Origin of the sequence: Streptomyces sp. SCUT-3 (genome assembly GCF_014083985.1) — a bacterium.
Classification (GTDB): domain Bacteria; phylum Actinomycetota; class Actinomycetes; order Streptomycetales; family Streptomycetaceae; genus Streptomyces_H; species Streptomyces_H thermolineatus.
Window position 1 is genome coordinate 2,383,927 of the sequence record NZ_CP046907.1, and the last position, 113,884, is coordinate 2,497,810.

Here is a 113,884-nt window from a genome sequence, read left to right on the forward strand (position 1 = left end):
GCTTGAGGCCGACCTCCTCGGAGATCACGGTGCCACCGGTGAGGATGGCGATGTCGCCGAGCATGGCCTTGCGGCGGTCGCCGAAGCCCGGGGCCTTGACGGCGACGGACTTGAAGGTGCCGCGGATCTTGTTGACCACCAGGGTGGACAGGGCCTCGCCCTCGACGTCCTCGGCGATGATCAGCAGCGGCTTGCCCGACTGCATGACCTTCTCCAGCAGCGGGAGCAGGTCCTTGACCGAGCTGACCTTCGAGTTGACGATCAGGATGTACGGGTCGTCGAGCGACGCCTCCATACGCTCCATGTCGGTGGCGAAGTAGGCGGAGATGTAGCCCTTGTCGAAGCGCATGCCCTCGGTGAGCTCGAGCTCGAGCCCGAAGGTCTGCGACTCCTCGACGGTGATGACGCCTTCCTTGCCGACCTTGTCCATCGCCTCGGCGATGAGCTCGCCGATCTGGGTGTCGGCGGCGGAGATGGAGGCGGTGGAGGCGATCTGCTCCTTCGTCTCCACGTCCTTGGCCTGCTCGAGCAGCTGGGCGGAGACGGCCTCGACGGCCTTCTCGATGCCGCGCTTGAGGGCCATCGGGTTGGCGCCCGCGGCGACGTTGCGAAGACCCTCGCGGACCAGCGCCTGGGCCAGGACGGTCGCGGTCGTCGTGCCGTCACCGGCGACGTCGTCCGTCTTCTTCGCGACCTCCTTGACCAGCTCGGCGCCGATCTTCTCGTAGGGGTCCTCGAGCTCGATCTCCTTGGCGATGGAGACACCGTCGTTGGTGATCGTGGGGGCGCCCCACTTCTTCTCCAGCACGACGTTGCGGCCCTTGGGGCCGAGCGTGACCTTGACGGCGTCGGCGAGCTGGTTCATGCCGCGCTCGAGGCCGCGCCGCGCCTCCTCGTCGAACGCGATGGTCTTGGCCATGTGAAGTGGTCCTCCCAGGACTGGGGGTCCCCCCGGACGAAGCCTGGGGGAGGTGGATTGCTCCGGACCGCGCTGGCGCCCGCGACGGACGGCCCTTGCCCGCGACGGTCCCTTTCCCGCCACGGTCGGGGCCTCACCGACCCGGTCCTCGTTGTCACTCTCAACCGCAGAGTGCTAACCAATGATTAGCACTCGGCCCCTGCGAGTGCAAGCAGGAAGGTACTTCCCGGCCCCGTTCCCCGGCCTGTTGGCGGAGCGCCGCCGACCCGGCCGCCGGCCCGGCCGCGGTCCGCGCACACGTCGGCGGGCCCGCGCCCCGTGGAGGGGGTGCGGGCCCGCCGGTGAAGACCGTTGTGCCGCGGAAGGCTCAGCCGGCCACGCGGACCATGTCCGCCTGAGGTCCCTTCTGGCCCTGCGAGATCTCGAACTCGACCCGCTGGCCTTCTTCCAGGGTGCGGTAGCCGTCCATCTGGATCGCGCTGTAGTGGACGAACACGTCCGCACCACCGTCGACCGCGATGAAGCCGTACCCCTTCTCCGCGTTGAACCACTTGACGGTGCCCTGAGCCATTCCTAACTCCCCTATTGCCGGCCCTTTCACGGATCCGCACTGCACGGACCCTGGTCACAACAGCGCCGGAACGCGTCGACCGCCGCTGAATGTATCTGCCCGGATGCCCAGAGCAACAGGTCACTCGGACGAGAATTCGAGGCGGGGAGAATCCGGAATATCCGCAGAAAAGGCGTGATCGCAGGGCATTGCGGACCGGATAAATGCGGCAATCCACACAAAAGGCGCGGCATTTTGGCGATAAATCGCCGTGCGGGGCCGTGCGCCATCTCGGGCCAGAGCATGACCGGGCGCAGTGGTTTGTGCGGGGAACGGTGAAACTCTACCGCGCTTCGACCCCTCCCCCGCACGCGGGCGCCCCGCCCACCGCGCAGGTGGACGGGGCGCGGGCGGACGGGGCGCGGAACGCGCGGGGCGCTCGGCTGCGCCGGGGTCAGCAGCCGCCGGCCACCGCCGGGATGATGGAGACGCCGACGCCGTCCGGGGTCGGCGTCTGCAGGCCCTCCACGAAGCGCACGTCGTCGTCGTTGACGTACACGTTCACGAACCGGCGCAGCTTGCCGGTGTCGTCGAGCACGCGGGCGGCGATGCCGGTGTGGTTCTTCTCCAGCGACTCGATGACCTCGGCCAGGGTCGCGCCCTCGGCGGTCACCTCGGCCCTGCCGCCGGTGTAGGTGCGCAGGATGGTCGGGATGCGGACGTTGACGCTCATGCGAGGCCTGCCTCTCGGCTGTTCCGGTCGTCGGTGGTGTGCTTGCGGAAGAAGTCCGCGTCGCGGAGGGAGTCCAGGTCCGGGCGGACGACCGCGGAGGGCCCGGTGGTGGGGGCGACCGCGTCCAGGGTCTTGAGCCCGTCGCCGGTGTTGAGGACGACGGTCTCGGCCGCCGGGTCCAGCTGCCCGGACTCGATCAGCTTGCGCAGCACGCCGACGGTCACGCCGCCCGCGGTCTCCGCGAAGATGCCCTCGGTGCGGGCCAGCAGCTTGATGGCGTCGACGACCTCTTCGTCGGTGACGTCCTCGACGGCGCCGCCGGTGCGGCGGGCGATGTCGAGCACGTACGGGCCGTCCGCCGGGTTGCCGATGGCGAGGGATTTGGCGATGGTGTCCGGCTTGACCGGGCGGACCACGTCGTGGCCGTTCTTGAAGGCGGTGGAGACCGGGGAGCAGCCGGCCGCCTGGGCGCCGAAGATCCGGTAGGGCTTCTCCTCGACCAGGCCCAGCCCGATCAGTTCCTGCAGGCCCTTGTCGATCTTGGTGAGCTGGGATCCGGAGGCGATGGGGACGACGATGTTGTCCGGCAGCCGCCAGCCGAGCTGCTCGCAGATCTCGTACGCCAGCGTCTTGGAGCCCTCGCCGTAGTAGGGGCGCAGGTTGACGTTGACGAAGCCCCAGCCCTCGCCCAGCGGATCGCCGATGAGCTCGGAGCAGAAGCGGTTGACGTCGTCGTAGTTGCCCTCGATGCCGACCAGGTCGCCGCCGTAGACGGCGGCCATGACGACCTTGCCCGCCTCCAGGTCGTGCGGGATGAACACGCAGGACTTGAAGCCCGCCCGGGCCGCGGCGGCGCCGACCGCGCCGGCCAGGTTGCCGGTGGAGGAGCAGGACAGGGTGGTGAAGCCGAAGGCGCGGGCCGCCTCGACGGCGATGGCCACCACCCGGTCCTTGAAGGAGTGGGTGGGGTTGCCCGAGTCGTCCTTGACGTGCAGGCCGCCGGTCACGCCCAGCTCGCGGGCCAGGTTGTCGGCCCTGACCAGCTTGGTGAAGCCGGGGTTCATGGTGGGGCGGGAGGCCACGTCCGCCGGGACCGGCAGGAGCGGGGCGTAGCGCCAGATGTTGTCAGGGCCCGCCTCGATCGCCGCGCGCAGGGCCTCGGGGTCGCCGCTCGGGAACTCGTAGGCCACTTCGAGCGGCCCGAAACACTCCTGACAGGCGAAGACCGGGCCGAGCGGGAACCGCTCCCCGCACTCGCGGCACGACAGCGCCACGGCGGGGCCGAAGGCGGTGTCCCGGTCGGTTTCGGGGGCGCCGGTGGTGCCGGGAGCGCTGGTGGTGGCAATCGTCTGCACAGCCATATGGCGAGGCCTCTCTCCTCATCTTCCCCGGACGTATTTCGCCACAGGACGGACTTGGCACCTTCCCCGCCGGGGCCTCGCGTCGCTGCGAGTGCCGGCTGGAGGGTTGCCGGGGCTTCAACGGGCCGTTCCCTCTGCCCCTCTGGATGAGCGGTATGGCACCTGGCGCGGAAAAGCGCGCACAGGGCGTTTGTCGAGGCCGGACAACGCCGAGATGCGAAGGTCGTGCCTCGTGTCCAAGACTGTAACCGACGGCCCGCAGGCGGGTCCGTGACGTCCGTTTGTCGAGACGGACGTCACGCGTCCGGTGCGGAGCCCGGCCCCGAGGAACGGAGCGATTCCATGATTGACGAAGTGGAGCGCTGGCTCGGTCGGCGTTCGTGGAACGTGTCCGACCGGTCGAAGGACGAGCTGCTCGCCGCCAAGAGGGCCGCGGGCCCGCGCGGGACGGTCAGTGTGGTCCTGCCCGCACTCAACGAGGAGGAGACGGTCGGCGCGATCGTCACCGCGATCCGCGAGGAGCTGGTGGAGGGCCTGCCGCTCGTCGACGAGCTGGTGGTGGTCGACTCCGCCTCCACCGACCGCACGTCCGAGGTGGCCGCCGCCGCGGGCGCCGTCGTCCACCACCGCGACTCGATCCTGCCGCACATACCCGCGGTGCCGGGCAAGGGCGAGGTGCTGTGGCGCTCGCTGCACGTCACCGGCGGGCAGATCGTCTGCTTCGTCGACGCGGACCTGCGCGACTTCGACCCGGCGTTCGTGCTCGGCATCGTCGGCCCCCTCCTGACCGAGCCGGACGTGGACCTCGTCAAGGCGATGTACGACCGGCCGCTGGAGACCGGCGCCTCGACCGTCCCGGCGGGCGGCGGGCGGGTCACCGAGCTGGTCGCCCGGCCCCTGCTGAACATGCACTGGCCGCAGCTGGCCGGTTTCGTCCAGCCGCTCGGCGGCGAGTACGCGGCCCGGCGCTCGCTGCTGGAGCGGCTGCCGTTCCCGGTCGGCTACGGCGTGGAGCTGGGGATGCTGGTGGACGCCCTGGAGCTGGTCGGCCTGGACGCGCTCGCCCAGGTGGACGTCGGGGTGCGCCACCACCGGCACCAGGACGGCCAGGCCCTGGGCCGGATGGCCGCGACGATCTACCACACCGCGATGTCCCGGCTGGCCCGCACCCACCTGGTGCGGCCGGTGCTGACCCAGTTCGAGCGGGCGGCGGACGGCGGCTTCGAACCGCAGGTCCACCCGGTCGTCTCCCAGGAGCGCCCGCCGATGCTCCGCATCCCCGAGTACCGCGCCGCACGGGCCGCCTGAGCCGGACCGGTGCCCCGCCCCGCCCGGCCCGGGCGGCCGGGCGGGCGTGGAGGGTGCGCCCCGCCGCGCCCTCCCACACGCCCCTCGCACCACTCCCGTCACGCGCTCGCACGTTTGAGCGCCCTGCCGTGCGGCAAGGCTGGCGGCATGGTCTCTCATCGGGCTGCCCGGATCCTGGTCGCCTCCAACCGAGGTCCCGTCTCGTTCACGGTCCGCGACGACGGCGGGCTCTCCGTCAGGCGCGGCGGCGGCGGACTGGTGTCGGGGCTGAGCGCGATCGGCCCCGACGCGGACGCCCTGTGGGTGTGCGCGGCACTGTCCGACGGCGACCGGGAGGCCGCCCGCCGCGCCGACCACGGCCGGCTGGACCCCACCGAGACCGGCGGCCGGCGGGTCCGCATGCTCGACATCGACGCCGCGACCTTCGCCGACGCCTACAACGGCATCGCCAACTCGGTCCTGTGGTTCGTCCACCACATGCTCTACCAGACCCCGCTGGAACCGGTCTTCGACTCGGATTTCGAACGCCAGTGGGCCTCCTACGAGGCGTACAACGCGGCGTTCGCCGACGCACTGGCCGAGGAGGCCGCGGAGGGCTCCGAGGTCCTCGTGCAGGACTACCACCTCACCCTCGTCCCCGGAATGCTCCGGGAACGCCGGCCCGACCTGCGGATCGGCCACTTCTCCCACACCCCGTGGGCCCCGGCCGACTACTACCGGCTGCTGCCGGACGACGTGGCCGCCGAGGTGCTGGGCGGCATCCTCGGCGCCGACCGCGCCGCCTTCCTGACCCGCCGGTGGGCCGAGGCGTTCGCCGGGTGCTGCACGGAGGTCCTGGGCGCGCGGGTCGAGCGCGACGGGCACGAACTGCGGGTGGTCCACGACGGCCGCACCACGCGGATCGGCGTGCACGGCCTGGGCGCCGACGCCGACTTCCTGCGCGAGCGCGCGCGCCGCGACGACGTGGAGGAGCGGCTCGCCGCCCTGCGCGAGGAGGTCGGCCCGGACCGCAAGGTGATCGTGCGCGTGGACCGCACCGAACTGTCCAAGAACATCGTGCGCGGCCTGCTCGCCTACCGGCGGCTGCTCACCGACCACCCCGAGTGGCGCGGCCGGGTCGTGCACCTCGCCTTCGCCTACCCATCGCGCCACGACCTCGCCGTCTACCGCGAGTACACCGACCGCGTGCGCCGGCTGGCCGAGGAGATCGACGCCGAGTTCTCCACGCCGGACTGGAAACCGCTGGTCCTGCACGTCAGGGACGACTTCGCCCGCTCCCTGGCGGCCTACCGGATGGCCGACGTGGCCCTGGTCAACCCGATCCGGGACGGCATGAACCTGGTCGCCAAGGAAGTGCCGGTGATCTCCGAGTCCGGCTGCGCCCTCGTGCTCTCCCGCGAGGCCGGAGCGGCCGCGGAGCTGGCCGAGGACGCCCTGATGGTCAACCCGTACGACATCGGGGCGACCGCGCGCGCCCTGCACGAGGCCCTGTCGATGCCGGACGCCGAACGCGCCGAGCGCGCCAAGCGGCTGGCCGCCGCCTCCACCGCCCTCCCCCCGCAGGCCTGGTTCCTCGACCAGCTCGAGGCCCTGCGCGCCTGAGGGCGCCCGACCCCGCGCGGCCGCGTCCGGCTGTGCGGGGCCGTACGGGGCCGTGCGCGGCCGGGCCCGTCAGGCGCCGAGGGCCGTGGCCAGGGAGCCCAGCAGGCCGACGACGCCCCCGGGGCCGTCGACGACGAGGTCGGCGCGGGCGGCCAGCTCGGCCACCTCCTCGCTGCCGCTGCACACCAGCAGGCCGGCGATCCCCTCGCCGCGCAGTTCCTCCACGGCGCCGAAGGCGGCGAGGTCGCCCAGGTCGTCGCCCGCGTAGAGGACGGACCCGGCCCCGGACTCCCGGAGGTAGCCGGCGAGCGCGATGCCCTTGTCCATGCCCGGCGGTCGCAGCTCCAGCACCATGCGGCCCGGTTCGAGGTGGAGGCCGTGCCGGTCGGCCAGCTCGCGCAGCGGGGCGTGCAGCAGGTCGAACGCGGCCTGCGGGCGGGCGGCGCGGCGGGTGTGCACCGCGACGGCCCGGCCGCCCTTGTCCTCGACGTGCACGCCCGCCAGGTCCGCCGCGGCCGGGCCGGAACCGGCGCCCTCCAGGAGGGCGGGCAGTTCGTCGCGCGCGGCCCGCACCCCGGGGTGCGGCGGCGGCGCGCTGACCGTCCCGGTGGAGGCCTCCCAGCGCTCGGCGCCGTAGTGGCCCAGGACGGTCATGCGGTCCAGGCCGGGGACGCCGGCGAAACCCCCGTACCGCACGGCGACCTCCGCCGGGCGGCCGGTGATCACCACGACCGACCCGATCCGGGGGGCGAGGCGGGCGAGGGCGGCCACCGCGCCGGGGTGCGCCCGGGCGTCCTCGGGCCTGGCGACGATCGGCGCCAGCGTCCCGTCGAAGTCGAGGGCGACCACGGCCCGCTCCGGGGCGGCCAGCAGCGCTTCGAGCCCCGCGCGGCCCTGGGGGGTTCTGGGTTCTGGGGTTGCGGCCATGGGCGGACACTACCCACACACGCCCCGGCCGTACCTGCGGGTCAGCGCCGGCCGCGGCGCGCCTCGCGCATCCGCCGCAGCCGGTTGACCGTCACGGGGTCGTGGGCGAGCGCCTCCGGCACGTCCAGCAGGGCGTTGAGCAGCTGGTAGTAGCGGGTGGGCGGGATCCCCAGGCGCTCCCGCACCGCCCGCTCCCGCTGCGCCGGCGTGCGCCACTGGCGCCGGGCGATGTCCAGCACCGCGAGGTCGAGCTCGGAGAGTCCGCCCGGGCGCCCCCGCGGCTCCTCCCCTGGGCGGGATCCGGCACCGGGATCGCGTCCGGGACCGGGTTCGGGGCCGGCCTCGGGGCTGTTTTCGGGACCGGGTTCGGGGCCGGGCCCGCGTCCGGCTCCGGGTTCTGCCTCGGTGTCGGGTCCGGGGCCTGCGACGGGCTCCGGCCCGGCCTGCTCCGCGGGCAGCGCGGGGCCGCCGCCCGCCTCTTCCGGCAGTGGCTGTTCTCCGCGCCGCGCGTCCTCGCCCATCTCTCACCCACTACCCGGCAGAACGGTGATTCCGCCTGATCAGACCTCCAATCTAGCCCGGGAGACGGACAGTCTCCGGTCGACGGGGCGGACCTCCGCGGACAGTGGACTAGACCTGTTGACCGCACATCGGCAACACTGTTGCGCGTGAGACACGTCATCGCCCTGGATGTGGGCGGCACCGGGATGAAGGCGGCCCTGGTGGGGCCGGACGGCGCCCTGCTGCACCGCGCGCTGCGGCCGACCGGCCGGGAGCACGGGCCCGAGGCCGTGACCGAGGCGGTCCTGCGGTTCGCCGAGGACCTGCGGGCGCACGGTGAGCGCGAGTTCGGCGAGCCGGCGGCCGCGGCCGGGGTCGGCGTACCCGGTGTGGTGGACGCCGGGACCGGGTCCGTCGCCTACTCGGCCAACCTCGGCTGGCGCGACGTCCCCCTGCGCTCCCTGCTCTCCGAGCGGCTCGGGGGCGTGCCCGTGGCCCTCGGCCACGACATGCGCGCCGGAGGACTGGCCGAGGGCCGCCTGGGCGCCGGCCGCGGGGTGGACCGGTTCCTCTACCTCGCCCTGGGCACCGGCATCTCCGCCGCGATCTGCATCGACGGCCGGATCGAGGCCGGGGCCCACGGCAGCGCCGGGGAGATCGGCCACGTGGTCGTCCGCCCCGGCGGGCCGGCCTGCGGGTGCGGCGGGCGCGGCTGTCTGGAGAGCCTGGCCTCCGCCTCCGCCGTGGCCCGCGAGTGGGCCGCGGCCTGCGGCGACCCGGGGGCCACCGCCGAGGACGCGGCGCGCGCCGTCGAGGCGGGAGACCCCCGCGCCCGGCGGGTGTGGGACGGGGCGGTCTCCGCCCTGGCCGACGGCCTCCTCGTCTGCATCACCCTTCTGGACCCCCGGGCCCTGATCGTCGGCGGCGGGCTGGCCGGGGCCGGGGAGACGCTGTTCGCGCCCCTGCGCGCCGCGCTCGCCGAGCGCGTCGTCTTCCAGACCCTCCCCACGGTCCTCCCCGCGGCCCTGGGCGACAACGCGGGCTCCCTGGGGGCGGGGCTGCTCGCCTGGGACCTGCTCCCGGACGGCGCCGAGCCCGCCGACGCCGCGTCCGCCGCGGGTCCGGCCGTCTCCGTCGAGGCGGCCGCCCGATGACGGGGCCGACCGTGCTGACGGGCGCCCGTGCCGTGCTGCCCGGCGGGGTCGCCGAGGGCGCCGTCCTGGCCGTCGAGGGCGGCCGGTTCACCGAGCCGCCTCCCGGTCCGGTGCCGCCGCAGTCGGTCGTCGACCTGTCCGGGTACTGGGTCGTCCCCGGCTTCGTGGACCTGCACGTCCACGGCGGCGGCGGGGCCTCGTACTCCGCCGGGACGGCCGAGGAGGCGCTGGCCGTCGCCGCGCTGCACCGCCGCCACGGCACCACGACCACCGTGGCGTCCACCGTCACCGGCGGCCTGGACGACCTGGCGCGCCAGGCGGCCGTCCTGTCCGAGCTGGTGGAGCAGGGGGACCTGGCCGGCATCCACTTCGAGGGGCCGTTCATCAGCCCCGGCCGCTGCGGCGCCCACGACCCGGCGCTGCTGCGCAACCCCGACCCGGCGGACGTGCGCCGGCTGGTGGAGGCCGCACGCGGCGCGGCGCGGATGGTGACCCTCGCACCCGAGCTGCCCGGCGGCCGGGAGTCCGTGCGGCTGCTCGCCGACCTGGGCGTGATCGCCGCCGTCGGGCACACCGACGCCGACTACGAGACCGTGCTGAAGGCGGTGGACGCCGGGGCGAGCGTCGCCACGCACCTTTTCAACGCCATGCCCGCCGTCGGCCACCGCGCGCCGGGGCCGGTCCCCGCGCTGCTGGAGGACGAGCGGGTGACCGTCGAGCTGATCAACGACGGCGTGCACCTGCACCCCTCGGTGCTGGGGCTGGCGTTCCGGGCGGCCGGCGACCGGCGGGTGGCGTTCGTCACCGACGCCATGGGGGCCGCCGGCGCGGGGGACGGCCGGTACCGGCTGGGCCCGCTGCGGGTCCGGGTGGAAGGCGGTGTGGCGCGGCTGGACGAGGGCGGCGCCATCGCGGGCAGCACCCTGACCATGGACCGGGCGTTCAAACGGGCCGTCACGGTGGACGGCCTGACGGTGGAGCAGGCCGTGCGGGCGGTGTCGGCGACCCCGGCGCGGCTGCTCGGGCTGTCCGACCGGATCGGTTCGCTGGAGCCCGGCAAGGACGCCGACCTGGTGGTCCTGGACTCCGGCTTCGACCTGGCCGGGGTCATGCGGCGCGGCGAGTGGGTGGTGCGCCCCGGGGAGCGGTGAGCGCGCCGCCGTCGGGCGGGCCGGTCCGGAGTCCCGTGGGGCCGTGTTCCGGCAGGTCCGGGCTCTGGGCCGATCATCGCTTCTTTGGCATGATCACTCGCGCACAGCCAAGCGCGCCACCCAGGGAGGGGTGTTCCGGGTGATCCTGACGGTCACGCTCGACACCGTCCTCGACGTCACCCACCGTCTGGGCGGGCCGCTCGTCCCGGGCGCCGTCCACCGGGTGCCGGAGGTCGTCGAACGGCCCTGGGGCGGGGGGCTGGGGGCCGCCCGGGTGCTCGCCGCGCTCGGCCGGCCGGTCACCGCGCTCGGCTTCGCGGGCGGGACCACCGGAGAGCTGCTGCGCCGTCACCTCGCGGGGGCGGAAGGGCCGTTGACGGACGCCCTGCTGCCGGTTGGCGGCGCCACCCGGCGGACCGTGACCGTGGTGGAGCCGGACGGCGGGGCGACCGTGCTCGACGGGCCGGGGCCGACCGTCACCCCCGCCGAGTGGGCCGCCCTCCTGGACGCCTACCGGGACCTGCTGGAGGAGGCGGAGGCCGTGGCGCTGTGCGGCGGCCTGCCGCGCGGCCTGCCGGTCGGCTCGTACGCGGACCTGGTGCGCGAGGCGCGCGGCCGCGGCGTCCCGGTGCTGCTGGGGTCCGGCGGAGAGGCGCTGCGCCGCGGGGTGGCCGCGCGGCCGGACGTGCTCGCGCCGGGCCGCGGGGAGCTGGCCCGCCTCACCGGGAGCACCGAGCCCGAACCGGCCGCCCAGGACGCACGGCGCCGCGGGGCCCGGGCCGTGGTCGTCCCGGCCGGGGCGGGGAGGATGCTCGCGGTGACGGCGGAGGGCTCCTGGTGCGCCTCGGTCACCGGCCGCCCGGCGGCCGGGGCGGTGCCGCCGGCCGACGGCCCCGCCGGCGCCGGCGACGGCGTGGTGGCGGGCCTGCTGGCCGGGCTGGCCGACGGCCTGGACTGGCCCGGGCGGCTGGCCGGGGCGCTCGCCCTGTCCGCGGCGTCGGCTGCCGACGGGACCGACCGCGGGGCCCGCGCCCGTGCCCTGTTGGAGGTGGACGTGCGGCCCTGCCCGCACTGACCGACCGCCCCGGCCCCCGCATCGGGGGCCGGGGCGGTCGCGGCGGTCGCGGGGAGGCGGCGCTACTTCTCGATGTGCCCCTGTTTCAACCACACCTTGTCGAGGTTGAAGCCGCACTTGTCGCCGTCTTCGCAGGAGATCTTGAGGGTGTTGGTGCCCTTGTTGAGGTTCACCCAGGAGTAGGTCTCGGTCCACGCCTTGGACCATTCCTTCTGCCCGGTGAAGTTCCCCATGTTTATCTTCCGGTCCTGCGCGGTGCCGTTGACCGTCAGGGTCGGGGTGGCGGTCTCGCCGGCGTTGCCGTAGCCGATGTAGAAGGTGTACGGGCCCGCCTCGGGGACGTCGAAGGTCCAGGTCGCCGAGGCGCCGACGACGTTCATGTGGTCGACGTAGGCGCCGTTGGGGCCGCTGGCCCCGGCGTGCTCGGTGCTGGCGGTGGCCCCGCCGTCGAGCCGCAGGCTGTTGGCGAACGCGGTGAGGGTCTTGAACTTCTTGGCGTCCTTCTTGTCCTTGCCCTTGTCGTCCCCGTCGGCGGCCTTGTTGTCGGGGTCCTCGCCGCCGGGATCGGCCGGGGCGGTGGCGGCGGGGTCGTCGGCCTGCTTCTCGTCGTCGTCACCGCTGCTGAGCGCGGCGACGGAGATGCCGACGACGACGGCCGCGACGACCGCGATCGCTCCGATCAGCAGCCCCTTGCGGTTGGGCCCGCCGCCCTGGGCCGCCCCGGCCGCCTGGCGGCTCGCCGCCCGCCCGCCGGGGGCGGCCGGCCCCTGGCCCCCGGGCTGGGGCTGGGGCTGGGGCGCCTGCGGGGGGTAGCCGTAGCCGCCGGGGACGGACGGCCTGCGCTCGCCCACCCGGGAGACCTGGTTGTAGGAGGTGCGGGGCACGCCGGGCTGCCCCGCCGTGCCCTGCCCGGCGCCCTGCTCACCCTCGCCGCGGTACAGGTAGGCGAACGGGTCGTCGTTCTCGGGCGTGCCGTTGGGACCGGCCGTCATCCGCTAGCTCACTCCTCAGTGCATCTGATCATGGCGCACACACGCTCGACGATCCATACCAGGGCCGGCACCGGCCCGACAGGAACCGTCTGTGCGGATGATCAAAGTTCATGATCGTTCAACCGCCGACACACTGCGTGTTCACTGTGTGTACCACGGTGCGGTGCGGACATAGCTGACCCGTCGCAGCCTACCTGCCCCGGGCCCCGCGCCTCTTCCGGTGTGACGGAACCGGAGGCTCCGCGGTTCCGCGGAACGCGGCTCGGAGGCGGTCCGGGAGGGCCCTCAGCCCACCCGGCGGTGGGACCGGGAACGGGACCGCTTCTCGACGTACATCCGCTGGTCGGCCGACTGCAGCACCTCGTCGGCGGTCATCCCGCACCCCGCCCAGCTGACGCCGAAACTGGCCCCGACCCGCACCGTCCTGCCCTCGACGCGGATCGGCGGGGCGATCGCGCTGCGCAGCCGCACCCCCAGGTCCTCGGCGTCCTCCCGGCCCAGCCCGTCCGCCAGGACGACGAACTCGTCGCCGCCGAGCCGGGCGACCGTGTCGCCGTCGCGCACCGCGGCGGCCAGCCTGCGGGCCACCTCGACCAGCACGGCGTCGCCGACGTGGTGGCCGTAGCGGTCGTTGATCGCCTTGAAACCGTCGAGGTCGCAGAAGAGCACGGCGACCCCTTTCTCGCCCTGCGTCCCTCCGCCGGGGAGGGTGTCGGGGGAGACGACGTGCACGTGGTGCTCGATGAGGGAGGGGAAGCAGTCGGGTGCGTAGCTGTAGGGGTGCTCGTAGCCGTTGTGCGTGTCCGGGCCCGGTGGTCCGCCGGGGCCGGCGACGGCGGTCTGCGGCCGGTCGCACAGCCGGCCGGCCAGCCTGGAGCGCAGCTCGGCGGCGTTGGGCAGTCCGGTCAGGCTGTCGTGGCTGGCGCGGTGCGCCAGTTGCAGTTCGCGCCGCTTGCGCTCCTCGATGTCCTCCACGTGGGTGAGCAGGGCGCGCGGGCCGTCGGTGGCGTCCGCGACCACCGAGTTGCGCAGCGAGACCCACACGTAGGAGCCGTCGCGGCGGGCCAGGCGCAGTTCCGCCCGGCCGCCCTCGGCGGAGGTGCGCAGCAGGACGCCCAGGTCGTCGGGGTGGACGAGGTCGGCAAAGGCGTAGCGGCGCAGGGAGGCCGCGGAGCGGTCGAGGAGCCGGCACAGGGCGTCGTTGGCCTTGAGGAGCTTGCCGTTCTGGTCCCCGCCGAGCTCGGTGATGGCCATGCCACTGGGGGCGAATTCGAACGCCTGGCGGAAGCTCTCCTCGCTGGCGCGCAGCGCCTGCTGCTCGCGCTCCAGCCGGACCAGCGCGCGCTGCATGTTGGCGCGCAGCCGGGCGTTGGTGATGGCGATGGACGCCTGGAAGGCGTACATCTGCAGGGCCTCGCGGCTCCAGGGCCCGGGGCGTCTGCCGCCCCGGGGGCGGTCGACGGAGATGACGCCCAGGAGTTCGCCGTTGGAGCTGTACATGGGGGCGAAGAGGCAGTCGTGGGGGTGCCAGGCGTCGGGGTCGGCGGAGGGTGCGCCGGTCCTGGACCACAGGGGGACGTCGCCGGAGGCCCAGCCGTGGTCGTGCGGCACGAAGCGCAGCTCGCCCCACTGCTCGCCGACCGCGAGGAGCCGTTCCCACGACTCGCGGGAGCCCACGGCGCCGGTGAGCACCGAGGTGGCGTCCGGGTCGCCGGAGACGGCGGCGACCACGAGGTCCCCGTCGTTGTGGACGAGGTTCACCGCGGCCATCTCGAATCCCAGGCCGTTGACGACCCCGTCGACGACGACCTGCAGCGTCTCTGCCAGGCTGCGGGCGGTGTTGAGGTCCGCCACCATCTGGTGCAGTTGGCGCAGGGTCGCCAACCGGACGTACGGCTCCGACTCGGTTTCCATCGCTCTCCCCGAGCCCTCGACAACAACTCCTGATTTCTTATCGTCCGATTGCCACGGCCACTGAATCACAGCGAGCAGTTCGCCCGGTACACAGGGTCAACAATTAAGACCCCATGTGACCCAAGTCACAGCTGTATGTGAAAGATTGATTACAGAACGTTCGATTCCGCCTTCACGTCCTCAACACGCTCGGTCCGCGGTCCTGGTCCCCGGACCGGTCCCGGGGCCGGTCCGGGGACCGATGCCCGGACACCCCCGACCGGGCTAACGTTCGAGATGTGTTGCCATCACATACAGGCCGGATCCCGTCGTCCCCGCCCGTCCGACATGCTGGAGGAATGCCCTCTCCGCACGAGCCCCCCGCACCGGTCCCGGCCGCAGAGCACCGGGTGAGCCCCGACGAGTTCCGCGCCGCCCTGTCCAGGCTGGCCGGCGGAGTCGTCCTCCTCACCGCCCACGACGAGGACGAGGGCCCGCACGGCGAGGACGTCGGCATGACCGCCACCGGGTTCATGTCCGTCTCGCTCGAGCCGCCCCTGGTCCTGGTCAGCGTGCGCGAGGGGTCCCGCATGGACGACCTGCTCTCCCGGCAGCCCCTGTGGGCGGTCTCGGTCCTCTCGGAGAGCCAGCGGCACATCGCCGGGCGCTTCGCCATGCGCGGCCGGCTCAGCGACCGGCTGCTGTTCGAGGACGTCCCCTACTACCGCGGCGCCTTCTCGGGCTCTCCCGTCCTGGGCGGGGCGCTCGCCGTAGTGGAGTGCCGGACCGAACAGCGCGTGCCCGCCGGTGACCACACGCTGGTCGTCGGACGGGTGCTCGACGCGTCGACCCCCAGCGCGGGCGGCAACCCGCTGACGTACTTCCGCGGCCGCTACCGCTACCTGCGCTGACGGTCCGACCCCCGGCCCCGGAGCCCCCGGCCCCCGGAGCCCCCGGCCCCCGGAGCCTCCGGGCCCCGGCCGGTCACGTCCAGTCGCGGCCCGAGCGCCCGCCCTTGATGTCGCCGCGGCGGCGCTTCTCCCGCAGCCTGCGCTCGTTGATGCCGCGCGGGACCTTCGTCGGACGCCGGGGCCGGGGCGGCGGCGCCGTCGCCTCGGCCAGCAGCGAGGCCATCCGGGCGGCGGCGGTCTCGCGGTTGCGCCACTGCGAGCGGTGCTCGGAGGCCCGTACGACCAGCACTCCCCCCACCAGGCGCCCGGCGAGCCGCTCCAGGGCCCGCTCCTTCCACACCGGGGGGAGGGCGTTCGAGGCTGCCAGGTCGTAGCGCAGCTCCACCTGGGTGTCCGAGGTGTTCACGTGCTGGCCGCCGGGCCCGGAGGAACGGGAGAAGCGCCACACCAGCTCGGCCTCCGGAACCGAGACCGGGCCGCGGACGCGTATGTCGGCAGGCATGACGCCATGATCCCCCGGTCCGGGGCCCGCCGTCACCCGATTTGCCCTGCAAGGAACCGGCGGACGGTGCCGTCACGTTGGAGGGGGTAACGGTAGCGTCGTCGGCGGGGACGAAACCCCCGCACCCTCGACGCAGGATCCAGGAAAGGGACATCCATGGCTGTAAGCCTGTCCAAGGGCGGCAACGTCTCCCTCACCAAGGAGGCCCCGGGCCTGACCGCCGTCACGGTCGGCCTCGGCTGGGACGTCCGGACCACCACGGGCACGGACTTCGACCTCGACGCCAGTGCCATCGCCGCGAACTCCGCCGGCAGGGTCGTCTCGGACCAGCACTTCGTCTTCTTCAACAACAAGCAGACCCCGGACGGCACCATCGTCCACACCGGTGACAACCTCACCGGCCAGGGCGAGGGCGACGACGAGCAGATCAACGTCAACCTGCAGGGCCTGCCGGCCGACGTCGAGAAGATCGTCTTCCCGGTCTCGATCTACGACGCCGAGACCCGCAGCCAGAACTTCGGCCAGGTCCGCAACGCCTTCATCCGCGTCGTCAACCAGGCCAACGGCACCGAGATCGCCCGCTACGACCTCACCGAGGACGCCGCCACCGAGACCGCCATGGTCTTCGGCGAGCTCTACCGCCACGGCGCCGAGTGGAAGTTCCGCGCCGTCGGCCAGGGCTACGCCTCCGGCCTGGCCGGCATCGCCTCCGACTTCGGCGTCAACGTCTGACGCACCGCGACCGTCCCCCCTCCGGCACCGGAACCCCGCGCGGGTTCCGGTGCCGGAGCGTTTCGGGGCCGGGTCGTTTCGGGGCCGGGGCGATTCGGGGCCCGCGGCACGGCGGCTCCGCGATTCCCCCGCCAAAAGCCCCCCCGTTTCACCGCTCCCTCACATTCCCCCTCCCCCGCCTATTCGGCTCGGGTCGCCGGGAAAAAATCCCGCCTTTGAGGGCTTTCCCCTGGTGTACGATTCCCAGGGATTCGGTAATCCGCCGGGAGGCACAGTGGAAAGGGAGCCGTCCCACGGTTCGGCTGCACGGAACGGCCCGGAACTGCTGGAGGAAATGGAACTCCGATTCGCGGACTGGTTACGGCGGGACGGCGCGACCGCGGTCCTGGAGGAGCCCCGGCTCCCCCTCGACCCGGAGACCCTGGGAGAAATTCTGCGGAGCCTGGGCGCCGGGGACGGGAAAATTCCCGGGCGCATCGCCCCGGAACTCCCTCCCGGATTTCGCCCGTCGCGTTTCCGGAGGACTCCTGAAGCGATTCACCGGCCGCCCCCGCCGAATCGCTGAGAACCGGCCGCCCCTGAAATGCGGCAGGGGGGCCGCCGGTGCTGCGGCCCGGGGCGCCGCCGGAAGGCGCGCGCCGGGCGGCCGTCACCGTACGGCCGCCGCCGGGCGGTTCCCGCCGGGAGCCGCCCACGAGCGGGGCGCGCAGTGGCTCCGCAGGGCCCGGACGGTGCCGGACTCGCGCCGCTCCGGCGGGCGGGCCTCCTCGCCCCCGGCCCCCGCGAGCGTCGCCAGGGCCACCGTGAGTGCCGCCAGTTCCGCTGGGGTCGGACTGCCCCTGAGGACCCGCGCGAGGACCGGCCCGGCCGGCCCCCCTCCGGAGCCGGTCCCCCCGGAACCGGTCTCCCCGGAGCCGGTCCCCCCGGTGTGCGCCTCCCCGGGGCGCGCCCTTCCGGCCGTCATGCCGGGGGGTTTCCGTGCTTGCGGGCGGGCAGTTGCGCGTGCTTCTCCCGCAGGACGTCCAGCGAGCGGATCAGGACCCGGCGGGTGTCGGCCGGGTCGATGACGTCGTCGACGAGGCCCCGCTCGGCCGCGTAGTAGGGGTGCATCAGCTCGGCCCGGTACTCCTTGACCAGGCGTTCGCGGGTCGCCCCGGGGTCGTCGGAGGCGGCGATCTGCCGGCGGAAGACGACGTTGGCCGCCCCCTCGGCGCCCATCACCGCGATCTCGTTGGCCGGCCAGGCGTAGGCCAGGTCGGCGCCGATGGAGCGGGAGTCCATGACGATGTACGCGCCGCCGTAGGCCTTGCGCAGCACCACCGAGATCCGCGGCACGGTCGCGTTGCAGTACGCGTACAGCAGTTTGGCGCCGTGCCGGATGATGCCGCCGTGCTCCTGGTCGACCCCGGGGAGGAAGCCGGGCACGTCGACCAGGGTGACCAGCGGGATGTCGAACGAGTCGCACATCTGGACGAACCGTGCGGCCTTCTCCGAGGAGTGGATGTCCAGCACCCCGGCCAGGGACTGCGGCTGGTTGGCGACGATGCCCACCACCTGCCCGCCCAGGCGGGCGAGGGTGCAGATGATGCTGGTGGCCCACCGCTCGTGGACCTCCATGTGCTCGCCGTCGTCGACGATCTCCTCGATCACCGCGCGCATGTCGTAGGGGCGGCTCCCCTCCAGGGGGACCAGGTCCGCCAGCTCCTCGCAGCGCCGGTCCGCGGGGTCCGTGGGGACGACCGCGGGCGGCGCCTGGCGGTTGTTGGACGGCAGCAGCGACAGCAGGTAGCGGACCTCCTCCAGGCAGGAGGCCTCGTCGTCGTGGGCGAAGTGGCACACCCCGGAGGTCTCGGCGTGGACGTCCGCGCCGCCGAGCCCGTTGTGGGTGACCTTCTCGCCGGTCACCGCCTCCACCACCTCCGGGCCGGTGATGAACATCTGCGAGGTCTCCCGGACCATGAACACGAAGTCCGTCAGGGCCGGCGAGTAGGCCGCGCCTCCCGCGCAGGGACCGAGCATCACCGAGATCTGCGGGATCACCCCGGACGCCCTGGTGTTCCGCTCGAAGATCCCGCCGTACCCGGCGAGCGCCGAGACGCCCTCCTGGATGCGGGCCCCGGCGCCGTCGTTGAGCGAGACCAGCGGCGCGCCGGCCGCCAGCGCCAGGTCCATGATCTTGTGGATCTTCTGCGCGTGCGCCTCGCCCAGGGCTCCGCCGAAGATGCGGAAGTCGTGGGCGTAGACGAAGACCTTGCGGCCGTGGACCGTGCCCCACCCGGTGACCACCCCGTCGGTGTGGGGCCGCTTCGCCTCGAGCCCGAAGCCGGTCGCCCGGTGCCGCCGCAGCGGCTCCACCTCGTGGAAGGAGCCCTCGTCCAGCAGCAGGTCGAGCCGTTCGCGCACCGTCAGCCTGCCCCGGGCGTGCTGCGCCTCGGTCGCCCCCGGGGCGCCCAGGCGCACCTCCTCCCGCAGGGCCTCGAGTTCGGCCGTCCGGTCGCGCATCGTGGCACCGCTCCGCAGCATGATTCGGCCTCCCAGCCCTGGTCAGCATTCCGTTCGGTCGGCCGTGGGGCCGCGGACGGCGTCGGACGCGCGCCGCGGCGTCGGCTCCGGCAGCGGCCGCTTCGGTGACGGCGGTCCCGGCGGCCGCGCCGGACGGGGCGGCCGCACCTCCCCGGTCCTTCTCCGGCGGGGAGCCGCGCTGCCGATGCTAGGGAGGGGCGGGCCGCCTTCCCAGCGATCGGCCGGCGGTTGACCGCAAGATGACAGGGGCCCGACCGGTGCGCGGCCGGGGCGCCCGCCCTCCCGGGGCGCCGCCGGTGCCGCCCGTCCGGGGGTCCGGGCGGTGCTCCCGGCGGCGTCCGGCCGGCGGGCGCGGCCGGGCCCGCCCCGGCCGGCGCCCCGGACGCCCCCTGGCAGGTTGGTGCCAGGGGGGACCGGGCCGGCCGTCACCGTCCGGGCTCCCCGGCGCGCCTCGCCCTGCGGTCGACCGCCTGCAGGATGTCGCGCCGCATCAGGCCGCTGCCCGCGCGCACGACGAGCCAGTAGCGGGCGAAGGCCCGTCGGGTCGCCCCGTCGGTGCTCCGCACCCGGGTCTCGGTGGTCACCCGCGTCCCGTCGCCCTCGGGGACGAGCCGGAAGTTCATCACGACCTTGGACCACCCCGGCGCGTCGAAGGCCGCGAACGCCTCCGGGTCGCCGCGCACGACGTCCGGGCGGGAGGGGCGCACAGCGGTGTAGCGGGCGATGTCGCCGAGCACCACCTCGCGGGGCGGGTCGGTGGCCAGTTCGCGCGGCGCCATCGAGTCCAGGACCCGTACGTCCAGCGGGCCCGCGCCGTCCCGGCCCCACGCCGCGGGGCCTCCGCGCAGCCGGGTGAGGGCGACGGTCAGCCCGAGGTCGTGCGCCCTCAGGTCGGTCAGCGCCTCCCACACCGCCCCGGGCGGCGCCGCGATCCACCGGTCGTGCTGCTCGCGTTTGTCGTACTGCGGCAGCAGGCGGTCCATCGTCCAGTCCATGGCTCTCCCTCACAACGGTGGCGGCGCGGCGGCTCGTGGTGCCCGGGCCGGCCGGGGCGGCGGGGCCTCACCCGACGGCGGGGCGGTCCGGCCCGGTGCCCGCCGGCAGGCGGTCGTAGGCGCGCTCGACGTGGGAGAGGGCGTCCAGCAGCTCGGAACTGGTCACGTCCCGGCGGGTCCCGCCCCCGGCCACCGCGCCGATCGGCATGGACCCGGTGGACGCCCACCGCAGCCTGCCCCCCGAGTCGATGTAGCTGCGGGCCCGCCCCCGGTTGTCGGCGTGCAGGCAGTACGGGACGTCGAGGTAGCCCCGGGCGAACGCGCGCACCATCGCCCGGCCCACGTCGGGGTGGAGGTCGAGGACCGCCTCGACCAGCAGGCGGGCCTCGGCCGCGATGCCGGTGTCGGGCACCGGCGGGTGCTCCCGGCCGGCCGCGTCCTCGGCGGCGGCGGCCGCGAACTCCAGGGCCTCCACGTTCTCCTCGACCGTGGGGATGCGCCACGCCTCGGCCGCCGTCTTGACGATCAGCCGCTCCGCGCCGGTGCGCACGGCCAGCTCCGCCGCGTCGCGCAGCAGCGCCAGGGCGCCGTGGCGGGTGCGCGGGAACTTGCCCATGTAGGTGTAGAGCACCACGTGCCAGTCCACGTCCGGCAGGAACTCTCCGGCCAGGGCGCGCAGGGCGGCCAGGCCCTCCGCGTCCTGCTCCGGGTCGGTCTGCTGGGAGAAGCTGAGCGAGATGCTGCGCAGGCCGTGGCTGCGGAAGAACATCCCTTCGAGGAGGGTGAGGGCGACCAGCAGGCCGGGCGGGCACATCTGGCCCATCATGCAGCCGCCGAAGCTCTCCAGGTGCGGTTCGAACCCGTGCTCCCGCAGTTCGGCGAACCGCTCGCAGGACCGCGCCCAGCTCTCCGTCGCCACGGCCAGGGGGACCCGGCTGTAGGGCAGGCAGTACGAGACCGGGCCGCCCTCGGTGGCGTCCAGCCCGGCCGCGGCCATCGCGGCGAAGATGTCGTCGGGCAGCGGCGAGCCGTGGCGGACCTGCACCGGGAAGCGGGGGCCGCGGATGCCGTCCGTCACCGCCCGCGTGACGTCCGGGCCGTGGGTGACCAGCGGGTAGCCGTTGAGCGGGGTGCCCGCGGCGGCGGCCCGCGCGACCGAGGCGTAGTCCTTCACCCGCGTGTAGCTGTCCAGGGTGACGGTGCCGACCGCGGCCGCCCGGGCCCGCCGCACGGCGGCCAGCCCCCGTCGCATCTCCCGGGGGTCGTCGAACCCCATCCGGGGCTGCACCACCAGCGGCGCGGACCGGAGCAGGTTCCCGACGGCCGCGGCGAACGCCCCGTCCGCCGGGCGCCCGGGCCGGGTGTCCCGGGCGGGCGGCCCGGACGGGCCCGGGACGGGGACGGGGACCGGGCCGGTTCCGGTGCCGGTTCCGGTGCCGGTTCCGGTGCCGGTTCCGGTGCCGGCGGTCACTGCGTGCCCACCCGTCCGGCCGGGGCGGGTTCCAGGGCGCGCACGAACTCGACGAACAGCTCCGGGGCCGCGTCGTCCTGGAAGACGGCGTCGAACCCGGCGGCCACCAGCGCGCGGCCCGCCTCCTCGTCCCCGCCGCGCACGCCGAGCTTGCCCCCGATGACCGCGGGGACTCCGCGCAGTTCCGGCCGCGCCCGCAGCCTGCCGATCAGCCTCTCGCCGTCCGCGCGGCCGTGGCCGTTGACGGTGCTGATCACCAGCAGGTCGGGGCGGAGCGCGGCGCACTCGCCGATCAGCAGCTCGTCCGGGACGCACGCGCCGAGGTTGACGACCTCGCACCCGGCCTCCTCCAGCAGCAGCTGGAGGAAGACGAGGTTCCAGGTGTGCGCGTCGGAGGAGACGCTGCTCAGGAGCACCCTGCGGGCTCGGCCGGGCGCCGGGTCCGCGGGGCCGGTCCTCGCCGCCGCGGATCCGGCGTCCGGCACGAGGGGGCCGGCGTCCGGCACGACGGGGCCCGCCTCCGGGAGGAGGGGGCCGGCGTCCGGCACGACGGGGTCGGTCTTCATGGGCACCACGCCTTCAGCGGGACGGTCAGCCGCAGCCGCCCGCGGTGTCGTGGTCGTAGGCACCGACCAGATCGATCACCGCGGCGGGCACGCCGGCGAGGGGGTCGGGGAACCAGTCGTCGTCGACCTCGATGCGGCCGGGCGGGAGGGAGTCGGGGAGGACCGGCCCCGGTGCGGCGGCGTCCTGCTGTGCGTTCGTCATGCCTTCTCCCGCCCCTCCTGCGCGGCGGCTCTGGCCGCGGCCTTCTCCAGGGCCGTCGCCAGGGCGTCGAGGAACGCGTCCAGGCGGTCGACGCCCCAGAAGCGGTGCGGGCCGACCTTGAAGTAGGGGATGCCGAAGACGTCGTCGTCGTAGGCGGCGGCGAGCGCGTCGGCGCCCTCGGCCCGGATCTCCGGGTCGTCGACGGCGGAGACCATGGCGTCTCCGTCGAAACCGGCCGCCTCGGCGATCCGGTGCAGGACCTCCGGCTCGCAGACGTTCTCGCCCCGCTCCCAGCGGGCCTCGGTCACCGCCCGGTAGAAGTCCTGCGCGCGGCCGAGCCGGCGGGCCCGCAGCCAGGCCAGGTGCGGCAGCTCCCACCAGGGGTCGATGTCGACCGGCCAGGTCATCCGGTAGCCGAACTGCTGGGAGAGGCGCTTGGTGTCCTGGAGGATGTACAGGTGCTTGGCCTTGGACATCTGGACGTAGTGCATGCCGGAGCCGCGTTCCTCCAGGGCGGCCTCGGTGACCTTGTCCGGTCCCCAGAACGGGTAGTAGTCGATGACCTCGGGGGCCTGCGGGAACCGCTCCTCGAGCCGGCGCAGCGCCATCCAGCTGAAGGGGCTGCGGAAGGAGAAGTAGAGCCTCGGCGGACGCCTCATGCCCGGCCTCCCAGGAGGGCGGCGCGGGTGGTGTCGTCGAACTCGGCCAGGGAGCCGGCCTTCTCCCCGCGGCTGACCGCGTAGCCGTGCATGATGCTGCCGGTGGCCGTACGGACCAGCTTCCCGTCGCGGTGCACGTAGCAGTCGAAGGACGCGGTGTACATGACGTCCTTGATGATCTCCTGCACGTTCAGGACGGTGTGCAGGGTCTCCTCCATGAGCGCGTCGGCGAGCAGGTGCACCCGGGCCCGCGACACCACGGGGATCCAGCCGCGCTCGACGAGCATGGTGCGCACGGAGATGCCGCGGGCGTCGAGGAAGCGGTCGACGACCTCCTCCATCGCCCGGACGTAGCCCGAGTGCTGCATGCGGTCGGAGAAGCGGCAGTAGAAGTAGGGGATCCGCCAGGACCACAGGAAGGCGTTGGAGTCGGCGGGGGCCAGGACGCCGGCCACGTCGGCGGCGTCGGCCTCCTTCGCCTGCTCGCCCGCGACGTCCGCCAGGGCCGCCGCCTCGGGGACCGTGTACGGCTCCAGGAACGCCGGGACGGGCTCCGCCGCCGGGACGTCCTTGAGGGTCACCAGGGCGACGCGCACCTTGCCGCTGCACACCGTGACCGTCTCGCCGTCGCGCTCGACGGTCAGCTTCACCTTGAACGGCACGCCGTGGCCCGGCTTGGGCCGGCCGGGCTCGACGACTGCGGTCACCGCGTCGTCGATGCCGAGGGTGGCCGGCAGGCTCACCGAGTGGTCGACGAACTCCAGGCCGAGGCCGTAGGCGTGGTAGAGCTTCTCCGGCCCCACGCCCTTGCTGCGGAAGTACTCGAGCACCCCTTCCTCGCTGAGGTACATGAAGTGCTTGAAGCCGATCCAGGTGCGGATGTTGGCGCCCTCGTAGCGGGGCTTGCCCACGGGTACGGCGAGGGTGCCGTCGAGCAGGTCTGTCATGAGCCTGTCCTTCACGTGCGTGTCGTACCGGCACCGGACGGTGACGGCGTGGGTGTGGGGTCCGGGAGGACGGACCGCAGGAATCCGGCGATCCCGGCCGCCACGTCGGCCGGCCTCTCGACGTGGCAGCAGTGGCGGTAGTGCGGGTACTGGCGCACCGTCGCCGCGGGCATCGCCGCGGCGAGGGCGGACGCGCGCTCCCCGGCGAGGGCCTCGTCGTGCTCGCCGGCGAGGACCAGGGTCGGCACGGGCGTGCGCGTCAGGTCGAGTTCGGTGGTGCCGACGAACTGCAGGAACAGGCTGAGGAAGCCGACGGGGCCGATCCTGTCGACGACCGCGTCCACCATCGCGGAGAAGACGTCGTCCTCCATGCGCGCGGCGCGCGGGCCCAGCCGCACTCGCGTCCCCTCCGCCATGGTGCGGCGGAAGCCGGCCAGCGCGGCGTCGTGCAGGGCCCAGTCCACCGCCAGGCTCTCCGGGCGGTAGAACGGGGCGACCAGGACGGCCGCGCGGACGCCCTCGGGGCCCCGGGGCCCGCAGTCGGCCAGGTGCTGGAGGACCGCGTTGGAGCCGAAGGAGTGACCGACCAGCACGTCGGCCGGCTCGGGGAGCCCGGCGAGCGCCTCGCGCAGCCAGTGCGCGGGGGTCCCGCGGTGCGGCCACCGGTAGGGGTTGCCCGCCCGCCACGGCATGTCGAGCGCGTAGGTCCGGCAGCCGCCCGGGAGCGTCGCGGCGAGCTGCTCCGCGAGCGGCGTCCAGCTCTCCCCGGTGTCCTCCATGCCGTGGACCATGGCCACCACCGGGCCGGCGTCGCCCGGTCCGCGCCGGGCCGGCCGCACCTCCCTCGGCTCCTCCATCTCTAGGCCCTCCCGGCCGGGACGGGCACGCGGACCCGCCCCAGGCGCACCGAGGCGTAGCCGTCCTCGGCGTCGCCGCAGGTGACCAGGGCGCTGCGGCGCTCCCCGTCCGGGTGGTCCCCGACGGTGAGCCAGGACGCGGCGAGGGCGAGCTGGAGCACCCCGAGGGCGCCGTAGGTGTCCCCCAGGTGCGCGGAGACGTCGACGGCCGACGGGCCGCCGGCGCCGGGCGGCACCAGCCGCAGCGCGCCGGCCGCGGGCTGCGGGTGGTCGTCCGGGCGGGCGTGGTGGCGCACCGGGCCGAGCAGCAGGTCCGTGCCGGGGCCGCGGGGTTCGAGGACCAGGCAGGCGGCGGCCGCGCGCAGTCCGCCGGCGGGCGCCGGGTCCTCCCGCAGGCCGGCCAGGGCCGCGGCGACCTCGTCGTCGGGCTCCACGCCCACCACGACGACCCGCCGGGCGCGTCCGCCGTGCAGCAGCAGGGAGCCGAGCCTGACCGCGTCGAGACCGGAGGTGGCGCCGCTGCACACCATCAGGTTGGGGCCGGTGAAGCCGTAGCGGATGGCGATGACGCTGGCGATGACGTTGCTGGACGCGTTGGGCCCGTTGAGGGGGCTCACGTCGTGCGCGGAGCCCGCCCGCATCGTGGCGGCGACGTCGCGGACGGTCTGCACGTTGCCCAGATTGGAGCTGACCACCACGGCGGTGCTCCCCGCCCCGGGGAGGGGTTCGGCGAGCCGGCCCGGGGGCAGTCCGAGAGCCCGGTGGACGGCGCACAGGGCCAGCCGGGTGGCGGGCTCCTTGAACAGCAGGCCCTTGCGGCCCAGCACGGTGTGCGCCTGGTCGGGCCCGCAGGCGGGTTCCGCGGCGGCCAGGACGGCCCGTGCCGCGGCGTCCCCGGCGGGCGCGGCGGCCTCCGGCCCGTCGCCGGCGCCCGGCACGTGGACGCAGTGCGCGGTGACCGCGACACCTCCGGCCGGGGGCGTGCTCGTTTCCGTGCTCCTGGTACTCATCCGTCCACCCTGATGACGCTCACCGCGTTGACACCGCCGAAGCCGAACGCGTTCACCTGGGCCACCCGCGCGTCGCAGGCGGCCGGTTCCCCGGTGACCAGCCGCAGGCCGGCGGCCTCGGCGATCGGGGTCCGCAGCCCGGCGGTCGCCGGCACCGAGCCGGTGCGCAGCGCCTCGGCCGCGACCAGCAGGCTCATCAGCGCGGCGCTGCCGGAGGTGTGGCCGACGGACCCCTTGATCCCGGTCACCAGCGGGCCCGTGCCCGCCCCGGCGAAGACCTCGCCGAGGGCGGCGGCCTCCGTCGGGTCGTTGAGCGCGGTGCCGGTCCCGTGCGCCAGCACCAGGCCGACGTCCTGCGGCCGCACCCCGGCCCGCTCGTGGGCGTCGCGCATCGCGGCGACGATGCCCGCCACGTCCGGTGCGGTCTCGTGGTGGGCGTCGCAGGACAGCCCCGTGCCCAGCAGTTCGGCCAGCCAGGTGCCGTGCGCGTCCTCGGCCCGCTGGAGGACGACGGCGGCCGCGCCCTCGCCGAGGAGCACGCCGGCCCGCCCCTCCTGGAAGGGCTGCAGGGCCGGGGTGGGGGCGTCGACCACCCGGCCCATCATGGTGAGCATGCTCTCGCTCATCGCGTCGCAGCCCGCCGCCACCACCGCGTCGGCCTCGCCCGCGGCGAGCAGGTCCTGGGCCAGCGCCAGGGCGTGCCCGGCGGCCGAGCAGGCGTTGGACACCGTGAGGACCTCGACGGCCTCCGGCAGGACCTCGCGCACGGCCGCGTCGAAGTGCAGGTCGCGCCTGCGCACCGGGACGCCGTCCAGGGCCCAGCGCTCCACCGCCCGCAGCTCGCGCAGGCCGGTGCCGACGACGACGGACACCCGCTGCACGGACGGGTCGATCCCGGCCTGCCGGACCGCGCCGCGCACGCACGCGGCGAGCCAGCGGCCGGTCCGCAGCAGTGGCTCGTCCCCGCCGCCGTCCCCGTCCTCGATGTGGTAGCCGCGGGTGACGTTGATCCGGTCGGTGTCGTAGAACCGCAGCGGACCGCTGCCGTCGGCACCCTTCGCCAGGGCGGTGAGGGTGGCCGCGGTGTCGCCCAGGCAGGTGAGCATCTCACCCCCGGTGATCGCGACGCGCACGGTGCCACCCCCTCAGCACGGCGGCGCCGACGGCGCCGTCGGGGGAGCAGGAGGTCACCACGGACAGGCGGCCGTCCAGCGCGGGGTCGATCCGGTGCCGGCCGAGGAGGGCGGCGATCTGCAGCGAGCCGGACGCGCTGTGGCACTCGCCGGTGGACCGCTTGACGCGCAGCCGCTCGGCCGCCGTGCCCAGGGCCGCCTCGATGCCGCGGCGCTCCACCGCGTCCCGGTGCTCCACCCCGCTCTCGCCGGAGGCCACCGCCCACACCTCGGACGGTGCGGCGCCGGCCCGCTCCAGGGCCCGGGCGATGCAGGTCGCGAGGCCCTCGGCGGCGCCGGGCCGTCCCCGGTCGCCGGCCTCGGGACGGCCGTCGGCGGGGGCGTAGGTGCCGACCTCGACGGCGAGCACCTCGGCGTCCGGGAGGCGCCCGGCGCGGTGCACCGCGGCGGCGTCCTCGACGACGAACACCGCCGACCCCTCGCCCACCGGTGCGCGGCCGTCGTCGGCGGCGTACAGGTGGTGGGTGCCCCAGGCCGTGTGCGGGCTGAACTCCTCGACGGAGCCGACGAGGAGGGCGTCGGCGTAGTCGCGGCGGATCAGGTTGCGGGCGTAGCGCAGCGCGCTCAGCCCGGCGAGCTGCCCGCCGGCGACGGTGGCGTTGACGCCCTTGAGGCGGTGCCGGATAGCCGCCTGGCCGGCCGCGCAGTTCATCACCGTGTTGGGGAAGAGCATGGGGTTGACCAGGTAGGGGCGGTCCTGGACGAGGGTCTCGCGGCTGTACTCGCCGGTGGCCCTGATGCTGCCGGCGGTGGTGCCCAGGACGATGCCGACCCGCTCGCGGTTGTCGTCGCCGACGGCGAGGTCGGTGTCGTCCAGGGCCAGCGAGCAGCCGACGAGGGCCAGCGAGGTGCTGCGGTCGAAGAAGCTGGTGCCCTTGCGGCCGAGGTGGTCGCGGACCCGGAAGTCGGGCATGGCGCAGGCCTCGGCCGCGGGCAGGTCCTCGTCCTCGAACATCCCGGTGACGTCGCGCAGGCCGCTGCGGCCCTCGGTGACGGCGGCTGAGAACTCCTCGGCGCCGATCGCGAGGGAGCAGACGGTGCCCCATCCGGTGATGGCGAGCGCCCCGTCGCGGGGCAGGTGCCCGGCCGCCGCCTCCGGGCGCGCGTCCGGCAGTGCTGTGGCGTTCATGCGACCCGTCCGAGGATGGTGATGGCGTTGTTGCCGCCGAAGGCGAACCCGTGGTTCTGCACGACCCGCGGCCGGGCCGGCCGGCTCTCGTTGGGCACGGGGTCGATGAGGGCGAGCTCCGGGTCCTGGGTGCGGTGGTTGACGGTGGGCGGGAGCCAGCCCTGGTCGATGGCGAGCGCGGAGGCGATGGCCCCGAAGCCGCTGGCCGCGCCCATGGTGTGGCCGAGCATGGACTTGATGGAGCTCATCGGCGGCGGCTCCTCCCCGAATACCTCGATCACCGCCCGGGACTCCATGGCGTCGTTGGCCGGGGTGCCGGTGCCGTGGGCGCAGATGTAGTCCACGTCCGAGGGCTCGATGCCGGCGTTGTGGTGCGCCCGGCGCATGCACTCGGCGATGCTCACCGGGTCGGGGGCGACCATGTGGTTGGCGTCGCAGTTGAGCCCGTAGCCGAGGACCTCGGCGTAGATGTGGGCCCCGCGGGCGGTGGCCGACTCCAGGGTCTCCAGGAACAGGGCGGCGCCGCCCTCCCCGGTCAGGATGCCGGAGCGGTCCTTGTCGAAGGGGGAGCACGCCTCCTTGGTGAGGGCGCCGAGCCGGTAGAAGCCGGCGTGGGCCCAGCGGCAGACCGAGTCCGCGCCGCCGGCGATCATGTAGTCGGCGTCGCCGGTGTGGATCTGGTCGTAGGCGTAGCCGAGGGCGTAGTTGCTGGCCGAGCAGGCCGTGGACAGCGTCACGGCCTCGCCGGTCAGGCCCAGCTCCTGGTTGACGGCGTTGGCCAGCCGGGAGGCCGGGACCTGGCGGACGAGCTCGGGGGTGAGCCCGGTCAGCCCCCGGTCGACCCATTCGGCGGTGAGGCGTTCGACGACCTGCGACTCGCCGCTGGTGGTCCCGATGCTGGAGCCCGCCCGGGACCGGGAGAGCTCCTCGGGGTCCATGCCGGAGTCCTCGACGGCGAGCCGGGCGGCGGCCGCGGCGAACAGGCTCGTGCGGCCCCAGTCGGCCGGCGAGACGGTCCGCAGGAGGGCCTTGGGGTCGAAGTCCGCGACCTCGCCGGCCATGAAGTGGGGGAACCCGGAGGCGTCGAAGCTGGAGATCGGGGAGATCCCGCTGCGGCCGGCGCGCAGTGCCGGGCCGAACGCCCCCACTCCGGTCCCTATGCTCGATATGGGGCCGAGCCCCGTGATGACGACGCGGCGTCCCATGTCATGCCTGCCAGCCGGCGTGCTGGGCCACCACGTCGTGGACGGCCCGCAGGTTGCCCATGTTGGGCAGCTCCGACTGCGGGATGTCGATCCCGTACTTCTTCTCGATCCGGGCCAGGATCTCGATCGCCCGCAGCGAGTCCGCCTCGTGCTCCTCCACGAACGAACTGGTCTCGGTGATCTCCTCCGGCTCGACCTCCAGCACCTCGGCGACGATCTCGCGCAGCTCGTCGAGGTGGTCGGCGTTCACGGCCTGGGACATGTACGGCTCCTTGGGTTGTGGTGCGGACGGACGGGTGCGGGCCGGCCCGACGGGGGCCCGGACCGGCCCGCGGTTCAGGGGGCGGCGGCCGAGAGCCCGCCGCGCACGGCGGCGAGTACCGAGCCCACCGTGGCGATGCGCTCGCCGCCCGCCCAGATCTCGCCCTCCATGAGGACGTTGTCGCCGATCGTCCGGTCGATGCGGACGACGTGGCGGAGCACCTGGCCGGGCCGGGCGCTGCCGGTGATCGAGACGTCGCGGGCGGAGCCGAAGACGAGGGTGCCCCGCACGGGCGTGCCCGCCGCCTCCGCCGTGCGCAGCCACAGCACCGCGCCGCTCTGCCCGAACGACTCGACGAGCAGGGAGGCGGGGTAGGCGTAGGCGCTGCCCGGGAGGTCCTCGGCGAGGTCCGCGTAGCAGGGCTCGCTGCCGGCGACGGCCTTGGTGGCGACGACGTGCTCCCCCGGCACGAGTTCTGCCACCTCGTCGACCAGCAGCACCGGGTGGCGGTGCGGGAGGACGCGGCGCACGGCCGCGTGGTCGAGCACGGGCGCGTGGTCGAGCACGGGCGCGGCGCCGGGGGCGCGTGTCCCGCCGGGAGCGGGAGCGGGGGCGGTGCCGGAAGCGGGGACGGCGCCGGGCGCGGGGGCGGAGTCGCCCTCCTCGCGGATGCGCAGCCCGAGGGTCGCCCGGGCGGCGAGGGTGCCGTCCCCGCGGGTGCACCGCGCCCTGACGCGCACCAGGTGCGGGTCGTCGGCGTCCCCCGCCACGTCGCAGCCGATGTGCAGCGTGTCGCCGGGCAGCAGGGGCGCGGCGAAGGAGAGGGAGTCGATGCGGACCAGGTCCGCCGTCGCACCTCCGCCGCGGTGCTCCCGGGCCCACAGGCGCACGGCCTGGTGGACGGACTCGAGGGTGAAGACGCCCGGGTAGATGGTGAAGTCCGGGTAGTGGCCGGCCAGGTAGGGATCGTCGGCCACGATCTCCTTGACCGCCTCGACCCGGGTGGCGGTGCACGTGCCGACGCGGTCGACGGCGGTGAGCGGTGCGGCGAACCGGCGGCTCATGGCGGTGGTCCTCCTCGGGGCGGTCCGGTGGCGGGGCGGGGCTGCGGCAGCGGGCTGCGGCGGCGGTGCCGCGGCGACGGGCCGCGGCGGGCGGATCGGTGTCAGAGCACGATTCCGCCGTCGACCTGCATCACCTGGCCGGTGATGTAGCCGGCCCGGTCCGAGACCAGGAAGGACACCAGTTCGGCGACGTCCTCGGAGGTTCCGAAGCGCTTCATCGGGACCATCCCCAGGGCCTGCTCGCGCAGCTTGTCCGGCAGGCGCTCGGTCATGTCCGTCTCGATGAAGCCCGGGGCGACGACGTTCACCCGCACCCCGTAGGCGGCCAGTTCCTTGGCGAGCGCCCGGCTCATGCCGTTCAGGCCGGCCTTGGCCGCGGAGTAGTTGGTCTGCGTGGGGTTGCCGTACACGCCGGCGACCGAGGAGACGTTGACGACGGTGCCGCGGCGGCGCTTCATGAAGCCGAAGACCATCGGCCGGCAGAAGTTGAAGGCGCCGGTCAGGTTGGTGTCGAGGACGGCCTTCCAGTCCTCGTGCGGCATGAGGACCATCGGGTTGTCGCGCACGATCCCGGCCGAGTTGACCAGGGTGTCGACGGGGCCCAGCTCCGCCTCGGCCTCCTTGACGAAGGCCTCGGCGGCCTCGGCGTCGGCCACGTCGCACGGGGCGTGGAAGCAGCTCACCCCCTGCTCGCGGATCAGCTCCGCGGTCTCCTCCGCCCGCTCCTTCTCGCTGCGGTAGCAGAACGCGACGTCCATGCCGTCCTGGGCCAGGCGCAGGGCGACGGCCCTGCCGATTCCGCGGGAAGCCCCGGTGACGAGGGCACGGCGTTTCGTGGACAAGGGAATCTCCTCGCGCTTTTCGCGGGCCGGGGCGAACGGTTCGCGGTTCGAACGGTTCGTGCTTCGAAACGGCCCCGGGACCCGTGGGCCCGATCGGGCCGAATGGTCCGGCGGAGGAACGGGAAGGTTCCCGCCATTCCCGTCCCCCAGCCGGCGACTGGACACTAAAGCATTTTCCGGGACCGGGTCAACACCGCTTCCCGTGAATTGGGAGAGGCGTTTTCCGGGCACGGCTGATAAACCGCCGGACACGCGGCCGAAGAATTTCGGAAATCGCTCCGGAATTCTTTCGCGCCGTTCCGCGGTGCGCGGTGCGTGGTGCGGTGATACGCGGTGCGTGATACGCGGTGCGTGGTGCGGTGATACGTGGTGCGTGGTGCGGTGGTGCCGGGTCGTGCGGTGCCGGCGCGGGACGGGCGGTCCGGCGCCGGACGGGGTCACCAGCGCCTGGTCTCCCCGAAGAACCCGTCGACGGACACGGCCTCGCCGGCCTCCAGGGCGGCGCGGTGGACGTGCATGCCGACCGCCAGGTCCAGCACGCCGAGCCCGAAGGGGGAGAAGATCACCGGCCGCCCGGCGTCCACCTCCACCTGCCCGTCCATCACCTGGGCCAGGGTCCCGGTGACGAAGTCGCGGTTGCCGCACTGCTGCTCGGCCAGGTGCGGGGAGGTGGAGGCGGTCAGGCAGTGGTCGACGTCGTCGACGACGTTGCAGGACTCCAGGACGATGTCGGGGCCGACGTCCCGCAGCGAGACGTTGAGGACGACCTGGCCGGGGGCGAAGGTGCCGGGGCGGGTGATGTACGGCGCGGCGGCGGTCGTCGCCAGGACCACCACGTCGGCGTCCGCGACGGCGGCGTCCAGGTCGTCCGCGGTCTCCGTCCGGAGGCCGAGCCCGTCGGCGGCGAACGCGGCGAGCGCCTCCGCGTACTTCGGCTCCCGGTCGTGGACCGCGCAGACGTCCACCGTCCAGTTCTCGGCCGCGAAGAACTCCAGGATGTTGCGGGCGATGATGCCCGCGCCGACCACCGCGAGCCGGCGGGCGTGCCGGCCGCCGGTCAGCGTCCGGGCGGCCAGGACCGCGGACGCGGCCGTGCGGGCCGCGCTGATCTGGGACGCCTCCAGGCAGGCGAACGGGTAGCCGGTGCGGTAGTCGTTGAGCAGCAGCGCGGCCGACGCCCGCGGGATGCCCTCCTCGATGTTCGCCGGGAAGCTGGCGATCCACTTGATGCCGGCGACGGAGTGCTCGCCGCCGAGGTAGGCAGGGAGCGCGATGATCCGGCTGTCGGGCTTGTCGGGGAAGCGCAGGAAGTAGCTGTTCGGGTTGACCGTGTCGCCCCGGTCGTGGGCGAGGTAGGTGCGGCGCACCTCCTCCACGATCTGCGGGCGGGTGCGGCCGATGACGCGGCGGGCGGTCTCGCCGCCGATCACGTGGAAGTCGAACATGTCAGCCTTTCAGGAGCAGTCCGGCGTCGGCGCCGGCGTCCGGGCGGTCGTCCGTACCGCGGGGGGAGGAGGGGGCCGGGGCGGAGGGGGCGGGGACGGAGGGGCCGAAGCGCTCCTCCACCCAGGCGTCGTCGTAGACGGTGCTCAGGTACCGCTCGCCCGTGTCGGGGGCGAGGGCGACCACGGAGGAGCCGGGCGGGATCTCGCCGGCCTTGCGGACGACCGCGGCGAGCACGGACCCGGTGGACCCGCCCAGGGCGATGCCGCGCTCCCGGGCGACGGACCGGCACATCCGCACCGCCTCGGCCTCGGGCACCATGACGACCTCGTCGACGGCCTCGGGCCGGCACAGCTCCGGCCTGCGGCTGGTGCCCAGCCCCGGGATGTGCCGCCGGCCCGGCGGGAACCCGAAGGTCACCGACCCGGGGGTGTCCACCGCGACGATCCGGGTCCGCGGGGACCACTGCCGGAAGTACTCGGCGCAGCCCATCAGGGTGCCGGTGGTGCCGGCGCCGACGAACAGCTGGTCCACCTCGGGCAGTTCCTCGAGGACGGCGGACGCGGTGCGCTCGTAGTGCACGCGCGGGTTGGCCGGGTTGGCGTACTGGTTGGGCCAGACCAGGGAGGGGTCCTCGCGGAGGCGGTCCTGGATGTAGTCGATGCGGGACTGGAGGAACCCCCCGTTGGCGTCCCTGCGGTCCACCCGGACGACCTCGGCGCCGAAGGCCCGCATGAGCGCGGTGTTGTGCGGCGCGGTGTTGGGGTCGGTCACGCAGGTGAAGGAGTAGCCCTTGGCGGCGCACACCGAGGCCAGGGCCACTCCCAGATTCCCGGACGAGGATTCGATGACCCCGCTGCCGGAATCCAGCAGGCCCCATTTCTCCGCGTCCTCGATCAGCCCCACGGCCGTCTTGAGTTTTATGGAGCCGGCGGGGTTGAACCCCTCCAGCTTGAGGAAGACCTGAACATCCGGAACGAGTTCGTCGAAGCGCAGGAACAGACGATCGAGCACCAGGTCGTGAGCATTCTCGTAGATCACTTTTCCGAGCGCCTTTCTGGGCGCCGGGCCGGGCCGCGTGCCCGCGGGTTCGCGGTGGCACGCGGCCGGTCCGTCGTACGTCGAATTTGGGGTCGAACACCGGAAGTCAGCCGGTGGACGCGCTCCTGCGGGGATTGCTCCTGACGTAGTGGCGGGTGGCCATTGCCGTGAACACCCCCCACACCAGGAACGACATGTCCCAGACGAACAGGTGCCACAGCAGCGGCTTCCAGTCGGGCGGGGAGTCGGGGGTGACGACGCCCAGGGCGACCAGCGCCTGCACGGCGACCAGCACACCCCCGTAGGCGATCAGCACCGCCGACCCTCCCCACCCGGCGAGGACCATCAGGAGGCGGGGGAAGACCCGCCCCCACCGCTGCACCAGCGCCAGCGCGAAGACCCCGCCCGCGGCCTTGGCCGCGCCGGTGATCCAGACGACCGCGATGAGCCCGCCGTCCCGTTCCCGGGCCATCTCCTCGAGGGTGCCCCCGAGGGTGTCCAGGAGGAGGGTCCCTCCTGCCGCCCAGTAGAAGCTGACCAGGGCGAACGCCACGGCCACGACCGCGGCCGCCCAGCCCGTCCATGCCGTGGAGCCGGTCCTGCCGGAGCCGGTCCCGCCGGTGGCCCCGGTGCCGGTGGCCCCGGTGCCGGGGTGTTCCTGCCGGCCGGGTCGTGTCGCAGCATCCATCCCGCTGACTTCCTTCGCGCGTCGTCCGTGGAGCCGGTGCCTCAGGCCTGCCAGCCGGCGTGCTGGGCCACCACGTCGTGGACGGCACGCAGGTTGCCCATGTTGGGCAGCTCCGACTGCGGGATGTCGATCCCGTACTTCTTCTCGATCCGGGCCAGGATCTCGATCGCCCGCAGCGAGTCCGCCTCGTGCTCCTCCACGAACGAACTGGTCTCGGTGATCTCCTCCGGCTCGACCTCCAGCACCTCGGCGACGATCTCGCGCAGCTCGTCGAGGTGGTCGGTGTTCACGGCCTGGGTCATGGCGTTCTCCTGTCGGTGGTGATTGTTTCCCGTGCGCGGTCGCGCGGGGGGCGGATCGGGAGGATCAGCTCTCCGTCGCGGCCACGAGGCTCTTGGGGCGCATGTCGGTCCAGTGGGTGTCGACGTACGCGACGCACGCGGTGCGGTCGTCGGGGCCGTGGACGGTGGTCCATCCGGCCGGGACGTCGGCGAAGGACGGCCACAGGGAGTGCTGTCCCTCGTCGTTGACCAGCACCAGGTAGGTGCCGTCCGGGTTCTCGAACGGGTTGCTCATGGCGGTCTCTCCCGTGGTGGGGCGTTCGGTGGTCGGTCGTGGGGTCGGTCGGTGGTCGGTCAGGGGCCGGCCGGCGGCCGGTCGCCGTGGCCGCCGTCGGGGCTGCCGTCGGGGCTGCCGTCGAGCCGGGCCGCGAGGACCCGGCCGATCACGGCGAGCGGCTCGGTGCGGGTCATGTCGTCGTGGAGGCAGGCCACCGGGTGGCTCTCGATGCGCCCGCCGACGAAGGAGCCCCACACCTGCGGGCCGGGCGCGTCCGCGGGCTTGCCCTCGGTGGCCTCGAAGAACAGCAGGTCGCCCGCGTACTTGCCGGGCAGGTGGCGGCGGGCCAGCCGCGAGTTGTTCTCGAACACCTCGTAGAGGGCGGCCACGTGGCGCTCCTCCAGGCTGCCGAGGACGCCGTCCTCCCGGCCCAGGATCGCGGTGACGTCCGCGTACTCCAGGGCCCGCCCGGCGAACGCCTCCCGGTCGTAGCCGGCCAGGTCGAGCATTCCGGCGAGGAACTCCTGCTCGGACAGGACCGCGTCCGCGTCCGGCTCCCCGGGCTCCCTGGGGAAGGAGTCGAGCATGGCCAGGAGGGCCACCTCCTCGCCCTCGGCCTGCAGCCGCACGGCCATGGCGTGCGCCACGAGCCCGCCGAAGGACCAGCCGAGCAGGTGGTACGGGCCCGACGGGCGGACGGCGCGCACCTGCTCCAGGTAGTCGGCCGCGATCCGGTCGACGTCCGCGGGGAGTTCGCACGGTTCGGCGATCCCGCGGGACTGCAGTGCGTAGACCGGCCGGTCCGGCCCCAGGTGGCGCATCAGGCCCGCGTAGGACCAGCCGAACCCGCTGGCCGGGTGGACGCAGAACAGCGGCGGGAGGGTGCCGCGGCCCCGCAGCGGCAGCAGGACGTCGAACGCCCCGCCGGCGTCGTCGGCGCCCAGGCGCTGCGCCAGTTCCGCGACCGTGGGCGCCTCGAAGAGGGTGCGGATCGCCAGGTCCGTGCCGAAGGCGGAGCGGACCCGGCTGATCAGCCGGGTGGCCAGCAGGGAGTGGCCGCCCAGGTCGAAGAAGCCCTCGTCGACGCCCACCTCGGGGAGGCCGAGGACCTCGGCGAACAGCTCGCACAGCACCCGCTCGCGGCTGGTGCGCGGAGCCCTCCCGTCCCTGGGGGCGTCCCGGTCCGGCGCGGGCAGCGCCCTGCGGTCGACCTTGCCGTTGGGGGTCAGCGGCAGCTCGTCGAGCAGCACGAACTCCGAGGGCGTCATGTACTCGGGCAGCACCGCGCCGGCGTGGGCGCGCAGTTGCGCCGCGGACGGCGCGGGCCCGTCCGGGGAGGGCACCGCGTAGGCCACCAGCCGCTGGTCGCCGGGGCGGTCCTCGCGCACGATCACCGTGGACCGGGCGACGGCCGGGTGGCCGGTGACGACCGCCTCGACCTCGCCGAGCTCGATGCGGAAGCCGCGCAGCTTGACCTGGTCGTCGACGCGCCGCAGGAACGACAGCGTGCCGTCGGCGTTCCACCGCACCACGTCGCCGGTGCGGTACATGCGGGTCCCGGCCGGGCCGAACGGGTCGGCCACGAAGCGGGAGGCCGTCATGCCCGGCCGGTTGAGGTAGCCGCGGGCCAGGCCGGCGCCGGCGACGTACAGCTCGCCGGGGGCGCCGGGCGGCACGAGCCGCAGCCCCTCGTCGAGCACGTACAGCCGGGTGTTGGCCAGCGGGCGGCCGATCGGCAGCGGCCCCGGGGGGATCTCCTCGCCCGGCTCGATCCGGAACTCGGTGCAGTTGACCGTCGTCTCGGTGGGCCCGTACATGTTCAGGACGGTGGTGCCCGGGTGCTCCGCGCGCCACTCGTCGACCAGTTCGCCCAGCAGCAGTTCGCCGCCGAGGAGCAGTTCGGCGCTCGGGGAGAACTCCGGCGGCAGGGCGCCGAGGAGCGGCAGGTGGCTGGGGGTGGCCTTGAGGAAGGTGCAGGGCCGCTCCCGCAGCGCCTCGACGACGTCCGGCCGGGCGTCGTCCAGGTCGGCGACGTGCACGGTGCCGCCGACGGTCAGCGGCACGAAGGTGGCGGTGACCGACAGGTCGAACGAGATCGGCGAGTGCAGCAGCGCCGTGCCGCGCACGCCCTCGTAGTCGGCGCCGGCGAACACCAGGTAGTCGGTGAGCGACCGGTGCTCGATCACCACGCCCTTGGGGCGGCCGGTGGAGCCGGAGGTGTAGATGACGTAGGCGGGGTCGTTGCGGTGCTGGGGGGCGAGCCGTTCCCCGTCGGTCAGGTCGGTGTCCGCCAGGGCGGCCGTCCGCGCGGCCGTGTCCGCGTCGTCCACCAGGACCTTCGGCAGGTGCTCGGCGCCGAGCAGGCCGTCGGCCGTGGCCGTGTCGGTGACCAGCAGCGCAGGAGCGGTGTCCTCCAGCATGAAGGCGATGCGCTCGGCCGGGTACCCGGTGTCGACCGGCACGTAGGCCGCTCCGGCCTTGAGCACGGCCAGCAGTGTCACCACCAGGTCCGCGGAGCGGGGCAGGGCCACGGCGACGAACGTCTCCGGGCCGGCGCCGAGGGCCACGAGGTGCCGGGCCAGCCGGTTGGCCCGGGCGTTGAGCTCCCGGTAGGTCAGCTCCTGCCCGCGGTGGAGGAGCGCGCACGCTCCCGGGGTGCGGGCGGCCTGCTCCTGGAACATCCGCGGCAGCGTGGTGTCCGGCACCTCGGTGGCCGTGTCGTTCCACCCGTCCAGCATCCGCGTCCGCTCGGCGGGGTCGAGGAGCTCGACGGCGCCGATCGGGGCGTCGGGGTCGGCGACCGCGGCCCGGAGGAGACGGACCAGCCGCTCCACCAGGCGCTCGACGGTCTCCCGGTCGAACAGGTCGGTGCTGTGCACCACGGTGCCCCGGATGCCCTCGCAGCCGCCGTCCTCGGCCCGCAGGTCGCTGAGGCTGATCGACAGGTCGAACTTGGCGCCGCCGTTGCCCAGGGGCACGGACTCGATGCCCAGGCCGGGCAGGTCGTGGGAGGCGTCGGTGGCGTTCTGCAGGGCCAGCACCACCTGGAACAGCGGGTGGCGGGAGACCGAGCGCGCCGGGTTGAGGTCCTCCACGAGCCGCTCGAACGGCATGTCCTGGTGGCTGTAGGCGGCCAGGTCCACGTCCCGCACCCGGCCGACGAGCTCCCGGAAGGTGGGATTGCCGGAGGTGTCGGTGCGCAGCACCAGGGTGTTGACGAAGAACCCGACCAGGTCGTCGAGTGCCTCGTCGGTGCGGCCCGCGATCGGGCTGCCCAGGGGGATGTCGGTGCCCGCGCCCAGGCGGGTCAGCAGCGCTGCCAGTGCCGCCTGCACCACCATGAACAGGCTCGCCCCGTTCTCCCGCGCCAGCTCCACCAGCCCGCGGTGCAGCTCCGGGCCGACGGTGACCGGGACGGTGCCGCCGCGGAAGGTGGGCACCGCCGGGCGAGGCCGGTCGGTGGGCAGTTCCAGCTGGTCGGGGAGGCCGGCCAGGGTCCGGCGCCAGAAGCCCAGCTGCCGGGAGACCTCGCTGTCCGGGTCGTCCTCGCCGCCCAGCACCTCGCGCTGCCAGATGCTGTAGTCGGCGTACTGCACGGGCAGCGGCGCCCACTCGGGGGCGCGCCCGGAGCGGCGGGCCGTGTAGGCCGAGGCGAGGTCGCGGGCCAGCGGCCCGGCGGAGGCGCCGTCGCTGGCGATGTGGTGCATGACCAGCAGCAGCACGTGCTCGCGCTCGTCGAGGGCGAACAGCGTGGCGCGCAGGGGGCGTTCGCGCAGCAGGTCGAAGCCGGCCGACGCCTCGGCGGCCAGCGCGGCGTCCAGTCCGTCCGCCGCGGTGGCGACCACCGGCAGGTCCGGGCGGGCGTCCGCCGGGTCCAGGACCTGCTGGTGGGGTCGCCGTCGTGCTCGGGGAAGACGGTGCGCAGGCTCTCGTGCCGGGCCACCACGTCGGCCAGGGCCTCCCGCAGCGCTTCGCGGTCGAGGTCGCCGGTCAGGCGCAGCGCCAGGGGCACGTTGTAGGCGCCGCCGGGGCCGTCGAAGCGGTTGAGGAACCACAGGCGGCGCTGGGCGAAGGACAGCGGCACCCGTTCCGGGCGCCCGGCCGGGGCCAGGGCCGCGCGGGCGCCGACCGCGCCGGGCAGCGACGCGGCGAGCCCGGCCGGCGTGGGCGTCTCGAACAGCGCCCGCACCGGGATCTCGATGCCGAGGACGGTGCGGATCCGGTTGACCAGGCGGGTGGCCAGCAGGGAGTGGCCGCCCAGGTCGAAGAAGCTGTCGTCCGCGCCGGTCCGGGGCAGCCCGAGGACCTCGGCGAAGACGGTGCACAGGATCTCCTCCTGCGGGGTGCGGGGCGCGCGGCCGCCGTCCCCGGCGGCGGACAGGTCCGGCGCGGGCAGGGCCTTGCGGTCGACCTTGCCGTTGGGGGTCAGCGGCAGGGCGTCCATGACGACCAGGGCGGCCGGGACCATCGCCGCGGGCAGCACGGCGGTCAGGCGGTCCCGCACCTGCGCGGGGTCGACCGCGCCGGTCAGGTGGCCGACCAAGCGGCTCTGGCCCGCCGGGTCGGTGCCGACGGTCACCACGCAGTCGGTGACCCCGGGCACGCCGCGCAGCGCGGCCTCCACCTCGCCGAGTTCGATGCGCTGCCCGCGGATCTTGACCTGGTGGTCCTGCCGGCCGAGGAACTCCAGCTGCCCGTCGGGCAGGTACCGCACCCGGTCGCCGGTGCGGTAGAGCCGGTCGCCGGGCACTTCGGAGAAGGGGTCGGGGACGAACGCGGCGGCGGTGCGCACCGGGTCGCCCAGGTAGCCCAGGCCGACGCCGGTGCCGCCGACGTACAGCTCCCCCGACACGCCGACCGGGACGGGCTGCAGGCGCTCGTCGAGCACGTACAGCCGGGTGTTGCGGACGGCCCGGCCGATCGGCACGCGCACGTCGCCGAGCGGGGTCGCCGCGTCGATGACGGCGTGGGTGACGTCGTCGGAGCACTCGGTGGGCCCGTAGGCGTTCACCACGGGGACGTGCGGGTGGCGGGCGAACCAGCGGGTGCACAGGTCGGGCGGCAGCGCCTCGCCGGTGACCATCAGCCAGCGCAGGTCGGGCAGTTCGACCGCCGGGGCGCCCGCGTCCCAGGAGTCCAGGGCGGTGCGCAGCAGGGACGGGACGACCTCCAGCACGGTGATGCGCTCGGCGGCGGCCGTGCCGAACAGGGCCTGCGGGTCGAGGGCGGTGTCGTCGCCGACGAGCCGGACCCGTCCGCCGGTCACCAGGCCGGCGAGCATCTGCCACACCGAGATGTCGAAGGTCAGCGGCGCGTTCTGCACCACGCTGTCCTCCTCGGTCATCCCGAGGTCCTCGACCTTGGCGAGCAGGTGGTTGACCATGCCGCGCCGGTGCACCATGGCGCCCTTGGGGCGGCCGGTGGAGCCGGAGGTGAAGATGGTGTAGGCGAGGTCGCCGGGGCCGCCGGGCACGGGCGGCAGGGGGCCGTCCGGGTCCTCCGCGCCGTCGATCGGGATCACCTCGGCGCCCGTGCCCGCCTCGGCGGCGAGCTCGGCGGCCAGGCCGAGGTACCGGGGGTGGGCCAGGATGCGGCGCGCGCCGCTGTCCTGGAGCAGGCCGGCGGTGCGGGACCGCGGCGCCCCGGGGTCGAGGGGCACCCAGGCGCCGCCGGCGCCGAGGACGGAGAGCACCGCCAGGGGTGCCTCCACCGCCCGGTCGGTCAGGACGGCGGTGAGGGTTCCGGGGCCCGCGCCCGCCTCCCGCAGCCTGCGGGTCAGGGCCGCGGTGCGCCGCAGCAGCGTCGCGTAGGTGATGCTGCCGTGGTCGTCGGCGAGGGCGACGGCGTCCGGGCGGCGGGCGGCGACCTGCCGCACCCGCTCCACGACGTCGGTGAAGTCCTGGCCGCGCGCGGTGTCGTTCCACTCGGTCATCAGCTGCCGGCGCTCGGCCGGGGCGAGGACGTCCATCCGCCCGATCGGGGTGTCGGCGTCGGCGGCCGCGGCCTCGAGCAGCCGGAGCCAGCAGCCCAGGATGCGCTCGGCGGTGGAGGCGTCGAACAGGTCGGCGCTGTAGTCCAGGCGGCCGTCCATGCCGTCGGGGTGCCGTCGCCGGCGAGGCGCTCGGTGAGGTCGACGGACAGGTCGAACTGGGCGGCGTGGGCGCCGGAGTGCTCGACGAGGACGTCCAGGCCGGGCAGGACAGGTCTGCGTCGGTGTTGTTCTGCAGCACCAGCATGACCTGGAACAGCGGGTTGCGGGACATCGAGCGGGCCGGGTTGAGGATCTCCACGAGCCGTTCGAACGGGGTGTCCTGGTGGGCGTAGGCGGCCAGGTCCGCCTCCCGCACGCGGGCGAGGAGTTCGCGGAGGTGGGGTCGCCGGAGGTGTCGGTGCGCAGCACCAGGGTGTTGACGAAGAACCCGACCAGGTCGTCGAGTGCCTCGTCGGTGCCGGCGATCGGGCTGCCCAGGGGGATGTCGGTGCCCGCGCCCAGGCGGGTCAGCAGCGCGGCGAGCGCCGCCTGCACCACCATGAACAGGCTCGCCCCGTTCTCCCGCGCCAGCTCCGCCAGCCCGCGGTGCAGCTCCGGGCCGACCCGGAACAGCAGCGTGCCGCCGCGGTGGCCGCCGGACACGGGCCGGGACCGGTCGAAGGGCAGTTCCAGCTCGTCGGGGATCCGGCCAGGGCCGAGGTCCAGTAGGCGATCTGGGCGCTGATCGGGCTGTGCGGGTCGTCCTCGCCGCCCAGCACCTCGCGCTGCCAGATGCTGTAGTCGCGTACTGCACGGGCAGCGGCGCCCACTCGGGGGCGCGCCCGGAGCGGCGGGCCGTGTAGGCGACGGAGAAGTCCCGGGACATCGGGTTCATCGACCACCCGTCGCCCCGCGATGTGGTGCAGCACCAGCAGCAGCACGAACTCCTCGTCGCCGAGCTCGAACAGCCGCGCGCAGCGGCGGGTCGACGGCGAGGTCGAAGCCGCGCCGGACGAAGTCGTCCACCAGGTGCGGCAGTTCCTCCTCGTGACGCGCTCGCGGACCGGCACCGGGGTGGCCGTGGCGGCGTCGACGACCACCTGGTGCGGGAAGCCGTCGGTCTCGGCGAAGACGGTGCGCAGGCTCTCGTGGCGCTCCACGACGTCCCCGAGGGCGGCCCGCAGCGCCTGCTCGTCGAGCCGGCCGCGCAGCCGCAGCATGATCGGGATCTGTACGGGACTCCGCGCCCTCCAGCCGGTTGAGGAACCACAGGCGGTGCTGGCCGTACGACATCGGTATGCGCTCCGCCGCTGGGCGGGGAGCAGCGCGGCGCGGGCCCGCCCGGCGCCGGCGACGGCCTCCGCCAGCCGCGCCGGGGTGGGCGCCTCGAACAGGTTGCGCACCGCGAGTTTCGACGCCGAAGGCGGAGCGGACGCGGCTGACCAGGCGGGTGGCCAGCAGGGAGTGGCCGCCCAGGTCGAAGAAGCTGTCGTCGACGCCCGCCTCGGCCAGGCCGAGGACGTCGGCGAACAGCTCGCACAGCGTGGCCTCCTGCGGCGTGCGCGGGGCACGGCGGTGGAGGCGCCGTAGTCGGGCGCGGGCAGCGCCCTGCGGTCGAGCTTGCCGTTGCGGTGACGGGCAGCGCGTCGAGGGCCACGAAGGCCGCGGGCACCATGTACGAGGGCAGTTCGGCGCCAGGCGGTCCCGCAGTTCGGCGGCTGCGGCGGCTCGGCCCCGGCGGCGGCCACCGTGTAGGCGACCAGCCGCTTGTCCCCGGGGCGGTCCTCGCGGACGATCACGGCGGCCTGCGCGAGGGCGGGGTGGCGGCCCAGCAGCGCCTCGATCTCGCCGAGTTCGATGCGGAAGCCGCGCACCTTGACCTGCTCGTCGGCGCGGCCGACGAACTCCAGCACGCCGTCGCCGGTCCACCGCACCAGGTCGCCGGTGCGGTACATCCGCGAGCCGGCCGGCGAAGGGCTCGCGACGAACCGCTCGGCGGTCGCCCCCGCCGGTCGACGTAGCCGCGGCCAGGCCGGCGCCGGCGATGTACAGCTCGCCGGCGACGCCCGGCGGGACCAGGCGCAGGCCGTCGTCCAGCACGTACAGCCGCATGTCGTCCAGCGGCCGGCCGATGGCACGGTCTCCGGCACGCCGCCCTCCGCTCGCATCAGTGGCGGGTGGCGAAGGTGGTGGTCTCGGTGGGGCCGTAGCCGTCGCCCACCACGACGCCGGGGGCGGCCTCGAGGACCCGCCGCACCGACGCGGAGGGCACGACGTCCCGCCGGACCACACCTCGCGGACGTGCGCGAAGCACTCCGGCCACTCCTCGGCAATGATCCGTAACAGGCCGGCGGTCAGCCACAGGCCGGTGATGCCCTCCTCGGCGATGATCCGCGCCAGGTCGCGGACGTCCAGCTCGCCGGCGGCGCCACGACGATCCGGCCGCCGCGCAGCAGCGGCACCCACGTCTCGTAGTGGGGCGTCGAAGGCCTGCGCGAGTGCAGGAGCACCCGCTCCTGGTTGCCGCCGTCCCAGGAGCTGTCGAGGGCGAGGGCGACGACGTCCCGTGGGTGATCCCGACGCCCTTGGCACGCCGGTCGACCCGGAGTGTACATGATGTAGGCGAGCTGCTCGGGGTGGCCGGCGACGGCCGGGTCCGCGGCGGACTCGTCGGCCAGGCCCGGGTGTCGTCGACCACCAGGATCCGGGCCTCGTGCTGGATGTCGGTGTCCCGCAGGGCCCGGTCGGTCAGCAGCACCGCGGCCGCGGTCTGCGACATGATCAGCCGGAGGCGGCCAGCGGGTAGGGGGTCGAGCGGCACGTAGGCGCCGCCGGCCTTGAGGACGGCCAGCACGGAGACGACGGACTCGGCCGAGCGCTCCAGCAGCACGGCGACCCGGTCTCCGGGCCCACGCCCAGGGCGATCACCGGTGCGCGAGCCGGTTGGCGCGCTCGTCCAGCTCGCGGTAGGTGAGCCGGACGTCCCCGGCGTCAGGGCGACCGCGTCGGGGGTGCGGCGACCTGCTCGGCGAAGCGGCCCTGACCGTCCCGCGGCCCGGTCCCCGGGCTCACGGCCCCGTTTCCACTCCGTCAGAGCCGCTCGCGCTCCCCGCGGCGAGCACGTCGACCCGGCCCACCGGGCGGTGCGGGTCCTCGCCACCGCCTCCAGCGCGCAGCAGCCTGCCGCCGAGCAGCTCGGCCTCCCGGTGCCGATCACGTCGGCGCGTGGTTGAGCCGCAGCTGCAGGCGGCGGCCGGGAGGGCGACGAGGGTCAGCGGGTAGTGGGTGGCGTCGCGGCCGTCGACGCCGAGGACCTCCAGGCCGGTGCCGGGCAGCCGGGTGTGGCCGTGTCGAGCGGGTAGTTCTCGAAGACGGTCAGCGTGTCGAACAGCTCGCCGGTGACGCCGGCCGCGGCCCGGATGTCGGTGAGCCCGGTGTACTGGTGGGCCGACAGCCGCGACTGGTCCTGCACCCGGGCGAACAGCTCCGCCAGGGACTCGTCGTCCCGCAGGCGGACCCGCACCGGCAGGGTGTTGATGAACAGGCCCACCATCGACTCGATGCCCGCGATCTCCGGCGGGCGGCCCGAGACGGTGGCCCGAAGACCACGTCGTCCCGGCCGGTCGTCCGGCCCAGCAGCACCGCCCACACGCCCTGCACCAGGGTGTTCATGGTCAGCCCGTGGGCGCGCGCCCACGCGGTGAGCGCCGCGGTCAGGTCCTCCGGCAGGTCGACGGTGACCCGCTCCGGGACCGCCGGGCGGCGGCCGGGGTCGGCGGGCGCCAGCAGGGTGGGCTCGACGCCGTCGAGCGCCTCCCGCCACGCCCGCCCGGCGGCGGCCGGGTCCTGCCCGGCGAGCCAGGCCAGGTAGTCGCGGTAGGGGGTGACGCGGGGCAGGGCGGCGCCGGGCTCACCGTCCCGCACCCCTGCGCGTACAGGGGTGAACAGCTCGCGCACCAGCAGGGGCGTCGACCAGCCGTCCAGCAGGATGTGGTGGTGGTCAGCACCAGGCGGTACCGGTCGTCGTCGAGCCGGATCACCGTGAAGCGCAGCAGCGGCGGCGCCTGCAGGTCGAACCTGCGGGCGCGGTCCTCGGCGAGCAGCCGCTCCGCCCGCAGGTCCCGCTCGCCGGCGTCGAGCCCGGACAGGGTGCTCGTACCAGGGCAGGGGGACCCGGCGCGGCACGAACTGCACCGGGGTGCACAGGCCCTCCTGGTGGAACCGGCCCGCAGGTTGGCGTGCCGCTCCAGCAGGGTCCGCGCGGCTTCCCGGAGCGCACCGGTGTCCAGCGGGCCGGCCACGTCGAGCAGCAGCTGCACGGTGTAGACGTCCTGCTCCCCTCGTCGTAGGAGGCGTGGAAGAGCAGCCCCTTCTGGAGGGACGACAGCGGCAGCACGTCCTCCAGGCCGGGGTGGGCGGCCTCCAGGACGTCGATCTCCTGCTGGCCCAGGCGACCAGGGCGAGATCGGAGGGGGTGCGGCCCGGCCGCCGGGCGGCGGCGTGGACGGCAGGGCGTCCAGGGCGCGCACCCAGGTGTCCGCCAGGTCGCGCACGTCCTCCTCCGGCATCAGGCCGCCGGGCCAGGACAGGGTGGCGCCGAGCCGGGGGCCGTCGGCGTGGTCGTGGGTGGTCGCGTTGACCTCGAGGGCGTGCGGCACCGGCATCGCGGCGTCCACGCCGCCGCCCAGGCCCTCGGCCTCGGGCGCCGGGGCGAAGTCCGCGGTGTCCTCCGCGCGGGCCGCGGGGAAGCGGCCCAGGTAGTTGAAGCCGATCCGGGGCGCGGGGAGCGCGGCGAGCAGCGGCCGGTCTGCGGGCTGAGGTGGCGCAGGAGTCCGTAGCCGATGCCGTGGTCCGGGAGGGCCCGCAGCTGCTCCTTGACGCGCTTGAGCACCCGCCCGGCCTCCGGGCCGGCGGCCCAGACCTCCTGCCAGTCCTCGACAGCCGGGTCCAGCCGCACCGGGTACAGGCTGGTGAACCAGCCCACCGTGCGCGACAGGTCCACGCCCTCCACCACGTCGTGGCGGCCGTGGCCCTCCAGGTCGACCAGGACACCGCCGTCGGCGCTGCGGCCCTTGCGGCGCCGCCAGTCGGTGACGGCGAGGGCGAAGGCGGCGAGCAGGACGTCGTCGACGCCCGCGTGGAACGCGGAGGGGACGGTGGTCAGCAGCTGCTCGGTGCGCTCGGCCGGCACGGTGACGGTGACGTGCCGGACGGTGCCGACGGTGTCCTCCCGCGCGTCCAGGTCGCGGTCGCCCAGCAGCTCCTGGGGGCCGTCGAGCATCCCGGTCCACAGGGGGAGCTCCTCCAGGCGGGCCGGGTTCTGGGCCAGGGCGGCCAGCTCCTGCGACCAGCGCCGGAAGGAGGTGCCCACCGGCTCCAGCTCCGGACGACGCCCGGCCGCCACCGCATCCCAGGCAGCCGCCAGGTCCGGCAGCAGGATCCGCCACGACACCCCGTCCACCACCAGGTGGTGCAGCACCAGCAGCAACCGCCCGGCCGTCTGCGGCCCGGCGTCGAACCACACCGCCTGCACCATCACCCCGGACTCCGGCACCAGCCGGCCCCGGGCCGCCTCGGCCTCGCGCGCCACCACGGCCCGCAACGCCTCACCGTCCAGACCCGCCGCGTCCACCCGCAGCAGACACGTCCCGGCGTCCACCGATCCGGGCTCGGGAACCTCCAGGCCCCACACCGCGCCCCGCCGGCCCGGGTCAGGCGCAGCCGCAGCGCGTCGTGGTGGTCCACCACCGCCTGCAACGCCGCCGACAGCGAACCGGCGTCCGCCCCGGCCGGGGTGCGCACCACCACCGACTGGCAGAACCCGTCCACCGGGCCGCCGCGCTCGCGCAGCCAGTGCACGATCGGCGTCAGGGCCACCGGGCCGACACCGGAGTCCGCCTCCCGCGCCCCCTGGCCCGAAGCACCCTCCGGGTCACGGGCCACGACGGCCAGAGCGGCCGGGGTGCGGTGCTCGAACACCTCGCGCGGGGTGAACACCAGCCCCTCACGACGCGCCCGGCTGACCAGCTGGATGGAGACGATGCTGTCCCCGCCCAGGTCGAAGAAACTGTCCTCCGCACCCACCACCGGCAGCCCCAGGACCTGCGCGAACAGGCCGCACAGCAGCTCCTCGCGCTCCGTGCGCGGCGCCCGCCCCGCCGACACCGCCGCACCGAAGTCGGGGGCGGGCAGTGCCCGCCGGTCCAGCTTCCCGTTCGGCGTCACAGGCAGCGCGTCCAGGACCACGAACGCCGCCGGCACCATGTGCTCGGGGAGCCCCGCCGCGACGTGCTCGCGCAGCCCGGCCGCGTCCGGAGCCGGGGCGTCGGCCTCCGGCACCACGTACGCCACCAGCTGCTTCACACCCGGCCGGTCCTCGCGGACCACCACCGCCACCTGGCCCACCCGCGGGTGGGCGGCCAGCGCGGCCTCGATCTCACCGAGTTCGATGCGGAAGCCGCGGACCTTCACCTGCTCGTCCGCGCGGCCGACGTACTCCAGTTCGCCGTCGCCGGTCCGGCGGACCAGGTCGCCGGTGCGGTACATGCGCGTGCCCGCCGCCCCGAACGGGTTCGCCACGAACCGCTCGGCCGTCAGCGCGGCACGGTCCAAGTAGCCGCGGGCCAGGCCCGCGCCCGCGATGTACAGCTCGCCCGTGACCCCGGCAGGCACCGGCCGCAGCGCCGCGTCCAGCACGTACGCCTGCGTGTTGGGGAGGGGGCGGCCGATCGGGGGGACTCCCCCGCCGGACAGCGGCTCGCTCATGGTCGCAGCCACGGTGATCTCGGTCGGCCCGTAGGCGTTGACCATCCGCCGTCCCTGCGACCAGCGGGCCGCCAGGTCGGCCGGGCAGGCCTCGCCGCCGACGACCAGCGACCGGAAGTCGGGCAGGTCCGTGCTCGGCAGGCCGGCGAGCGCGGCGGGCGTGATGAGGGCGTGGGTGACCCGGTGGCGCACCAGCACCTCGGCGAGCGCCTCGCCCACCATCGGGCCGGGCGGCGGGACCACCAGCGCGGCCCCGGCGGGCAGCGCCATGCTCAGCTCCAGGACGGCGGCGTCGAAGCTGGGCGAGGAGCACTGCAGCACCCGGCTGTCCGGGGTGACGTCGAACCGCTCGATCTCGGCGGCGGAGAGGTTGGCGATGCCGGCGTGCGGGACGACGACGCCCTTGGGCCGGCCGGTGGAGCCGGAGGTGTAGATCACGTACGCCGGGTGCTCCGGGAGCAGCGGGGCGCGGCGGTCGGCGTCGGTGAGGTCGGTGTCCGCGGCCCGCTCCAGCCGGCCGGTCACCTCGTGGTCGTCCAGGACCAGCAGGGGCGCGTCCGGGCCCGCGGCGGAGGCCGCCCGGGCCGCGGCGGCGGCGTCGGCCGCCGTGGCGGCGGTGGCGGCGGTGGCGATCACCAGCGCGGGGCGGGCGTCACCGATCATGTGGGCGATGCGCTCGGCCGGGTAGGCGGGGTCGACCGGCAGGTAGGCGGCGCCGGCCTTGAGCACGGCGACCGCGGCGACGACCGTCTCGACCGACCGCGGCAGCACGAGCGCCACGACGGACTCCGGTCCCGCCCCGGCCTCGACGAGCAGGCGGGCGAGGCGGTTGGCACGGGCGTTGAACTCGCCGTAGGTCAGCGAGCCGCCGTCGAAGACGACGGCCTCGTTCTGCGGGGTGCGGGCCGCCTGCGCCTCGACGAGCCCGCCGAACGTGGTCCGGGGCACGTCGCGGGCGGTGTCGTTCCACTCCACCAGCAGCCGCGTCCGCTCGGCCTCCTCCAGCACCTCGACGCCGGCCACCGGCCGGTCCGGGTCGTCCGCGACGGCCTCCAGGACGCGGACGAGCCGCCCCGCCAGCCGCTCGGCGGCCTCGCCGTCGAGGACGTCGGGGCGGTGGTCCAGGCGCAGGGTGAGCTCGTCGCCGGGGATCACCGCCAGGGTGACCGGGTAGTGCGTGGCGTCGTTCACCTCGACCCCGCCGATGCGCAGGCCCGTGCCGGGGAGTTCGAGCCCCTCGGGGTCGAGGGGGTAGTTCTCGAAGACGGTCAGGGTGTCGAAGAGCTCGCCGAGACCGGCGAGGCGCTGCACCTCGTTCAGGCCGAGGTGCTGGTGGTCCATCAGCCGCGTCTGCTGCTCCTGCACCCGGCCGAACAGCCCCGCCAGGGACTCCTCCGGCCGCAGGCGGACCCGCACCGGCAGGGTGTTGATGAACAGCCCCACCATCGACTCGATGCCCGCGATCTCCGGCGGACGCCCCGAGACCGTCGCCCCGAACACCACGTCCTCGCGGCCCGTCAGCCGGCCCAGCAGCAGGCCCCACGCACCCTGCACCAGCGTGTTCAACGTCAGCCCGCGACCGCGCGCCACCTCCGCCAACCGCGCAGTCAGGCCCGACGGGAGCTGCGACACCACCCGCTGCGGCACCACCGCTTCCGGCCGCGCGCCCGACGGATCCGCGACGTCCGGGACCGCCGCGCCGGCGGCCGCCGTGAGTGCCGGTGCGAGGAGGGTGGGTTCCTCCAGCCCGGCCAGCGCCTCGCGCCAGGCCTCCTCGGCCGCCGCACGGTCCCGCCCCGCCAGCCACCCCAGGTACTCCCGGTACGGCGTCACCCGCGGCAACCCCGCACCCGCAGCATCACCACCCGCCGCATACAGCGCGAACAACTCCCGCGCCAGCAACGGCATCGACCAACCGTCCAACAGAATGTGGTGATTGGTCACCACCAGCCGGTGCCGGCCCTCACCCAGCCGCACCAACGCACACCGCAGCAACGGCGCAACCGCCAGATCGAACCGCCGCGACCGCTCCTCCCCCATCACCCGGGACAACTCCACATCCCGGGCAGCAGCGTCCAGCCCCGACAGGTCCCACTCCGACCACGGCAGCTCCACCTCCCGCCGCACCACCTGGACGCGTTCCCCGGTCTTGCGCTCCCGGAAGCCCGCACGGAGGTTGGCGTGCCGGCGGAGCAGCGCCTCGGCGGCGGCCCGCATCGTCGCCGCGTCCAGCGGGCCGACCAGGTCGAAGGCGAACTGCATGGTGTAGACGTCCTGCGCCCGGTCGTCGTACACCGCGTGGAAGTACAGGCCTTCCTGGAGTGGCGACAGCGGCAGGATGTCCTCGATGCGCGACTGGCTCACTTCGGTATCTCCACTCGTCCTACAGCTCGTCTTCGAATTCGTCGATCTCGTCCTGGCTCAGTGAGACCAGGGCGAGGTCGGAGGGGGTGTGACCGCCGGCGCCGGGGCGGGTGCCGTGCTCGGCCAGCGCCCGCAGGGCGCGCACCCAGGTGTCCGCCAGGCCGCGCACGTCCTCCTCGGAGAACACCGCCCCCGGCCACACCCACGACGCCCGCAGCCGCGGACCCGCCGGACCGTCCACCGTCAACGCGTTGACCTCCAACGCGTGCGCGAACGGCATCCCCGCGTCACCACCGCCGCCGAAACCACCGGCCTCCGCGTCCACCGACCACTCGGCGCCACCGTCCGAACCCAGCCGGCCCAGGTAGTTGAAGCCGATCCGGGGTACGGGGAGCGCGGCGAGCAGCGGTCCGCTCTGCGGGCCCAGATGCCGCAGGAGTCCGTAGCCGATGCCGTGGTCCGGAAGGGCGCGCAGCTGCTCCTTGACGCGCTTGAGCACCTGCCCCGTCTCCGGGCCGGCGGCCCAGACCTCCTGCCAGTCCTGCACCTGCGGGTCCAGCCGCACCGGGTACAGGCTGGTGAACCAGCCCACCGTGCGCGACAGGTCCACGCCCTCCACCACGTCGTGGCGGCCGTGACCCTCCAGGTCGACCAGGACACCGCCGTCGGTACGGAGGCCCTTGCGGTGCCCCCAGTCGGTGACGGCGAGGGCGAAGGCGGCCAGCAGGACGTCGTCGACGCCCGCGTGGAAGACGGCAGGGACGGTGGTCAGCAGCGGCTCGGTCAGGTCTCCGGGAACCTCCACCTCGACCGCCCGGGCCGTGCTCGCCGTGTCCCGCGACGGATCGAACCCGCACGCCTCACCCACCGGATCACCCGGCTCCAGAACCCCCGTCCACAGCGGGAGTTCCTCCAGGCGGGCCGGGTTCTGGGCCAGGGCGGCCAGCTCCTGCGACCAGCGCCGGAAGGAGGTGCCCACCGGCTCCAGCTCCGGACGACGCCCGGCCGCCACCGCCTCCCAGGCAGCCGCCAGGTCCGGCAGCAGGATCCGCCAGGAGACCCCGTCCACCACCAGGTGCAGCACCAGCAGCAACCGCCCGGCCGTCTGCGGCCCGGCGTCGAACCACACCGCCTGCACCATCACCCCGGACTCCGGCGACAGACGATCCCGGGCCGCCTCGGCCTCGCGCGCCACCACGGCCCGCAACGCCTCACCGTCCAGACCGGCGGCGTCCACCCGGGTGACGCACGACAGCGCGTCCACCGACCCGGCCTCGGACACCTCCAGGGCCCACTCGGTGCCGTCCTGGCCGGTGCGGGTCAGGCGCAGCCGCAGCGCGTCGTGGTGGTCCACCACCGCCTGCAACGCCGCCGACAGCGAACCTCCCTCGGCCCCGGCCGGGGTGCGCACCACCACCGACTGGTGGAAGCCGTCCACCGGGCCGCCGCGCTCGCGCAGCCAGTGCACGATCGGCGTCGGCTCCACCGGGCCGACGCCCACGTCCGGCTGTCCCTGGCCCGGGGCGGCCTCCGCGTCCCGTGCGACGGCGGCGAGCCCGGCGGGGGTGCGGTGCTCGAACACCTGGCGCGGGGTGAACACCAGCCCTTCCCGGCGGGCCCGCGACACCAGCTGGATGGAGACGATGCTGTCCCCGCCCAGGTCGAAGAAACTGTCCTCCGCACCCACCACTGGCAGCCCCAGCAGTTGCGCGAACAGGCCGCACAGCAACTCTTCGCGCGGGTTCGCCGCCGACCGGCCCCCGGCCGCCGCGCCGAAGTCGGGGGCGGGCAGTGCCCGCCGGTCCAGCTTCCCGTTCGGCGTCACCGGCAGCGCGTCCAGGACCACGAACGCCGCCGGCACCATGTGCTCGGGGAGCCCGGCCGCGACGTGCTCGCGCAGCCCGGCCGCCTCCGGAGCCGGGGCCCCGGCCTCCGGCACGACGTACGCCACCAGCTGCTTCACACCCGGCCGGTCCTCGCGGACCACCACCGCCACCTGTGCCAGGTGCGGGTGGCTCGCCACCGCGGTCTCGATCTCGCCGAGCTCGACCCGCAGGCCGCGGATCTTCACCTGGTCGTCGGCGCGGCCGACGTAGTCGAGCGCGCCGTCCTCGCGCCACCGCACGACGTCGCCGGTGCGGTACATCCGCGCGCCCGGCGCCCCGAACGGGTTCGCCACGAAGCGGTCCGCCGTCAGCGCGGCACGGTTGAGGTAGCCGCGCGCCAGCTGGACACCGGCGAGGTACAGCTCGCCCGGCACTCCCACCGGCACCGGCCGCAGTGCCGCGTCCAGCACGTACACCTGCGTGTTCCACACGGGGCCGCCGATCGGGACCGGGCCGGTGTCGTCCGCCCGGCACTCCCACGACGTGACGTCCACCGACGCCTCGGTCGGCCCGTAGAGGTTGTGCAGGGGCGCGTCGAGCGTCCGGAAGAAACGTTCACGCACCTCGGCGGGCAGCGCCTCGCCGCTGCAGATCACGCGGCGCAGGCTGTCGCAGCCGGCCGCCGCGGGCTCGAGCAGGAAGACCTGGAGCATCGACGGCACGAAGTGCAGCGTGGTGACGCCTTCGCTGCGGATCAGGCCGGCGAGGTACGCGGGGTCCTTGTGCCCCTCCGGCCGTGCGACGACCAGGCGCGCGCCCTCGGCCAGCGGCCAGAAGAACTCCCACACCGAAACGTCGAACCCGGACGGGGTCTTCTGCAGCACCCGGTCGTCCCCGGCCAGCCCGTACTCGGCCTGCATCCACAGCAGCCGGTTGACGATGCCCTCGTGCGGGACGACGACGCCCTTGGGCCGGCCGGTGGAGCCGGAGGTGTAGATCACGTACGCCGGGTGCTCCGGGAGCAGCGGGGCACCGCGGTCGGCGTCGGAGAGGTCGTGGCCGGGGCGGGAGGCGACCGCCTCCCTGGTTTCGGGGGCGTCCAGGACCAGCTGCCGGGTCGCGCCGGTGCCGGGCAGCCGCCCGGCCACCGCGGTGGTGGTCAGCAGGAGGGCGGGGCGGGCGTCGTCGAGGACGAAGGCGATGCGCTCGGCCGGGTAGTCGGGGTCGACCGGCAGGTAGGCGGCGCCCGACTTCAGGACGGCCACCAGGCCGACGACCAGGTCCAGCGAGCGCGGCACGGCCAGCGCCACGAACCGCTCCGGCCCGGCGCCCCGCTCGGCCAGCAGCCGGGCGAGCCGGTTCGCCCGGTCGTTGAGCTCGCCGTAGGTCAGCGCGCCGTCCTCGAAGACGACGGCGACCGCCTCCGGGGTGCGGGCCGCCTGCGCCTCCAGCAGCCCGGTCAGGGTCGTCCGGGGCACGTCGCGGGCGGTGTCGTTCCACTCCACCAGCAGCCGCGTCCGCTCGGCCTCCTCCAGCACCTCGACGTCGGCCACCGGCCGGTCCGGGTCGTCCGCGACGGCCTCCAGGACGCGGACGAGCCGCCCCGCGATCCGCCGGGCGGCCTCGCCGTCGAACAGGTCGGTGCGGTGGTCCAGGCGGAGTTCGAGTTCGTCCCCGGGGACGGCGACCAGGCTGAGCGGGTAGTGCGTGGCGTCGCTGCCGCCCACCTCCGCGACCTTCAGTCCGGTGCCGGAGACGTCCAGTGCGTCGGGGTCGAGGGGGTAGTTCTCGAAGACCGTCAGGGTGTCGAAGAGCTCGCCGAGACCGGCGAGGCGCTGCACCTCGTTCAGGCCGAGGTGCTGGTGGTCCATCAGCCGCGTCTGCTGTTCCTGCACCCGGCCGAACAGCCCCGCCAGGGACTCCTCCGGCCGCAGGCGGACCCGCACCGGCAGGGTGTTGATGAACAGCCCCACCATCGACTCGATGCCCGCGATCTCCGGCGGACGCCCCGAGACCGTCGCCCCGAACACCACGTCCTCGCGGCCCGTCAACCGGCCCAGCAGCAGACCCCACGCACCCTGCACCAGCGTGTTCAACGTCAGCCCGCGACCGCGCGCCACCTCCGCCAACCGCGCCGACAGCTCCTGCGGGAGCCGCGACACCACCCGGCCCGGGACCGTCGCCGTGCCCGGGGCCGGGGCCGCCGGTGCGAGGAGGGTGGGTTCCTCCAGCCCGGCCAGCGCCTCGCGCCAGGCCTCCTCGGCCGCCGCACGGTCCCGCCCCGCCAGCCACCCCAGGTACTCCCGGTACGGCGTCACCCGCGGCAACCCCGCACCCGCAGCATCACCACCCGCCGCATACAGCGCGAACAACTCCCGCGCCAGCAACGGCATCGACCAACCGTCCAACAAAATGTGGTGATTGGTCACCACCAGCCGGTGCCGGCCCTCACCCAGCCGCACCAACGCACACCGCAGCAACGGCGCAACCGCCAGATCGAACCGCCGCGACCGCTCCTCCCCCATCACCCGCGACAACTCCACATCCCGGGCAGCAGCGTCCAGCCCCGACAGGTCCCACTCCGACCACGGCAGCTCCACCTCCCGCCGCACCACCTGGACCGAGCGGCCCGCGACGTCGTGCAGGAACCCGGCCCGCAGGTTGGCGTGCCGGCGGACCAGTGCCTCGGCCGCGGCCCGCAGACGGCCGGCGTCCGGCTCGCCGTGGATCTCGAAGAACAGCTGCACGGTGTAGACGTCCTGCGCCGCCTCGTCGAAGAGCGCGTGGAACAGCAGTCCGTCCTGCAGCGGGGTGACGGGCAGGATCTCCTCGGCGTCCGGGCAGGCCTGCTCGACGAGGTCGATCTCCTGCTGCCCGAGGTCGACGAAGGGGAGGTCGGAGGGAGTGCGGCCGCCGGCGCCGGGACGGGTGCCGTGCTCGGCCAGCGCCCGCAGGGCGCGCACCCAGGTGTCCGCCAGGTCACGCACGTCCTCCTCGGAGAACACCGCCCCCGGCCACACCCACGACGCCCGCAGCCGCGGACCCGCCGGACCGTCCACCGTCAACGCGTTGACCTCCAACGCGTGCGCGAACGGCATCCCCGCGTCACCACCGCCGCCGAAACCACCGGCCTCCGCGTCCACCGACCACTCGGCGCCACCGTCCGAACCCAGCCGGCCCAGGTAGTTGAAGCCGATCCGGGGCGCGGGCAGGGCCGCCAGCACCTCACCCGACTCCTCGTCGAGGTGGCGCAGGAGTCCGTAGCCGATGCCGTGGTCCGGGAGGGCCCGCAGCTGCTCCTTGACCCGCTTGAGCACCCGCCCGGCCTCCGGGCCGGCCGCCCAGACCTCGTCCCAGTCCTCGACAGCCGGGTCCAGCCGCACCGGGTACAGGCTGGTGAACCAGCCCACCGTGCGCGACAGGTCCACGCCCTCCACCACGTCGTGGCGGCCGTGGCCCTCCAGGTCGACCAGGACCGAGGAGGCGTCGCCCTCACCCCGTCGTCGGCGCCAGTCCGCCGTCGCCAGGGCGAAGGCGGCGAGCAGGACGTCGTCGACGCCCGCGTGGAACGCGGCAGGGACGGTGGTCAGCAGCGGCTCGGTCAGGTCCCCGGGAAGCTCCACCTCGACCGCCCGGACCGTACCCGCCGTGTCCCGCGACGGATCGAACCCGCACGCCTCACCCACCGGATCACCCGGCTCCAGAATCCCCGTCCACAGCGGGAGTTCCTCCAGGCGGGCCGGGTCGGCCGCCGCCTCTGCCAGGTGCTCGGCCCAGCGGCGGAAGGAGGTGCCCACCGGCTCCAGCTCCGGACGACGCCCGGCCGCCACCGCCTCCCAGGCAGCCGCCAGGTCCGGCAGCAGAATCCGCCAGGAGACCCCGTCCACCACCAGGTGGTGCAGCACCAGCAGCAACCGCCCCGGAGCCTGCGGACCGGCGTCGAACCACACCGCCTGCACCATCACCCCGGACTCCGGCGACAGACGATCCCGGGCCGCCTCGGCCTCGCGCGCCACCACGGCCCGCAACGCCTCACCGTCCAGACCCGCCGCGTCCACCCGCAGCAGACACGCCCCGGCGTCCACCGTGCCCGGAGCCGGGACCTCCAGGGCCCACTCGGTGCCGTCCTGGCCGGTGCGGGTCAGGCGCAGCCGCAGCGCGTCGTGGTGGTCCACCACCGCCTGCAACGCCGCCGACAGGGAACCGGTGTCCGCCCCGGCCGGGGTGCGCACCACCACCGACTGGTGGAAGCCGTCCACCGGGCCGCCGCGCTCGCGCAGCCAGTGCACGATCGGCGTCGGCTCCACCGGGCCGACACCCACGTCCGGCGTCTTCCCGGCTGCGGCCTTCCCCGCCTCCGTGTCCCGCGCCACCACTGCCAGGCCCGCCGCGGTGCGGTGCTCGAACACCTCGCGCGGGGTGAACACCAGCCCCTCACGACGCGCCCGGCTGACCAGCTGGATGGAGACGATGCTGTCCCCGCCCAGGTCGAAGAAACTGTCCTCCGCACCCACCGCAGGAAGCCCCAGGACCTGCGCGAACAGGCCGCACAGCAGCTCCTCGCGCTCCGTGCGCGGCGCCCGCCCCGCCGACACCGCCGCACCGAAGTCCGGCGCGGGCAGCGCCCGCCGGTCCAGCTTCCCGTTCGGCGACACCGGCAGCGCGTCCAGGACCACGAACGCCGCCGGCACCATGTATCCGGGCAGTGCGGCGGCCACCCGGTCCCGCAGCCCGGCCGCGTCCGGGGCCGGGGCGTCGGCCTCCGGCACGACGTACGCGACCAGTTGCTTCACGCCCGGCTGGTCCTCGCGGACGACCACCGTCACCTGGCCAACCCGCGGGTCCGCGGCCAGGACGCTCTCGATCTCGCCGAGCTCGACCCGGAAGCCGCGGATCTTCACCTGCTCGTCCGCGCGGCCGACGTAGTCCAGCGCGCCGTCCTCGCGCCACCGCACGACGTCACCGGTGCGGTACATCCGCGCGCCCGGCGCCCCGAACGGGTTCGCCACGAACCGCTCGGCCGTCAGCCCCGCACGGTCCAGGTAGCCGCGGGCCAGACCCGCGCCCGCCAGGTACAGCTCGCCCGCGACCCCCACCGGCACCGGCCGCAGTCCCGCGTCCAGCACGTACGCCTGCGTGTTGAGGACGGGCCTGCCGATCGGCGGGGCCCCCTCGAAACCGCCGTCGCCGTCACCGTCGCCGTACCAGGCGGTGGCGTAGACGGTGGCTTCCGTGGGGCCGTAGATGTTGGCGATGCGGCTGCCGGGGACGGCGGTGCGGATGTCGGAGGCGACCTTGCCCGGCAGCGCCTCGCCGGCCAGGACGACCATGTCCGCGGACGCCTTGACGCCGCCGTGGGCCAGCAGCTGCGCGATCGCCGACGGCACGGCGCTGATCAGCGTGCCGGTCCAGCTTCCCTCCGGGCGTTCGGTGAGGGCCAGCAGGTCGCGGACGACCTCGATGCTCCCGCCGCAGCACAGGGGGCCGAACATCTCGAAGACGGAGACGTCGAAGTTGAGCGAGGTGGAGGCCAGGACGCGGCCCAGCCGCTCGGGTCCGATCTCCTCGGCGGCCCAGGTGACGTGGTCGACGGCGTTCGCGTGCGAGACGACGACGCCCTTGGGCCGGCCGGTGGAGCCGGAGGTGTAGATGACGTACGCGGCGTTGAGGGGTTCGAGGGGCGCCGCCCGGTCGGCGTCGGTGAGGTCGCCGGCGGGCAGTCCGGCCGCCGACTCCGCCGTGCGGGGGTCGTCGAGCAGCAGGAGGCCGGGGGTTCCCGGCTGTGCGGGGCGCGCGGCGAGGGGCCCGTCGGACACGGTGACGACCAGGGCCGGCCGGGCGTCCCCGATCATGAACCCGAGCCGCTCGGCCGGGTACTCCGGGTCCAGGGGGAGGTAGGCGGCGCCGGACTTCAGCACCGCGAGCAGGGCCACCATCATGTCGTCGGACCGGGGGACCGAGACGGCCACGAAGGTCTCCGGCCGGGCGCCCCGTCCGACGAGCAGGCGGGCCAGGCGGTTGGCGCGCGCGTTGAGTTCGCCGTAGGTGAGGGAGCGGTCCCCGTGGACCACCGCGACCGCGTCGGGGGTGCGCGCGGCCTGCGCCTCGAACAGGGCGGGGAGGGTGGTGGCGGGGACGTCGGCCGCGGTGTCGTTGAAGCCGGAGAGGATGTGCTCCCGCTCGGCCGGGTCGAGGATCTCCAGGGCGCTCACCGGCGACTCGGGGCGGGCGTGGACGAACGCGTCCAGCAGGCGGAGGAAGCGCCGCCGGTGGGCGTCGCCGCCTTCGTCGCCGTACAGGTCCGGGTTGGAGTCCCAGTCGATCCGCGCTCCCTGGCCGGCGCCCCTGCCGTCCACCACGAGGGAGACGTCGTCGACCGGGCCGCCGCCGAGGTTGTGGACGGTGGTGCGGTGGCCCGCGAACCGCAGGTCGTAGTCGACCGTGACGATGTTGACGTGCGGGCCGACGAGGCGGTGCTCGTCGCCGGAGAGCCCGAGGTCCCGCCGCAGGTCCTCGGAGCGGTACCGCTGGTGCTTCAGCGCCCGGCGGAGTTCCTGCGACGCCTGGCGCATCAGGTCCGCGACGCCGGTTCCGGGCCGTACGTCCAGCCGCAGCGGCAGCACGTTCGAGGTCATGCCCACGAGGTTCCGGGCGGCGGCCCCGACGCGGGCCGTCACGGGCAGGCCGAGGACGACGTGCCGGTTGCCCGTCATCCGGTGCAGGTAGGCGCCCATCGCCGCCACCACGACCGCCGGCCAGGCGACCTCGGCCTCGCGGGCGGCCGCCCGCAGGGCGTCGAGGGCCGGGGCGTCAAGGTTCCCGCTGTGGCGGACGAGGTGCCGGGGCAGCGCGGGGCGGCGGGAGGCGAGGCTGCCGGGCTCGGGGAGGTCGGCGAACCGCGTCGTCCAGTACTCGCGGTCCCGGGTGAACCGCTCGGAGCACCGGTAGTCGGCCTCGTCCTCGACGAGGGCCCGCAGGGAGCCGGGGGCCTGCTCGGGGCAGGGCAGCCCCGCGGCCAGGGCCGTGTACGCGTCCGCGACCCGCCGGCCCAGCAGGGAGAGGCTGAGGCCGTCCGAGACGACGTGGTGGTACCGCTGGTACCAGAAGTAGCGGTCGTCCGCGGCCTTGAACAGGGCGTAGGCGAACAGCCCGCCCTCCGCGGGGTCCACCGGGCGGCCCGCCTCCGCCCTCATCCACGCCTCGGCCGCCGCCCGGGGGTCGTCCTCGCCGCTGACGTCGACGTACTGCGCCACCTCGCCGGTGTGCTCCTCGACGACCTGGTACGGCCTGCCGTCCTCCTCCCGGACGCGCACCCGCAGCGCCTCGGCCCCGGCGACGGTGTGCCGCAGCGCCTCGGCGAACAGCTCCGGGTCGACGGAGCCGTGGATCTCGACGTACTCGGCGATGTTGAAGACGGGGTTCGCCGGGTCGAGGCGCTGGGCGAGCCAGACGCCCGACTGCGCGGCCGTCAGGGGCAGGCGCTCGGCCTGGCAACCGGTCATGGTCATCCGTCCTCGGTCGGTCGGTCCTCCCCGGGGCGGGCGGGCGCCGGGGGGCCTGGTGTGCGGGAGGTGTGGCGTGCGCGGGTGGGTGCGGCGGGAAGGGCGCCGGGGGCCGGGCCGGCCGGGTCAGCGGGAGGTGGCCCTCCGGTACGCGCGGACGGCCAGCGGGACGACGACGGCCAGGATCGCCAGGTTGAGCAGGAGGGAGACCGCCACCGGGTGCTGCACCGGGAAGGCGCCCTCGCCGACGGCCGCGGTGTTGCCGAACAGTTCGCGGCACGCCGCCACGACGGCGCTGATCGGGTTCCACTCGCAGACCGCGCGCAGCCACCCCGGCAGCCCGTCGAGCGGGATGAAGGCGTTGGACAGGAAGGTCAGCGGCATGACGATGATGAAGGCGATGGAGTTGACCGCCTCGGGGCTGCGCACCGAGAGGCCGACGAGGGCGCCGATCCAGGACATCGTCCAGCCCAGCAGCAGGAGGATCCCGAAGGCCCCGAGGGCCGGGAGGAGCCCCTCGTGCGTGCGCCAGCCGATGAGGTGGCCGACGACCGCCATCGTCGCGCAGGCGATGACGGCGAGGGTGAGGTCGGAGAGCGTGCGCGCCAGGAGGACGGCCGAGCGGGACATCGGCAGGGAGCGGAAGCGGTCCACCGCGCCGTTGCGGAGGTCGCCGGCGACGCCCTGGGCGGTGTTGCCCAGGTTCGTCAGCATCATCTGGGTGAAGATGCCGGCCATGAGGTACTCGCGGTAGTCGCTGCCCGGCACCGTGATCGCGCTGCCGAACAGGATGCCGAAGACGACCACGTACGCGACGGGCATCACCGTCACGCCGAGGAGCTTCTCCGGGATGCGCACCAGGTGCTTCATGTGGCGGCCGAAGAGGACCGGCACGTCCTTGAGGATCTCTGTCACGGCGTGGGTTCTCCGCCTTCTCGTGTCGAACCGCCGGTGAGTGCGAGGAACACGTCGTCCAGCGAGGGCCTGCGGACGGCGAACTCGACGGGACGCACCCCGGCGGTGTGCAGTGCCGCGGCGGCCTCGGAGACGGACTCCATGCCGCGGGACAGCGGCGCGCCGACGGTCCGCCCGTCCTGGCCGACCGACGGCTCGGCCGCCGCGGCGGCCCGCAGCGCGCGGACCGCTTCCGGCACGTCGGCGGGGTCGGCGACGGTGACCTCCAGCCGCTCCCCGCCGACCTTGCCCTTCAGCTCGTCGGGCGTGCCCTCCGCGATGACCCGCCCGCCGTCGATGACCGAGATGCGGTCGGCCAACTGGTCGGCCTCCTCCAGGTACTGGGTGGTCATCAGCACCGTGACGCCCTGGGCGAGCTGGTCGCGGATCATGTCCCACAGCGTCAGCCGGCTGGTCAGGTCCAGGCCGGTGGTGGGCTCGTCGAGGAAGAGCACCTCGGGGCCGGCGATCAGGCAGGCGGCGAGGTCGAGCCGCCTGCGCATGCCGCCCGAGTAGGTCTTGACCGGGCGGTCCGCGGCGTCGCCCAGGTCCAGGCGGTCCAGCAGATCGCCGGCCGCGGCCTTCGCCGCGCCGGTCCCCATCCGGTGGAGCCTGCCGACCAGGTGCAGGTTCTCCCGGCCGGTCAGCAGTTCGTCGAGCGCCGCGTACTGGCCGGTCAGGCCGATCCGGCGGCGCACCTCGCGGGGGTGGGTGCGCACGTCGTGGCCGGCGACCACGGCCCGGCCGGAGTCCGCCTCCAGCAGCGTCGTGAGCACGCGGACCGTGGTGGTCTTCCCTGCGCCGTTGGGTCCCAGGACGCCCAGGAGCGAACCGGCGGGCACGGCCAGGTCCACGCCGCGCAGTGCCTGGTGCTCCCCGTAGCGCTTGTGGAGTCCTTCCGCCTCGATGGCGTTCCCCACGTCCTCATCTCCTCCGTCCGAATTCCGGCCCGCGCGAAGCCTTTACGGGCTTCCGGGCCGGTGAGCGACAGTGGGTAAAGGCGTCCTTCGGCAATTCGGTGCGCCGGTACGTGTTCGTACGCCGTCGCACGGAGTCCGGCCGCGCCCGTCCCGCTCTCGCCCGGTGCGGCCAATTCACCTAGTGGTCCGCGGTGATCTCCCCCGCCGAACCGGGCCACCCCGGTTTTATCGAGCCCTGCGAGAGAGGGACAAGGGATGCCGCAACTTGCTGCCACCGGAGAAAACCCGGGGCCGCGCGGTGACAGGAAGCGGACTCCTCCGACCCGGCCGCCGGGAACGCACGGCGAACGACCGGCGAACGGAAAGCCCGCAGGAAGCGGAGGGAAAAGCGCAGGAGGGGGGCGGGAGGGGGCGGGCAGCGGCGTTGCCGCGCCCGGACGTTCCCGCAGGCCCGCGGTGCCCCGTGCACCCGGACGGCGCGCCCCGGACGGCGCACCCCGGGCCGGCGCGCCAGGCCCGGGGTGCTCGGCCCGGCGCGCCAGGCCCGGGGTGCCCGGCCCGGCGCGCCAGGCCCGGGGTGCTCGGCCCGGCGCGCCAGGCCCGTGGTGCCCGGCCCCGGGCGTCCGGGTCAGGAGTGCTGCCGCACCCGGGTCAGGCGTGCGGCCAGGTCGCGGACGAGCGCGTCGCGCTGCGGGACCAGGTAGAAGTGGTCCCCGGGCAGCACCCGCAGCTCGAATCCCTCGGAGGTGGCCCCGGCCCAGGCCTCCATGTCCGCCGCGGTGACGTCGGGGTCGCTCCCGCCCACGTACCCGACGACGGGGCAGTGCAGGGGGACGGCCGACCGGGGGCCGTACCCGTCGACGACCGCGAAGTCCGCCCGGATCTGCGGGAGCACCAGTTCCCGCAGCTCGGGATCGTCCAGGAGGGCCGCGTCGGTGCCGCCGAGGCGGCGGACCTCGGCCACCGCCGCCTCGTCGCTCCCGTGGCGCGCCGGGTCCGGGGCGACCAGGTGGGGCGGCTTCCGGCCGGACACGTACAGTCCGGCGAGCCGCACCCCGTGCCGTTGCTCCAGCCGCAGTGCCACCTCGTGGGCGAGGGAGGCGCCCATGCTGTGGCCGAACACCGCGAGGGGGGCGTCGAGGAAGGGGAGCAGGGCCCCGGTGAGCGCGTCCGCGAGCGCGTCCATGCTCCTGAGGAACGGTTCGGCGATCCGCTCCTGCCGTCCGGGGTAGCGGGCCGCCATCACCTCCACGCCGTTCCCGAAGGCGTGTCCCCAGCTGTGGAAGAAACTCGCCGACCCTCCGGCGTGGGGCAGGCAGAGCAGTCGTGCCTGCGGCCGGGCCGGGGGTCCGTACCGGCGGAACCACACGCTCCCGTCGTTGGCGGGCATGGGCGTCCCTCTTCTCCTGTCGTCGGTGCGCGCCCCGGCGTGCCCGGGACGCGAGGGTCGCGGGAGCACGGCCCGCGGAGCGGCTCCGCGGGCCGTGTTCCGCACCGCGCGCCGTGCCCGGCTCCGCGCCGCGCACCGCGCCGGGCCGCGTCCCACCCCGCCCCGGCCGGCGGCCGGCCGCCGGCCGGGGCGGTTGTTTCAGGAAGCTGCCAGTCCCGGCGGCACTGCGGCCGACTGCAGGACCGCCGGGGCCGGGGCCCGGTCCCGCGGTTGCCGCCCGGAGGGCAGGAGCCCCAGTTCCGCGGCGCGGACCCCCGCCTGGAAGCGGGAGTTCGCGCCGAGCATCGTCATGATCTCGGCGACGTAGCGGCGGTAGGTGCGGACCGAGACGGACAGTTCGCGCGCGGCGACCTCGTCCGTGACGCCGCTCCGCAGGCACGCGAGGATCTGCCGCACCGCCTTCGGCCGGGGGTGGCCCCGCAGGCTGCTGCGGCCCGCGACCACGGTGGCGTGCTGCCACAGGCCCTCGAAGTAGGTGTGCAGGGCCCGGATCACGGTGGCGGCCCTGATGACGGAGGCCCGGCGGCCGTCGGCGGCCCCCGCGCAGACCACCGCGACGCGGCCGTCGACGATCAGCGCCTGCATCCTCGGGATCCTGGCGACCCGGATCTCGATGCCCTCCCTGTCGTCTCCTTCGACACGTGTCAGCCCCCTGTCGATCATGGCCCGGGTGCACAGCAGCCGCACCCCGATCCGTTCGTCCACGGACAGCAGCGCCCGGCGGGCGTTGCACACCGCCTCCGTGGGGTCGGCATCGGCGACGATGACGTCGATGCTCTCCCTGGCCCCGGAGATGACCCGGGCCGCCACTTCGGACAACTCGTGACAATCGGTGTCCACCGATGTGATCAACGAACTCCTGGCCATGCGCTCCCGGTGCTTCTCGACCGTTGCGTCCAGCAGTCGGAGAGCCTCGGAGAGAGCCGCCTCGAAATCGTCACCAGGCTCCCGGGAAGTGTCGTTCAGGCGATTTCCCCCGAATTCGGAATCCGGTTCCAGAAAATCAGAATGGATCACTTTCATCTGCCCTCTAAAACGAATTTTCCCCGTCCTCGGTTAAAAGTCCCAATTCGACCGCGCGGACTCCGGCCTGAAAACGGGAGTTCGCCCCGAGTTCCCTCATGATCTCGGCGACGTGGCGCCGGTAGGTCCGCAGCGACATGCCGATCTCCCGCGCCGCCACCTCGTCGGTGTGCCCGGCACACAGGTGCCTCAGCGTGTGCCGCATCGCCTCCGAACGCAGGCGCCCGCTGATCCCCGAGCCCTCCGTGACTGGCCTGGCGTTCCCCCAGGCCCCCGCGAAGAGCAGGTCCAGGGCCCGTACCGAGGCGGCGTCCCTGATCAGGGCCACGAGCCTTCCGGGCGGCCCCGGCGTGGGCTGGACCAGGGCGAGCCGGCCGTCGACGACCATCGTCCTGCGCAGGTCCCCGTTGGCCACCCGCACCTGGTACGCCGCGTCCCGGAGCCTCGGCAGGCACGACGCCTCCGCGACCGGCACCCGGGGACCGCAGAGCAGGCGGACCGTCACGCCCTTGTCGATCGCCTCCTCGAGGCTGTCGAGCACCCGCGGGGAGGCCGGGGAGTGGCCGGCGACCACCGGCAGGGACACGGAGACGGAGTACCTGGCGTTCCGCACGAGGTGCTCCGCGGTCAGGCCGGGCGCGAGCTCCTCCGTCTGCAGCACCGCGGAGGAATGCCCCGGCCCGCGGTGGCACAGGGACATCGTCGACTCGATCAGGGCGCGCGCCCTCAGGAGCGCACGCTCCACCCCGTCCGCGCCCTCGCCCACCGGCACGTCCTCCGCCCGGCCCGCCCCCGCGACCGGGCCGGGCGGACCGGACACCCCGGACGGAGCCGGTCCCGGGGCTCTTCGAGGCAGGTCTTCAGCCATTGCAGCCGCACTTCTCATGTTCCCCCCGTGTTCACCGCAGGATCACTGCGCACCGATGTCCGGGGAGACCGGCAGCCGAAAGGCAGCAGTCAGCCCCGTCCCGTCCCCTCCCCCCGCGGAGGGAACTGCAGCGGCCACCCCGGGCAATCCACGAAGTTACCGTCGATTAACCAGCCACAGCACGGAAGTCCCGGCATTCAGCGACGGCAAAGCAACCGCAAAGCCGGGACATTTCCGTGACCGACAGTAGAGCGGCCGACGCAGCTCAGTCAACGATCTGCCCGTGAACACAGAAAAGCCGACGGCACCTGCTCGCCCACCTCCACGCGCCGGAGCACCGAAGTGTCACTTCGCCGACGGAAAATGGCAGCAAACTGCATCCGCACCCCTGAATCCCCGGCGCCTCCCCCGGGGTCCCCTCACCCGGGACGCCCGGGCGCTGACGGTGAGTCACCGCGGGCGGGCCCGGTGTCCGGTAGGTGCCACGACCGGGCAATCCACCGTAATCGGCCCAACACCCCGCGGCGGCGGTACCGCCCGGACGCGCCCGCACCCCGGGAACACGCCCTCCCGGGCCGTCGGCGTTAGCCTGCGGAGCATGATCCTCGAACCGCTCGCGGTGCCGGGCGGCACGCCGGACGCGCTGCCGGAACCGCTCCTGCTCGAGCTGACCGGGCTCTACCGCTCCGACCCGGCCTTCCAACGCATCAGCGGGGACTTCCCCGACCCCGACGACATCCGCCCCGAACAGGTCGTCGCCTCCCTCTCCGGAGAGCTGGAGCCCCCCTCCGCCGAGGTGCTGCTCGCCCGCGAGGGGCACCGCCTGGTCGGCATCGCCACCGTCCTCGCCGAGCACCCCGACCCGGACGACCCGGACCCCTGGATCGGCCTGCTGATGGTGCACGGCCAGGAGCAGCGCACCGGCTACGGACGCACCCTGGCCGGGCTGGTCGAGGACCGGCTGCGCGCAGCGGGGCACAGCGGCGTCCGCCTCGCCGTGCTGGAGGACAACCGCAGGGCCCTCGCCTTCTGGAGCTCCCTCGGCTACCGGGTGATCGACCACCGCGAGGACCGCCGCCTCCACCGCCCCTGCACGGTCATGCGCAAGGACCTGCACCCCGCCTGACCCGGCCCGGCCCTCCCCGCCCCGCAGCCGCCCGGCGCCGCAGCCGCCCCGCAGCATCCTCGCACCGCAGCTCCCCGCCCCTCATCCCCGGTGCCGTGCCCGCCGTCGCCCGTGTCACCATCGACCGGTGATCGAGATCGGCTACTCCCTCTCCCTGCGGTTCCCCGACCCCCCGCAGACCGACTACCGCACGGCCGACGTCCGGGCCCTGCGGTACGACCTGTTCTGCGGCGACGTGTACCTGGCCGTCGGCGAGCAGGAGCTGTCCACGGCCTGGGGATGGGTGCCGGTGCTCGACTTCGCCTGGGCCCTGTGCGACATCGTCGAGCGCGTCGACGCCGACCCGCTGGGCAGCCGCGCCTCCGCGCCGCAGACCGCCGAACTGGACTTCACCGAGTCCACCGACCGGCTGCGTTTCCTGCGCCGCTTCGGCTGGGTGGAGATCAGCGCCGACTGGCTCCCCGACACCGCGCCGCTGAGCGTCAACCACGCCGAGCTGCGCCGCGAGGCCCGCGACTTCCTCCAGGACCTGGTCGCCGACCTGACCGACATGCACCCCGACCTGGACGACAACCCCGCGATCTGGGACCTGCGCGCCCGCTACCCCCGCGTCTGACCCCGCACCCGCCCGTTCCCCAGTTCCCCCGTTCCGCGCAACCTGTCAGGCTGCGCGCCCGGTCCCGCACAGTCCGTCACTGCCCGGGCACGGCCCCCGTGGCTAGGGTCGGCAGCATGAACACACCCACGCCGAGCTTCGCCGTGCACGTGCCCGACGCCGAACTGGAGCCGGAGCCGCTGGACCCGGCGCAGGTCGTCGCCGGCGACCCGCAGGTGTCGGGGAAGGTGCTCTGGGAGTCCGAGGACGGCCGTCAGGTCCGCGGCATCTGGCAGATCACCCCGGGCACGGTCACCGACACCGAGGCCGACGAACTGTTCGTGGTCGTCTCCGGGCGGGCCACCGTCGAGGTCGAGGGCGGCGCCACCCTCGAGGTCGGCCCCGGCGACCTCGCCGTCCTCCGCGAGGGCGACCGCACCCGCTGGACGGTCCACGAGACCCTCCGGAAGGCCTACCAGATCACCCTCCCCTGACAGGGGCGGCCGGGGCGGCGAAGACCTGCGCGGCGCGGCGGCGAGTGGCAGGGTGGCCGGGGCGGCACCGGGCCGGCGTGACGGGCCGTACGGCGCCGCCCGCCCGTCCCGCCCCGAACGAAGGGAGAACAACGTCGTGAAGCCACTGACCGACGACGAGATCGCCGAAGCCCTCCACGACCTGCCCGGATGGCGCGTCGTCGGCGACGAGCTGACCGCGGCCTACACCGTCGACCGCGACAAGGTCCCGCCGTTCTACACGGCGGTCGCCGCAGCCGAGGACGAGGCCGACCACCACGCCCGCGTCACCGTCCTGTACGGCACCGTCGCCTTCGCCGTGAACACCCACTCCCTGGGCGGGGCGATCACCTCCAAAGACACCGCCCTCGCCCGCCGCATCACCGGCCTGGCCGCCGAGTACGGCGCCGTCCCCGGCGGCTGACCGGCCGAAACCATGAAGCAAGGCCCTTCATATGGGGAGTATGGTGGTTTGTATGGCTACTAGAAAAGTCACAGTGACCATCCCCGAAGAGCTGCTTGATGAAATCCGGGCCGACGCCGCGGAACGGGGTATCTCGGCATACGTGGCCGAAGCTCTGCAGCTCAAGCACGATCGTGACAAGCTCGTGGAACTGGTCGACTGGCTCCAGGAGGAGTACGGACCGGTCACCGACGAGGAGCACGCAGCCGCTCTGGCTGAAATCGACGAGATCGACGCGGAACACGCACGGCGACGGACACCGGGCGGGAACGAGGCCGCCGCGTGAACCGCAGGGGCGCAAGCTCCCCGCCCTTGCGGGTTTTCGTACTCGACTGCGAGGCTCTCTCGCAGGCTGTACGCGGAGATCGGCGCATGATCACGCTGCTCGACGCCGCAGCACGGGGAGCCGCCGAGGTCGTGACCTCCCCGATGACCCTGGTCGAGGCGTACGACGGCCGGATCACGGAGAGCCGGTGGGACTGGGTGCTGTCCCGGGTCAAGGTGATGGGGATCGGCAAGGACGAAGCGCGCAGGGCCCGCCGACTGCTCGCCGGCGCCGGCCTGCACGGCCACAAGTACGCCATCGACGCGGTGCTGGCAGTCGTGGCCCGCGAGCAGAAGGGACAGGTGACCGTCTTCACTTCCGACGTGAGTGATCTGGAAGCACTGCTGCCGCCCACGGTCCTCGTGGCCAAGGTCTGAAAACGCAGCGGGCCCGCCGGAACGGACGCCGCGCCCCTGACGGGCCGGGCGCCGCGGCCCGGGCCGTAGGCCCGGGCCGCGTTCCGCGGACGACCCGTCAGAGGGTGTCGGAGTACAGGTACGAGCTGTTCTCGTTGGCGAACGCCGAGCCGAAGCGGGCCTTCGCGGACGGGGCGCCGAGGTCGGCCGGGTTGACGGCGACCGCACCGGTGGCCGTCGCGCCGGTGGCGGTGCCGCGCAGCACCCAGACCGCGCCGGTGCCGTTCTCGTGCGCGGAGGCGGCGGCGAGTTCGGCCCTGCCGTCCCCGGTGACGTCGAGCAGCCGCACGGCGCCGCCGAAGCGGTCGCCGGCCTCGGCGACGCCCGGGACGCCCGCGGTGTCCTGGTGGAAGACCTGCGCGCCGGCGCCGCCGAGCCCGCCGGAGCCGCCCTTGAGCAGCACCACCGAGCCCGCCGCGGTCTTCGTGCCCAGGGCCTCGAAGGGGACGCCCGCGACGAGGTCGGCGTAGCCGTCGCCGTTGACGTCGCCCGCGTCGAGGCGGGCACCGAACTGGTCGCCCCGCTCCCCGGCGCCCGGGACGCCGGAGGTGTCCTGCGTGATCGTGGTGACGCGGGTCGTGCTGGGCCCCGTCGAGGTGCCGTAGTAGACCTTGACAGTGCCGGCGTCGTACGGGATGTCCTCGACGACGCCGTTCGGCATGTGGCGGACCGCGAGGTCGCCCTTGCCGTCCTTGTCGAAGTCGCCGACCACGCCGGTGACCGCGGACGGCAGCGGGGTCGACGTCGTCGACAGGCCGGACGTGGTCCCGCGCCAGAACTTGCCGCCCCTGGCCATCTCCTCGAAGGAGTAGAAGGTGGCGAGGTCGTCGATGCCGTCCCCGGTCATGTCCCCGGCGGTGACCGCGTAGAGGCTCTCCTCCTCGCCGCCGGACAGGTCGGCCTTCTGCTCGCCGGCCGGGGCTCCGGCCCGGGTGAACGGGCCGAACAGCACCGAACGCAGGTTCCATTCGGTGCCGTGCCGCATCAGCAGGTCGGCGCGGCCGTCCCCGTTGAAGTCGCCCGCGGCGAGGTTCCCTCCGACGTCCCAGCCGGTGGAGCCGGCGGGCGCCTGGACGACCGCGGCGCCCTCCCCGGTGAGCCCGCCCGCACGGCCCCACAGCACGGTCACCGTGCCGTGGCTGACGGTGGCGTCGACGCTCTCGCCCTGGCTGTGCACCGCGAGGTCGGTCAGCCCGTCCCCGTCGAGGTCGCGGGCGACCGTCTTGTAGCCGAACCGGTCCCCGGCCTCGGCCGCGCCCGGCACGCCCGCGGTGCTCTGGCTGACGATCGTGCGGGAGCCCGCACCGACCCCGGCAGCCGAGCCGTACATCACGACGACGTAGCCGGCCCCGGCCCGCCCGGAGACGGTGCCGTCGGGGGCGGTGACGACGAGGTCCTGGTAGCCGTCGCCGTTGAAGTCCTCCTTCACCGGCGTGGAAACGGACGCCGCACCGGCCGCCGCGGCGGACGGCTGCGTACCGCCCGCCGCGTGTGCGACACCGCCGGTGAGGGCGGTGACAAGACCGACAGCGGCTGCGCAGAGCGCGCGTTTGCGCATGATTCCTCCAGGGCCACGCAAGACGGAGGCGTGGCTTTCCGAAAGTGGGACCCGCGGCGTCCGCCAATGGTTGTGCAGGTGAACAGCCGGTTCACCGAAGGCGGCCGGCGCCCCGCCCGCCCGGGACGCGCCGTTCCTCCCCGCCCGCCGACGGCGGTGTCCGAGGCAGGACCTAGCCTCCGGCCATGAGCATGATCGGAGAGTACTTCCGCGTCCCGGCGGCCGAACTGGAGAAGGCACTCCGGGAGCCGGGCCTGGCCCTGCGCCTCGTCGCCGAGGCCCGGGAGGCGGAGGACGAGTCGCAGCCGCCGCCGACCGAGGCCCGGTGCTTCAGCACGTACAAGACCTGGGCCCTGCTGGACTTCCTGCTGCGGCGCTCCGGTTTCCCGGTGAACGTCGTCCACGGAGAGGAACTGTTCACCGAGGAGGACTGGGGGTACGGGCCCCCGCTGTACCTGCCCGCGGAACGGGTCCGGCTGGCCGCCGAGGCACTGCGCCGCACTCCGTACGACCGGCTCGTCGCAGGGGTCGACCACCGGGAGCCGGCCGAGGCCCGGGTGTACCCCCAGGGATGGGACAGCCCGGAGTCCCTCGACTGGGCCCGCGGCCGGTACGCGGAACTGGCCCTGTTCTTCGGGGCCGCGGCCCGGGACGGGGACGCGCTGCTCGTCTGGCTGGACTGACCGCACCGGACCGTACCGGTGAGGTCGTCACCCGAGGCTCCGGCGCCACCGGATCTCGCCCTCGTGCCGTTCACCGGTGGGCGCGAGCCCGGCCGCAGCGGCCACCGCGGCGGATGCCCGGTGCCCGGGGTGGATGTGGGCGACGACGGCCTGCACCTGCTGCCGTTCGAGCCAGGCGACGAGCCCCCGGGCCGCTTCGGTGGCGATGCCCCTCCCCTGCCACGGGGTCCCCACCACCCAGGCGATCTCGGCGACGGAGCCGTGGCCGGAAGGGCCGGCCGTCGCCTGGACCGTGCCCGTGAGACGGTCCTCGTCACGGAGCCGGATCACCCAGTTCAGCCAGGAAACAGCCGGGTCGGGAGAGCCCGCGGTCATGCGCCGGTAGCGTGCACGCAGGGCGTCCGCGGTTTCCGGGGCGCCGCCGACGAAGGTGTGCAGGGCCGGATCGGACAGCACCGCGGCCATCTCCTCGGCGTGCTCGACGAGAAGCGGCAGCAGATCCAGCCGCCCGGTGCCGATGGCCTGGGCCTCCACGAAGCCTCCCCTTTCTCCCGGCAAGTGACCGGTCGCCGAACACACGGTCCGGGCGCCGGCCGGAGCGGGGCCCAGGTAGGAGCGCCGGCCCGTCCGCGCGGGGACCGGGCCGCACGCTACCGCGTCCCCGACGACGTGCCACCGCCGACGCGGCACCGCCGTACCCGGGTCCTCGGGGCCCGGCACCGCGCCCGGCGAAGCACCGGCCGACCGTCTGCCCCGACGTCTGCCCCGACGCACCGTCACGCCCTGGTGCGGAGAAACGTGTTGCCGGCGCGCAGCCACAGGAAGCCGTCACGGCCCTGGCCGCAGTGCATGACGACGCGGCCGGGCAGGCGGACCGCGCGCCGGTCGGTCACCGCCCATCCGGCCCCGTCCGACTCGGCTCGGACCAGTTCGACCGACGGCCGGTTGTGGTTGCGGACGGCCATGACCGCACGGTTGCCGCGCACGGCGAACTCGTCCGGGGCGTGCACCGGGCCGGGCCGGCTGACCACCTCCCCGGTCGACGGGGTGATCCGGGTCAGGAAGGTGCCGCTGCCGGTGCCGGAGTACCAGACCAGCCACACCCGGTCGCCGTCGGTGGCGGCCGTGCAGCCCTGCAGGGGCCGGTCGGGGAGCCGGCCCCGGGGGCGCCACGTGACGCGGCCGTCGGAGTCCCAGCCCGCCAGGCCTGCCCGGCTCTCGGGATGGCTGCCGTAAATCCCCTCGTCGCCGTACGCGGTCCAGATGCCCCCGCTGCGGTCGGTCACCAGGACCGGGACGTCGTCGCCGATGCAGAAGGCCCCCGTCGGCTTCCCCTCGGCGGAGTACACCACGGCGTTCGGCTCCCAGGCCCCGTCGGCCTCCCCCCGGCGGCAGCGTCCCCCGGCCAGGAGCAGCCGCCCGCCCGGGAGCAGGGCCAGGTGTCCGGGGTTCTCCCGGATGCCGTTGAGCGGCGTGCGCTGCTTCCCGGGGGCGGTGAGGGTGACCAGCTCGCCGTCGAACGGGCCCCGCGGCCGCAACCCCACCCACCCCCGGGCGCCGCCGCGCCGCAGGTACCGCCGGTGGACCAGCAGGACCGCGAGCTCCCCCTCCGGCCCGACACTCCACCACAGCGCCCGCCGCCCCGCCCGGACGTCCGCCTCCGGCAGACTCCACACTTCCCGCATCCCGGCACGTCCCGACACCACGCCCCCTCCCCGAGGATGACCACTCACCCACCCGGCCGACCAGTACCGCTCAGTGTTACCGGTGGCGGGGCCACGGGTTCGGGATTTGCACCGGCAGCCGCAGGAGATGACGGGGCCGGCCCGGTTCACCGGGAGCTTCCCACGGGGCGGGCTGACAGGACGTAGCGGGTGGTGTCGTCGGCGAGAGTGAGTGCGTACAGCTCGCCGCCTGCGAGGGATGCCAGGGCACGTTCGTGTTCGGCGTGGTCGCCGAGCCAATGCAGGGCCGGTCGAGCGGGGGCCGGGTCGAGTTGGTCGGTCACGTCCTGGACACGAGAGCGGAGCCAACGCAGGGCGAGACGCGGGGTACTTGCCGGGTGAGAACCGAGCCAGAAGACGCGGTTGTCCTGGTGAGTGTGGGCAATGGCCTCACACCAGTACCCGTACCGGAGGGTGAGGCACTGGCGCAGTTGCAATTCGCCGGGGTTCAGCACGGGACCGCTTGCGGAACCGAGGTCCGACCCAGGTGGACGGTAACCGTGTGACCGCGGTGGTCGCCGTGAATCTCGACGCGCTCGGCGAGAGCGTCGATGATGCCGAGTCCCCGGCCGCGGGGAGTGTCGTCACTGGGGTGTTCAACCCGTGGTGTGGTCTTGGCCCCTCCCGAGTCGGTCACCGCGATCATGACGGCTTGGTTCACGAGGGTGAGGGAGACGTGGAAGGTGCCCGCTTGGTTGCCACTGGCGGTGTGCACCAAGGCGTTGGTGCCGAGTTCGGTCACGATCAAGGCCGCGTCCTCGGCGCAGGGAAGGCCTCTGAGGACGTCACGGGTCCACCTGCGAGCCCTGGCGATCTCTTCGGGGGTCCCGGGGAAGGTGTGCTGATAGGGAGTCATGGTGCTTCTCCAGGGCAGTGACCTGCGGTTTTCTGTGTCAGACAGCTAGAGCCGCCATCACGGACACATTCAGCCGTACAATTAGTACTAGCACCGTACTCAAAGTGCGGATCCATTGAGGGCAAGAGCGTACTTTTCGTGCGGTCGTCAACCGCATAGCGTTCATGCCGTGGTGTGGTGCCGAGCCGAGACATCGACGGAAGAAGGGACCCGCATGTTCGGGCTGATGGTGCGCTTCACCTGCAAGGACGAGGCTGCGGCGGCCGGGTTCGACGACCTGGTGGCACGGACCGGGGCACAGATCCGTGCGAACGAACCCGAAACGGTGATCTACGCGGTGCACCGTGTTGACGGCCGCCCCCTGGAGCGCGTCTTCTACGAGCTGTACCGGAACGAGGATGCGTTCGCCGCCCACGAGGCGCAGGAGTACGTGCGCGCCTTCCTCGCCGAGCGGGAGCAGTACCTGTCCTCCGTCGAGGTCGACTTCCTGGACCTGGTCTCGGGCAAGGGTGTGGACGTTGAGCACTGAGTACGCCAAGGCGCTGGGTCGCAGGATCGCCTCCCACCGCAAGCGCCGCGGGCTCTCGCAGAAAGAGTTCGCCGGACTGCTGGGCCGCTCGGAGGCCTGGGTGTCCCAGGTGGAGCGGGGCGTGCGCCGGGTCGACCGGATGACGGTGCTGGAGAAGGTCGCCGACGTCCTTCAACTTCCGTTGGCCGAGCTGGCGGCAGAAGCGCCGGTCGTGGCGTCGGTGGCCGGAGGCGAACCGCCCGGGACCGACCGCCTGCGCCTGGTACTCAGCGCCGCACACTCGCTGAAGGCCCTCCTCGGTGACCACGAACCACCGGACGTGCCGGCCCTGCGAGCCGAGGTCGACCGCGCGTGGACGCTGACGCACGCAGGCGACTACGCAGACCTGTCCGAGCTTTTGGAGCAACTGGTGCCGCGCCTGGAGTCGGCCGTCCGGTCGGCTCCCGAGCCCGACCGCCCCGAGCTGTTCCGACTGCTGGCGACCATGTACCACTCGTGCAGCGCGGCACTGGCGAACGCAGGGGAGACGGATGCCGCCTGGATCGCCGCCGACCGCGCCGTGACGGCCGCCGAGCGGGCCGGAGACCCGCTGCTGGTGGCAGCAGGTGCCTTCCGGCTCTCCATCGTCTTCCTCGGCGCACGCCACTACGGCCAGGCCGCCGAGTCCTCAGGCAGCGCCGCCGAGGCACTGGCGCCACTGGCCGCGCACGGCCGCCCCGAGGCGGTGGCGCTGCGCGGTGCACTGACCCTGCAACGGGCCGTGGCCGCAGCACGCCTGGAGCAGGCCGAGGACGCCTACGCGTACCTCCGCGAGGCGCGCGAAGCGGCCGAACGAGTCGGCGAAGGGCGCAACGACTACAACACCGAGTTCGGGCCGACCAACGTGAGCCTGCACGAAGTCGCCGTTGCGGTCGCCCTGGGTGACGCCGGAGCCGCCCTGCGCGCGGCGGACACCGTCGACGTCTCCGGCCTCTCTCCCGAGCGACAGGTACGCTTCCGGATCGACGTCGCCCGGGCGCACACCCAGCGCCGACAGGTGACGGACGCGGTATCCGCACTGGTGAGAGCACATCAGCTCTCGCCGGAGATCGTCCGGGCCATGCCAATCACCAAACAGCTCGTCTCGGACCTGCTCGCCATGAGCGGGCCCTCGCCGTCCGGCCAACTGCATGCGCTGGCCGACGAACTGGGCGTGCGCGGCGTACGGACCGGGACGTGAACCGGTTGCTCGAACGCCGCCGCTGATGCCACCGGGCAAGGAACAACACCTCGGCCCTCGACTGGTTCGGGGCGTTCCTGCCGTTCGGACGGTAGGGCCTCCTGCCGGGTTCGAACCGACAGCCCCTGCTTCACAGGCCCGGCAGGCGCCCCAACCGCATTTCCGTTGGTCGCCCTGCTCGTGGGCAGAGCAGGCGCTGGAACACATGCTGCGCAGCGTTCGCCGGGGTGACCAGGGCTCCTGAGCCCGACTCGCCCCCGTTGCTGCCCTCCTGGCACCGCAACGGTATCTGCGAGAGCATCGCACCTGGTCACAGCGCGTACGACGGCTGTAGCCGCAATCGAATCCGTGTGCCACCGTGTGGGCCATGAAGGGGAATCGGCACACCCATGCGCACGATCACAGCCCCGGACACAGCAGCACGGGGCACCGACACGGGCCCGGAGAATCCCGGCCGGCCCGGCTCCGGCACCGACTCGCCCATCTGATCACGCCTCACAGCCATGACACCGGGGACAAGGTCGACGCGGCGATGGAGACCTCCCGCGAAGGCGTGCGCACGTTGTGGATCTCCTTGGTCGTCCTGGGGTCGACCACCGCCGTCCAGGCCGTGATCGTCGCGCTGTCGGGTTCGGTCGCGCTGCTCGGCGACACGATCCACAACGCCGCCGACGCCCTGACCGCCGTCCCGCTGGGCATCGCGTTCGTCCTCGGGCGGCGGGCGGCGAACCGCCGCTACACCTACGGCTACGGCCGCGCCGAGGACCTGGCCGGCATCGTCATCGTGGCGACCATCGCGGCTTCCGCGGTCCTGGCCGGCTGGACGGCCGTCGACCGGCTCATGCACCCCCAGGACATCACCCACCTGTGGGCGGTCGCCGCAGCAGCGGCCGTCGGGTTCGTCGGCAACGAGTGGGTGGCCCGCTACCGCATCCGCACCGGCCGGCGGATCGGCTCCGCCGCCCTGGTCGCCGACGGCCTGCACGCCCGCACCGACGGCTTCACCTCGCTGGCCGTCCTCCTCGGTGCCGGCGGTGCCGCACTGGGCCGGCAGGCCGCCGATCCGATCGTCGGCCTGCTGATCACCATCGCCATCCTGGTGGTCCTCAAGGACGCCGCCCGCGAGGTCTACCGGCGCCTGATGGACTCCGTCGACCCCGCCCTCGTCGACACCGCGCACACCGCCCTGCGGGGCGTGGACGGCGTGCTGGACACCGGCCAGGTACGGATGCGGTGGATCGGTCACACCCTGCGCGCCGAGGCCGACATCGTCGTCGCCCCGCACCTGACCGTCGTCCAGGCCCACCGGCTCGCCGTCGCAGCCGAGCACGCCCTGATCCACGCGGTCCCCAGACTGACCGCCGCGACCGTCCACACCGACCACACCCCCGCCGACGGCGACCCGCACGCCGGCCTCGTCCACCACACCGTCCGGCCGGGCCGTCCGGCCCCGGCGGCAGGCAGTTCCGTCGGTGGCCGCTGAAAGGCTCAACGCCATGACGGACTCCGCCGCCATCAGCGCCTATTGGGACGCCGCCGCCCTCGGCTTCGCGGGCGGCGGAGGCGTCAGGAACAGCTGCACGTGATCAACCTGTCCGGTAATGGGCCCGGCTTCCCGGGCCGGGCCGGAGGGATCATCGGCCAGGATCTGCATGTTCATCCCGTGCTTCAGGCATCCCGCGAGGAGCCTGGGGCCGTGTCGGGCTCGGCCCGGGCGAGCCGGGCGACGAAGTCGTCGACCATGGCGATCTGCACGTCCTCGGGAAACCGTCCGGGGTCGAAGAGGGCCTGGACGACGAGTCCGTGGACGAAGGCGACAGCGGCGGCGGCCAGTCGGCCGGTGTCGGCCTTCGCGGGGATCTCCCCGAGGTCACGTGCCGTCTCGAGATGAGGGCGGAAGCTGTCGCGCAACCTCGTGTACCGGTCGCCCTGTTGGGCGGCCAGCGCCTCGTCGGCGAGGGACAGGTCCCAGGAGCTGACCCAGATGCGGTTACGGGCGGTGTCGGCCGGCGTGAGCGGCAGGATGTCGAGCAGCACGGCCCGCACGGTGGGCAGGCCGTCGGCGGGAGGAGTCCGGCGCGGGCGTCCCGCCGTGTCCTGTTCCAGCAGGTCCAGCGCGTGCGTGACCAGGGCCCGTTTGCTCGGGAAGTAGTGCGTCAGCATGCCGGTCGAGACGCCCATTTCGGCGGCGACGGCGCGCAGTGTCAGACCACCGAATCCTTTGGCGGCAAGGACGCGCCACACCGCCTCGGAGACGTCCTTGCGGCGGGCTTCGTGATCTCCGGGTGCGGGTGGCGCCATGCCGCTAGCCTACGTACCGAACGCTTGTTATGCACCCTCCTCGCCATGTGCCCGCAGGCAGCTTCTCTGCCTGCGTCACCGGCCGGCCCGACCCGGAAGGCGGAACGTCCATGTTCACCAAACCGCTCGGCGACCACGCGCAACTCCGTCCTCTGGAGCCCTGGCAGGCACCGGAGTTCCTGGCGCACATCGACCGGGCCCGCCCCCTGGTCGACCCGTGGATCCCCTGGGCGTCGCTCACCACCGACCTGGCCTCGGCCAGGGCGACCCTCCAGCGCTACGCCGACCTCTCGTCCTCCGACAGCGGCCGGATATACGGGATCTGGCTGGACGGTGTGCTCGTCGGCGGCGTCATGTTCACCCGCTTCGACACCTCTTCGGGGGTGTGCGAGATCGGCTGCTGGCTGGAGGAGGCCGGGCAGGGCCGGGGGCTGGTGACCCGCGCGTGCCGGGCACTGATCGACTGGGCCTTCACCGAACGCGGGATGAGCAGGGTCGAGTGGTGGGCCGCCTCCGGCAACACCCGCAGCATCGCGTCCGCGCGCCGTCTGGGCATGACCCGGGACGGCGTGCTCCGGCAGCGTTATCCGTACCGCGGGCTGCGGCACGACAGCGAGGTGTGGTCCGTCCTCGCACAGGAGTGGCCGCCGGCAGGGGATCGGTCCGCGGTCACGGCCGGCGACCGGGCGGAAATCGACCGGCTGATGGGCCTGTTCATGGACTCGTTCACCAACACCGGCGGGCGGTGCGCCGATCTGCGGATCATCCGCGAGCTGTTCGTCCCGGAGGGGAGGATCATCTCGAACGTCGGGAACGACCCCGTGGTCATGGACTTGGACGCGTTCGTCGAGCCGCGTCAGAAGATGCTCACCGACGGAACGCTGACGGAGTTCTCCGAGTGGGAGGTCTCCGGGCGGACGGAGATCTTCGGATCGGTCGCGCACCGCTTCACCGAGTACCGCAAGTCCGGTGTCCGGGACGGAGCGCGCTTCGAGGGACACGGCCACAAGACCACCCAGTTCCTTCGCACCCGGGCCGGCTGGAGGATGTCCTCCATGGCCTGGGACGACGAACCGGACCGACTCCCGGAGTGATGGACGTCCGGGCCCGCAGCCCACGGGCGCGTCCTGCCGGGCGCGTCGCTCTCAGCCGTCCCGCAGGAGCCATGCGGCAACGTCCACGTCACGCGGATGCACGGGCTCGGAGAGCACCACACCGGTGGTGGTGTCACCCATCTCCGAGAGGTGCTCGATGACCTGTTCGAGGTGCTGTGCGTCCCGGACCGCGACCGTCAGCTCGTAGCAGTTCCCCCCGGTGACGTGGACACACGACAGGACGTGGCCCATGGCGAGCAGCCGGTCGCGCAGGATCTGCGCATTCCGGGCGGAACGGGTCCGGGGGCGCAGCGAAACGTGGGCTCGCAGGCCCAGCCCCAGCCGATCGAGATCGAGGTGGACGCCATAGCCCTTGATCACACCGGAGTCCTCCAGGCGCCGCACCCGCTCGGCGACCGCCGGCCGGCTGAGAGACACCCTGCGACCCAACTCGGCGAGGCTGACGCGGGCGTTGCGGGAGAGCTCACGGAGGATCGCGAGATCCACGGCATCTGTTCCTGACGTTTGGGAAACAGACAAGCCGAATCACCTTCTGATCGACGGAAACAGCGCGGGTATCCCGTCGGAACGGCATGGCCGGACGGGCGGCGGCAGCCTATCGTGATCGCCCATGAGAGCCACCGTGCTGGAAGGGGTCGGGCAGGTCCGTCTCGTCGACGTTCCCGACCCGGTGATCGAGCAACCGAGTGACGCGCTGGTGAGGGTCTCCCTCGCCGCCGTGTGCGGATCCGACCTGTGGCCGTTCCGAGGCCAGGAGTCGTTCACGCCGGGCGACCGCATGGGCCACGAATGGATCGGAGTCGTCGAGGAAGTCGGCGCGGACGTCACCCGCCTCCGCGCGGGCGACCTCGTCCTCGCACCGTTCGCCTTCGCGGACGGCACCTGCCGACCGTGCCGCGACGGGTTGTTCACCTCCTGTCCCAACGGCGGCTTCTGGGGCGGCCGCCATGACGGCGGCCAGGCCGAGGCCGTGCGCGTGCCGTTCGCCGACGGCACGCTCGTCCCGGTGCGCGCGGAGGCGGACGCCGAACTCCTGCGCCGCCTGCTTCCACTGACGGACGTCATGGCAACCGGTGCCCACGCCGTCTTCCTGGCCGGTGTCCGGCCGGGATCGACCGTGGTCGTCCTCGGGGACGGCGCCGTCGGGCTCTGCGCGGTGCTCGCCGCCCGCCGTGCCCGAGCCGGACGGATCATCCTCGTCGGCCGGCACCCCGACCGCAGCGACCTCGCCAAGCACATGGGCGCGACCGACGTCCTGGCCGCGGACGACCTCGCGACCGTCGGATTCGTCCGCGACGAGACCGAAGGCGGCGTCAGCGGCGTCGTGGAGTGTGCGGGAACCCAGTCCGCCCTGGACCTCGCGATCGACCTGGTCCGGCCCGGCGGCACGATCGGTTCCGTCGGGGTCCCCAACGGCGTGGACCGCGTCGACCTCTACCGTCTGTTCCGCCACAACATCGCCCTGCGGGCCGGGGTGACTCCGGCCCGCCGCTACCTGGAACCTCTGCTCGCGGAAGTCCTCGCAGGTCGGCTCGACCCCTCACCGGTGCTTTCGACCGACCTGCCCCTGGACGCCGTCGCGACCGCCTATCAGGCCATGAACACGCGCCGAGCCATCAAGATCGCCATCCGGCCATGACGCACGGGTCTGTCAGTAGGCGCATGTGTGCCATATGTGTGCCGCAAGCGCAGGGGCCCTCCCGTCCGACGAACGGGAGGGCCCCTGACCTGGTGTTTCGGTATCCGGCAAGGCAGCCGAAAACCTCTCACAGGACACCTTTGCCAACCATGGCTGCACTCTCATCGGTATCCCGGCCTGTCCGGGAGCAGTCCGGGACCTGACCGACGGCTGGGCTTTGTCGATGGTCAAGCAGTGAACTGCCTGCGCCGACCGCTCACCACTTTTCGCCGCGGGCGAGGGAAGGCGCAAGCCTTCTAGGAGGGCGATTCACCCCGTTCAGGCGTCTCAAGACGATTGAAGCCGGCAAGGCGGGGCGAGATGGTGAAAGGGAAGGATTCGCCATCGGGGGTCTTGAGGGCCGCCACGATGTCGTGGTCCGGTTCACCGAATACCTCGAAGTGCTGCACGGTGCAGTGCTCCATCACCTCGCGGATGTACGGGTCCGACAGCCGCCAGTGGGCGCGGACGGCATCGGAGTCGCGGTAGAGCTGGAAGCTGTGCGCCAGCATCCGCTCCTCGTCGATGAAGACCTCCACCATGATCTGAGGGCCGTGCTCCTGAGCGAATGCCACCGCCTGTGCGATGGCGTTCCGGAAGCCGTCGAGGTGGCCGTCGGTGATGCGCATGGTGTTGCGGAAGAGAATGGTGCTGCTGTTTGTGATCTTCATGCACCAAGTGTTGTACCTAAACCAAAGTTGAGGTCAAGAGTACGGTTCAGTCGGTGACAACGGCGATGACGCCGAGGTCGTCGATGAAGCTCCGACGGGCCGCTTCGCACCCTTTTCCGACGTGGAGGGCCGAACGGCACCTCTCGTTCAAGCTCAACGGCGAACCGGACATCAACTCACGAACCACCCTCCGAGCCCATAGCGCATGTGAGCCGCCAAGGTGCCGTCGGCAGTGTCCAAATCGTGCGACACCGGATTGGAACGGTGCGTACGCGGATGCGCCCTGAGCCGGGGGACCGCCGACCTGCGCCGACGAACTCGCCCGTCGGCCGTTCCCCGGCTCGGCGCGATCCGCTCTACGCGGCCTTGGCCCTGGTCGTCGCCATGGGCATGCGGCACGGGGAGGTCCTGAGCCTGCACTGGTCGGACGTGGACCTGGACAGCCGGATTGTCACGGTGCAGAACCAGCTGCAGCGCATCGACGGCGTCCTGTACGAGGACACCACCAAGACGGGAGGCGATCAGCCACATGGACCGGCCGCGCAAACGCCGCCGTTGATGTCACCCGTGGATGTCATCGGGCACGAGAACGCCCCGGACCTCGACCGGTCCGGGGCGTTGTCGCTGTTCAGATGCCGGAGCCCCCTGTCGGGTTCGAACCGACGACCCCCGCTTTACAAGAGCGGTGCTCTGGCCAGCTGAGCTAAGGAGGCGCGGCCCTGCCGAGGCGGGGCCGTTGTGCAGTGTACTCAAGGTCGGAGGTGGGAGGCGGGTGGGTTTTCGGACGCGATGGTGCCGCGGTGGCGTGCGGGCCGCGGCGGGTTGTGAGGAAGCGCCCGGTACCCGGGGGCTGACAAGCGGTGGCCGCGCGGGTAGCGTCACCGAAAGTTCACGTTCCCGTGGACCAGACCGGGCCGCGAGGCTCGCGGCCTGAAGGTCTTCCTTTACTCGGATCGTCCGGCACGTTCCTGCCGGTGAAGGGACCCCTGACACCATGGCTTCGGTCACGTACGACAAGGCGACACGGCTCTACCCGGGCAGCAAGAAGCCCGCCGTCGACGCCCTGCAGCTGGACATCGCGGACGGTGAGTTCCTCGTCCTCGTCGGCCCCTCCGGCTGCGGAAAGTCCACCTCCCTGCGCATGCTCGCGGGCCTCGAGGACGTCAACGGCGGCAGCATCCGCATCGGTGACCGCGACGTCACCCACCTGCCCCCGAAGGACCGGGACATCGCCATGGTGTTCCAGAACTACGCCCTCTACCCGCACATGACGGTCGCGGACAACATGGGCTTCGCGCTCAAGATCGCCGGCGTGAACAAGTCGGAGATCCGCCAGCGCGTCGAAGAGGCCGCGAAGATGCTCGACCTCACCGACTTCCTGGACCGCAAGCCGAAGGCCCTCTCCGGCGGCCAGCGCCAGCGCGTGGCGATGGGCCGGGCGATCGTCCGGGAGCCGCAGGTCTTCCTCATGGACGAGCCGCTGTCGAACCTCGACGCCAAGCTCCGCGTCCAGACCCGCACCCAGATCGCGAGCCTGCAGCGCCGCCTGGGCACCACCACCGTCTACGTCACCCACGACCAGGTCGAGGCCCTGACGATGGGCGACCGCGTGGCGGTCCTCAAGGACGGCCTGCTGCAGCAGGTCGACACGCCGCGCACCATGTACGACCGCCCGGCCAACCTCTTCGTGGCGGGCTTCATCGGCTCCCCGGCGATGAACCTGGTCGAGGTGCCGATCACCGACGGCGGCGTGAAGTTCGGCAACAGCGTGGTGCCGGTCGAGCGGGAGGCCCTGCAGGCCGCCGCCGACAAGGGCGACCGCACGGTGACCGTGGGCGTGCGTCCCGAGCACTTCACCGTGGTCAGCGGCGAGGCCGGCCCGGCGAAGGGCGAGCCGTCCGGCGTGGCCGTCACCGTCAACGTCGTCGAGGAGCTGGGCGCCGACGGTTACGTCTACGGCACTGCCGAGATCGGCGGGGAGCAGAAGGACCTCGTGGTCCGCGTGAACGGCCGCCAGGTCCCGATGAAGGGCGAGACGCTGCACGTGGTGCCCCAGGCGGGCGAGACCCACGTGTTCTCCACCTCCACCGGCACGCGCCTGAGCGACTGAGTATCCGAGCGACTGACCCGCCGGCCCTCCGGCCCTCCGGGCGGGGCAGGGCGCGGGCAGGCGGCCGGACGCGGTCGGGCGGAGCGGGGTGCGGCACGGGGAACGTGCCGCACCCCGCTTCCCGTTTCGCGACCACGCGTCAACCCAGCACACGGGGCAAACCTCGTTTTTGTCACTCATCAGTGTGACCGAATGTCCCCATATGACTACCTCTCGCTACCATCCTGGCGTGAACCAGGCAGCGCGCCGTATCGGCCGAACCCTCGCTTTCGTCCTGCCCGTCGTCCTCGTACTGTCGGGCACCCTCGCCGTGACCCGGGTCCCGTGGGCCCCGTCCGGGTCGGAGGCCCAGGTCCTGACCGCCGCCGGGGCCACCGCCCGCGACACCTCCTCCGACAGCGTCCGGCGGCCCGCCACGCCGCAGGACGCGCTGGAGCAGGAGCTGGTGACCGTCCTGCAGGAGGAGGACCCGGGCGTGGCCCTGACCCGGCTCCAGGAGGAGATGAACCGCAGGCCCTCCCTGGCCCCGTACTGCACCTCCATCGCCAGGAGCCTGGGGCGCGCGGCGGTGGCCAAGTACGGCGGCAGCCTGCCCCTCGCCCACGCGTGGTCCCGGCCGGTCTGCGACACCTCGTTCGCCGCCGGCGTGGCCACAGCCCCGGGCCGCTGACCGCACGGTGCGGCGTTCTGCGCAATACAGTGCAGAACATGGACCGTGAAACGCATCCGCACCCTCTCTGCGACCCTCCCGTCACGCAGGCCGTGATCCTGGCGGGCGGCCAGGGCACGCGGCTGCGTCCCTTCACCGACGACCGCCCCAAGCCGATGGTCGAGATCCCCGGGACGGGGACCCCGATCATCGGCCATCAGCTCACCTGGCTGGCTTCCGAAGGGGTGACCGACGCCGTCGTCGCCTGCGGCCACCTCGCCGGGGTGCTGCAGGAGTGGCTGGAGTCCGCCGACCTGCCCCTCACCGTCACCACGGTGGTCGAGCACGAGCCGCTGGGCCGCGGCGGCGGCCTGAAGTACGCCGCGGCCTCCCTCCCCCGGCCGGACGACACCTGGTACGCCGCGAACGGCGACGTCTGGACGCACTTCTCGCTGCGCCGCATGGCCGGCTTCCACCAGGAGCGGGGCGCCACGGCGACCCTCGCCCTGGCCCGCCCGCACATCCCGTGGGGCGCCGTGGAGACCAACGAGTTCGGGCAGGTCCTGGACTTCATCGAGTCCCCGCCCTCCCCCTACCTGGTCAACGCGGGCGTCTACGTCTTCTCCCCGGAGTTCACCGAGCTGCTGCCGGACCACGGGGACCACGAGCGCACCACGTTCCCCCAGCTGGCACGCGAACGGCGGCTCGCCGGCTACCCGATCCCGCAGGGCTCCTACTGGCGGGCCATCGACACCGTCAAGGACCTCACCGAGGCCGCCAGGGAGATCGCCCACCGGCCCCACCACCGCTGAGGCGGCCGGACGGGACACACGGTCCTACGGGCGGCACGGGCGCGGCACAGGCGCGGCACGGGAGGTGCCGGCGCGACACGGGCAACCGGTACGGACAGTACGGACGGTACGGACGTGAGCGCGCGTCCTGCACCGGCCCGGCGGCCCGGCGCAGGACGCGGAAACGGCAGGACACGGCAGAACACGGAAACAAGCGGCGGCCCCGGGCCGGACTCGAAGTCCGGCCCGGGGCCGCCGCCCGTTGCGGTGTGCGGAAGGCACAGGGGCCGCCGTCCGCAGGCAGGGGTCAGACCGCCGTTCCCTCTCCCCTCTCCTTCTCCCGCATGCCCAGGACGAAGCCGGAGCTCTCGCCGCTGCCGAGGAGTCCGCCGATGGCCCCGCCGCTGCCGCTGCCGCCGCCCGAGGAGCCCTCGTCGGAGCCGCCTCCGCCGCCGGAGGTGCCGCCGCTTCCGGCGGAGGGGGGTGTCGGGGCCGGTTCCCGGGGGGCCGGGGGCGGCGCCTGCTCCTGCGGTGCCTGGACGGTCGGGCCGTCCGGCTGCGGGACTCCGCCGCCCGTGGTGCCCGCGTCCGGGGCCGGCTCCGCCGCCGGGCTCGACGCCCGCTCGGAGGGGATGGCCGACGGGGAGGCCGGTCCGCGCCCGTTCCCGCCCGGGGAGGGGGTGCCGCCGCGCGGGCCGCCGGTGGGTGTCGGCAGCGGGGAGCCCGGCAGGTTGTTGACGGGCGGGTCGGACGGCCCGGGAACGTGGATCGTGGTGCTCCCGGAGCGCACGGCGCCGCCGAGGAGGGAGCCGAGCAGCAGCGTCATGCCCACGACGACGACGGCCAGGACGGTGCCGCGGCGGAGCACCCGGCGCCGCAGGTCCGCGATCGGGGCCCGCGGGCCCAGCGTGCGCCACGCCTCTCCGGCGAGGCGCGCGTCGAGCGAGTAGACCGGTGCGCCGGCGATGAGCAGCGGGCTCCAGGCCGCCAGGTAGATGAAGTCCGGCATGTTGTAGGCGGGGGCGCTGCGCCAGCTGACGGTGAGCAGGAGGGCGGCGGACAGCAGGATCCCGGCGCCGGCCGCGAGGCGCGTCCACAGGCCGAGCATGGTGAGGGTGCCGACCACGATCTGCAGGAAGGCGACGGCGAGGCCGGCGCCGACGGGATGGGTCAGTGCGAAGTCCCGCAGCGGTTCGGCGGCCGTCCACGGTTCGAGCGAGGACAGCCACTGCACCATCGAGCCGCGGTCGCCGCCGCCGAAGAACACCGGGTCGCACAGCTTGCTCATCCCGGCGTAGACCGAGACGAAGCCGAGGAAGACGCGCAGCGGCAGCAGCACCAGGCCGAGGTTCATCCGGTGGCCCGGGTAGAAGGCGTGGCGCACCGGCTCGGAGCGGCCGCGCAGCCGGACCAGGCCGAGGAGGCCGTCCTGCCGCCCGTAGGAGTCGCGGTCGTCGTACGCCTCACGGTCGCCGTCGTACGTGTCGCGGTCGCCGTACTCGTCGCGGTCGTGTGCGTCGTGCGCGCCGCCGTGGACCGGGCCCGCCGCGTGCGGGCCGCGCGGGTCGCGCTGGGAGACCACCAGGGGCCGGACGCGCCGCGTGTCGTGGAGCCCGCTGTCCTCGTCGGGGCCGGCGAGCTGCGGGAGCAGGCGCGTCCCGGCGGCGTCCGGGTGCGGTGCGTCCGGGCGCAGGACGGGCATCCGCTGGGTGGTCTCGGTCCCGTCCGGGTCCGTCCCGCCGGCGGCCGGCCCGGGGACCGCGGCCCACGGGGAGGCGTTTCCGCGTCCGCCCTGCCGGAAGCCGGCCGCGGCCCCGAGGGGGGTGCGGGCGTCGGAGGCGGTGCGGACGGAGGTGGGGACGATGGGCAGCGGGCCGGTTCCGGCACCGGTGAGGATGGAGGGGCGCGGCGTCCGGGCGAGCATCACGCGGAAGCTGGCGTGGTTGACGGTGACCTGGGCCGGGTCCGACGGCACTTTGACCGGGCTCAGGATCGGGTCCTCTATCCCCTGGGCGCGTCCCCCTGCGCGGTCGGGGGATGTTCTTGTGTCCACGCCCGGTTAACCGAGCGACGGTCCGTTAGGACACTGTCTCGCTCCGTATCGATGTCAAGGATCCGTCAAGCCGCCCGGGCGGTCGGCCCGGGCGGCTGTGACGGCGGCGGCCGCGGCGGTCACGGCCCCGGCAGCAATGGCGGCGCGGGGCGCGCGGTGCGCGGTCAGGCCCTGCGGCGGGCGGCCTCGTACAGGACGATGCCGGCGGCGACACCGGCGTTGAGGGACTCCGCGCCGCCCGGCATGGGGATGCGGACGGTCAGGTCGCAGGTCTCGCCGACGAGGCGGGACAGGCCCTTGCCCTCGGAGCCGACCACGATCACGACCGGTCCGTCCAGGACGTCCAGCTCGGTCAGGTCCACGCCTCCGTCGGCGGCGAGGCCGACGACGGTGGCCCCGGCCTTCCGGTAGGACTCCAGGGTGCGGGTGAGGTTGGTGGCGCGGGCCACCGGGATCCTGGCCGCGGTGCCGGCGGAGGTCTTCCACGCGCCGGCCGTCATGCCGGCGGCCCGGCGCTCGGGGACGACCACGCCGTGTCCGCCGAAGGCGGCGGCGGAGCGGACCACGGCACCGAGGTTGCGCGGGTCGGTGACCCCGTCGAGGGCGACGATCAGGGGGTCCTCGCCCTCGTCGGCCGCGGCCTCGAGCAGGTCGTCGGGGTGCGCGTACTCGTAGGGGGGGACCTGCAGGACCAGGCCCTGGTGGTTGAGCCCGCCGGTGATCCGGTCCAGCTCGGGGCGCGGGGCCTCCATCAGCGGGATGCCGCGGTCGGCGGCCAGCTGGAGGGCCTCGCGGACCCGGTCGTCGCTGTCGATGTACTGGAGCACGTACAGGGCGGTCGCGGGGACGCCGCCGCGCAGCGCCTCGGCGACCGGGTTGCGGCCGACGACCATCTCGGAGGCGGCCTTGGCGCCGCGCGGCCCGCCGCCGCGGCGCTGCTGGGCGACGGCGCGCTTGGCCTTGGCGTTCGCGGCCCGCTGCTTGGCGTGGCCCTTGCGCATCTCGGCGGGCGGGGTCGGGCCCTTGCCCTCCAGTCCCCTGCGGCGCTGGCCGCCGCTGCCTACCTGCATGCCCTTCTTGCTCGTGGAACGCCGGTTCCTGCGCTGGCTGTTGCCGGCCATGGGTCACCTGTTTCTTCTTCTGCGCCCCGTGGCCGCGCGGCGCGCGGGGCGCCGTCCGTGGCTTCGGGACTGCCGCGCCGGAGGGTGCTCCGGCGGCTGTCGGCTGCGGGTCTTGCGGGCGGTGGGGGTCCGGAGCGGTCCGGGCCGGTCCGGTTCTGCGGATCCGGCCCGGCCCGCCGGCCGGACGCTGCGGGAGGACGGTGCGGAGGGGCGTGGGCGTGGCCGTCGGGACGGTGCGGCCGGGTCAGCGGGACGCGAGGGACCAGCGGGGCCCGGAGGGGGTGTCCTCGACGGCCAGGCCGGCCTGGGCCAGCTGGTCGCGGATGGCGTCCGCGGTGGCGTAGTCCTTGCGGGCGCGGGCGGCCTGCCGCTGGTCCAGGACCAGCCGCACGAGGGAGTCCACGACGCCGTGGAGGTCGTCGCCGCGCTCCGCGGAGCCGGCCCAGTGCTCGTCGAGCGGGTCCATGCCCAGCACCGAGAGCATGGCGCGCAGCTCGGCGGCGCGCGCGACGGCGGCCTCCTTGTCGTCGGCGGACAGGGCCGCGTTGCCCTGCCGGACGGTGGTGTGGACGACGGCCATCGCCTGGGGCACGCCCAGGTCGTCGTCCATCGCCGCGGCGAAGGCGGGCGGCACCTCCGCCGCCGGGTCGACCGGCCCGGCCAGTTCCACGACCCGCTGCAGGAAGCCCTCGATCCGCGCGAAGGCCGACTCCGCCTCGCGCAGCGCCTCCTCGCTGTACTCGATCATGGACCGGTAGTGCGGGGTGCCCAGGTAGTAGCGGAGGACGAGGGGGCGCCAGCGCTTGGCCATCTCGGAGACCAGCACCGAGTTGCCGAGCGACTTGGACATCTTCTCGCCGCTCATGGTCACCCAGGCGTTGTGCACCCAGTAGCGGGCGAACCCGTCGCCGTAGGCCTTGGCCTGGGCGATCTCGTTCTCGTGGTGCGGGAAGACGAGGTCGAGGCCGCCGCCGTGGATGTCGAAGGTCTCGCCCAGGTACTTGTGGGCCATGGCCGAGCACTCCAGGTGCCAGCCGGGCCGGCCGCGGCCCCAGGGCGTCTCCCAGGACGGCTCGCCGGGCTTGGCGGCCTTCCACATGGCGAAGTCGCGGGGGTCGCGCTTGCCCGTCTCGCCCTCGCCGGAGGGCTGCAGGAGGTTGTCCAGGTCCTGGTTGGACAGGCTCAGGTAGCCGGGCCAGGAGCGGACGTCGAAGTAGACGTTGCCGTCGGCCGCGTAGGCGTGGCCGCGCTCGATCAGGCCGCGCATCATCTCGATCATCTCCGGGACGTGCCCGGTGGCCCGCGGCTCGTAGGTGGGCGGCAGGCAGCCCAGGGTGTCGTAGCCGGAGTTGAACGCGCGCTCGTTGGTGTAGCCGATCGCCCACCAGGGGGTGCCGGAGTCGTCGGCCTTGGCGAGGATCTTGTCGTCGATGTCGGTGACGTTGCGGACGAACGTCACCTCGTAGCCCCGGTACGCGAACCAGCGGCGCATGATGTCGAAGTTGAGCCCCGACCGGATGTGGCCGATGTGCGGGGCCGCCTGCACGGTGGCACCGCACAGGTAGATCGAGACACAGCCCGGCCGCAGCGGGGTGAAGTCACGTACCTGGCGCGCGTCTGTGTCGTACAGGCGAATAGTCACCCCTCAAGGGTAGTGGGCGCACCCGGGTGCCCTGCCCCCGGCGGCGTGCGCGCCGCCCAAGCGTGACGTGTTCGCAAGACTCCGGCGCGTCCCCGCCTCCTCCCGCGCCCCGGCGGACGGGCCCGGGGTGTTCCCGAATCCGGGAACACCCCGGGCCCGTCCGCGGGATGCGGGCCGCGGGGTGCCGGCCGAGGGGGCCGTTCAGTGCAGCGGCACGACCAGGGCGGTGGCGATCGCGGCCAGCCCTTCGGCGCGGCCGGTCAGGCCGAGGCCGTCGGTGGTGGTGCCGGAGACGGAGACCGGGGCGCCCACCGCCTCGGAGAGCACCCGCTGCGCCTCCTCGCGGCGCCTGCCGATCTTCGGCCGCACGCCGATCACCTGGACCGAGACGTTGCCGATCCGGAACCCGGCGTCGCGGACGATGCGCGCGGCCTCGCGCAGGAGGGTCGTGCCGGAGGCCCCGGACCACTCCGGCCGGTCGGTGCCGAAGTGCGCGCCGAGGTCGCCGACACCGGCCGCGGAGAACAGCGCGTCGCACGCGGCGTGGGCGGCGACGTCGCCGTCGGAGTGGCCGGCGAGGCCGAACCCGGACCCCTCCCACTCCAGGCCGGCGACCCACAGGGGCCGGCCGGCCTCGAATGCGTGGACGTCGGTGCCGATCCCGGTGCGGGGCAGCGGCGGCAGCGGCTGCGCCTGCTGCTCAGTAGCCATCGTTGGCCCTCCTGCGGGCGAGTACGGCCTCGGCCAGGACGAGGTCCAGCGGCCTGGTCACCTTGAACGCCTCCTCGTGGCCGGGCACGGCCACGACCTGCACGCCGATGCTCTCGACCATGCCGGCGTCGTCGGTGGCGCCCTCGCCGCGGGCGGCGACCTTCTCGTGGGCGGCCGCCAGGACGTCGCGCCGGAACCCCTGCGGGGTCTGCACGGCGCGCAGCAGGGACCGTTCCGGAGTGCCGACGACGGGCTCGGGGCCGTCCTCGCGGGGCTCGACCTGCTTGACGGTGTCGGCCAGCGGCAGGACCGGGACCACGGCGGGCGAGCCGGCGCGCACCGCCGCGACGACGGCGTCGACCGTCTCGACGGGCACGAGGGGGCGCGCCGCGTCGTGGACGAGCACCGTCTCGACGTCCTCGGGGACGGCGGCCAGGCCGAGCCGCACCGACTCCTGCCGGGTGTCCCCGCCCGCGACGACCCGGACGTCCGCGGCCGTGGGCAGGCCGTGGGTGTCCAGCAGCGAGCGGACCTCCGCCACGCCGTCCGGCGGTGCGACGACCACGATCAGGGTGACGGCGCGGGAGCGCGCGAGTGCGCGGACCGCGTGCACCAGGATGGGCACGCCGTTGAGCGTGCGCAGCGCCTTGGGCGCGCCGGGGCCGAGCCGAACTCCTCGGCCGGCGGCTGGAATTACTGCTGCGGTGTTCAGGTTTGTGTCCTCAACCGATGTGGGTATCGCTCATCGTGCCGGGCGCGACGCCCTTCCGGCCCCTTCCGTGCACGCCGGACGGAGCGGCGGCGGTCCGGCCGGGCACCTGCTGTCGCGCGCCGCCCGCCGTCACCGGCGGCGTGCGCCCCGGGAACGGCCGACGGCATGCGGGCGCCCACGGACATGCAGCAGCGCCCGGCTCGTGTCGGCGGTGGGAGCCGACACCGGCAGGGCTCTGCGGCATCGCAGTGTCAGGACGCGAGGACCTCGTCGAGCAGGGTCTCGGCCTTGTCCTCGTTGGTGTTCTCGGCAAGAGCGAGCTCGCTGACGAGGATCTGGCGCGCCTTGGCCAGCATTCGCTTCTCACCGGCGGACAGTCCGCGCTCGCGCTCGCGGCGCCACAGGTCGCGGACGACCTCGGCGACCTTGATGACATCGCCGGAGGCGAGCTTCTCGAGGTTCGCCTTGTAGCGGCGCGACCAGTTGGTGGGCTCCTCGGTGTACGGTGCGCGCAGCACCTCGAAGACCCGGTCCAGCCCGTCCTGACCGACCACGTCGCGCACTCCGACGAACTCCGCGTTGTCCGCGGGCACGCGCACCGTCAAGTCGCCCTGGGCGACCTTGAGCACCAAGTAGGTCTTGTCCACGCCCTTGATCTGCCGTGTTTCGATGGCCTCGATCAACGCAGCCCCGTGATGGGGATAGACCACGGTGTCGCCAACCTTGAACGTCATGTGACAGGTACCCCTTCCGTGGCTATCCAGGGTAACACGCCCGGAGCCTCACCTGAATGGCGTTTTCGCAGGTCAGGGCATATCTCGGGGCTTGACAAGGCCCCCCGTGACGTGCTCGGACCGGGGCTCCGGGAGGGGTATTCGCAGGTCGGAGCGGGTATGAGGAAGAGCCGAAACGCACCTGACGCCCCGTCGAACCCCTCGAAGAGCGGGGCGAAAAACGCCCGTTTGTCCGCCCGGGCCGACCCCTCGGAGGGCCGGGTTCCACCATCCGGACCACCGGCCGGAAATTGCCGGAATGAAGAATTGCATTTCGATCTTGCCGGGCGGCCGGACGGATTCTCCGCGGATTCTCCGCACGTGTCATGAACACATGCCCGCCCTCCTCCTCGCGGGGCCGATCGGACCATCCCCGGGCGCGGTGGGGTGCCGGGTGCGCGGCGCCGAGGGGGGCTCGGTAACCTAAGGCCGCCGGAAGGTCACCGTCCCGATCCGATCCCAGCCAAGGAGATGCCGCCGCCGTGAGCCGCAGCCTTCGACGCGGTGCCCTCGCCGCCGCCCTCGCCCTCGCCGCCGCCGCCCCGCTGTCCGCCTGCGCGGCCGGCAACGACGCGGAGAGCCTGCAGATCAAGCCGGACAACGCCGCCACCGCGGTCGGCGACATCAAGATCCAGAACGCCGTGGTCATCACGACCGACGAGGGCGCCGGGCCGACCGCCGTCTCCGCCAACGTCTTCAACGACGGCTCCAAGGACCAGACGATCGAGTCGATCACGGTCGACGGCGCCGGCGCGCCGGTCGAGCTCTCCCCCGCCGGCGGCGGGGGCAAGGTGGTCGTCCCCGCGAACGGCAGCCTGGTCCTCGGCGGCAAGGGCAACGCCTCCGCCACCCTGGCCAAGGACAGCGGCGTGACCACGGGCGACTACCAGAAGGTCGTCTTCAGGTTCAGCGACGAGGGCGAGGTCGCCATCGAGGCGCACGTGGTCTCCCCCCACGGCACCTACGCCTCCTTCGGCCCGAGCTCCGAGGCGTCCGCGCCGTCCGGGAGCTCCTCCCCCTCCGCCAAGCCCTCCGAGACCGCCGAGAAGGGGACCGCCTCCCCCGCGGCCGCGGAGAAGTCCCCGGCCGCCGACGAGGAGAAGCCCTCCGCGGGCCACTGACGGCACCGGCACCGTGCGGCGCGCCCCGGTGGCCCGGGGGCGGCCGCACGGCCGCCCGGCCGGGCACGGGCCCGTACGGGAGGCGCAGGAACGCGCACGCAAGGAGGCGGGGCCCCCGGTCGTACCGGGTGCCCCGCCTCCTTCGTGCTCTCCCCCGTCGCCGTGCCCGGCCGGCCGACCGGGCGGCCGGGCACGGGCCGGTCAGGGCTCGAACTTGTAGCCCAGGCCCCGCACCGTCACCAGGTAGCGCGGCGCGCCCGGGTCCGGCTCGATCTTGGCGCGCAGCCGCTTGACGTGGACGTCCAGCGTCTTGGTGTCGCCGACGTAGTCCGCGCCCCAGACCCGGTCGATGAGCTGCATGCGGGTCAGCACCCGGCCGGCGTTGCGCAGCAGCATCTCCAGCAGGTCGAACTCCTTCAGCGGCAGGTCGACCTTGGCGCCGGAGACGGTCACCACGTGGCGGTCGACGTCCATGCGGACCGGGCCGGCCTCCAGGGCCGCCGGGGCGACCTCCTCCGGCTCCCCGCGGCGCCGCAGCACCGCGCGGATGCGCGCCACCAGCTCCCGGGAGGAGAAGGGCTTGGTGACGTAGTCGTCGGCACCTATCTCCAGGCCGACGACCTTGTCGATCTCGCTGTCCTTGGCGGTAACCATGATGACGGGGACGTTGGAGCGGCCCCGCAGCTGCCGGCACACCTCGGTGCCGGGCAGGCCTGGGAGCATCAGGTCGAGCAGGACCAGGTCGGCGCCGTTGCGCTCGAACTCGTCCAGTCCGTCCGGTCCGGTGGTCGCCACCGCGACCTCGAATCCCTCCTTGCGGAGCATGTAGGACAGTGCGTCGCTGAACGACTCCTCGTCCTCTACGACGAGCACTCGGGTCACGGAAGGACCTCCGGGGCAGGAAGGTGAGCAGGGGTTCCGGGACCGGTGTCGGCCCCGGGGGTGGAAAGGCCGTCGCGGTTTCCGCGACCGCCCCGCCCGTCGCGTCCGCCTCGTTCGGCGGACGCCCGGGGCAGTCGGAGGGTGAAGGTGGAGCCCTGTCCCTCGGCGCTCCACACGGTGACCTCTCCACCGTGCGAGGCGGCCACGTGCTTGACGATGGACAGGCCGAGACCGGTGCCGCCCGTGGCGCGCGAGCGCGCGGGGTCGACCCGGTAGAACCGCTCGAATATGCGGTCCCGGTCCTTCTCGGAGATCCCGATGCCCTGGTCGGTCACCGAGATCTCGACGAGGTCGCCGCCGGCGGCGGAGACGGCGCGCCCGGCGATCCCCACACGGGTGCGCGCGGGGCTGTAGTTGACCGCGTTCTCCACGAGGTTGCCCAGGGCCGCGGCGAGCTGGCTGCGGCTCCCCCATATGTACAGGCCCGGCGTGGCCCCGGTGGCGATGGTGATCTGCTTGGTCGCCGCCTGCTGGCGGCAGCGCTCCACCGCCTCGGTGACCAGGTCGTCGACGGCCACCGGCTCGGAGTCCTCCAGCGGGTCGTCGTTCTGCACCCGGGAGAGGTCGATGATCTCCTGCACCAGGCTGGTCAGGCGGGTGGCCTCGGCCTGCATGCGGCCGGCGAAGCGCTGCACGGCCTCGGGGTCGTCGCAGGCGTCCATGACGGCCTCGGAGAGCAGGGAGAGCGCCCCCACCGGGGTCTTGAGCTCGTGGCTGACGTTGGCCACGAAGTCGCGGCGCACCGCCTCGATGCGGCGCGACTCGGTGAGGTCGTCCACCAGCAGGAGCACCAGGCGGGAGCCGAGCGGGGCCACCCGTGCGGAGACGGCCAGGGCCTCGCCCCTGCCGGTGCCGCGGCGGGGCAGGTCCAGTTCGGTCTGGCGTATCTCCCCGTCGCGGCGGGTGTCGCGGGCCATCTGCAGCAGCTGGTCGACGGCGAGCCGGCCTCCGCGCACCAGTCCGAGGGCGTAGGCGGCGGAGCTGGCCTTGACGACGGCGTCGCCCTCGTCGAGGACCACGGCGGAGGAGCGCAGCACCGACAGCACGGTGTCCACACCGGGGGGCAGCACGGCCTCGGTGTGCAGGGAGGCACGGGTGACGCCGGCCTGCTCGCGTTCGCTCCAGCGGAACGCGAGCATGGCGACCACCCCGGTGCACACCCCGGCGATCGCACTGCCTGCGGCGAGTGCCGCGTTGACGTCCATGCCGCCAGGGTATGCGCGAAAGGCGGGAGCAAAACATGCATAAGGTCACCGGCTCGAACACTCGTTGCCAAGAGTTCACCCGGGTGACGGAAGTGGTTCATTCCGGCGGTTCGCCCGGTACGCGTGCCGGTCGCAGCGTGGGTGGCGGCTCCACCGGCAGTGCGCCGTGTGCGAGGGTGAGGCGCCAGGAGCGCCGGTTCCCAGACAGTGAGAGGACTACGATGCGCGACGCTTACCACGAGGAGCTCGACTCGATCGGCGACGGACTGGTCGAGATGGCCCGGCTGGTCGGGTCCGCGATCGGCCGCGCCACCACCGCGCTGCTCGACGCGGACCTGAAGCTGGCCGAGAGTGTGATCGCCGCGGACGAGAAGGTCGACGACCTCCAGCGCGACCTGGAGAACCGCGCCATCACCCTGCTGGCCCGCCAGCAGCCGGTCGCCACCGACCTGCGGATAGTGGTGACGAGCCTGCGGATGAGCGCCGACCTGGAGCGCTGCGGCGACCTGGCCCGGCACGTCGCCAAGCTCGCCCGCCTGCGGTTCCCCGAGTCCGCCGTCCCGCAGGACCTGCACAGCACCGTCCTGGAGATGGGCCACCTGGCCCAGCGGCTGGTCGCCAAGGCCGCCGAGGTCATCATCACCAAGGACGTCGACCTGGCCCTGCAGCTGGAGCAGGACGACGACGAGATGGACCAGTTCCACCGCGCCCTGTTCCAGCACCTGCTCGACGACCGCTGGGCGCACGGCATCGAGACCGCCGTCGACGTCACCCTGTGCGGCCGGTACTACGAGCGGTACGCCGACCACGCCGTCTCGGTCGCCAAGCGGGTGGTCTACCTGGTGACCGGCGAGCACGCCGACGAGCTCACGGCCGTCCCGGAGACCGACGGCACCGTCTGACCCCGGGGCCGGGCCGTGTCCGGACGGCGGCCCGGGACACGGCGGCAGACCAGACCGTCACGACGAGCCCGGGCGCACGGTTCCCGAACCGTGCGCCCGGGCTCGCGGGCGCGGTGGCGGACCGGGGCGAATACACCCTGTGCTCCCGTGCGCCGTCGGTGCGACATTGATGCGGCGGCGGTGGCGCGGTGGACTGGCGGGTGGCAGTCAGGCACAGCATCAGGCACAGCCGAGGAGGAGTTCCATGTCGGACCTTCGCATGCCCCCCAACGTCGACCGTCTTCCGGGCGGGTCCCCCGCACAGCCGCCGGCCGCGTGCGGCTGCGGCTCGAGCTGCAGCTGCGGCTGCCAGTCCGGCTCCTCCTGCAACTGCGGCGGAAGCTGCTGACCGGACGCACGCACGCGCCCGGGCCCCGGTGGTGACCCTTGGGTTCTAACGGTCCTCGCAACACCCGCGATCTGTGGGAGTTGCGGGGACCGTGGGCGTTGAGCGTGATGATTTTTCCGGGCTGCGGGAGCGTTTCCTTGCGCGGCTGGACGTCGTGGGGAACGTGACTGTGGTGGCCCGGGAGCTGGGGGTGAACCGGAACACTGCCTTCGGCTGGGCCCGGAAGGCCGGGCGGCGTTCGGAGCGCCGGCCGCGCCGGCATCCCCGGCGGGACGAGTACGAGCGGCTTCGGGCCGCCGGTGTCGCACGCCGGGTTGCGGCCCGGCAGGTCGGTGTGAACGAGCGCACGGCCAAGGACTGGGACTGGGGCGTCAAGAAGACCCGCTCTTCGCGCATCTATCCGGACGGGCGCCGTGTCGACTACGCGGCCGGGACCGTCACGATGTGCGGTGTGACCATGCCACCGGTGGGCCTGACCGCCCTGGAGAAGCAGCTTCACCCGCGATTCCTGACGCTCGCCGAGCGCGAGAAGATCCGTGATCTGCGTGCGGCGGGGCAGTCGCTGCGGGCGATCGGACGGGCCTTGGGACGGCCGGCGAGCACCGTCAAGCGGGAGATCGACGCGAACTCCGGCACCGAGGGCTACCGGCCCTACGCCGCCCACCGCGCGGCCGCCGCACGCAGGCCCCGGCCCAAGGAGCGCAAGCTGCTGCGCGCGGGACGGCTGCGCCGCTTCGTCCGGGACGGACTGCGCCGGCGGTGGTCACCGGAGCAGGTCTGCCACGCTCTACGCAAGGAGCATCCCGACGACGAGAGCATGCGGGTGAGCGTGGAAACGATCTACCAGGCGCTGTACTTCCAGGCCCGCGGCGGCCTGAAGCGGGAGGTCCAGGCTGCCGTCCGTTCCGGCCGCACCCGCCGCAAACCACGCCGGGACCCCCAGCGGCGCACCCCTCGGTTCACCGACCCCATGGTGATGATCAGCGACCGTCCCGCCGACGTCGAGGACCGGGCCGTGCCCGGACACTGGGAAGGCGACCTGATCATCGGCGCGGGCGGCCGCTCCGCGATCGCCACCCTGGTCGAGCGCAGCACCCGGTACACCATGCTGGTCCACCTGCCGGGCGGCGTCCACGACGCCGAGACCGTCCGCGACGGCCTCGTCACCACGGTCCAGACCCTGCCCGCCCACCTGCGCGGCTCCCTCACCTGGGACCAGGGCAGCGAGATGGCACGCCACCAGCAGTTCAGCATGGCCACCGGCATGCCCGTCTACTTCTGCGACCCGGCCTCGCCCTGGCAACGCGGCTCGAACGAGAACACCAACGGACTCCTGCGCCAGTACTTCCCCAAGGGCACCGACCTGAGCGTCCACAGTCCCGAAGACCTCGAACACGTCGCCCAGGAACTCAACGGCCGCCCACGCAAGACGCTCGGCTGGGATACCCCAGCCGAGCGTCTACGTGATCTACTCACCACCTGAAACCAAGTGGTGTTGCGACGACCCCTTGAACCCAAGACCCACAAGGTCACCACCGGGGCCCTGTTTTTCCCGCTTCTCGCGGAGGGCTGCTTCTTCTTGCCCGGGTCGTACCGGGGATCTCAACGGCTTGCGTTTCCGCTGCTCAGGATCGTTGTCCCTGAGCCCCTGCCGGTCGCCGTCGATCCTCCTCGGCCGACGGCAGTCGGCAACGACGGCGGGACAGCCGACCGACGAGGTGGCGCGCAGCGGGCCGGGGGGCGGATGTGTCAGCCCGTGCAGTTCGGAACGGGGACATCGCTGCCGGCGCAGTTGGTGGGCTGGTTGTTCCTGACCCGGCTGGAGTTCAGCACGACGGTTCCGCCCGTGTTCAGGACGCCGCCGGGAGCCACGGCAGCCGTGTTGGTGTTGACGTTGCTGTCGGTGATGGTGGTACTGCCTCCTCCGACGTTGGCGACGCCTCCGGCCCGGCGGGCCTGGTTCTCGTTGATGTTGCTCCGGAGGATCTGCAGGGTGCCGTCGTTGGCGGCGCCTCCGCCGACGCCGGTGGTAGCGGTGTTGTCGATAACACGGCTGTTGACGATGGTCATGTTGCCGTCGTTGGCGACGCCCCCGCCGTTGACGTTGGCGGTGTTGTCCATGATGTTGCTGTTCTCGATCCGCGTCGTCGTCCCCGCGACTCCGCCGATGCCACCCGAGTAGTTGGCGCGGTTGTCGCGGATGGTGCTGTGGGACACGGTCAGTCGACCGAAGTTCGCGATGCCGCCACCAAAATCGGATGCGTCTCCGTTCGTGATGGTCACATCGCGGATGTTGAGATCACCGGCCGCACCCACGGTGAGGATGCCGAAGCCGGCAGTGGAGGAACGGGTGATGGTGCTGCGGTTGGCGTGGATGACAAGAGTGCTGGTGACCGGCGGCAGCGGCGAGGTCAGTCTGTAGGTGCAACCCGGCGCCAGGAAGAGAGTGTTGCCTCCGGAGGAGTTGGCGGTGGCGATCGCGGTGAACAGGGCGTTCTCGTTGCAGGGAACGGCCGTCTGCGCCGAGGACGGCGTGGCGGTGGCCACTACCGTCGCGAGAGCTGCGGTGCACAGCGCCTGCGCCGTGAACGCGGATGATCCGCGGATGAACATGGGTGGCTCCTCGTAGGTCCCGGAACGTGGGTGCTCCCGGTGCCAATGTCCGCAGCGCCGACTTTGTGGGAGCGGTGTAAATGGTCACCAGGACACGTGGGAATGACGCTGCTCGGGAGGAGGTGCCCCCTTGACGGCGTAGCTGTTTCCGCCCGGTGGCCGACATCACGCTCGTTACTTGATGCTTGAACGGCTATGGGTCAAAGCCGCTTCGCGCGAGCGGCCGCACCTTGACGGGGCTTCAATCACGTCTGCGCGCCTTTTCTCACCTCGGGTCGCGTTCACCCGGTTCCTTCCGGCCGGCGCACCTCTGCGACCGGGTACGGCAGTTGCAGAAGAACGGCATGCGCACCCCCTGAGGCGACAAAAAGCCCCCTTCCGGCAGGGACAGCGCCGGAAGGGGGCTTGTTCGTGCGGGGTTACTTCTTCTTGCCCTGGGTCTTGCCGGGGATCTTGGTGACCTGGATTTTTGCTGGTCAGGGGCAGTGAGCCCGTGCGTCTGGTGGTCGTCGTTGGTCGTCATTGGCCACTGTTGAGCGGCCTCGGACGGCCCAGAGACGGCCCAGCATTGCCCCGACAGCGCCGCGTTCGGCTGATGGCCGGGGCACCCTCAATGCAGCCCGGTCTGAACCTCAGCCGACGGCAGTCAGCCACGACGGCGGGCCAGCCGACCGACCAGGCGCGCGTATGCCTCGCTGCACCCCCGCTGGCCTCAGCCACGCCGCTGATGCTCTCGGCCAGAGCAAGCCGCGACGGCCGACCCGTGACGACGACGCCGGCGCCCTCAGTTTGGGCATCACCGCTGATGGGGCCAGAGAGCCGTGCCGACCTGGGCAAATCCGCTTGGACCCGTGTCAGTTGCGAGCTCACGGTCATCGGTGTCAACCGCGGTTCCCCACTCGCTCTAGAAGCCATCTGACACGGCGTTCTCAGGTCACTCGTACACAACTGCCGCGCTCAGTGCACGGGCGAAGAACGTCCAGTCGCCATCCGCTGGCACCTCTTGGTCGAAGTTCCGGTGCCAGGCCGACGAGTCGTCGATCCATGACGCCAGCGCGTCCAGGTAACGCTCAAGCGTGGAGTTCTCCCACTCACCGCCTCGTTCGAGGAGATCGGCACGCAAGGCACGTATGTGGTCCGACAGGGCCGCTCTACTGTCGACTCTGTGCGCCGGATCATTTGGAAGCTGCACTATGACGGCACCCTATCTGCGTAGTCGACTGCGACATTCTGGTGTGAGCTGGCACCTAACCGGTAGCGCACACGGCTCCGGAGGCCGTGACTATAGGAGGCGAACCTGCAGGTCAGGACAGCTCGGACTAGCAACGTGTCCGTTGCCAGTCCACAGGCAGTCCATGAATGCTGATGAGGACAGCGCCTACGTCTCGGGTACCAGCCTCTGCTCAAGGGCCCGTACGAATGCGGCGCGCTCCGTGGGAGAAACGGCGTCCTTGGCCCAGATCGCCGCTATTGCTTCCCAAACTCGGTCCGTGCGCACGCGCGGGCCTAGATGCTCCGCGACTCGCCGTGTCCAAGCGTGATGGTTGTCAATTTGACGAGCGTCATCAACCGCTTGAAGAAGTTCACCCGCCCGGACATCCAAGCGCATGGCGACCTTTTCCCAAGAAGCTTCGTCCAGAGAGTCAAACAACTCCTTTTCGGGAGCCTGGGTTCCGGGCAACGTCACACAGCCACTCTGCTCCGATTGATCCGCGTCTAGCACACCCAACGAAACACTTGGGAGACGTCCTTCGTGCGCCAGCCCTCCGAGAATAGTCACGGTGGACGCTGCGCCAGCCGCAATGATTTCCACTCTGCGACTCAAGTCGGGTGCCTCTTGGTTAATCAAAGCGTCAATCAGGACTGCCGCCTTGTCGTCTTCGCAGAACAAAACCAATTCCGGGTGGTCGACGTCGTCCATCAAAGACATGGCGAATTTCGCCGTAACGCCGTAAAGGACATCACGGCCGCCGCCGCGATGAGTCTGTATGTAGATTCGGGCTTCCGTAGGCAACTGTTCCATGATCGTCGCCGAGTGGGTGGAAAGGATGAACTGCATCTTGCGTTTTTCCGCAAGTTCGAAAAGTTCAGCCATCAGACGCCGTTGCGCACGAGGGTGCAAGGAAGCTTCGACTTCGTCGATAATGATCAAAGAGCGATCAGGGGCGGAGCGGAGAAGATCCACCAGGTCGGCTGTGGCATCCTCGCCTGCGCCCTGGTGGAAGTTGGAGTATTCTCCGGCGCCCGCGTTCAAGACGCCAACCTGCTTGTTCTGGAACGTTGCCATGCCACTGGATGTGTAAGGCCTGTTCATGATCCGAGACAGAAGGGCTCGGTCCGACTCGTTAAATGGGGTGACTGCGGCCGTGAAATTCGCCTGCGTGGCAGCCTTTCCGTACCCAATCTGCGTGTTGACGGGCTGGGTACGGCTGATATCGAGGAAAAAAATTGAACGCGCGAAGCGGTCAGGCATACCTCGCCAGCGGCTTGTGCGCTTGCGAAGCGTCTGCGTGTCGATCTTTGTCCCTCGCCTCACTTGATAAGTGAGCGTGACGCCCTCAACTTTCTCCCACGGAGTATTGGGGAAAAAGTCGTCAGGGTAAAACGTGTGCCCGGTAGTCTGCTCTGCCGTATAGGCGGCAGCCGCAGCCTTCAGGATGGTGCTTTTTCCTGCTCCATTCTCACCTGCGATAGCTACAACAGGGAACCGGAATTCAACCACTTCCCCTGTCCAGCCGCGCAACCCATTGATCTGAACCGAGTCCAGGAACAGAGGCCATCCTTTGCTCGTGTTCCGTGCCGTATTCCATTCGTGAGTCAAAGAGCTCAGAGTGGGCAGTGGGCGATGGGTATTATTAGGCACGCCGCCTCTTCCTATGTTCGCGCTTGGTCCGTCATCTGACGGCATGGGGGCCCGATTTGCGACTGGATGATCAAGCGGAAGAAAGCGCCAGCATTTGTTGGACGGGGACCGCGAACGAGAGCTTAGAAGCATCTCGCGAATTGAGCTGCGTCAAGGCCTGCTGGGCTGCTGCTGCAAGTGCACGCGCCATCAGAGGGGGAACGGCGTTCCCGATCTGCTTCAGCATCTGCCATTCACTCGTCTGAAAAACGAAGCCGTCGTGGAACGACTGGAGGCGCGCGGCCTCTCTAACCGTGATCCACCGCTGGAACTTAGGGTGCACCCACTCAGACATGTCGCGGTGCATCTGGGCCAGGATCGTGTACGCGGGCTTATCTGGGTGCAAGCGACGCCACTTCTCCGGGCGAGCTCCATCCCAAATTTCCTTTGGAAGTGAGTCGGCTTTCGCCCCTGGAGCCAGCAAAGAAATCAGCTCTTTCCTGCGTTGCTGGATCTCCTTGGTGTGATGATTGTGGAGCGCTACAGATCCACCCGCCGCCGTCTTCTTGTACTCAGATGAGTACCAGCGCCCGTCACGGTCAATTCGCATTTCGTCAAGTACCGGGCTGTTGGCGCGTGATCGCGGGTAAGGGCGAGGCTCATAGTGAACTGCCGTTTCCTCAGGAATGTCCCGGATCGCCTGACGTACGGTGTACTCTGGTTGCTTCTGCACTTCGAGTGCAGCTTGGAGGAAAGCGCCGGCTTCCATGCCGAGGTCCTCCTCGTCACGCACCCCGAAGAAAATGGCCCGCTTACGAAGTTGTGGGACGCCGTAATCGCTAGCGGTCACGACGACGACGCCACTATTCGTGTATCCAGCCTCGGCAAATGCAGCAAGCGCGGCACGTTTGAAGCGGCCCTTAGCAAGGAGGAGCATGTTGGGAACATTCTCCATAAGGAATACCTTAGGTCGAAGTTCCTTCAAAACTCGCACGTATTCGCCGTAAAGCTCGTTGCGCGGATCGTCTAGGAGGCGAGTGCCGATCTGGCTATAGCCCTGACACGGAGGCCCCCCGAAAAGCATGTCGATGTTGCCTCGCTCAACCGCTTCGAAGCGATGACGCTCCTCTTGCCACTCAGCTGACTCGGGCTTGAGGAAATAGTGTACGTCTCCTTCGAAGAGAGGGACCTCGGGGAAGTTATGCCTGTACGTAACTGCCGCAAAACGGTCCATCTCGACCGCCGCCTCGACGCTGAACCCTGCGAGTCGCACACCCTCACAGAAGCCGCCGCAGCCCGAGAACAGTGAGACTGCTCGGAACACTGACATTACTTCCCACCCTTCGTAGCTGCCCTGACCCTAACCGTGGCCGCTGGCAGACTGGCACATCCTAGCTGCACGCCGGCGGATGTGACTTATATTCCGTGGTCACTGTGTCATCAGCAGTCTACGGTTCGTGGCGTGCTCGACTTGCGATCTTCGTTCGGCCTGGCTGTGCGGGCTGTCAGAACAGAGCTGGGATGGTCGCAGGAGCGTCTATCCGTGGAGTCAGGCCTAGACCGGACCTACGTGAGTGGCCTGGAGCGCGGACAGAGGAACCCCGCTCTACAGACGCTTGTGCGCCTCGCTGATGCCCTAGGGGTGCCTCTTCACGAGTTGGTCAAGCGCGCAGAGGAGGGGGCACGTGCCGTTCACCTTCAGTCAGGTGGCGACTCAAGCTTTAGCGACTGAGGATCTGTGCATCACCGACTTGCGGGATGCGCCTATTCGTAATAGGTCTACGAAATTTCGGCTAGCTCAACAAAACATGCTGGCTTACACGTTCCCGTCCTTCGTGCCAGGTTTCGCAGAAGCGGGCGTGAATGGCATGCCGTACGGGCAGATCATCGATAGGCCGATCGAAAACGCCAAGAAGGAAGGGCAGCTCCTCTATGGCGTAGATTTCAGCGTCTCCCCTGCTGCCGTAGCCAAGGTGGCCGGCGATATTTTCGAAATCATTTCGTCCGCTGTTCTTTGGAATGCTGCAGCGCGTTGGAATTTCTATATGCGGACTGGAAGCTGGGTTTCGGCACCTCGCTATGCGAAGCCTAACACTCAGCCTGCTCCGTCGCGGCAGGTGGCTGTGCTCAATTTGCCTCGGGACTATGACTGGGTCCAACTGCTCGTGCCAGAGGCCCGGGATAAGATCGAGGAAATTAGAGCCGGGTTGGGAGGGAAGGAGCTGGGGCTCCCTACATCAACCCCGGACCTGGCTGTTGTTGTCGTGCCCGAGGAACTCAGGGAGCTGGATCTATGGGCTGATGGCTTGCCGGATCTGAAGCATCCGTCGCAAGCCGAACTTCGCCATGCGCACAAACTCGTTGAAGGGCGGGTGGAGCCGGGCGAAATAATTCTGGCCGTGGCGTTCAAAAAGAGCTTGCGCAGCGATAGGCTCTACCAGCCTTTGTATGAGGCCAATGTGATGCAGCTTCTGCTGGAGGGGAGGCTCGGTGCCCCCCGGGTGGAATTCGAAGTGCATACCTTGTCTCTCGAAGGAACGGACGCGCTGAACACGTATACAGCGGCCTCTCTGTATGCGGTTGCAGAGGACCGTCCGGACATCCATCGGGCGGTGAGAGAGCTTTACATCCCTGAGACTGCCACCCATCTCGTGAAAAGGTTCTTGGGATTCCTTAATGAGCGGATGTCTTTGGTGTCCACTCTCGGTTAAGGGATCAGTGTAAGAGCTCGTAACACGATCTTGTTGAACTGCCCTGGTAGGCCGTGACCGGTGTGACGATTCGGCCGTTCGAGAGGGTGTGACTACCCGGCCGTGGATCGTGGACGATGACCTGTGGGCGCTGATCGAGCCGCTCCTGCCACCCTGGCCCGAGAAGGCTCCCGGTCCACGGCCCGTGCCGGACCGGCTGTGCCTGCAGGGCATCCTCTACGTCCTGTACAACGACATCGCCTGGCAACTGCTCCCCCTTGAGCTGGGGTTCGGCTCTGGTCAGACCTGCTGGCGGCGCCTCGAGCGCTGGCAACAGGCCGGAGTCTTCGACCAACTGCACCGCGTCCTGCTCGCCAGGCTGCACGCGGCCGGCGAGCTGGACTGGTCCAGAGCATGCGTCGACGGTTCCCACGTCCGCGCCAAAAAGGGGGAGCCGACACCGGTCCGTCGCCGGTCGACCGGCGGAAGACGGGCAGCAAACACCACCTGATCTGCGACGGACGCGGCACCCCGCTCAAGGTCATCACCACCGCGGCCAACGTCAACGACGTCACCCAGACCCTCGCCCTGGTCGACGGAGTCCCACCCGTCGCCGGCCGCCCGGGCCGACCCCGCCGGCGCCCCGAGGCCCTCCTCGGAGACAAGGGCTACGACTCCAACCCCAACCGCCGCGAACTGCGCAAACGCCGGATCCTGCCGGTCATCTCCCGCAAGGGCAGGCCTAACATCAAGGGCCTGGGCAAGCTCCGCTACGTCGTCGAGCAGACCTTCGCCCTCCTCCACCAGTTCAAGCGCCTCGCCGTCCGCTGGGAACGCCGCACCGAGCTCCACGACGCCTTCGTCTCCCTCGCCTGCAGCCTCATCTGCTGGAGACGCCTCAAGAAGGCCAACTCATGATCGTGTTACGAGCTCTAAGGCTGCGGTCGGTAGAGCGGCTTTGGGCTGGAGCTGCTTTGGCGCGAGTGATCATGGCCCCGTAAGCTTCCGGCGCGTCGGGCAGTCTGTGGACCTGCCCGGTAAGTCACGACGTTGGGGCCATGATCTTCGAGGCTCGCGCCAAAGCGGCTGCCTAAAGCCGTGGAGCCGACCGCCCCAGCCACGACGTACCCCTTCTCTGGCATCAGGCGGCTGATTGTTGTGCGCGCGGCACGGGCGCCGGCCGGGCTGGAGCGGGGCGGAGACAGGAGCGCAGGCCCGGCCGGGGGCCGGGCCGCGCGCGGTGAGCGGAGCGAGCCGCCTTGAACCAGTAGGGAGAGTTTGAATCATGCTCGTGCTGCTGGTCGTTGATGCTGCTCTTGCGCCTGGTGGTCGCTGACTCTTGGTGTAGAACCCTGGGTATGGGGAGTGAGCGGCGCGAGCAGATGAGGGTACTTGGGGCGCGTCTTCGGGCACTGCGTGCGGATGCCGGCCTGACGGGTGCTGCTCTGGCGCAGCGGGCCGGTGTGGGCCAACCAACGGTCTCCAAGGTGGAGAACGGACGCATGGTTCCGAGTTTCGATGTGCTGGACCGGTTGTCTCGGGCGCTCGGACTCGATGAGTCGGCCGCCGGTGAGGTCCGCGAGTTGCTGGCCGCGGTTGAGGCTGCGGTGGAGATCGGTTCCGGCCCCGATGCGGACTCCTCCGATGGTGCCGTCGTGGACGAGACGGTCCGCGGTGCTCGGCTGGTGCGCTCCTTCCAGTGCGTGGTCCTTCCTGCCATGCTCCAGAGTGCCGAGTACGCCCGGCACGTCTTTCAGGCTTCGCCGGATCTCGACGCTGAGGCGGTCGGCCGGGCCGTTTCTGCTCGTGTGGAGCGGCAGAGCTTGTTGTATGAACCGGGGCGTCAGTCGGTGTTCGTGGTGACGGAGGCGGTGCTGCGGACGTGGCCCGGGACGCCGTCGCTGATGCTCGCCCAGCTCGATCGACTGCTGGCTGTCGAGAGTCTGGGCACGGTCAGGCTCGGGGTCATCCCGTGGCGTCGGCCGGTGCCAGTGCTGCCTCGTCATGGCTTCACGCTCTGCGACCGGCAGGCCGTTGTGGTGGAGGCGTTCCCGGGCGAGCGGGTCTTGACCGAGGCGGATGACCTCGCCCGGTACGAGGAGATGTTCGGCCGCTTCGAGGGCGCTGCCGTCTTCGGTGGTGAAGTGCGGGATCTGCTGTTGCAGGTGATGGAGGAGTTCCGGGAGCTAGAGGTCAACATCACTCAGTAGAGGAATAATTCCTCTGTATGCCTGGATTGGCGTCACCCATGGGAATACTCTGTTTCTCGTGCTGTCTAGCCCTCTAGACGAGGAGTGTTTCCGTGTTCACCAAGTGGTGCCGCGCCTTCCCTGGCCTGCCGGACCAGGTGGCCGAAGCCCGTCACTTCGTAGCTGCGTTACTCCAGGAGTGGGGGCGCGCCGACGATGGAGTCCTGGTCGTCGGAGAACTGGCGGCCAACGCCGTACGCCACACGCTGAGCGGGAAGGCCGGCGGCTGGTTCCTCGTGATCGTCGGCTTCGGAACGGGCTTCGTGCGCATCGAGGTGATTGATCAGGGTGGCGGCGGTGTGCCGGCGATGCGTGACGTGACCAGTCTGGAAGAGGGTGGTCGCGGACTGGCGCTGGTGGCGGCCTGCGCGAAGGATTGGGGCACCAAGACTCTGCCGAAAGGCTCCTCGGTGTGGGCGGATCTGGTGCGGGAGGGAGCGTGACCGCACCTGGCCTGTTCCTGCTCGGCGGCCGTGTGGGCGGCGGGGGGTGAGTCCTCGGGGGGTGCCTCGGCGTCGGTCAGGCCTCTACGCGATAGGTGTCCGGTCGGGACGACAGCTCCCGCCTGTTTCGTCTAGGGGCCTAGACTCTTGGGCGAGGCTGGGAGGTGAGGACATGTCGGACGAGTTGCAGCGGATCATGGCGATCGATGATCCGTACCTGCTCCTGCGTGAGGTCACGGCCCGGTTGGCCGATGCGCAGCGGGAGGTCACCGAGCTCGCTCGGCTGCGGCGCCGTGTGGTGCAGGACCTTCACGCCCAGGGGCTGTCGTACGCGCAGATCGCGGCGAAGGCCGGCCTCAGCCGCGGACGCATTCACCAGATTCGCCACACCGGCCCGGCGCCCGAGGGTGCCTTCCTCGGATCGGGTGCTGTCACGGTCGCGACGCCGTTGCGGCGGGACGACGAGCGGGGGCGCACGGTCGTCGCAGTGGACGACGTCAGTTCCGGCAAGCGGCTGGAAGACCTGGCGCGGTCGTACGGGCTCGAGGTCACCTCCGAGCATGTGCCGGTGAGCGGAGAGATCGACCTCAACCGTGATGGCCTGGTCGTCGTCTGCGGGCCGCGGATGTCCCAGGACATGTGGAACACCTACGCCCAGGACCCCGTACTGCGCTGGGAGCGGGCGGAAGACGGGCCCTGGACGGTCGTGGACCGGCTCACCGGCACCGTGCACCGGTCGGGGCAGGACAGTGATCCGGCCCGGCCGTACGACGTCGGCTATCTCGGTCGTCTGCTGCGCCCGGACGGCAAGGGCTCGCTCCTCGCCATCGCCGGTATCCACACGCAAGGATCGCTCGGCGTCGTCCAGCTGCTCGCCTCCGACCTGAACTCCCTGTGGGGTCAGGTCGGGGAGCACCGGTTCTCCACCCTGGTGGGGGTCGAGTACGACCCGGAGACCAGTGAGCCGCGGTCCGTAGAACTGGTCTGCCCGCTCTACCGTCACGACGAGGAGACGGCCGGGTGAGGCTCGCCCTCGGCACCTCGCCGTCCGGGCCGGACAGCGAGAACGAGGACTTCGCCGCTGCCGCTCCCGGTGTCGCTGTGCTCCTCGACGGTGCCGGCGTGGCAGGCGCGGAAACCGGGTGTGTGCACGGTGTCGCCTGGTTCTCCGGAATGCTGGGAGCGCTGCTGCTGCGCACCCTCGCTGCGCGTCCGGCCTGGTCGCTCGTCGAGTGCCTGGCCGACTCCATCCGTGCCACCCGCTCGCTCCACGAGGACGTCTGCGACCTGGGCTACCGGGCCAGTCCGACCAGTACGGTCGTTGCCGTCCGGGCTCGTGACGGACTGCTCGAACACCTCGTGCTCGGTGACTCCTCACTGCTCCTCGTGCAGCGGAGCGGGAACTGTTCCGTGGTCACCGACCGGCGCCTGGACGAGGTCGGCGCACGCCTGCGCGGGGCGGTCGACGAGCTGCCCACCGGTTCGCCGGAGCATGCCGCCGCACTGGCCGAGTACCGGGACGCCCTGACCTCTCTTCGCAACCGGCCGGGCGGTTTCTGGATCGCCGGCCCCGATCCACTCGCGGCCGAGCACGCGGTGACCGGCGCGGTGCCGCTGGACTCCCTGGCCTCGGTGACGCTGTTGAGCGACGGGGCGACGCGTCTGGTGGACCGCTTCGGACTCGCCTCGTGGGACGAGGCCTTGGCCGTCCTCGACTCCACCGGCCCGGACGAGCTGATCCGCCGGACCCGCGAAGCGGAAGACAGCGACCCCGACGGTCGACACTGGCCGCGGGGCAAAGCTCACGACGACGCCACTGTCCTGCACTGGGTGCTCTCGTAGAGCGTCGGCAGCCTCACCGACGCGACACTCGTACACCCCCCTAGACAGTTGACGGGGCATCGCGTTACGGTAATCGTCAACCCCCCTAGACAGTTCGGGCGGGTTGCCCCCGTGCTGTCTAGGGGGGTATTCAGTTCGGCTCGGCGTCCATGACGGGCGCCCGACCAAGTGAGGTTCACACAATGCGCGTCATCCCTGTGGACACTTCGGCCGCCACGCTGCTGGTCACGAAGCTGCCCGAGGTCAAGGTGAGGGACCGGCAGACCGGTGAGGTGGCCGTGGACCCGGTGACCAACGACCGGCTCATGGTTCTGGAGCTGGTGTTCATCGCCGAGGGCGGTTCGGACATGATCAAGGTCACCGTCCCCGAGAAGGGCATCGGGGAGGGCCTGGTCATGGGTGCGCCGGTCTTCCTGTCCGGCCTGGTGGCACGGCCCTGGGAGAGCGAGTTCGGCGGCCGCGCCCGGCACGGCATCGCCTACCGGGCAGACGCCGTCATGGTCGGCGCCCCGGCGACGGCGCGGGGCTGAGCGTCATGTCTGATGCCCTGTGGGTCCTGGTACCGGTGCTGCTGGTGGTGGCCGCGCTGGTCGCGGTGCGCCGTCGACTGCCGGTTCTGTTCTGGTGGCTGGTCGGATATCCGGTCGTCACGCTGCGGGTGCTCACCTCGTACCGGGCCACCATGGATGCCTGCGGCCTGACGGTGCCGGCCTCGGCCGTACGTCGGGCCACGGCCCGGATGATGGGGCGGCAGGCTGCTCCCGTACCCCCTCGGCGGTCGCTGCCGCTGCCGACCGGATCCGGGCTCGTGATGCGGCTGCGCATGGCGGCCGGGCAGGCGCCCGAGGATTTCACCGCCTCGGCCGACCGGCTGCGGCACGCCTGGGGTGCGCACGCTGTGCATGTCCGTCTCACCAAGCCGGGACGGCTGGAACTGCGGCTGGTCGGCTGGGACGTTCTTGCCGACGTCCGGCCCGCCCGGCGGTGGCTGCGGACCGGTCCGCTGTCTCTGCCGCTGGCGTTGCGCGAAGACGGGCACTGGCACGTCCGGGACTTCCGTACCGTGCCGCACGAACTGATCCTCGGCGCCACGCAGTCGGGTAAGTCCGTCTACCTGCGCAACCTGCTGTGCGGGCTGGCCCGCCAACCCGTCGCGCTCGTCGGCATCGACTGCAAATGGGGCGTCGAACTGACTCCGTTCGCCCCTCGTTTGTCAGCGCTCGCCGATACGCCGGGCCGTACGAACGACCTCCTGGACGCCCTGGTGGAGGAGATGGAAGCGCGGTTCCGCCTGATCGGCGTGACGGGCGGGACCGGTCCGGACGCTGTGCTCACCTCAGACGTCTGGGGGCTGCCGGAGAAGCTGCGGCCGGTGCCGGTCGTGGTCGTCGTCGACGAGGTTGCCGAACTCTTCCTCGCCGCGAGCAAGGACGACGAGAAGCGGCGGGACGCCATGGTCACCAAGCTCATCCGGCTCGCCCAGCTCGGCCGCGCGGCCGGCATCTACCTGGAGGTGTGCGGGCAGCGCTTGGGCGCCGAACTCGGCAAGGGCGCCACCATGCTCCGTGCCCAGCTCACCGGACGGGTCTGCCACCGCGTCAACGACGAGACCTCCGCCAACATGGCGCTCGGCGACATCGCACCGGAAGCCGCGCTGGCCGCAACTTCCATCCCGGCCGAGCGGCCCGGCGTCGCTGTCGTCGGCGACTCTTCCGGCGGCTGGTCCCGCATCCGCTCGCCCCACCTCACCCTCGACGACGCGGCGGCCGTCTGCCGCGACACCTCGGACCTGATCCCGGAACTGACCCGCCTCGACTCCTTCCGGCCCCTCGTGGCCGAGAAGCCCGCCGGGCCTTCCCCTGCCGCGCCCACCGCTCGCCCGGTGACCGAGTAGCCGCGCTCCTTAATTCCCACGGCCGGCGTGACCGCCTCACGCCACGTCCCTACCCCTCCCATGCCCGGAACCGGAAGGAAGCCCTGTGTCACGCCCCTCCATCGCCGAAATCAGCGCGCTCATCGCAGACCTGGCCGCGCTCCGTCGGAACCGCACCTCCGCCGAGTACGCCGTGCTCATGAACCGCAAGGCGGACCTGTTGGAGCGCATCGCCGCTCACGCGCCCGGCGACGTCGAGGCAGCCAAGGTGGCTCGCCTCGCCCGTGAGCGTGCCGAATCGCTCAGGTCCACCGACTGATCGCGTCAGAAGGAGACGAGTCGATGCGTGCCCGCCTGGCCCGAGTGGACGCCGTGATCGTCCAGGCCGTGATCGCAGGTGCCCTGTCCTTCTCCCACCTGCACGACCTCGCCGCGGCCGCCGGACAGGACGGCTGGAAGGCATGGGCCTACCCCGTGAGCGTCGACCTGCTGCTGGTCGCCGCCTGGCGCCGGATGCGCCAGCAGCAGCGAGCAGGACAGGCGGCCGGGGGGCCGCGGCTGTGGTTCCTGGTGGCCCTGGCCGCGTCCCTCGGTGCCAACGTCGCCACGGCTGGGCTCCTCGACCTAGACCATGTGCCGGCCTGGCTCCGCGTAACGGTCGCAGGCTGGCCCGCCGTCGCCTTCTTCGGCGGCACACTGCTGGCCCACGCTCCGCATGGCCCGCAAGCACCGACGGCCCCGGCCCCCTCCCCCATGACGGACACGGATACGGAGCCGCACTCCGCCCGGGGCGCCGTCGACGGGCCCGACCGCAACGCACTCCCGGCGCCCTCCACCGGCCCCGAACCGACACCGGAGCCCAGCGCCGAACCGGTCGCCGCCCCGACTCCAGAGCCCGCTCCCGCCGTCTCCCTGCCGCCCGCCCTCGTCGACCGCGTCCGGGCCCTGGCCGAGGAGCATCGCTCGACCACCGGCCACCCCATCGACCCCGACGCCGTACGCGCCCGGCTCGGCCTGCCCCCGTCCATGACCACGTCCATCGCCGCGCACCTCTGAGAGAGGAGCACCACCGTGAACCGGCGCTTCCGCAACGTCCGCCGCATCGGTCCCGTGAACGTCGCCTCGTACGTCGACCGCGGCCGGAACCGCCACCTGGTCGCCTGCACTGCACCCCGCTGCGACTTCTCCGCCGAGTACGACAGCCGCGCCGCCGCCGAACTCGCCGCTCGTACTCACCGCTGCCCGGCCTGACAGGAGACCACCGAAATGGATGTTCCGCTCTGGCTCGCCCTGCTCGTCGTCGGCGTCCTCGGCATCAAGCTGATCCGCCCGCCCTGGTGGCTCATCGCCGTCCTGCTCGTCGGGGGTTACCTCCTCGCCGACAGCCTGCTCGCCCCCGTCATCGACACCGTCCTCGAGTAACCCGCGAAAGGGGACCGCTCATGTTCCGACCGAAGATCCCGACCATGCCCCAGCCCACCGGCTCGGTCACCCCGCCCGCTGTCGTCGAACCGACCACCATCTCGCCGGGTGCCCCGACCCCGCCGCCAGCCCCCGTCACCCCGACCTCGACCCGCCCGGCCGTCCGGCTCACCCCTGGCACCGTGCTCGCTCTCGTCGGCGGCGGCACCGCCGTGGTCCTGGCCGTCGGCACGGTCCTGATCTCCATGCTTCTCGCCGTCGCCATCACCGCCGCGTCCGTGGCCGTGTGCGCCGTCGTCATCCGCTCCATCCTCAGCCGCCGCTGACCTCATCGCTCGACCCGCCCGGCCTGCCCATGCCGTCTAGTCCCCTGGACAGGTCGGGCGCCCGCACCGGACTTCCCGCCCCTCACAAGGAGGAACCCGCACATGCACCCTGCGGCTCCGACCGGAGCCCTCCGCCAGCTGGCAGCACTCGCCCGGCACGTCGACCTCGGCGCCTACGCACGCCAGGTTCAGCGCCTCGGCGGCTGTGAGCGGCCCGTGCGGATGGAGGGCCACCGGCTCGACGTCCACGCCGCCACCGGTGAGATCGTCCGCGAGATCGCCGACCACGACCTTCCGGCCGGACAGCTCCTCATCCGCTGCAACAACCGCCGCGCCACCCGGTGCGCCTCCTGCGCCGAGGTCTATCGCAAGGACACCTTCCACCTGGTCACGGCCGGCCTGAGCGGCGGCAAGGGCATCGGCCCGGCCGTCACCCGGCACCCGCGCGTCTTCGCCACGTTCACCGCCCCGTCCTTCGGCCCCGTCCACAACCGCCCCGGCGGCGGCCGGTGCCGCTGCGGACGCCTCCACCCGGACGACGATCCCGCCCTCGGCACGCCCCTGGACCCGGACCGGTACGACTACCGCGCGGCCGTCCTGTGGAACGCGCACGCCGGGGCACTGTGGGCCCGCTTCACCACCTACCTGCGCCAGCACCTCGCCTCCCGCGCGGGCCTCAGCCGCTCGGCGCTGCGTCATTGCCTCAAGGTCTCCTACGCCAAGGTCGCCGAGTACCAGCGGCGCGGCGCCGTCCACTTCCACGCCGTCATCCGCCTCGACGGACCGGGCGGCGCCGAGGACACCCCGCCGGCCTGGGCCACCACCGAACTGCTCGCCGACGCGATCCGCTCGGCGGCACGGACGGCTGAGACCCCCGGCCCCGTCCTCGACGGCCACGCCTACGCCTTCCGCTTCGGCGAACAGCTCGACATCCGCCCCATCCGCTCGGCCGACTTCGCGGGCACCTCGGAACTGTCCAGCCGCGCCGTGGCCGCCTACATCGCCAAGTACGCCACCAAGGGCGCCGAAACCGCGGGCACCCTGGACCGCCCTGTCCTCAACCCGATCACGGACCTGATCGGCTCGGGCGTCACCGACCACGCCCGGCGCATGATCCTCACCTGCTGGCACCTCGGCGCCCTGCCGGAACTCGAAGCCCTGCGCCTGCGCAAGTGGGCCCACATGCTCGGCTTCCGCGGCCACTTCTCCACCAAGTCCCGCGCCTACTCCGTCACCCTCGGCGCCCTTCGCCAGGAACGCGCCGACCACAACGAGGCCCTGGCCCGCGAACGCGCCGACGCGGCCGGCCACCCGCTGCCCGACCCGGACACCGTCCTCGTCCTCTCCCACTGGCGCTTCGCCGGGACCGGCCTGACCACTGCCGAAACCTGGCTCGCCGCCACTCGTCAACCCGACTCCGAACCGGAAGGAGAGGCGCACCGTGTCTGAGCGCCGCCGCACCGTGGCCAAAGCGACTGCCGCACCGAGCCCTCTCCCCTCGCGGTACTTGACTCCGTTGGACGTCGCCGAGCTCTTGGGCGTGCCGGTGGAGACGGTCTACCAGTGGCGTCGAAAGCGCACAGGGCCGCGCGGTTTCCGGGTCGGTCGGCATCTGCGCTACGACCCCATGGACGTCCGGGCTTGGATCGAGTCCCTGCTGGAAGAGGCCGCCGCCTGATGGCCGGGCACATCCAGGACCGCTGGTACCGGACCGAACCCGGGCCGGACGGGAAGGTCCGCAGGGTCAAGACCGAGCGCTACGGATCGGGTCTCCGTTACCGCGCTCGGTACGTCGGCCCGGACGGCACGGAGAAGTCCAAGAGCTTCCCCGACCGACAGAAGCGGCTCGCCGATCAGTGGCTGGCGCACATCGAGGCGGACATGGCACGCGGGCAGTACATCGACCCGCGCGCCGCTCGGATCACCTTCCAGCAGTACGCCGAACGCTGGGTCGCCACGCAGGGCGCTGATCCGAACACCCAGGCTTCGATGGAGTCCCAGCTACGGCTGCACGCCTTCCCCTACCTCGGCTCGCGCCCGCTCGGCTCCTTCCAGCCGGCGCACATCCGGGATTGGGTGCGGCA

104 protein-coding genes, 1 tRNA gene, 5 pseudogenes and 1 riboswitch (2 of these 111 running past the window's edge) are annotated in these 113,884 nt (G+C 72.7%); of the genes and pseudogenes, 43 read left to right on the forward strand and 67 right to left on the reverse strand.

Annotated features, from left to right (window positions below):
* The 4 genes from groL to thrC all read right to left on the reverse strand — a co-directional run.
* Positions 1-919: the 5' portion of a chaperonin GroEL gene (groL, locus tag GQS52_RS10405; RefSeq protein ID WP_182313120.1), read on the reverse strand. 704 nt of this gene lie to the left of the window's left edge; 919 of the gene's 1,623 nt are visible here — the first part of the coding sequence; it begins with the start codon at positions 917-919; its stop codon lies off the left edge, out of view.
* A gap of 367 nt (positions 920-1,286) precedes the next feature.
* Positions 1,287-1,490: a cold-shock protein gene (locus GQS52_RS10410; protein WP_003986833.1), complete on the reverse strand. Its 204-nt coding sequence runs from the start codon at positions 1,488-1,490 to the stop codon at positions 1,287-1,289.
* Between the two features lie 433 nt (positions 1,491-1,923).
* Complete coding sequence (locus GQS52_RS10415) at positions 1,924-2,202, reverse strand: MoaD/ThiS family protein (protein WP_182313121.1); 279 nt, start codon at positions 2,200-2,202, stop codon at positions 1,924-1,926.
* Positions 2,199-3,563, reverse strand: a complete 1,365-nt coding sequence (gene thrC, locus GQS52_RS10420; protein ID WP_182313122.1) for a threonine synthase — start codon at positions 3,561-3,563, stop codon at positions 2,199-2,201. Before thrC ends, GQS52_RS10415 begins: the two co-directional genes overlap by 4 nt.
* 15 nt (positions 3,564-3,578) lie before the next feature.
* Positions 3,579-3,716: riboswitch (SAM riboswitch) on the reverse strand.
* A gap of 189 nt (positions 3,717-3,905) precedes the next feature.
* Here thrC and GQS52_RS10425 point away from each other — a divergent pair.
* Both GQS52_RS10425 and GQS52_RS10430 read left to right on the forward strand, forming a co-directional pair.
* Entirely contained in the window at positions 3,906-4,871 is a 966-nt protein-coding gene (locus GQS52_RS10425; protein WP_182313123.1) for a glucosyl-3-phosphoglycerate synthase, read from the forward strand.
* A gap of 147 nt (positions 4,872-5,018) precedes the next feature.
* A complete protein-coding gene (locus tag GQS52_RS10430) occupies positions 5,019-6,473 on the forward strand; it encodes a trehalose-6-phosphate synthase (RefSeq protein ID WP_182313124.1) in 1,455 nt (484 codons plus the stop codon).
* 69 nt (positions 6,474-6,542) lie between these two features.
* Here GQS52_RS10430 and otsB read toward each other — a convergent pair whose 3' ends face one another.
* Both otsB and GQS52_RS27650 read right to left on the reverse strand, forming a co-directional pair.
* Entirely contained in the window at positions 6,543-7,400 is an 858-nt protein-coding gene (otsB, locus tag GQS52_RS10435) for a trehalose-phosphatase (protein WP_182313125.1), read from the reverse strand.
* A gap of 41 nt (positions 7,401-7,441) precedes the next feature.
* Positions 7,442-7,663 (reverse strand): annotated as a pseudogene (locus GQS52_RS27650) (DUF3263 domain-containing protein); the annotation flags it as partial.
* Positions 7,664-8,068: 405 nt separating this feature from the next.
* Between GQS52_RS27650 and GQS52_RS10445 the strand changes: the two are divergent.
* The 3 genes from GQS52_RS10445 to GQS52_RS10455 all read left to right on the forward strand — a co-directional run bounded on the left by GQS52_RS10445 (position 8,069) and on the right by GQS52_RS10455 (position 11,281).
* Positions 8,069-9,055 (forward strand): ROK family protein, encoded by a 987-nt coding sequence (locus tag GQS52_RS10445; protein ID WP_182313127.1) that lies wholly within the window; start codon positions 8,069-8,071, stop codon positions 9,053-9,055.
* Complete coding sequence (gene nagA, locus GQS52_RS10450) at positions 9,052-10,206, forward strand: N-acetylglucosamine-6-phosphate deacetylase (protein ID WP_182313128.1); 1,155 nt, start codon at positions 9,052-9,054, stop codon at positions 10,204-10,206. The genes GQS52_RS10445 and nagA overlap by 4 nt, the downstream gene beginning before the upstream one ends.
* Before the next feature lie 139 nt (positions 10,207-10,345).
* Positions 10,346-11,281 (forward strand): PfkB family carbohydrate kinase, encoded by a 936-nt coding sequence (locus GQS52_RS10455; RefSeq protein ID WP_182313129.1) that lies wholly within the window; start codon positions 10,346-10,348, stop codon positions 11,279-11,281.
* Between the two features lie 62 nt (positions 11,282-11,343).
* On the opposite strand, the gene GQS52_RS10460 is transcribed toward GQS52_RS10455, so the two are convergent.
* Positions 11,344-12,273, reverse strand: a complete 930-nt coding sequence (locus GQS52_RS10460) for a hypothetical protein (RefSeq protein WP_182313130.1) — start codon at positions 12,271-12,273, stop codon at positions 11,344-11,346.
* 285 nt (positions 12,274-12,558) lie between these two features.
* The gene (cdgB, locus tag GQS52_RS10465; RefSeq protein ID WP_182313131.1) at positions 12,559-14,187 is read right to left on the reverse strand and encodes a diguanylate cyclase CdgB; all 1,629 of its coding nucleotides are present in this window, start codon (positions 14,185-14,187) and stop codon (positions 12,559-12,561) included.
* 338 nt (positions 14,188-14,525) lie between these two features.
* On the opposite strand from cdgB, the gene GQS52_RS10470 reads away from it, so the two are divergent.
* Entirely contained in the window at positions 14,526-15,077 is a 552-nt protein-coding gene (locus GQS52_RS10470) for a flavin reductase family protein (RefSeq protein WP_182313132.1), read from the forward strand.
* A gap of 73 nt (positions 15,078-15,150) precedes the next feature.
* On the opposite strand, the gene arfB is transcribed toward GQS52_RS10470, so the two are convergent.
* Positions 15,151-15,579, reverse strand: coding sequence for an alternative ribosome rescue aminoacyl-tRNA hydrolase ArfB (arfB, locus tag GQS52_RS10475; protein ID WP_182313133.1), 429 nt, complete (start codon positions 15,577-15,579; stop codon positions 15,151-15,153).
* Positions 15,580-15,735: 156 nt separating this feature from the next.
* Between arfB and GQS52_RS10480 the strand changes: the two genes are divergently transcribed.
* A complete protein-coding gene (locus GQS52_RS10480; RefSeq protein WP_182313134.1) occupies positions 15,736-16,311 on the forward strand; it encodes a TerD family protein in 576 nt (191 codons plus the stop codon).
* A gap of 960 nt (positions 16,312-17,271) precedes the next feature.
* Here GQS52_RS10480 and GQS52_RS10490 read toward each other — a convergent pair.
* The 22 genes and pseudogenes from GQS52_RS10490 to GQS52_RS27055 form a co-directional block, all read right to left on the reverse strand.
* The gene (locus tag GQS52_RS10490; protein ID WP_259370695.1) at positions 17,272-18,834 is read right to left on the reverse strand and encodes an acyl-CoA carboxylase subunit beta; all 1,563 of its coding nucleotides are present in this window, start codon (positions 18,832-18,834) and stop codon (positions 17,272-17,274) included.
* A 425-nt stretch (positions 18,835-19,259) separates the two neighbouring features.
* Entirely contained in the window at positions 19,260-19,829 is a 570-nt protein-coding gene (locus tag GQS52_RS10495) for a hypothetical protein (RefSeq protein ID WP_182313136.1), read from the reverse strand.
* Between the two features lie 67 nt (positions 19,830-19,896).
* Entirely contained in the window at positions 19,897-21,300 is a 1,404-nt protein-coding gene (locus tag GQS52_RS10500) for a methylaspartate mutase (RefSeq protein WP_182313137.1), read from the reverse strand.
* A complete protein-coding gene (locus GQS52_RS10505; protein ID WP_182313138.1) occupies positions 21,297-21,866 on the reverse strand; it encodes a cobalamin-dependent protein in 570 nt (189 codons plus the stop codon). The genes GQS52_RS10500 and GQS52_RS10505 overlap by 4 nt, the downstream gene beginning before the upstream one ends.
* Before the next feature lie 25 nt (positions 21,867-21,891).
* Entirely contained in the window at positions 21,892-22,068 is a 177-nt protein-coding gene (locus tag GQS52_RS10510; protein WP_182313139.1) for a hypothetical protein, read from the reverse strand.
* Entirely contained in the window at positions 22,065-22,727 is a 663-nt protein-coding gene (locus GQS52_RS10515) for a DsbA family protein (protein ID WP_182313140.1), read from the reverse strand. Before GQS52_RS10515 ends, GQS52_RS10510 begins: the two co-directional genes overlap by 4 nt.
* Positions 22,724-23,674 carry a thioesterase family protein gene (locus GQS52_RS10520; RefSeq protein WP_182313141.1) on the reverse strand — a complete coding sequence of 317 codons (951 nt, stop codon included), beginning with the start codon at positions 23,672-23,674 and terminating at the stop codon, positions 22,724-22,726. Before GQS52_RS10520 ends, GQS52_RS10515 begins: the two co-directional genes overlap by 4 nt.
* A gap of 11 nt (positions 23,675-23,685) precedes the next feature.
* Positions 23,686-24,531, reverse strand: coding sequence for an alpha/beta hydrolase (locus GQS52_RS10525; RefSeq protein WP_182313142.1), 846 nt, complete (start codon positions 24,529-24,531; stop codon positions 23,686-23,688).
* A gap of 2 nt (positions 24,532-24,533) precedes the next feature.
* A complete protein-coding gene (locus tag GQS52_RS10530; RefSeq protein ID WP_182313143.1) occupies positions 24,534-25,541 on the reverse strand; it encodes a beta-ketoacyl synthase N-terminal-like domain-containing protein in 1,008 nt (335 codons plus the stop codon).
* The gene (locus GQS52_RS10535; protein ID WP_259370696.1) at positions 25,538-26,674 is read right to left on the reverse strand and encodes a beta-ketoacyl synthase N-terminal-like domain-containing protein; all 1,137 of its coding nucleotides are present in this window, start codon (positions 26,672-26,674) and stop codon (positions 25,538-25,540) included. The genes GQS52_RS10530 and GQS52_RS10535 overlap by 4 nt, the downstream gene beginning before the upstream one ends.
* Entirely contained in the window at positions 26,649-27,863 is a 1,215-nt protein-coding gene (locus tag GQS52_RS10540) for a beta-ketoacyl synthase N-terminal-like domain-containing protein (protein WP_182313144.1), read from the reverse strand. Before GQS52_RS10540 ends, GQS52_RS10535 begins: the two co-directional genes overlap by 26 nt.
* Complete coding sequence (locus GQS52_RS10545; protein ID WP_182313145.1) at positions 27,860-29,068, reverse strand: beta-ketoacyl-[acyl-carrier-protein] synthase family protein; 1,209 nt, start codon at positions 29,066-29,068, stop codon at positions 27,860-27,862. Before GQS52_RS10545 ends, GQS52_RS10540 begins: the two co-directional genes overlap by 4 nt.
* Before the next feature lies 1 nt (position 29,069).
* Entirely contained in the window at positions 29,070-29,330 is a 261-nt protein-coding gene (locus GQS52_RS10550) for an acyl carrier protein (RefSeq protein ID WP_182313146.1), read from the reverse strand.
* Between the two features lie 74 nt (positions 29,331-29,404).
* A complete protein-coding gene (locus tag GQS52_RS10555; protein WP_182313147.1) occupies positions 29,405-30,394 on the reverse strand; it encodes a hypothetical protein in 990 nt (329 codons plus the stop codon).
* A 101-nt stretch (positions 30,395-30,495) separates the two neighbouring features.
* On the reverse strand, positions 30,496-31,242 hold the full coding sequence (fabG, locus tag GQS52_RS10560) for a 3-oxoacyl-[acyl-carrier-protein] reductase (RefSeq protein WP_220472841.1): 747 nt from the start codon (positions 31,240-31,242) through the stop codon (positions 30,496-30,498).
* 431 nt (positions 31,243-31,673) lie between these two features.
* Positions 31,674-32,681, reverse strand: coding sequence for a 2,3-diaminopropionate biosynthesis protein SbnB (sbnB, locus tag GQS52_RS10565; protein WP_182313149.1), 1,008 nt, complete (start codon positions 32,679-32,681; stop codon positions 31,674-31,676).
* A gap of 1 nt (position 32,682) precedes the next feature.
* On the reverse strand, positions 32,683-33,720 hold the full coding sequence (gene sbnA / locus GQS52_RS10570; protein WP_182313150.1) for a 2,3-diaminopropionate biosynthesis protein SbnA: 1,038 nt from the start codon (positions 33,718-33,720) through the stop codon (positions 32,683-32,685).
* A 106-nt stretch (positions 33,721-33,826) separates the two neighbouring features.
* Positions 33,827-34,408, reverse strand: coding sequence for a DUF3995 domain-containing protein (locus GQS52_RS10575; RefSeq protein ID WP_182313151.1), 582 nt, complete (start codon positions 34,406-34,408; stop codon positions 33,827-33,829).
* Between the two features lie 41 nt (positions 34,409-34,449).
* A complete protein-coding gene (locus GQS52_RS10580; RefSeq protein WP_182313152.1) occupies positions 34,450-34,710 on the reverse strand; it encodes an acyl carrier protein in 261 nt (86 codons plus the stop codon).
* Positions 34,711-34,774: 64 nt separating this feature from the next.
* Entirely contained in the window at positions 34,775-34,984 is a 210-nt protein-coding gene (locus tag GQS52_RS10585; RefSeq protein ID WP_182313153.1) for an MbtH family protein, read from the reverse strand.
* A 59-nt stretch (positions 34,985-35,043) separates the two neighbouring features.
* Positions 35,044-38,811 carry a non-ribosomal peptide synthetase gene (locus tag GQS52_RS27050; RefSeq protein ID WP_259371090.1) on the reverse strand — a complete coding sequence of 1,256 codons (3,768 nt, stop codon included), beginning with the start codon at positions 38,809-38,811 and terminating at the stop codon, positions 35,044-35,046.
* 101 nt (positions 38,812-38,912) lie between these two features.
* Positions 38,913-41,057: pseudogene (locus GQS52_RS27055) on the reverse strand (amino acid adenylation domain-containing protein); the annotation flags it as partial.
* 65 nt (positions 41,058-41,122) lie between these two features.
* Here GQS52_RS27055 and GQS52_RS27655 point away from each other — a divergent pair.
* Entirely contained in the window at positions 41,123-41,290 is a 168-nt protein-coding gene (locus GQS52_RS27655) for a hypothetical protein (RefSeq protein ID WP_259370697.1), read from the forward strand.
* Here GQS52_RS27655 and GQS52_RS27660 read toward each other — a convergent pair.
* The 15 genes and pseudogenes from GQS52_RS27660 to GQS52_RS10670 form a co-directional block, all read right to left on the reverse strand.
* Positions 41,236-41,573 (reverse strand): annotated as a pseudogene (locus tag GQS52_RS27660) (condensation domain-containing protein); the annotation flags it as partial. The gene GQS52_RS27655 and the pseudogene GQS52_RS27660 overlap by 55 nt on opposite strands.
* Positions 41,465-42,157: a condensation domain-containing protein gene (locus GQS52_RS27665; protein WP_259371091.1), complete on the reverse strand. Its 693-nt coding sequence runs from the start codon at positions 42,155-42,157 to the stop codon at positions 41,465-41,467. The pseudogene GQS52_RS27660 and the gene GQS52_RS27665, both read right to left, overlap by 109 nt.
* Positions 42,158-42,404: 247 nt before the next feature.
* A pseudogene (locus GQS52_RS28385) lies at positions 42,405-43,352 on the reverse strand (AMP-binding protein); the annotation flags it as partial.
* Positions 43,292-43,447 carry a hypothetical protein gene (locus tag GQS52_RS27680; protein ID WP_259371217.1) on the reverse strand — a complete coding sequence of 52 codons (156 nt, stop codon included), beginning with the start codon at positions 43,445-43,447 and terminating at the stop codon, positions 43,292-43,294. The gene GQS52_RS27680 and the pseudogene GQS52_RS28385, both read right to left, overlap by 61 nt.
* 182 nt (positions 43,448-43,629) lie before the next feature.
* Positions 43,630-44,154 (reverse strand): annotated as a pseudogene (locus tag GQS52_RS10620) (AMP-binding protein); the annotation flags it as partial.
* A gap of 54 nt (positions 44,155-44,208) precedes the next feature.
* Entirely contained in the window at positions 44,209-44,586 is a 378-nt protein-coding gene (locus tag GQS52_RS10625) for a condensation domain-containing protein (RefSeq protein ID WP_182313156.1), read from the reverse strand.
* Positions 44,587-44,650: 64 nt separating this feature from the next.
* Positions 44,651-45,601 (reverse strand): hypothetical protein, encoded by a 951-nt coding sequence (locus tag GQS52_RS27685; protein ID WP_259370698.1) that lies wholly within the window; start codon positions 45,599-45,601, stop codon positions 44,651-44,653.
* The gene (locus GQS52_RS10635) at positions 45,505-46,530 is read right to left on the reverse strand and encodes a condensation domain-containing protein (RefSeq protein ID WP_182313157.1); all 1,026 of its coding nucleotides are present in this window, start codon (positions 46,528-46,530) and stop codon (positions 45,505-45,507) included. Before GQS52_RS10635 ends, GQS52_RS27685 begins: the two co-directional genes overlap by 97 nt.
* Positions 46,473-50,066 carry a non-ribosomal peptide synthetase gene (locus GQS52_RS10640; RefSeq protein WP_182313158.1) on the reverse strand — a complete coding sequence of 1,198 codons (3,594 nt, stop codon included), beginning with the start codon at positions 50,064-50,066 and terminating at the stop codon, positions 46,473-46,475. The genes GQS52_RS10635 and GQS52_RS10640 overlap by 58 nt, the downstream gene beginning before the upstream one ends.
* Positions 50,067-50,085: 19 nt before the next feature.
* Positions 50,086-59,400 (reverse strand): non-ribosomal peptide synthetase, encoded by a 9,315-nt coding sequence (locus GQS52_RS10645; protein ID WP_182313159.1) that lies wholly within the window; start codon positions 59,398-59,400, stop codon positions 50,086-50,088.
* Positions 59,401-59,520: 120 nt separating this feature from the next.
* On the reverse strand, positions 59,521-60,309 hold the full coding sequence (locus GQS52_RS10650) for an ABC transporter permease (RefSeq protein WP_182313160.1): 789 nt from the start codon (positions 60,307-60,309) through the stop codon (positions 59,521-59,523).
* Positions 60,306-61,268: an ATP-binding cassette domain-containing protein gene (locus GQS52_RS10655; RefSeq protein WP_182313161.1), complete on the reverse strand. Its 963-nt coding sequence runs from the start codon at positions 61,266-61,268 to the stop codon at positions 60,306-60,308. The genes GQS52_RS10650 and GQS52_RS10655 overlap by 4 nt, the downstream gene beginning before the upstream one ends.
* 628 nt (positions 61,269-61,896) lie before the next feature.
* The gene (locus tag GQS52_RS10660) at positions 61,897-62,658 is read right to left on the reverse strand and encodes an alpha/beta fold hydrolase (protein WP_182313162.1); all 762 of its coding nucleotides are present in this window, start codon (positions 62,656-62,658) and stop codon (positions 61,897-61,899) included.
* A gap of 198 nt (positions 62,659-62,856) precedes the next feature.
* Positions 62,857-63,570, reverse strand: coding sequence for a response regulator transcription factor (locus tag GQS52_RS10665; protein WP_182313163.1), 714 nt, complete (start codon positions 63,568-63,570; stop codon positions 62,857-62,859).
* Positions 63,571-63,748: 178 nt separating this feature from the next.
* The gene (locus GQS52_RS10670) at positions 63,749-64,507 is read right to left on the reverse strand and encodes a TrmB family transcriptional regulator sugar-binding domain-containing protein (RefSeq protein ID WP_259370699.1); all 759 of its coding nucleotides are present in this window, start codon (positions 64,505-64,507) and stop codon (positions 63,749-63,751) included.
* 700 nt (positions 64,508-65,207) lie between these two features.
* Between GQS52_RS10670 and GQS52_RS10675 the strand changes: the two genes are divergently transcribed.
* The 6 genes from GQS52_RS10675 to GQS52_RS10700 all read left to right on the forward strand — a co-directional run bounded on the left by GQS52_RS10675 (position 65,208) and on the right by GQS52_RS10700 (position 68,007).
* On the forward strand, positions 65,208-65,735 hold the full coding sequence (locus GQS52_RS10675) for a GNAT family N-acetyltransferase (protein ID WP_182313165.1): 528 nt from the start codon (positions 65,208-65,210) through the stop codon (positions 65,733-65,735).
* Between the two features lie 127 nt (positions 65,736-65,862).
* Entirely contained in the window at positions 65,863-66,351 is a 489-nt protein-coding gene (locus GQS52_RS10680; RefSeq protein WP_182313166.1) for a hypothetical protein, read from the forward strand.
* Between the two features lie 116 nt (positions 66,352-66,467).
* Positions 66,468-66,824, forward strand: coding sequence for a cupin domain-containing protein (locus GQS52_RS10685; RefSeq protein WP_182313167.1), 357 nt, complete (start codon positions 66,468-66,470; stop codon positions 66,822-66,824).
* Positions 66,825-66,960: 136 nt separating this feature from the next.
* Positions 66,961-67,266 (forward strand): 4a-hydroxytetrahydrobiopterin dehydratase, encoded by a 306-nt coding sequence (locus GQS52_RS10690; RefSeq protein WP_182313168.1) that lies wholly within the window; start codon positions 66,961-66,963, stop codon positions 67,264-67,266.
* Positions 67,267-67,318: 52 nt separating this feature from the next.
* A complete protein-coding gene (locus tag GQS52_RS10695; RefSeq protein ID WP_182313169.1) occupies positions 67,319-67,591 on the forward strand; it encodes a CopG family transcriptional regulator in 273 nt (90 codons plus the stop codon).
* On the forward strand, positions 67,588-68,007 hold the full coding sequence (locus GQS52_RS10700; protein ID WP_182313170.1) for a PIN domain-containing protein: 420 nt from the start codon (positions 67,588-67,590) through the stop codon (positions 68,005-68,007). The genes GQS52_RS10695 and GQS52_RS10700 overlap by 4 nt, the downstream gene beginning before the upstream one ends.
* Positions 68,008-68,104: 97 nt before the next feature.
* On the opposite strand, the gene GQS52_RS10705 is transcribed toward GQS52_RS10700, so the two are convergent.
* Positions 68,105-69,604, reverse strand: a complete 1,500-nt coding sequence (locus GQS52_RS10705) for an FG-GAP-like repeat-containing protein (protein ID WP_182313171.1) — start codon at positions 69,602-69,604, stop codon at positions 68,105-68,107.
* A gap of 185 nt (positions 69,605-69,789) precedes the next feature.
* Between GQS52_RS10705 and GQS52_RS10710 the strand changes: the two genes are divergently transcribed.
* Positions 69,790-70,287, forward strand: a complete 498-nt coding sequence (locus tag GQS52_RS10710; RefSeq protein ID WP_182313172.1) for a YfbM family protein — start codon at positions 69,790-69,792, stop codon at positions 70,285-70,287.
* A 27-nt stretch (positions 70,288-70,314) separates the two neighbouring features.
* Here GQS52_RS10710 and GQS52_RS10715 read toward each other — a convergent pair whose 3' ends face one another.
* The 4 genes from GQS52_RS10715 to GQS52_RS10730 form a co-directional block, all read right to left on the reverse strand.
* Entirely contained in the window at positions 70,315-70,821 is a 507-nt protein-coding gene (locus GQS52_RS10715) for a GNAT family N-acetyltransferase (RefSeq protein ID WP_182313173.1), read from the reverse strand.
* A gap of 242 nt (positions 70,822-71,063) precedes the next feature.
* Complete coding sequence (locus GQS52_RS27690) at positions 71,064-71,993, reverse strand: hypothetical protein (protein ID WP_259370700.1); 930 nt, start codon at positions 71,991-71,993, stop codon at positions 71,064-71,066.
* 125 nt (positions 71,994-72,118) lie between these two features.
* Positions 72,119-72,295: a hypothetical protein gene (locus tag GQS52_RS10725; RefSeq protein WP_182313174.1), complete on the reverse strand. Its 177-nt coding sequence runs from the start codon at positions 72,293-72,295 to the stop codon at positions 72,119-72,121.
* A 164-nt stretch (positions 72,296-72,459) separates the two neighbouring features.
* Positions 72,460-72,867, reverse strand: coding sequence for an ATP-binding protein (locus GQS52_RS10730; protein ID WP_182313175.1), 408 nt, complete (start codon positions 72,865-72,867; stop codon positions 72,460-72,462).
* Between the two features lie 214 nt (positions 72,868-73,081).
* Here GQS52_RS10730 and GQS52_RS10735 point away from each other — a divergent pair, with 214 nt between their 5' ends.
* The 3 genes from GQS52_RS10735 (at position 73,082) to GQS52_RS10745 (ending at position 76,098) form a co-directional block, all read left to right on the forward strand.
* On the forward strand, positions 73,082-73,396 hold the full coding sequence (locus tag GQS52_RS10735) for an antibiotic biosynthesis monooxygenase (RefSeq protein ID WP_182313176.1): 315 nt from the start codon (positions 73,082-73,084) through the stop codon (positions 73,394-73,396).
* Complete coding sequence (locus GQS52_RS10740) at positions 73,377-74,615, forward strand: helix-turn-helix transcriptional regulator (RefSeq protein ID WP_259370701.1); 1,239 nt, start codon at positions 73,377-73,379, stop codon at positions 74,613-74,615. The genes GQS52_RS10735 and GQS52_RS10740 overlap by 20 nt, the downstream gene beginning before the upstream one ends.
* Before the next feature lie 367 nt (positions 74,616-74,982).
* On the forward strand, positions 74,983-76,098 hold the full coding sequence (locus GQS52_RS10745; protein ID WP_182313178.1) for a cation diffusion facilitator family transporter: 1,116 nt from the start codon (positions 74,983-74,985) through the stop codon (positions 76,096-76,098).
* A 185-nt stretch (positions 76,099-76,283) separates the two neighbouring features.
* On the opposite strand, the gene GQS52_RS10750 is transcribed toward GQS52_RS10745, so the two are convergent.
* A complete protein-coding gene (locus tag GQS52_RS10750) occupies positions 76,284-76,916 on the reverse strand; it encodes a TetR/AcrR family transcriptional regulator (RefSeq protein ID WP_182313179.1) in 633 nt (210 codons plus the stop codon).
* Between the two features lie 110 nt (positions 76,917-77,026).
* Here GQS52_RS10750 and GQS52_RS10755 point away from each other — a divergent pair, with 110 nt between their 5' ends.
* Positions 77,027-78,010 carry a GNAT family protein gene (locus GQS52_RS10755; protein WP_182313180.1) on the forward strand — a complete coding sequence of 328 codons (984 nt, stop codon included), beginning with the start codon at positions 77,027-77,029 and terminating at the stop codon, positions 78,008-78,010.
* A 51-nt stretch (positions 78,011-78,061) separates the two neighbouring features.
* On the opposite strand, the gene GQS52_RS10760 is transcribed toward GQS52_RS10755, so the two are convergent.
* Positions 78,062-78,517: an Lrp/AsnC family transcriptional regulator gene (locus tag GQS52_RS10760; RefSeq protein ID WP_182313181.1), complete on the reverse strand. Its 456-nt coding sequence runs from the start codon at positions 78,515-78,517 to the stop codon at positions 78,062-78,064.
* Between the two features lie 124 nt (positions 78,518-78,641).
* Between GQS52_RS10760 and GQS52_RS10765 the strand changes: the two genes are divergently transcribed.
* Positions 78,642-79,670 carry an alcohol dehydrogenase catalytic domain-containing protein gene (locus tag GQS52_RS10765; RefSeq protein WP_182313182.1) on the forward strand — a complete coding sequence of 343 codons (1,029 nt, stop codon included), beginning with the start codon at positions 78,642-78,644 and terminating at the stop codon, positions 79,668-79,670.
* 296 nt (positions 79,671-79,966) lie between these two features.
* Here GQS52_RS10765 and GQS52_RS10770 read toward each other — a convergent pair whose 3' ends face one another.
* Complete coding sequence (locus GQS52_RS10770) at positions 79,967-80,380, reverse strand: hypothetical protein (RefSeq protein ID WP_182313183.1); 414 nt, start codon at positions 80,378-80,380, stop codon at positions 79,967-79,969.
* A 639-nt stretch (positions 80,381-81,019) separates the two neighbouring features.
* A tRNA-Thr gene (locus tag GQS52_RS10775) sits at positions 81,020-81,093 on the reverse strand.
* 281 nt (positions 81,094-81,374) lie between these two features.
* Between GQS52_RS10775 and ugpC the strand changes: the two genes are divergently transcribed.
* The 3 genes from ugpC (at position 81,375) to GQS52_RS10790 (ending at position 83,951) form a co-directional block, all read left to right on the forward strand.
* The gene (gene ugpC / locus GQS52_RS10780; RefSeq protein ID WP_182313184.1) at positions 81,375-82,490 is read left to right on the forward strand and encodes a sn-glycerol-3-phosphate ABC transporter ATP-binding protein UgpC; all 1,116 of its coding nucleotides are present in this window, start codon (positions 81,375-81,377) and stop codon (positions 82,488-82,490) included.
* Positions 82,491-82,719: 229 nt separating this feature from the next.
* On the forward strand, positions 82,720-83,160 hold the full coding sequence (locus GQS52_RS10785; protein WP_182313185.1) for a hypothetical protein: 441 nt from the start codon (positions 82,720-82,722) through the stop codon (positions 83,158-83,160).
* Positions 83,161-83,198: 38 nt separating this feature from the next.
* On the forward strand, positions 83,199-83,951 hold the full coding sequence (locus GQS52_RS10790; RefSeq protein WP_182313186.1) for a nucleotidyltransferase family protein: 753 nt from the start codon (positions 83,199-83,201) through the stop codon (positions 83,949-83,951).
* Positions 83,952-84,237: 286 nt separating this feature from the next.
* Here the strand turns inward: GQS52_RS10790 and GQS52_RS10795 are convergent, their stop codons facing one another.
* The 6 genes from GQS52_RS10795 to GQS52_RS10820 all read right to left on the reverse strand — a co-directional run bounded on the left by GQS52_RS10795 (position 84,238) and on the right by GQS52_RS10820 (position 90,903).
* Positions 84,238-85,983 carry a DoxX family protein gene (locus tag GQS52_RS10795; RefSeq protein ID WP_182313187.1) on the reverse strand — a complete coding sequence of 582 codons (1,746 nt, stop codon included), beginning with the start codon at positions 85,981-85,983 and terminating at the stop codon, positions 84,238-84,240.
* A gap of 164 nt (positions 85,984-86,147) precedes the next feature.
* A complete protein-coding gene (gene rlmB, locus GQS52_RS10800) occupies positions 86,148-87,104 on the reverse strand; it encodes a 23S rRNA (guanosine(2251)-2'-O)-methyltransferase RlmB (protein WP_182313188.1) in 957 nt (318 codons plus the stop codon).
* Between the two features lie 244 nt (positions 87,105-87,348).
* Positions 87,349-88,746: a cysteine--tRNA ligase gene (gene cysS / locus GQS52_RS10805; RefSeq protein WP_182313189.1), complete on the reverse strand. Its 1,398-nt coding sequence runs from the start codon at positions 88,744-88,746 to the stop codon at positions 87,349-87,351.
* Between the two features lie 201 nt (positions 88,747-88,947).
* Positions 88,948-89,457 carry a 2-C-methyl-D-erythritol 2,4-cyclodiphosphate synthase gene (ispF, locus tag GQS52_RS10810; protein WP_182313190.1) on the reverse strand — a complete coding sequence of 170 codons (510 nt, stop codon included), beginning with the start codon at positions 89,455-89,457 and terminating at the stop codon, positions 88,948-88,950.
* The gene (gene ispD, locus GQS52_RS10815; RefSeq protein WP_182316360.1) at positions 89,447-90,196 is read right to left on the reverse strand and encodes a 2-C-methyl-D-erythritol 4-phosphate cytidylyltransferase; all 750 of its coding nucleotides are present in this window, start codon (positions 90,194-90,196) and stop codon (positions 89,447-89,449) included. The genes ispF and ispD overlap by 11 nt, the downstream gene beginning before the upstream one ends.
* A 224-nt stretch (positions 90,197-90,420) precedes the next feature.
* Positions 90,421-90,903, reverse strand: coding sequence for a CarD family transcriptional regulator (locus tag GQS52_RS10820; protein WP_182313191.1), 483 nt, complete (start codon positions 90,901-90,903; stop codon positions 90,421-90,423).
* Between the two features lie 521 nt (positions 90,904-91,424).
* On the opposite strand from GQS52_RS10820, the gene GQS52_RS10825 reads away from it, so the two are divergent.
* Positions 91,425-92,063, forward strand: coding sequence for a DUF461 domain-containing protein (locus GQS52_RS10825; RefSeq protein WP_182313192.1), 639 nt, complete (start codon positions 91,425-91,427; stop codon positions 92,061-92,063).
* 201 nt (positions 92,064-92,264) lie between these two features.
* On the opposite strand, the gene GQS52_RS10830 is transcribed toward GQS52_RS10825, so the two are convergent.
* Together GQS52_RS10830 and GQS52_RS10835 are read right to left on the reverse strand one after the other, a co-directional pair.
* Entirely contained in the window at positions 92,265-92,945 is a 681-nt protein-coding gene (locus tag GQS52_RS10830; RefSeq protein WP_182313193.1) for a response regulator transcription factor, read from the reverse strand.
* A complete protein-coding gene (locus GQS52_RS10835; protein WP_182313194.1) occupies positions 92,942-94,210 on the reverse strand; it encodes an ATP-binding protein in 1,269 nt (422 codons plus the stop codon). Before GQS52_RS10835 ends, GQS52_RS10830 begins: the two co-directional genes overlap by 4 nt.
* 221 nt (positions 94,211-94,431) lie before the next feature.
* On the opposite strand from GQS52_RS10835, the gene phoU reads away from it, so the two are divergent.
* Together phoU and GQS52_RS10845 are read left to right on the forward strand one after the other, a co-directional pair.
* Positions 94,432-95,112 (forward strand): phosphate signaling complex protein PhoU, encoded by a 681-nt coding sequence (gene phoU / locus GQS52_RS10840; RefSeq protein WP_182313195.1) that lies wholly within the window; start codon positions 94,432-94,434, stop codon positions 95,110-95,112.
* 845 nt (positions 95,113-95,957) lie between these two features.
* Positions 95,958-96,983, forward strand: coding sequence for an IS30 family transposase (locus GQS52_RS10845; RefSeq protein WP_182316161.1), 1,026 nt, complete (start codon positions 95,958-95,960; stop codon positions 96,981-96,983).
* 266 nt (positions 96,984-97,249) lie between these two features.
* Here the strand turns inward: GQS52_RS10845 and GQS52_RS10850 are convergent, their stop codons facing one another.
* The 4 genes from GQS52_RS10850 to GQS52_RS10865 form a co-directional block, all read right to left on the reverse strand.
* Positions 97,250-98,113, reverse strand: coding sequence for a hypothetical protein (locus tag GQS52_RS10850; protein ID WP_182313196.1), 864 nt, complete (start codon positions 98,111-98,113; stop codon positions 97,250-97,252).
* 934 nt (positions 98,114-99,047) lie between these two features.
* A complete protein-coding gene (locus GQS52_RS10855) occupies positions 99,048-99,236 on the reverse strand; it encodes a hypothetical protein (RefSeq protein WP_259370702.1) in 189 nt (62 codons plus the stop codon).
* 255 nt (positions 99,237-99,491) lie between these two features.
* On the reverse strand, positions 99,492-100,934 hold the full coding sequence (locus GQS52_RS10860; RefSeq protein WP_182313198.1) for an AAA family ATPase: 1,443 nt from the start codon (positions 100,932-100,934) through the stop codon (positions 99,492-99,494).
* A gap of 112 nt (positions 100,935-101,046) precedes the next feature.
* Positions 101,047-102,279, reverse strand: a complete 1,233-nt coding sequence (locus GQS52_RS10865) for a DNA cytosine methyltransferase (protein WP_220472754.1) — start codon at positions 102,277-102,279, stop codon at positions 101,047-101,049.
* Positions 102,280-102,450: 171 nt separating this feature from the next.
* Between GQS52_RS10865 and GQS52_RS28390 the strand changes: the two genes are divergently transcribed.
* From GQS52_RS28390 to GQS52_RS10950, 17 genes are all read left to right on the forward strand, one after another.
* Positions 102,451-102,687 (forward strand): helix-turn-helix transcriptional regulator, encoded by a 237-nt coding sequence (locus GQS52_RS28390; protein ID WP_346268272.1) that lies wholly within the window; start codon positions 102,451-102,453, stop codon positions 102,685-102,687.
* Positions 102,641-103,666 (forward strand): Cfr10I/Bse634I family restriction endonuclease, encoded by a 1,026-nt coding sequence (locus GQS52_RS10875; RefSeq protein WP_182313201.1) that lies wholly within the window; start codon positions 102,641-102,643, stop codon positions 103,664-103,666. Before GQS52_RS28390 ends, GQS52_RS10875 begins: the two co-directional genes overlap by 47 nt.
* Positions 103,667-103,754: 88 nt before the next feature.
* A protein-coding gene (locus GQS52_RS10880; RefSeq protein WP_182311743.1) for an IS5 family transposase occupies positions 103,755-104,563 on the forward strand; the annotation gives its coding sequence in 2 pieces (ribosomal slippage) (positions 103,755-104,103 and positions 104,103-104,563; 810 coding nt in all).
* Positions 104,564-105,003: 440 nt separating this feature from the next.
* Positions 105,004-105,855 carry a helix-turn-helix transcriptional regulator gene (locus GQS52_RS10885; RefSeq protein WP_182313202.1) on the forward strand — a complete coding sequence of 284 codons (852 nt, stop codon included), beginning with the start codon at positions 105,004-105,006 and terminating at the stop codon, positions 105,853-105,855.
* A gap of 92 nt (positions 105,856-105,947) precedes the next feature.
* Positions 105,948-106,337, forward strand: coding sequence for an ATP-binding protein (locus tag GQS52_RS10890; RefSeq protein WP_182313203.1), 390 nt, complete (start codon positions 105,948-105,950; stop codon positions 106,335-106,337).
* Between the two features lie 172 nt (positions 106,338-106,509).
* Positions 106,510-107,361: a sigma factor-like helix-turn-helix DNA-binding protein gene (locus GQS52_RS10895; RefSeq protein WP_182313204.1), complete on the forward strand. Its 852-nt coding sequence runs from the start codon at positions 106,510-106,512 to the stop codon at positions 107,359-107,361.
* A complete protein-coding gene (locus GQS52_RS10900) occupies positions 107,358-108,179 on the forward strand; it encodes an integrase (protein WP_182313205.1) in 822 nt (273 codons plus the stop codon). The genes GQS52_RS10895 and GQS52_RS10900 overlap by 4 nt, the downstream gene beginning before the upstream one ends.
* Positions 108,180-108,361: 182 nt before the next feature.
* Positions 108,362-108,709: a hypothetical protein gene (locus GQS52_RS10905; RefSeq protein WP_182313206.1), complete on the forward strand. Its 348-nt coding sequence runs from the start codon at positions 108,362-108,364 to the stop codon at positions 108,707-108,709.
* Between the two features lie 5 nt (positions 108,710-108,714).
* Complete coding sequence (locus tag GQS52_RS10910; RefSeq protein ID WP_182313207.1) at positions 108,715-110,073, forward strand: FtsK/SpoIIIE domain-containing protein; 1,359 nt, start codon at positions 108,715-108,717, stop codon at positions 110,071-110,073.
* 85 nt (positions 110,074-110,158) lie between these two features.
* Complete coding sequence (locus GQS52_RS10915) at positions 110,159-110,371, forward strand: hypothetical protein (RefSeq protein WP_182313208.1); 213 nt, start codon at positions 110,159-110,161, stop codon at positions 110,369-110,371.
* 23 nt (positions 110,372-110,394) lie between these two features.
* Positions 110,395-111,108: a DUF2637 domain-containing protein gene (locus GQS52_RS10920; RefSeq protein WP_182313209.1), complete on the forward strand. Its 714-nt coding sequence runs from the start codon at positions 110,395-110,397 to the stop codon at positions 111,106-111,108.
* Between the two features lie 15 nt (positions 111,109-111,123).
* Entirely contained in the window at positions 111,124-111,303 is a 180-nt protein-coding gene (locus GQS52_RS10925) for a mobile element transfer protein (protein ID WP_182313210.1), read from the forward strand.
* Positions 111,304-111,318: 15 nt separating this feature from the next.
* On the forward strand, positions 111,319-111,474 hold the full coding sequence (locus tag GQS52_RS10930; protein WP_182313211.1) for a hypothetical protein: 156 nt from the start codon (positions 111,319-111,321) through the stop codon (positions 111,472-111,474).
* A 20-nt stretch (positions 111,475-111,494) separates the two neighbouring features.
* Positions 111,495-111,800 (forward strand): SpdD-like protein, encoded by a 306-nt coding sequence (locus tag GQS52_RS10935; protein WP_182313212.1) that lies wholly within the window; start codon positions 111,495-111,497, stop codon positions 111,798-111,800.
* A 102-nt stretch (positions 111,801-111,902) separates the two neighbouring features.
* A complete protein-coding gene (locus tag GQS52_RS10940; RefSeq protein WP_182313213.1) occupies positions 111,903-113,249 on the forward strand; it encodes a replication initiator in 1,347 nt (448 codons plus the stop codon).
* Positions 113,242-113,478: a helix-turn-helix domain-containing protein gene (locus GQS52_RS10945; RefSeq protein ID WP_182313214.1), complete on the forward strand. Its 237-nt coding sequence runs from the start codon at positions 113,242-113,244 to the stop codon at positions 113,476-113,478. The genes GQS52_RS10940 and GQS52_RS10945 overlap by 8 nt, the downstream gene beginning before the upstream one ends.
* A protein-coding gene (locus GQS52_RS10950) for a tyrosine-type recombinase/integrase (RefSeq protein ID WP_182313215.1) crosses the window boundary here: on the forward strand, positions 113,478-113,884 show its 5' end (the start). It continues 841 nt past the right edge of the window; only the first 407 of its 1,248 coding nucleotides appear in the window; its start codon is at positions 113,478-113,480; the stop codon falls past the right edge of the window. The genes GQS52_RS10945 and GQS52_RS10950 overlap by 1 nt, the downstream gene beginning before the upstream one ends.

Coding starts and splice junctions, on each gene's coding strand:
- GQS52_RS10410 (WP_003986833.1), bottom strand. CDS start 1,490: ATGGCTCAGGGCACCGTCAAGTGGTTCAACGCGGAGAAGGGGTACGGC.
- GQS52_RS10415 (WP_182313121.1), bottom strand. CDS start 2,202: ATGAGCGTCAACGTCCGCATCCCGACCATCCTGCGCACCTACACCGGC.
- thrC (WP_182313122.1), bottom strand. CDS start 3,563: ATGGCTGTGCAGACGATTGCCACCACCAGCGCTCCCGGCACCACCGGC.
- GQS52_RS10425 (WP_182313123.1), top strand. CDS start 3,906: ATGATTGACGAAGTGGAGCGCTGGCTCGGTCGGCGTTCGTGGAACGTG.
- GQS52_RS10430 (WP_182313124.1), top strand. CDS start 5,019: ATGGTCTCTCATCGGGCTGCCCGGATCCTGGTCGCCTCCAACCGAGGT.
- otsB (WP_182313125.1), bottom strand. CDS start 7,400: ATGGCCGCAACCCCAGAACCCAGAACCCCCCAGGGCCGCGCGGGGCTC.
- nagA (WP_182313128.1), top strand. CDS start 9,052: ATGACGGGGCCGACCGTGCTGACGGGCGCCCGTGCCGTGCTGCCCGGC.
- GQS52_RS10460 (WP_182313130.1), bottom strand. CDS start 12,273: ATGACGGCCGGTCCCAACGGCACGCCCGAGAACGACGACCCGTTCGCC.
- cdgB (WP_182313131.1), bottom strand. CDS start 14,187: ATGGAAACCGAGTCGGAGCCGTACGTCCGGTTGGCGACCCTGCGCCAA.
- GQS52_RS10470 (WP_182313132.1), top strand. CDS start 14,526: ATGCCCTCTCCGCACGAGCCCCCCGCACCGGTCCCGGCCGCAGAGCAC.
- arfB (WP_182313133.1), bottom strand. CDS start 15,579: ATGCCTGCCGACATACGCGTCCGCGGCCCGGTCTCGGTTCCGGAGGCC.
- GQS52_RS10480 (WP_182313134.1), top strand. CDS start 15,736: ATGGCTGTAAGCCTGTCCAAGGGCGGCAACGTCTCCCTCACCAAGGAG.
- GQS52_RS10490 (WP_259370695.1), bottom strand. CDS start 18,834: ATGCTGCGGAGCGGTGCCACGATGCGCGACCGGACGGCCGAACTCGAG.
- GQS52_RS10495 (WP_182313136.1), bottom strand. CDS start 19,829: ATGGACTGGACGATGGACCGCCTGCTGCCGCAGTACGACAAACGCGAG.
- GQS52_RS10505 (WP_182313138.1), bottom strand. CDS start 21,866: ATGAAGACCGACCCCGTCGTGCCGGACGCCGGCCCCCTCCTCCCGGAG.
- GQS52_RS10510 (WP_182313139.1), bottom strand. CDS start 22,068: ATGACGAACGCACAGCAGGACGCCGCCGCACCGGGGCCGGTCCTCCCC.
- GQS52_RS10515 (WP_182313140.1), bottom strand. CDS start 22,727: ATGAGGCGTCCGCCGAGGCTCTACTTCTCCTTCCGCAGCCCCTTCAGC.
- GQS52_RS10520 (WP_182313141.1), bottom strand. CDS start 23,674: ATGACAGACCTGCTCGACGGCACCCTCGCCGTACCCGTGGGCAAGCCC.
- GQS52_RS10525 (WP_182313142.1), bottom strand. CDS start 24,531: ATGGAGGAGCCGAGGGAGGTGCGGCCGGCCCGGCGCGGACCGGGCGAC.
- GQS52_RS10530 (WP_182313143.1), bottom strand. CDS start 25,541: ATGAGTACCAGGAGCACGGAAACGAGCACGCCCCCGGCCGGAGGTGTC.
- GQS52_RS10540 (WP_182313144.1), bottom strand. CDS start 27,863: ATGAACGCCACAGCACTGCCGGACGCGCGCCCGGAGGCGGCGGCCGGG.
- GQS52_RS10545 (WP_182313145.1), bottom strand. CDS start 29,068: ATGGGACGCCGCGTCGTCATCACGGGGCTCGGCCCCATATCGAGCATA.
- GQS52_RS10550 (WP_182313146.1), bottom strand. CDS start 29,330: ATGTCCCAGGCCGTGAACGCCGACCACCTCGACGAGCTGCGCGAGATC.
- GQS52_RS10555 (WP_182313147.1), bottom strand. CDS start 30,394: ATGAGCCGCCGGTTCGCCGCACCGCTCACCGCCGTCGACCGCGTCGGC.
- sbnB (WP_182313149.1), bottom strand. CDS start 32,681: ATGTTCGACTTCCACGTGATCGGCGGCGAGACCGCCCGCCGCGTCATC.
- GQS52_RS10575 (WP_182313151.1), bottom strand. CDS start 34,408: ATGGATGCTGCGACACGACCCGGCCGGCAGGAACACCCCGGCACCGGG.
- GQS52_RS10580 (WP_182313152.1), bottom strand. CDS start 34,710: ATGACCCAGGCCGTGAACACCGACCACCTCGACGAGCTGCGCGAGATC.
- GQS52_RS10585 (WP_182313153.1), bottom strand. CDS start 34,984: ATGAGCAACCCGTTCGAGAACCCGGACGGCACCTACCTGGTGCTGGTC.
- GQS52_RS27665 (WP_259371091.1), bottom strand. CDS start 42,157: ATGCTGCGGCTGCGCGGCCGGCTCGACGAGCAGGCGCTGCGGGCCGCC.
- GQS52_RS27685 (WP_259370698.1), bottom strand. CDS start 45,601: ATGCCGGTGCCGCACGCCCTCGAGGTCAACGCGACCACCCACGACCAC.
- GQS52_RS10645 (WP_182313159.1), bottom strand. CDS start 59,400: ATGACCATGACCGGTTGCCAGGCCGAGCGCCTGCCCCTGACGGCCGCG.
- GQS52_RS10660 (WP_182313162.1), bottom strand. CDS start 62,658: ATGCCCGCCAACGACGGGAGCGTGTGGTTCCGCCGGTACGGACCCCCG.
- GQS52_RS10675 (WP_182313165.1), top strand. CDS start 65,208: ATGATCCTCGAACCGCTCGCGGTGCCGGGCGGCACGCCGGACGCGCTG.
- GQS52_RS10685 (WP_182313167.1), top strand. CDS start 66,468: ATGAACACACCCACGCCGAGCTTCGCCGTGCACGTGCCCGACGCCGAA.
- GQS52_RS10695 (WP_182313169.1), top strand. CDS start 67,319: ATGGCTACTAGAAAAGTCACAGTGACCATCCCCGAAGAGCTGCTTGAT.
- GQS52_RS10705 (WP_182313171.1), bottom strand. CDS start 69,604: ATGCGCAAACGCGCGCTCTGCGCAGCCGCTGTCGGTCTTGTCACCGCC.
- GQS52_RS10710 (WP_182313172.1), top strand. CDS start 69,790: ATGAGCATGATCGGAGAGTACTTCCGCGTCCCGGCGGCCGAACTGGAG.
- GQS52_RS10730 (WP_182313175.1), bottom strand. CDS start 72,867: ATGACTCCCTATCAGCACACCTTCCCCGGGACCCCCGAAGAGATCGCC.
- GQS52_RS10735 (WP_182313176.1), top strand. CDS start 73,082: ATGTTCGGGCTGATGGTGCGCTTCACCTGCAAGGACGAGGCTGCGGCG.
- GQS52_RS10745 (WP_182313178.1), top strand. CDS start 74,983: ATGAAGGGGAATCGGCACACCCATGCGCACGATCACAGCCCCGGACAC.
- GQS52_RS10750 (WP_182313179.1), bottom strand. CDS start 76,916: ATGGCGCCACCCGCACCCGGAGATCACGAAGCCCGCCGCAAGGACGTC.
- GQS52_RS10755 (WP_182313180.1), top strand. CDS start 77,027: ATGTTCACCAAACCGCTCGGCGACCACGCGCAACTCCGTCCTCTGGAG.
- GQS52_RS10765 (WP_182313182.1), top strand. CDS start 78,642: ATGAGAGCCACCGTGCTGGAAGGGGTCGGGCAGGTCCGTCTCGTCGAC.
- GQS52_RS10770 (WP_182313183.1), bottom strand. CDS start 80,380: ATGAAGATCACAAACAGCAGCACCATTCTCTTCCGCAACACCATGCGC.
- ugpC (WP_182313184.1), top strand. CDS start 81,375: ATGGCTTCGGTCACGTACGACAAGGCGACACGGCTCTACCCGGGCAGC.
- GQS52_RS10790 (WP_182313186.1), top strand. CDS start 83,199: ATGGACCGTGAAACGCATCCGCACCCTCTCTGCGACCCTCCCGTCACG.
- rlmB (WP_182313188.1), bottom strand. CDS start 87,104: ATGGCCGGCAACAGCCAGCGCAGGAACCGGCGTTCCACGAGCAAGAAG.
- ispF (WP_182313190.1), bottom strand. CDS start 89,457: ATGGCTACTGAGCAGCAGGCGCAGCCGCTGCCGCCGCTGCCCCGCACC.
- GQS52_RS10820 (WP_182313191.1), bottom strand. CDS start 90,903: ATGACGTTCAAGGTTGGCGACACCGTGGTCTATCCCCATCACGGGGCT.
- GQS52_RS10835 (WP_182313194.1), bottom strand. CDS start 94,210: ATGGACGTCAACGCGGCACTCGCCGCAGGCAGTGCGATCGCCGGGGTG.
- phoU (WP_182313195.1), top strand. CDS start 94,432: ATGCGCGACGCTTACCACGAGGAGCTCGACTCGATCGGCGACGGACTG.
- GQS52_RS10845 (WP_182316161.1), top strand. CDS start 95,958: ATGCCACCGGTGGGCCTGACCGCCCTGGAGAAGCAGCTTCACCCGCGA.
- GQS52_RS10850 (WP_182313196.1), bottom strand. CDS start 98,113: ATGTTCATCCGCGGATCATCCGCGTTCACGGCGCAGGCGCTGTGCACC.
- GQS52_RS10885 (WP_182313202.1), top strand. CDS start 105,004: ATGGGGAGTGAGCGGCGCGAGCAGATGAGGGTACTTGGGGCGCGTCTT.
- GQS52_RS10895 (WP_182313204.1), top strand. CDS start 106,510: ATGTCGGACGAGTTGCAGCGGATCATGGCGATCGATGATCCGTACCTG.
- GQS52_RS10905 (WP_182313206.1), top strand. CDS start 108,362: ATGCGCGTCATCCCTGTGGACACTTCGGCCGCCACGCTGCTGGTCACG.
- GQS52_RS10910 (WP_182313207.1), top strand. CDS start 108,715: ATGTCTGATGCCCTGTGGGTCCTGGTACCGGTGCTGCTGGTGGTGGCC.
- GQS52_RS10920 (WP_182313209.1), top strand. CDS start 110,395: ATGCGTGCCCGCCTGGCCCGAGTGGACGCCGTGATCGTCCAGGCCGTG.
- GQS52_RS10930 (WP_182313211.1), top strand. CDS start 111,319: ATGGATGTTCCGCTCTGGCTCGCCCTGCTCGTCGTCGGCGTCCTCGGC.
- GQS52_RS10935 (WP_182313212.1), top strand. CDS start 111,495: ATGTTCCGACCGAAGATCCCGACCATGCCCCAGCCCACCGGCTCGGTC.
- GQS52_RS10940 (WP_182313213.1), top strand. CDS start 111,903: ATGCACCCTGCGGCTCCGACCGGAGCCCTCCGCCAGCTGGCAGCACTC.